Origin of the sequence: Herpetosiphon sp. NSE202 (genome assembly GCF_042688385.1) — a bacterium.
GTDB lineage: Bacteria > Chloroflexota > Chloroflexia > Chloroflexales > Herpetosiphonaceae > Herpetosiphon.
This window is the reverse complement of record NZ_JBHUPY010000005.1, coordinates 229,459-344,801: the sequence shown is the minus strand read 5'-3', so window position 1 is coordinate 344,801 and position 115,343 is coordinate 229,459. Positions and strand designations below refer to the sequence as shown.

Annotated in this window: 103 protein-coding genes, 1 CRISPR repeat array and 3 riboswitches (1 of these 107 running past the window's edge); of the genes, 65 read left to right on the top strand and 38 right to left on the bottom strand. The window is 49.2% G+C overall.

Annotated features, from left to right (window positions below):
- Positions 1–1,320: a CRISPR direct-repeat array (repeat unit 37 nt; unit sequence ATTCGAATAACCCAAATCCTCGTCAGGGGATTAAAAC); it reaches 11,890 nt to the left of the window's first position.
- 122 nt (positions 1,321–1,442) lie between these two features.
- Together ACFMKP_RS07540 and ACFMKP_RS07535 are read right to left on the bottom strand one after the other, a co-directional pair.
- On the bottom strand, positions 1,443–2,453 hold the full coding sequence (locus ACFMKP_RS07540; protein ID WP_382290511.1) for a transposase: 1,011 nt from the start codon (positions 2,451–2,453) through the stop codon (positions 1,443–1,445).
- A 644-nt stretch (positions 2,454–3,097) separates the two neighbouring features.
- On the bottom strand, positions 3,098–3,907 hold the full coding sequence (locus ACFMKP_RS07535) for an alpha/beta fold hydrolase (protein ID WP_382290509.1): 810 nt from the start codon (positions 3,905–3,907) through the stop codon (positions 3,098–3,100).
- 201 nt (positions 3,908–4,108) lie between these two features.
- On the opposite strand from ACFMKP_RS07535, the gene ACFMKP_RS07530 reads away from it, so the two are divergent.
- From ACFMKP_RS07530 to ACFMKP_RS07505, 6 genes are all read left to right on the top strand, one after another.
- Positions 4,109–4,912: a TlyA family RNA methyltransferase gene (locus ACFMKP_RS07530; RefSeq protein WP_382290507.1), complete on the top strand. Its 804-nt coding sequence runs from the start codon at positions 4,109–4,111 to the stop codon at positions 4,910–4,912.
- Positions 4,909–5,583: a protein-L-isoaspartate(D-aspartate) O-methyltransferase gene (locus ACFMKP_RS07525; RefSeq protein ID WP_382290505.1), complete on the top strand. Its 675-nt coding sequence runs from the start codon at positions 4,909–4,911 to the stop codon at positions 5,581–5,583. The genes ACFMKP_RS07530 and ACFMKP_RS07525 overlap by 4 nt, the downstream gene beginning before the upstream one ends.
- 5 nt (positions 5,584–5,588) lie before the next feature.
- Complete coding sequence (locus ACFMKP_RS07520; protein WP_382290503.1) at positions 5,589–6,233, top strand: peptidase M50; 645 nt, start codon at positions 5,589–5,591, stop codon at positions 6,231–6,233.
- Positions 6,234–6,251: 18 nt separating this feature from the next.
- Positions 6,252–7,004, top strand: coding sequence for a triose-phosphate isomerase (tpiA, locus tag ACFMKP_RS07515; RefSeq protein WP_382290502.1), 753 nt, complete (start codon positions 6,252–6,254; stop codon positions 7,002–7,004).
- 388 nt (positions 7,005–7,392) lie between these two features.
- Positions 7,393–9,231, top strand: coding sequence for a PPC domain-containing protein (locus ACFMKP_RS07510; protein WP_382290500.1), 1,839 nt, complete (start codon positions 7,393–7,395; stop codon positions 9,229–9,231).
- 107 nt (positions 9,232–9,338) lie between these two features.
- On the top strand, positions 9,339–10,103 hold the full coding sequence (locus ACFMKP_RS07505) for a hypothetical protein (protein WP_382290498.1): 765 nt from the start codon (positions 9,339–9,341) through the stop codon (positions 10,101–10,103).
- Here ACFMKP_RS07505 and ACFMKP_RS07500 read toward each other — a convergent pair.
- From ACFMKP_RS07500 to ACFMKP_RS07470, 7 genes are all read right to left on the bottom strand, one after another.
- A complete protein-coding gene (locus ACFMKP_RS07500; RefSeq protein ID WP_382290496.1) occupies positions 10,069–10,479 on the bottom strand; it encodes a hypothetical protein in 411 nt (136 codons plus the stop codon). The two genes, ACFMKP_RS07505 and ACFMKP_RS07500, sit on opposite strands and share 35 nt — an antisense overlap.
- A gap of 27 nt (positions 10,480–10,506) precedes the next feature.
- The gene (locus tag ACFMKP_RS07495; RefSeq protein WP_382290494.1) at positions 10,507–11,118 is read right to left on the bottom strand and encodes a hypothetical protein; all 612 of its coding nucleotides are present in this window, start codon (positions 11,116–11,118) and stop codon (positions 10,507–10,509) included.
- Positions 11,119–11,738: 620 nt separating this feature from the next.
- Positions 11,739–12,842, bottom strand: a complete 1,104-nt coding sequence (locus ACFMKP_RS07490; RefSeq protein WP_382290492.1) for a glycoside hydrolase family 19 protein — start codon at positions 12,840–12,842, stop codon at positions 11,739–11,741.
- A gap of 362 nt (positions 12,843–13,204) precedes the next feature.
- Positions 13,205–13,816, bottom strand: coding sequence for a hypothetical protein (locus ACFMKP_RS07485; RefSeq protein ID WP_382290490.1), 612 nt, complete (start codon positions 13,814–13,816; stop codon positions 13,205–13,207).
- Positions 13,813–16,080: a tail fiber domain-containing protein gene (locus tag ACFMKP_RS07480; RefSeq protein ID WP_382290488.1), complete on the bottom strand. Its 2,268-nt coding sequence runs from the start codon at positions 16,078–16,080 to the stop codon at positions 13,813–13,815. The genes ACFMKP_RS07485 and ACFMKP_RS07480 overlap by 4 nt, the downstream gene beginning before the upstream one ends.
- A 204-nt stretch (positions 16,081–16,284) precedes the next feature.
- Positions 16,285–18,078 carry a choice-of-anchor Q domain-containing protein gene (locus ACFMKP_RS07475; RefSeq protein ID WP_382290487.1) on the bottom strand — a complete coding sequence of 598 codons (1,794 nt, stop codon included), beginning with the start codon at positions 18,076–18,078 and terminating at the stop codon, positions 16,285–16,287.
- A gap of 271 nt (positions 18,079–18,349) precedes the next feature.
- On the bottom strand, positions 18,350–20,125 hold the full coding sequence (locus tag ACFMKP_RS07470; RefSeq protein WP_382290485.1) for a choice-of-anchor Q domain-containing protein: 1,776 nt from the start codon (positions 20,123–20,125) through the stop codon (positions 18,350–18,352).
- A 566-nt stretch (positions 20,126–20,691) separates the two neighbouring features.
- Between ACFMKP_RS07470 and ACFMKP_RS07465 the strand changes: the two genes are divergently transcribed.
- The gene (locus tag ACFMKP_RS07465; protein WP_382290483.1) at positions 20,692–21,186 is read left to right on the top strand and encodes a DUF6438 domain-containing protein; all 495 of its coding nucleotides are present in this window, start codon (positions 20,692–20,694) and stop codon (positions 21,184–21,186) included.
- A 351-nt stretch (positions 21,187–21,537) separates the two neighbouring features.
- On the opposite strand, the gene hisD is transcribed toward ACFMKP_RS07465, so the two are convergent.
- Complete coding sequence (gene hisD / locus ACFMKP_RS07460) at positions 21,538–22,872, bottom strand: histidinol dehydrogenase (protein WP_382290481.1); 1,335 nt, start codon at positions 22,870–22,872, stop codon at positions 21,538–21,540.
- A gap of 128 nt (positions 22,873–23,000) precedes the next feature.
- Here hisD and ACFMKP_RS07455 point away from each other — a divergent pair, with 128 nt between their 5' ends.
- The 3 genes from ACFMKP_RS07455 (at position 23,001) to ACFMKP_RS07445 (ending at position 28,347) form a co-directional block, all read left to right on the top strand.
- On the top strand, positions 23,001–25,595 hold the full coding sequence (locus ACFMKP_RS07455; protein WP_382290479.1) for a LuxR C-terminal-related transcriptional regulator: 2,595 nt from the start codon (positions 23,001–23,003) through the stop codon (positions 25,593–25,595).
- Between the two features lie 125 nt (positions 25,596–25,720).
- Positions 25,721–26,692: a DUF4386 domain-containing protein gene (locus ACFMKP_RS07450; RefSeq protein ID WP_382290476.1), complete on the top strand. Its 972-nt coding sequence runs from the start codon at positions 25,721–25,723 to the stop codon at positions 26,690–26,692.
- A gap of 620 nt (positions 26,693–27,312) precedes the next feature.
- Positions 27,313–28,347, top strand: a complete 1,035-nt coding sequence (locus ACFMKP_RS07445; protein WP_382290474.1) for an STAS domain-containing protein — start codon at positions 27,313–27,315, stop codon at positions 28,345–28,347.
- A gap of 507 nt (positions 28,348–28,854) precedes the next feature.
- Here the strand turns inward: ACFMKP_RS07445 and ACFMKP_RS07440 are convergent.
- Positions 28,855–30,138 carry a citrate synthase gene (locus ACFMKP_RS07440; RefSeq protein WP_054532525.1) on the bottom strand — a complete coding sequence of 428 codons (1,284 nt, stop codon included), beginning with the start codon at positions 30,136–30,138 and terminating at the stop codon, positions 28,855–28,857.
- 139 nt (positions 30,139–30,277) lie between these two features.
- Positions 30,278–30,700 (bottom strand): methylmalonyl-CoA epimerase, encoded by a 423-nt coding sequence (gene mce, locus ACFMKP_RS07435; RefSeq protein WP_382290471.1) that lies wholly within the window; start codon positions 30,698–30,700, stop codon positions 30,278–30,280.
- A 638-nt stretch (positions 30,701–31,338) separates the two neighbouring features.
- On the opposite strand from mce, the gene ACFMKP_RS07430 reads away from it, so the two are divergent.
- Both ACFMKP_RS07430 and ACFMKP_RS07425 read left to right on the top strand, forming a co-directional pair.
- Positions 31,339–31,890 carry a TetR/AcrR family transcriptional regulator gene (locus tag ACFMKP_RS07430; protein ID WP_382290469.1) on the top strand — a complete coding sequence of 184 codons (552 nt, stop codon included), beginning with the start codon at positions 31,339–31,341 and terminating at the stop codon, positions 31,888–31,890.
- Positions 31,880–33,154: an MFS transporter gene (locus ACFMKP_RS07425; RefSeq protein ID WP_382290467.1), complete on the top strand. Its 1,275-nt coding sequence runs from the start codon at positions 31,880–31,882 to the stop codon at positions 33,152–33,154. Before ACFMKP_RS07430 ends, ACFMKP_RS07425 begins: the two co-directional genes overlap by 11 nt.
- A gap of 50 nt (positions 33,155–33,204) precedes the next feature.
- Here ACFMKP_RS07425 and ACFMKP_RS07420 read toward each other — a convergent pair whose 3' ends face one another.
- Positions 33,205–33,702 carry a hypothetical protein gene (locus ACFMKP_RS07420; RefSeq protein WP_382290465.1) on the bottom strand — a complete coding sequence of 166 codons (498 nt, stop codon included), beginning with the start codon at positions 33,700–33,702 and terminating at the stop codon, positions 33,205–33,207.
- Positions 33,703–33,852: 150 nt separating this feature from the next.
- Between ACFMKP_RS07420 and ACFMKP_RS07415 the strand changes: the two genes are divergently transcribed.
- A complete protein-coding gene (locus ACFMKP_RS07415) occupies positions 33,853–34,755 on the top strand; it encodes a hypothetical protein (RefSeq protein ID WP_382290463.1) in 903 nt (300 codons plus the stop codon).
- Positions 34,756–34,957: 202 nt separating this feature from the next.
- On the opposite strand, the gene ACFMKP_RS07410 is transcribed toward ACFMKP_RS07415, so the two are convergent.
- Both ACFMKP_RS07410 and fabZ read right to left on the bottom strand, forming a co-directional pair.
- Entirely contained in the window at positions 34,958–35,689 is a 732-nt protein-coding gene (locus ACFMKP_RS07410) for a response regulator transcription factor (protein ID WP_382290461.1), read from the bottom strand.
- Between the two features lie 38 nt (positions 35,690–35,727).
- Entirely contained in the window at positions 35,728–36,153 is a 426-nt protein-coding gene (gene fabZ, locus ACFMKP_RS07405) for a 3-hydroxyacyl-ACP dehydratase FabZ (protein WP_382290460.1), read from the bottom strand.
- Positions 36,154–36,326: 173 nt separating this feature from the next.
- Between fabZ and ACFMKP_RS07400 the strand changes: the two genes are divergently transcribed.
- From ACFMKP_RS07400 to ACFMKP_RS07315, 18 genes are all read left to right on the top strand, one after another.
- Positions 36,327–37,307 carry a polyprenyl synthetase family protein gene (locus ACFMKP_RS07400; protein WP_382290457.1) on the top strand — a complete coding sequence of 327 codons (981 nt, stop codon included), beginning with the start codon at positions 36,327–36,329 and terminating at the stop codon, positions 37,305–37,307.
- Positions 37,308–37,500: 193 nt separating this feature from the next.
- Positions 37,501–37,884 carry a hypothetical protein gene (locus tag ACFMKP_RS07395; protein WP_382290455.1) on the top strand — a complete coding sequence of 128 codons (384 nt, stop codon included), beginning with the start codon at positions 37,501–37,503 and terminating at the stop codon, positions 37,882–37,884.
- Between the two features lie 35 nt (positions 37,885–37,919).
- Entirely contained in the window at positions 37,920–38,417 is a 498-nt protein-coding gene (locus ACFMKP_RS07390; RefSeq protein WP_382290453.1) for a GNAT family N-acetyltransferase, read from the top strand.
- 37 nt (positions 38,418–38,454) lie between these two features.
- The gene (locus ACFMKP_RS07385; protein WP_382290451.1) at positions 38,455–39,660 is read left to right on the top strand and encodes an NAD(P)/FAD-dependent oxidoreductase; all 1,206 of its coding nucleotides are present in this window, start codon (positions 38,455–38,457) and stop codon (positions 39,658–39,660) included.
- A 106-nt stretch (positions 39,661–39,766) separates the two neighbouring features.
- Positions 39,767–39,866, top strand: a riboswitch (SAM riboswitch).
- Between the two features lie 49 nt (positions 39,867–39,915).
- Complete coding sequence (mtnA, locus tag ACFMKP_RS07380) at positions 39,916–40,983, top strand: S-methyl-5-thioribose-1-phosphate isomerase (RefSeq protein ID WP_382290688.1); 1,068 nt, start codon at positions 39,916–39,918, stop codon at positions 40,981–40,983.
- A complete protein-coding gene (locus ACFMKP_RS07375; RefSeq protein ID WP_382290449.1) occupies positions 40,961–41,980 on the top strand; it encodes a hypothetical protein in 1,020 nt (339 codons plus the stop codon). The genes mtnA and ACFMKP_RS07375 overlap by 23 nt, the downstream gene beginning before the upstream one ends.
- Positions 41,981–42,031: 51 nt before the next feature.
- A complete protein-coding gene (locus ACFMKP_RS07370) occupies positions 42,032–42,994 on the top strand; it encodes a carbohydrate kinase family protein (protein ID WP_382290447.1) in 963 nt (320 codons plus the stop codon).
- Positions 42,995–43,106: 112 nt separating this feature from the next.
- Positions 43,107–44,369, top strand: coding sequence for an adenosylhomocysteinase (gene ahcY / locus ACFMKP_RS07365; RefSeq protein WP_204756966.1), 1,263 nt, complete (start codon positions 43,107–43,109; stop codon positions 44,367–44,369).
- 113 nt (positions 44,370–44,482) lie between these two features.
- On the top strand, positions 44,483–44,713 hold the full coding sequence (locus ACFMKP_RS07360; RefSeq protein ID WP_382290445.1) for a hypothetical protein: 231 nt from the start codon (positions 44,483–44,485) through the stop codon (positions 44,711–44,713).
- The gene (locus ACFMKP_RS07355) at positions 44,713–45,129 is read left to right on the top strand and encodes a type II toxin-antitoxin system VapC family toxin (protein WP_382290443.1); all 417 of its coding nucleotides are present in this window, start codon (positions 44,713–44,715) and stop codon (positions 45,127–45,129) included. Before ACFMKP_RS07360 ends, ACFMKP_RS07355 begins: the two co-directional genes overlap by 1 nt.
- Positions 45,130–45,152: 23 nt before the next feature.
- Positions 45,153–46,370: a methionine adenosyltransferase gene (gene metK, locus ACFMKP_RS07350; protein ID WP_382290442.1), complete on the top strand. Its 1,218-nt coding sequence runs from the start codon at positions 45,153–45,155 to the stop codon at positions 46,368–46,370.
- Between the two features lie 67 nt (positions 46,371–46,437).
- Positions 46,438–46,941, top strand: coding sequence for a GNAT family N-acetyltransferase (locus ACFMKP_RS07345; protein ID WP_382290440.1), 504 nt, complete (start codon positions 46,438–46,440; stop codon positions 46,939–46,941).
- A gap of 59 nt (positions 46,942–47,000) precedes the next feature.
- Positions 47,001–47,369, top strand: a complete 369-nt coding sequence (locus ACFMKP_RS07340; protein WP_382290438.1) for a hypothetical protein — start codon at positions 47,001–47,003, stop codon at positions 47,367–47,369.
- A 102-nt stretch (positions 47,370–47,471) separates the two neighbouring features.
- Positions 47,472–47,873 carry a VOC family protein gene (locus ACFMKP_RS07335; RefSeq protein ID WP_382290436.1) on the top strand — a complete coding sequence of 134 codons (402 nt, stop codon included), beginning with the start codon at positions 47,472–47,474 and terminating at the stop codon, positions 47,871–47,873.
- Between the two features lie 148 nt (positions 47,874–48,021).
- On the top strand, positions 48,022–48,789 hold the full coding sequence (locus ACFMKP_RS07330; protein ID WP_382290434.1) for a GNAT family N-acetyltransferase: 768 nt from the start codon (positions 48,022–48,024) through the stop codon (positions 48,787–48,789).
- A 61-nt stretch (positions 48,790–48,850) separates the two neighbouring features.
- Complete coding sequence (gene rpe / locus ACFMKP_RS07325; RefSeq protein ID WP_382290432.1) at positions 48,851–49,534, top strand: ribulose-phosphate 3-epimerase; 684 nt, start codon at positions 48,851–48,853, stop codon at positions 49,532–49,534.
- 460 nt (positions 49,535–49,994) lie between these two features.
- Positions 49,995–51,329, top strand: coding sequence for a hypothetical protein (locus tag ACFMKP_RS07320; RefSeq protein WP_382290430.1), 1,335 nt, complete (start codon positions 49,995–49,997; stop codon positions 51,327–51,329).
- Positions 51,330–51,566: 237 nt separating this feature from the next.
- The gene (locus ACFMKP_RS07315; RefSeq protein WP_382290685.1) at positions 51,567–52,205 is read left to right on the top strand and encodes a superoxide dismutase; all 639 of its coding nucleotides are present in this window, start codon (positions 51,567–51,569) and stop codon (positions 52,203–52,205) included.
- A 59-nt stretch (positions 52,206–52,264) separates the two neighbouring features.
- Here the strand turns inward: ACFMKP_RS07315 and ruvB are convergent, their stop codons facing one another.
- Positions 52,265–53,296: a Holliday junction branch migration DNA helicase RuvB gene (ruvB, locus tag ACFMKP_RS07310; protein ID WP_382290683.1), complete on the bottom strand. Its 1,032-nt coding sequence runs from the start codon at positions 53,294–53,296 to the stop codon at positions 52,265–52,267.
- A 143-nt stretch (positions 53,297–53,439) separates the two neighbouring features.
- Here ruvB and ACFMKP_RS07305 point away from each other — a divergent pair, with 143 nt between their 5' ends.
- A complete protein-coding gene (locus ACFMKP_RS07305; RefSeq protein WP_204756974.1) occupies positions 53,440–54,468 on the top strand; it encodes an STAS domain-containing protein in 1,029 nt (342 codons plus the stop codon).
- 141 nt (positions 54,469–54,609) lie between these two features.
- Here the strand turns inward: ACFMKP_RS07305 and ACFMKP_RS07300 are convergent, their stop codons facing one another.
- Positions 54,610–55,059, bottom strand: a complete 450-nt coding sequence (locus ACFMKP_RS07300) for a hypothetical protein (protein ID WP_382290428.1) — start codon at positions 55,057–55,059, stop codon at positions 54,610–54,612.
- 225 nt (positions 55,060–55,284) lie between these two features.
- On the opposite strand from ACFMKP_RS07300, the gene ACFMKP_RS07295 reads away from it, so the two are divergent.
- The 3 genes from ACFMKP_RS07295 to ACFMKP_RS07285 are packed head-to-tail and all read left to right on the top strand — an operon-like array spanning position 55,285 to position 57,106.
- Positions 55,285–56,472: a glycine C-acetyltransferase gene (locus ACFMKP_RS07295; protein WP_382290682.1), complete on the top strand. Its 1,188-nt coding sequence runs from the start codon at positions 55,285–55,287 to the stop codon at positions 56,470–56,472.
- A gap of 58 nt (positions 56,473–56,530) precedes the next feature.
- Positions 56,531–56,875 carry a ribosome silencing factor gene (gene rsfS / locus ACFMKP_RS07290; RefSeq protein ID WP_338034204.1) on the top strand — a complete coding sequence of 115 codons (345 nt, stop codon included), beginning with the start codon at positions 56,531–56,533 and terminating at the stop codon, positions 56,873–56,875.
- A gap of 36 nt (positions 56,876–56,911) precedes the next feature.
- Entirely contained in the window at positions 56,912–57,106 is a 195-nt protein-coding gene (locus ACFMKP_RS07285; RefSeq protein ID WP_054532499.1) for a hypothetical protein, read from the top strand.
- 60 nt (positions 57,107–57,166) lie between these two features.
- Here ACFMKP_RS07285 and ACFMKP_RS07280 read toward each other — a convergent pair whose 3' ends face one another.
- A complete protein-coding gene (locus tag ACFMKP_RS07280; protein ID WP_382290426.1) occupies positions 57,167–57,763 on the bottom strand; it encodes a cold-shock protein in 597 nt (198 codons plus the stop codon).
- Positions 57,764–57,913: 150 nt separating this feature from the next.
- Here ACFMKP_RS07280 and ACFMKP_RS07275 point away from each other — a divergent pair, with 150 nt between their 5' ends.
- The 4 genes from ACFMKP_RS07275 to ACFMKP_RS07260 all read left to right on the top strand — a co-directional run bounded on the left by ACFMKP_RS07275 (position 57,914) and on the right by ACFMKP_RS07260 (position 62,459).
- Positions 57,914–60,379: a tetratricopeptide repeat protein gene (locus ACFMKP_RS07275; protein WP_382290424.1), complete on the top strand. Its 2,466-nt coding sequence runs from the start codon at positions 57,914–57,916 to the stop codon at positions 60,377–60,379.
- A gap of 194 nt (positions 60,380–60,573) precedes the next feature.
- On the top strand, positions 60,574–60,858 hold the full coding sequence (locus ACFMKP_RS07270; protein ID WP_382290422.1) for an isoamylase early set domain-containing protein: 285 nt from the start codon (positions 60,574–60,576) through the stop codon (positions 60,856–60,858).
- 172 nt (positions 60,859–61,030) lie between these two features.
- Positions 61,031–61,663 (top strand): hypothetical protein, encoded by a 633-nt coding sequence (locus ACFMKP_RS07265; protein WP_382290420.1) that lies wholly within the window; start codon positions 61,031–61,033, stop codon positions 61,661–61,663.
- Positions 61,644–62,459: an alpha/beta hydrolase gene (locus ACFMKP_RS07260; RefSeq protein ID WP_382290418.1), complete on the top strand. Its 816-nt coding sequence runs from the start codon at positions 61,644–61,646 to the stop codon at positions 62,457–62,459. Before ACFMKP_RS07265 ends, ACFMKP_RS07260 begins: the two co-directional genes overlap by 20 nt.
- On the opposite strand, the gene ACFMKP_RS07255 is transcribed toward ACFMKP_RS07260, so the two are convergent.
- Positions 62,436–63,614 carry an acyl-CoA dehydrogenase family protein gene (locus ACFMKP_RS07255; protein WP_382290416.1) on the bottom strand — a complete coding sequence of 393 codons (1,179 nt, stop codon included), beginning with the start codon at positions 63,612–63,614 and terminating at the stop codon, positions 62,436–62,438. The genes ACFMKP_RS07260 and ACFMKP_RS07255 overlap by 24 nt on opposite strands.
- Before the next feature lie 163 nt (positions 63,615–63,777).
- Between ACFMKP_RS07255 and ACFMKP_RS07250 the strand changes: the two genes are divergently transcribed.
- From ACFMKP_RS07250 to ACFMKP_RS07240, 3 genes are all read left to right on the top strand, one after another.
- On the top strand, positions 63,778–64,659 hold the full coding sequence (locus ACFMKP_RS07250) for a hypothetical protein (RefSeq protein ID WP_382290414.1): 882 nt from the start codon (positions 63,778–63,780) through the stop codon (positions 64,657–64,659).
- A 65-nt stretch (positions 64,660–64,724) separates the two neighbouring features.
- A complete protein-coding gene (locus ACFMKP_RS07245) occupies positions 64,725–65,402 on the top strand; it encodes a response regulator transcription factor (protein ID WP_382290412.1) in 678 nt (225 codons plus the stop codon).
- A 14-nt stretch (positions 65,403–65,416) separates the two neighbouring features.
- Positions 65,417–67,417, top strand: a complete 2,001-nt coding sequence (locus tag ACFMKP_RS07240) for a sensor histidine kinase (RefSeq protein ID WP_382290410.1) — start codon at positions 65,417–65,419, stop codon at positions 67,415–67,417.
- On the opposite strand, the gene ACFMKP_RS07235 is transcribed toward ACFMKP_RS07240, so the two are convergent.
- On the bottom strand, positions 67,398–68,030 hold the full coding sequence (locus tag ACFMKP_RS07235) for a CPBP family intramembrane glutamic endopeptidase (RefSeq protein ID WP_382290408.1): 633 nt from the start codon (positions 68,028–68,030) through the stop codon (positions 67,398–67,400). The two genes, ACFMKP_RS07240 and ACFMKP_RS07235, sit on opposite strands and share 20 nt — an antisense overlap.
- 209 nt (positions 68,031–68,239) lie before the next feature.
- On the opposite strand from ACFMKP_RS07235, the gene ACFMKP_RS07230 reads away from it, so the two are divergent.
- From ACFMKP_RS07230 to ACFMKP_RS07220, 3 genes are read left to right on the top strand one after another with little or no spacing between them, the layout of a single operon-like run.
- Complete coding sequence (locus tag ACFMKP_RS07230; RefSeq protein ID WP_382290406.1) at positions 68,240–69,364, top strand: ATP/GTP-binding protein; 1,125 nt, start codon at positions 68,240–68,242, stop codon at positions 69,362–69,364.
- Positions 69,364–69,684 carry a hypothetical protein gene (locus tag ACFMKP_RS07225; RefSeq protein ID WP_382290404.1) on the top strand — a complete coding sequence of 107 codons (321 nt, stop codon included), beginning with the start codon at positions 69,364–69,366 and terminating at the stop codon, positions 69,682–69,684. Before ACFMKP_RS07230 ends, ACFMKP_RS07225 begins: the two co-directional genes overlap by 1 nt.
- Positions 69,644–70,153: a DUF3226 domain-containing protein gene (locus tag ACFMKP_RS07220; protein WP_382290402.1), complete on the top strand. Its 510-nt coding sequence runs from the start codon at positions 69,644–69,646 to the stop codon at positions 70,151–70,153. Before ACFMKP_RS07225 ends, ACFMKP_RS07220 begins: the two co-directional genes overlap by 41 nt.
- Positions 70,154–70,207: 54 nt before the next feature.
- Here the strand turns inward: ACFMKP_RS07220 and nadB are convergent, their stop codons facing one another.
- Positions 70,208–71,731 carry an L-aspartate oxidase gene (gene nadB, locus ACFMKP_RS07215; protein ID WP_382290400.1) on the bottom strand — a complete coding sequence of 508 codons (1,524 nt, stop codon included), beginning with the start codon at positions 71,729–71,731 and terminating at the stop codon, positions 70,208–70,210.
- A gap of 22 nt (positions 71,732–71,753) precedes the next feature.
- Positions 71,754–72,362: a nicotinate-nucleotide adenylyltransferase gene (gene nadD, locus ACFMKP_RS07210; protein WP_382290398.1), complete on the bottom strand. Its 609-nt coding sequence runs from the start codon at positions 72,360–72,362 to the stop codon at positions 71,754–71,756.
- Between the two features lie 404 nt (positions 72,363–72,766).
- On the opposite strand from nadD, the gene ACFMKP_RS07205 reads away from it, so the two are divergent.
- Together ACFMKP_RS07205 and metH are read left to right on the top strand one after the other, a co-directional pair.
- The gene (locus tag ACFMKP_RS07205) at positions 72,767–75,484 is read left to right on the top strand and encodes a hypothetical protein (RefSeq protein ID WP_382290396.1); all 2,718 of its coding nucleotides are present in this window, start codon (positions 72,767–72,769) and stop codon (positions 75,482–75,484) included.
- A gap of 303 nt (positions 75,485–75,787) precedes the next feature.
- A riboswitch (SAM riboswitch) is annotated at positions 75,788–75,890 on the top strand.
- A 100-nt stretch (positions 75,891–75,990) separates the two neighbouring features.
- Complete coding sequence (metH, locus tag ACFMKP_RS07200) at positions 75,991–79,533, top strand: methionine synthase (protein WP_382290394.1); 3,543 nt, start codon at positions 75,991–75,993, stop codon at positions 79,531–79,533.
- Positions 79,534–80,037: 504 nt separating this feature from the next.
- Here the strand turns inward: metH and ACFMKP_RS07195 are convergent.
- Positions 80,038–82,398, bottom strand: coding sequence for a TIM-barrel domain-containing protein (locus ACFMKP_RS07195; RefSeq protein WP_382290392.1), 2,361 nt, complete (start codon positions 82,396–82,398; stop codon positions 80,038–80,040).
- A gap of 140 nt (positions 82,399–82,538) precedes the next feature.
- On the opposite strand from ACFMKP_RS07195, the gene ACFMKP_RS07190 reads away from it, so the two are divergent.
- Positions 82,539–82,877, top strand: coding sequence for a hypothetical protein (locus tag ACFMKP_RS07190; protein ID WP_110517265.1), 339 nt, complete (start codon positions 82,539–82,541; stop codon positions 82,875–82,877).
- 83 nt (positions 82,878–82,960) lie between these two features.
- On the opposite strand, the gene ACFMKP_RS07185 is transcribed toward ACFMKP_RS07190, so the two are convergent.
- From ACFMKP_RS07185 to ACFMKP_RS07175, 3 genes are all read right to left on the bottom strand, one after another.
- Entirely contained in the window at positions 82,961–83,563 is a 603-nt protein-coding gene (locus ACFMKP_RS07185) for a 50S ribosomal protein L25 (protein ID WP_382290389.1), read from the bottom strand.
- Positions 83,564–83,706: 143 nt separating this feature from the next.
- Positions 83,707–84,867 (bottom strand): RNA polymerase sigma factor RpoD, encoded by a 1,161-nt coding sequence (rpoD, locus tag ACFMKP_RS07180; RefSeq protein WP_382290387.1) that lies wholly within the window; start codon positions 84,865–84,867, stop codon positions 83,707–83,709.
- A 319-nt stretch (positions 84,868–85,186) separates the two neighbouring features.
- Positions 85,187–86,812: a helicase HerA domain-containing protein gene (locus tag ACFMKP_RS07175; RefSeq protein ID WP_382290385.1), complete on the bottom strand. Its 1,626-nt coding sequence runs from the start codon at positions 86,810–86,812 to the stop codon at positions 85,187–85,189.
- Positions 86,813–87,477: 665 nt separating this feature from the next.
- Between ACFMKP_RS07175 and ACFMKP_RS07170 the strand changes: the two genes are divergently transcribed.
- Genes ACFMKP_RS07170 through ACFMKP_RS07150 form a run of 5 tightly spaced genes read left to right on the top strand, consistent with a single transcriptional unit; the run spans position 87,478 to position 91,432 of the window.
- The gene (locus tag ACFMKP_RS07170; RefSeq protein ID WP_204754558.1) at positions 87,478–88,470 is read left to right on the top strand and encodes an ABC transporter ATP-binding protein; all 993 of its coding nucleotides are present in this window, start codon (positions 87,478–87,480) and stop codon (positions 88,468–88,470) included.
- Positions 88,463–89,989 carry an ABC transporter permease gene (locus ACFMKP_RS07165; protein ID WP_382290383.1) on the top strand — a complete coding sequence of 509 codons (1,527 nt, stop codon included), beginning with the start codon at positions 88,463–88,465 and terminating at the stop codon, positions 89,987–89,989. The genes ACFMKP_RS07170 and ACFMKP_RS07165 overlap by 8 nt, the downstream gene beginning before the upstream one ends.
- Before the next feature lie 42 nt (positions 89,990–90,031).
- Positions 90,032–90,283: a hypothetical protein gene (locus tag ACFMKP_RS07160; protein WP_204754556.1), complete on the top strand. Its 252-nt coding sequence runs from the start codon at positions 90,032–90,034 to the stop codon at positions 90,281–90,283.
- Between the two features lie 11 nt (positions 90,284–90,294).
- Complete coding sequence (locus tag ACFMKP_RS07155) at positions 90,295–90,984, top strand: rhomboid family intramembrane serine protease (RefSeq protein WP_382290381.1); 690 nt, start codon at positions 90,295–90,297, stop codon at positions 90,982–90,984.
- A gap of 19 nt (positions 90,985–91,003) precedes the next feature.
- Positions 91,004–91,432 carry a hypothetical protein gene (locus tag ACFMKP_RS07150; RefSeq protein ID WP_382290379.1) on the top strand — a complete coding sequence of 143 codons (429 nt, stop codon included), beginning with the start codon at positions 91,004–91,006 and terminating at the stop codon, positions 91,430–91,432.
- Positions 91,433–91,482: 50 nt separating this feature from the next.
- On the opposite strand, the gene ACFMKP_RS07145 is transcribed toward ACFMKP_RS07150, so the two are convergent.
- Positions 91,483–92,106 (bottom strand): TetR/AcrR family transcriptional regulator, encoded by a 624-nt coding sequence (locus ACFMKP_RS07145; RefSeq protein WP_382290377.1) that lies wholly within the window; start codon positions 92,104–92,106, stop codon positions 91,483–91,485.
- 129 nt (positions 92,107–92,235) lie between these two features.
- On the opposite strand from ACFMKP_RS07145, the gene ACFMKP_RS07140 reads away from it, so the two are divergent.
- The 4 genes from ACFMKP_RS07140 (at position 92,236) to ACFMKP_RS07125 (ending at position 94,505) form a co-directional block, all read left to right on the top strand.
- Positions 92,236–93,111 (top strand): alpha/beta fold hydrolase, encoded by an 876-nt coding sequence (locus ACFMKP_RS07140; protein WP_382290375.1) that lies wholly within the window; start codon positions 92,236–92,238, stop codon positions 93,109–93,111.
- 43 nt (positions 93,112–93,154) lie between these two features.
- The gene (locus ACFMKP_RS07135) at positions 93,155–93,439 is read left to right on the top strand and encodes a hypothetical protein (RefSeq protein WP_382290373.1); all 285 of its coding nucleotides are present in this window, start codon (positions 93,155–93,157) and stop codon (positions 93,437–93,439) included.
- 49 nt (positions 93,440–93,488) lie between these two features.
- Entirely contained in the window at positions 93,489–94,166 is a 678-nt protein-coding gene (locus tag ACFMKP_RS07130) for a class I SAM-dependent methyltransferase (RefSeq protein ID WP_382290371.1), read from the top strand.
- Positions 94,167–94,259: 93 nt separating this feature from the next.
- Positions 94,260–94,505, top strand: a complete 246-nt coding sequence (locus tag ACFMKP_RS07125; RefSeq protein WP_382290369.1) for a hypothetical protein — start codon at positions 94,260–94,262, stop codon at positions 94,503–94,505.
- Between the two features lie 388 nt (positions 94,506–94,893).
- Here the strand turns inward: ACFMKP_RS07125 and ACFMKP_RS07120 are convergent, their stop codons facing one another.
- A complete protein-coding gene (locus ACFMKP_RS07120; protein ID WP_382290367.1) occupies positions 94,894–95,700 on the bottom strand; it encodes a hypothetical protein in 807 nt (268 codons plus the stop codon).
- Between the two features lie 95 nt (positions 95,701–95,795).
- Between ACFMKP_RS07120 and ACFMKP_RS07115 the strand changes: the two genes are divergently transcribed.
- The 4 genes from ACFMKP_RS07115 (at position 95,796) to ACFMKP_RS07100 (ending at position 97,670) form a co-directional block, all read left to right on the top strand.
- A complete protein-coding gene (locus ACFMKP_RS07115) occupies positions 95,796–95,975 on the top strand; it encodes a hypothetical protein (RefSeq protein ID WP_382290365.1) in 180 nt (59 codons plus the stop codon).
- A gap of 17 nt (positions 95,976–95,992) precedes the next feature.
- A complete protein-coding gene (gene gatC / locus ACFMKP_RS07110; RefSeq protein ID WP_204754546.1) occupies positions 95,993–96,283 on the top strand; it encodes an Asp-tRNA(Asn)/Glu-tRNA(Gln) amidotransferase subunit GatC in 291 nt (96 codons plus the stop codon).
- Positions 96,284–96,344: 61 nt separating this feature from the next.
- Complete coding sequence (locus ACFMKP_RS07105; protein ID WP_382290363.1) at positions 96,345–96,980, top strand: LysE family translocator; 636 nt, start codon at positions 96,345–96,347, stop codon at positions 96,978–96,980.
- A gap of 75 nt (positions 96,981–97,055) precedes the next feature.
- Positions 97,056–97,670, top strand: coding sequence for a hypothetical protein (locus ACFMKP_RS07100; protein ID WP_382290361.1), 615 nt, complete (start codon positions 97,056–97,058; stop codon positions 97,668–97,670).
- A 62-nt stretch (positions 97,671–97,732) separates the two neighbouring features.
- Here the strand turns inward: ACFMKP_RS07100 and tdh are convergent, their stop codons facing one another.
- Genes tdh through ACFMKP_RS07085 form a run of 3 tightly spaced genes read right to left on the bottom strand, consistent with a single transcriptional unit; the run spans position 97,733 to position 100,844 of the window.
- Entirely contained in the window at positions 97,733–98,797 is a 1,065-nt protein-coding gene (tdh, locus tag ACFMKP_RS07095) for an L-threonine 3-dehydrogenase (protein WP_204754543.1), read from the bottom strand.
- 53 nt (positions 98,798–98,850) lie between these two features.
- Positions 98,851–99,357, bottom strand: coding sequence for a CvpA family protein (locus ACFMKP_RS07090; protein ID WP_382290359.1), 507 nt, complete (start codon positions 99,355–99,357; stop codon positions 98,851–98,853).
- 20 nt (positions 99,358–99,377) lie between these two features.
- Positions 99,378–100,844, bottom strand: coding sequence for a phosphoglucomutase/phosphomannomutase family protein (locus ACFMKP_RS07085; RefSeq protein WP_382290357.1), 1,467 nt, complete (start codon positions 100,842–100,844; stop codon positions 99,378–99,380).
- A gap of 476 nt (positions 100,845–101,320) precedes the next feature.
- Between ACFMKP_RS07085 and ACFMKP_RS07080 the strand changes: the two genes are divergently transcribed.
- From ACFMKP_RS07080 to ACFMKP_RS07065, 4 genes are all read left to right on the top strand, one after another.
- Positions 101,321–101,998: a hypothetical protein gene (locus ACFMKP_RS07080; protein WP_382290355.1), complete on the top strand. Its 678-nt coding sequence runs from the start codon at positions 101,321–101,323 to the stop codon at positions 101,996–101,998.
- The gene (locus ACFMKP_RS07075; RefSeq protein WP_382290353.1) at positions 101,991–102,839 is read left to right on the top strand and encodes an ATP-binding cassette domain-containing protein; all 849 of its coding nucleotides are present in this window, start codon (positions 101,991–101,993) and stop codon (positions 102,837–102,839) included. The genes ACFMKP_RS07080 and ACFMKP_RS07075 overlap by 8 nt, the downstream gene beginning before the upstream one ends.
- Positions 102,836–103,699 carry a hypothetical protein gene (locus tag ACFMKP_RS07070; RefSeq protein WP_382290351.1) on the top strand — a complete coding sequence of 288 codons (864 nt, stop codon included), beginning with the start codon at positions 102,836–102,838 and terminating at the stop codon, positions 103,697–103,699. The genes ACFMKP_RS07075 and ACFMKP_RS07070 overlap by 4 nt, the downstream gene beginning before the upstream one ends.
- 134 nt (positions 103,700–103,833) lie before the next feature.
- Complete coding sequence (locus ACFMKP_RS07065; protein ID WP_382290349.1) at positions 103,834–105,111, top strand: general stress protein; 1,278 nt, start codon at positions 103,834–103,836, stop codon at positions 105,109–105,111.
- Positions 105,112–105,160: 49 nt separating this feature from the next.
- Here ACFMKP_RS07065 and ACFMKP_RS07060 read toward each other — a convergent pair whose 3' ends face one another.
- The 7 genes from ACFMKP_RS07060 to ACFMKP_RS07030 all read right to left on the bottom strand — a co-directional run bounded on the left by ACFMKP_RS07060 (position 105,161) and on the right by ACFMKP_RS07030 (position 114,834).
- On the bottom strand, positions 105,161–106,489 hold the full coding sequence (locus tag ACFMKP_RS07060; protein ID WP_382290347.1) for an aspartate aminotransferase family protein: 1,329 nt from the start codon (positions 106,487–106,489) through the stop codon (positions 105,161–105,163).
- A gap of 86 nt (positions 106,490–106,575) precedes the next feature.
- Positions 106,576–107,142: a zinc ribbon domain-containing protein gene (locus ACFMKP_RS07055; RefSeq protein WP_382290345.1), complete on the bottom strand. Its 567-nt coding sequence runs from the start codon at positions 107,140–107,142 to the stop codon at positions 106,576–106,578.
- A 135-nt stretch (positions 107,143–107,277) separates the two neighbouring features.
- Positions 107,278–108,039, bottom strand: a complete 762-nt coding sequence (locus ACFMKP_RS07050) for a Nif3-like dinuclear metal center hexameric protein (protein WP_382290343.1) — start codon at positions 108,037–108,039, stop codon at positions 107,278–107,280.
- An 8-nt stretch (positions 108,040–108,047) separates the two neighbouring features.
- A complete protein-coding gene (locus ACFMKP_RS07045) occupies positions 108,048–108,935 on the bottom strand; it encodes a tellurium resistance protein TerC (RefSeq protein WP_382290341.1) in 888 nt (295 codons plus the stop codon).
- A gap of 187 nt (positions 108,936–109,122) precedes the next feature.
- Positions 109,123–111,369, bottom strand: coding sequence for a 5-methyltetrahydropteroyltriglutamate--homocysteine S-methyltransferase (gene metE, locus ACFMKP_RS07040; RefSeq protein ID WP_382290339.1), 2,247 nt, complete (start codon positions 111,367–111,369; stop codon positions 109,123–109,125).
- A 2-nt stretch (positions 111,370–111,371) separates the two neighbouring features.
- Positions 111,372–112,457 (bottom strand): ribonucleotide-diphosphate reductase subunit beta, encoded by a 1,086-nt coding sequence (locus ACFMKP_RS07035; RefSeq protein ID WP_382290337.1) that lies wholly within the window; start codon positions 112,455–112,457, stop codon positions 111,372–111,374.
- Positions 112,414–114,834: a ribonucleoside-diphosphate reductase subunit alpha gene (locus ACFMKP_RS07030; RefSeq protein ID WP_382290335.1), complete on the bottom strand. Its 2,421-nt coding sequence runs from the start codon at positions 114,832–114,834 to the stop codon at positions 112,414–112,416. The genes ACFMKP_RS07035 and ACFMKP_RS07030 overlap by 44 nt, the downstream gene beginning before the upstream one ends.
- A gap of 139 nt (positions 114,835–114,973) precedes the next feature.
- A riboswitch (cobalamin riboswitch) is annotated at positions 114,974–115,111 on the bottom strand.
- Positions 115,112–115,343: the final 232 nt, after the last annotated feature.

Sequence of the window (115,343 nt, the reverse complement as noted above, 5' to 3'; positions counted from 1 at the left end):
ATCTACATTCGAATAACCCAAATCCTCGTCAGGGGATTAAAACCAAATCCTGAACAGCAAATATTTGATGTAAAAGATTCGAATAACCCAAATCCTCGTCAGGGGATTAAAACAACAATTGGCAACGGCGTTGAAGGTTTGATGGCACTAGATTCGAATAACCCAAATCCTCGTCAGGGGATTAAAACGATTTCAAGACCTATTATCAAGAAGCCAAACGCACGATTCGAATAACCCAAATCCTCGTCAGGGGATTAAAACGAAATTTACAGTTGAGGAGAAACGCCGTGCAGCACAGTTATATTCGAATAACCCAAATCCTCGTCAGGGGATTAAAACCGATAGATTATTAAGTCTACCGCTTTTTTGACTGCGTTTTATTCGAATAACCCAAATCCTCGTCAGGGGATTAAAACTTAAGTCTAACCAAGATCGTTAGGCTTAACCGTTGTGTAGTGAATTCGAATAACCCAAATCCTCGTCAGGGGATTAAAACCGAAGGTTGGTATCGGTAGCCAGTACTGGCCGTCTACGACAAATTCGAATAACCCAAATCCTCGTCAGGGGATTAAAACCAAATTCCGATAACCGTACTGGTACATAGACATGGGATTCGAATAACCCAAATCCTCGTCAGGGGATTAAAACTAATGGTGTTGAGGCGCACGAAACGATTAGCGCTGCGATTCGAATAACCCAAATCCTCGTCAGGGGATTAAAACCCAAAGGTTTTAAACAAGCTATGATAAAACAAACTGGAGCATTCGAATAACCCAAATCCTCGTCAGGGGATTAAAACCTTGATGATAAACATTTGTATGCTATTGAAGTATTGATTCGAATAACCCAAATCCTCGTCAGGGGATTAAAACCTTGATGATAAACATTTGTATGCTATTGAAGTATTGATTCGAATAACCCAAATCCTCGTCAGGGGATTAAAACGTCTCTCCACGCAGTCAAACCCGCGATAGCTTGACTGCAATTCGAATAACCCAAATCCTCGTCAGGGGATTAAAACGCTGTCGATTCACCTAGCGACACCGCTGCAATTCCATTCGAATAACCCAAATCCTCGTCAGGGGATTAAAACTTTCAAACTCTACGCGTTCGCCGCTAGCGTAATTTGATAATTCGAATAACCCAAATCCTCGTCAGGGGATTAAAACCCAAAGGTTTTAAACAAGCTATGATAAAACAAACTGGAGCATTCGAATAACCCAAATCCTCGTCAGGCGATTAAAACGGCCAACATTTCCGGCTTGGGCAATTCGTCTGCGTTGATTCGAATAACCCAAATCCTCGTCAGGCGATTAAAACGCCTTATAAGGGCTGATTTTAGCGAGGTATTGAAGTACAACAGCGATTATTGATCACCACCCTTCCGTCCCGCCTCAAGGCGGGAGACGCAGGGGGTTTTCATCCCTTACGGGGGTAGGTTTTTAAGGAATGGGGGGACGGATGGCGGGTGTGGTGGGCCATGGATCGGGACGGAGGCGCATGGGCAGTGGGATGGGCCGCCCGTGGAGATACTGGGTCTGAAGCCAGAGCCAGCCCAACCGGAGCACACGGATCACACGACGGCCCGCCGCCCACAGGTCATGCAGGTTGGGCAGTGGCACCACCGCGTCCACGCTCCCGTCCTCGACCGCGCTGCCCATACTGGTTAGCCACAGCGTGGCCACCGCCAGCGCCAGCCAGAGCCGCTTCGCCCGTTGCGGGTCGGTCATCTGCGTTTGCTGCCACTGCCACATGCCGCGTTTGGTGCATTTGAAGCCCTGTTCACACCATGCCCGCAGCCCATACCACGCCGCATCGCTGGCCGTCGCGGGCAGATCGGTCAGGATGCACCACGGCTCGGCATGCTGCCCATCCATCCACACCAGCAACGTCGCTGCCAGCCGATACCGTTCTTGAAACGCCTGCACGGCCCCCCGCCATGTCGGCTGCTGGGAGCTGACCAGCGTCGTCGGAGCCACCGATCGCGCTTGGCCTTCGGGCCGCACCGTGCGATGGCGCGTGATTCGTATGAACGGATGCCAGCCGTGGGCCTGAATGGCACGGTAGATCGTCGATGACCACAGGCCGCGATCGGTCAGGACAAGTACCGTCCAGGTGGCAGGAATAGCGGGCTGGATCCGGGCCAACAGCCGCAGCCAGTGGGGATTCCACGCCTGTTTCTGGGTGCCATGGAGGATGGCCCACGCGACGGGAATGGCGTTGCCGCGATACACGACACTGATTGTCAAACAGGTAAAGCGATCGCGCAGCGGGGTGGCATCGAGGGTGAGGGCGAGCTGAGTTCCGGTCCAGAGGCGGAGAACCCAGGCGAGGAACGGGGCAAAGCAGGTGGTGACATCAACGGTGCGGCGCTGGTCGCCAGATTTATGGGCGGCATCGACACACCATTCGTACAAGCGTTGTTCAATCGTATTGACCTGCAGCCCAAGCAAGCAGGCCAACCACGTCGCGATGGTGCGTCGTCCACACCCGCGGGTGTGGGCGATCCCGAAACTCCACCAGGCTAAGCCGCGGGCAACCGATCGACTTAAGTGCGGAAAGGCCCTTGACACCACGCCTTCCCATGCGGATAATCCACGATGACGCATCGCGACCTCACAGGTGTTGATTGGTTGTTGACACCCTGATCATACACCAACGGTCGCGATGCGTCATCGCTTAAATCTTAAAAACCTACCCCCGTAAGGGGTTTCAGCCCCCTGCACCCCCTAATATTCACGTTATGGATTGTTACAATTTTTTCTGTTACTCATTCTTCGCACTCTTCGCGGTTCCTCATCGCTGACCCCTGACCCCTGATTACTAGCCCCTCGTTCACCACCCTTCCGTCCCGCCTCAAGGCGGGAGACGCAGGGGGTTTTCACCCCCCCTGCACACCCTAATATTCACGTTGTGGATTGTTACAATTTTTTCTGTTACTCATTCTTCGCGCTCTTCGCGGTTCCTCATCGCTGAACCCTGACCCCCTGATTACTAGCCCCTCGTTCACCACCCTTCCAACCTTACACGAGGCTGATTATGACAAGTATTAGTAACTATTGATTGTTAAGGGTTGTGGCATAAAACTAAATTGGGGCTATGCGCTGGGGGAGCCGACTGCGGCAGCGGTAGTGAGGTAGCGCATAAACAGTGGCAACAAGTGTTTCGTGTTCACCATATGGCCTTGACCCACAAGCTGATCGTAGCTAGCATTGGGTATCTGCGCGGCTAAGGCTTGGGATAGGCTGCGAATGCCAGCTGGGCTTTTTGCGCCGGCCATCACATGCACGGGAATTTTGCATTGACTGGCCCGCTCGAACGGTGGCAGATCGGCGGTTAAGCTCAGGTCGTAGGCGAGCGTTGGGGCAAGTGCGACCATGGTTTTCCAGCCTGGCATGAAGCGCATCAGCCAACCAACAATTTTGGGCATGCCGATGCCTTGTAAAAAGCTGGTGATTGCACGGGCATGCTGGCCATGAGCAAGCATTGTTTCAATCTTGGCGCGCAAACTTGCATACTCGGCTTTTTCGGTTGCATCGTGCACATAGGCCGGATCATAGAGGAATACCTGATCGAGCTTTGCGGGATAGTGCAGCGCTGCTTCGAGCGCCAAAACTGCTCCCGAGGAATGGCCATACACATGGGCTTTGCCACCAGCAACCTCGATAAGCGCCAGCAAATCTTCAAGCTCACGCTCAAGGCTATACGGCAAGGTATCAGTGCTATCGCCACGCCCACGCCGATCGTAGTTGTAGACGGTAAAAGCTTTAGCCAAGGCTTTGGCATCGCTAACAATCGGCGGAAACGAGCGAAAACATGTTGCGCCAGTTACATAAATCAGCGGCGGGCCACTCCCATACACATCATAGGCCAAACGTGTTCCATCTTGTGAACTGATAGTCTGCATTGCAGCTCCAATCATAGCAAAGCGGTAACTGCGGCAGTATAGCATAAATAGAACATATGATCTATAACTAAATCTCCTTAGCTTTATCTGCTCATAATTGCTGACAATAATTAATAGCCTTGTGGTCACGCCATGCGTGGCCTTTTTGTATTTAGGGGTTTCAGTTAAAATGATAGCCAGTCTACACAAAGGATTAGTCGTATGACCAAGGTTAAAAAGCAACGTTTAGATCTGTTATTAGTTGAATTACAACTTGCGCCAACCCGCGCCAAAGCCCAAGCATTAATTATGGCAGGCGATGTGATCGTCAATCAGCAAGCTGAAACCAAAGCTGGCACGTTGGTTGATCCTGCTGCCCAAATCACGCTTAAATCGAGTTTGCCCTATGTTGGGCGTGGTGGGCTAAAACTTGCCCATGCGCTTGATAGCTTTCAGCTTGACCCGCAGGGCCAGATTGGCTTGGATGTTGGGGCTTGTACAGGCGGGTTTAGCGATGTGTTGTTGCAGCGCGATGCAGCCCATGTCTATGCAATTGACGTTGGCTATGGCCAGCTCGATTGGAAAATTCGCCAAGATCCACGGGTGACGGTGCTCGAACGCACCAATATTCGCTATTTGGAGCACTTGCCTACGAGCGAAGAGCAAACGGCAGCGCTCGCAACCTGTGGGGTCGTCGATGTTTCGTTTATCTCGCTAGGCTTGGTACTGCCAGCAATGCTGCGCTTGCTGACCGCCGATGCCTGGATTGTCTGTTTGATCAAGCCGCAATTCGAGGCTGGCCCTGAGCATGTTGGCAAAGGCGGCATTGTGCGCGACTCGGCGGTGCATCGCCAAGTGATTGAAAGGGTGGTGCAGCAGGCAGCTGATTTAGGCTTAGGTTTGGCTGGATTAACCCGCTCGCCAATTACCGGAGCAGAGGGCAATATCGAATTTCTAGGCTATTTTCAACGGGGCGCTGCTGCAACAATTGATTTGTTGCAGGCGTTAAGTGGCGTAGGTGTATGAGTGATGTTTGGCAACAACAACGACAGCGCATGGTCGACGAACAATTAATCACGCGCGGCATTCATGATCAGCGGGTTTTGGCAGCGATGGCGCATGTGCCGCGCCATTTATTCGTGCCAGAGGCCGCGCAAGCCCAAGCCTATAGCGACCAAGCCTTACCCTTGACGCTGGGGCAAACCATCTCACAGCCCTATATTGTGGCCTTGATGGCCCAGGAATTGTTGCTGAATCCTCATGAACAGCTCCTTGAAATTGGTGCTGGTTCAGGCTATGCTGCCGCAGTATTTGCCGAATTGGTGACCAAGGTTGTGACGATCGAGCGCCATCAAGCCCTCGCCAAGCAGACCCATGCGCTGCTCCACAACTTAGGCTATCGTAATATCAAACTGATCTGGGGTGATGGCTCGTTGGGGTATCCGGCAGCAGCGCCCTATCATGCGATTAGCATTCCGGCGGCCACGCCGCAACTTGCCCAAACCTTGCTCAGCCAGTTGCACGATGGCGGGCGCTTGGTTGCTCCAGTTGGCGAGGCCCACGATCAACGTTTAATTCGGCTGCAACGCCAAGGCCAAGATTGGCAAAAAACGAGTATTAGCAACGTTCGCTTTGTGCCGCTGATTGGCGCTGGTGGCTGGGAGCAAGCACCAGAAACCACAGCGGAAGGAGAGTAGGCTCAATGTTTAATCCACAGGCTGGCTACCCATTTCGCTCAGATAACAAACCGCGCAATGAGCTATTTGAATTTGCCAAAGCATGGCTTGGAACAACCCTTGCCTTTGCTTTAGTCTATCGACACAGTATGCCATTGATTGATGCAGTAATCATTATGGGCATTGCCGCTGGCCTCGGCATTGTCATCCACGAATTAGCTCATCGCGTGGTAGCGCGGCGCTTTGGCAGCCAAGCCCATTTTTTTGCTAACGATGCTATGTTAGTGATTTCGGTGTTGCTGGCATTAACGGGCTTTATCTTTGCAGCTCCTGGGGCGGTGCATCATCGTGGCTATCTGACCAAAAAACAAGTTGGCTTGGTGGCGGCGGCTGGACCAGCCAGCAATATGGTTATCGCACTGCTTTCGTTGATTCTGATTCCAATTGCCAATATGCTTAATATTCAGTTTCTGTTTAAGACTGCCGTCTACAGCTATGTAGTCAATTCGCTACTGGGGATTTTTAATATGATCCCGTATGGCCCGTTGGATGGCGCTAAAATTATGGACTGGGACATGCGAGCATTCATTGCCATGGCCTCCGTTGGTGGGCTATTGTATGTTGTACAATACCTGCCGATTGCCAAAACCTTGTTTGTCTTTGGCTTCTAAAGCTTTTTTGGAGGATGTATGCGCCGACCATTGTTGGCTGGTAATTGGAAGATGCACTACGGGGTCAGTGAGGGTGTGGCCTTGGTTGAGGCACTTAGCGCTGATTTGACCGATTTGAACGACCGTGATGTGGTGGTTTGCCCACCATTCACCTTGTTGGGCAGCTTAGCGCCCTTGCTCGATGGCACCGCCGTGGCCTTGGGTGCGCAAAATATGCACTACGAAGCTAAAGGCGCGTTCACTGGCGAAATCGCGCCCCAAATGCTCAAAGAATTGGGCTGTAGTTATGTGATTTTGGGCCATAGCGAACGCCGCCAATATTTCGGCGAAACCGATGAGCTGATCAATCGCAAAGCTCATGCTGCCTTGGCCAATGGCCTCAAGCCGATCGTGTGTGTTGGCGAAGTTAAGGCCGAACGCGATAGTGGCCAAGCAGAAAGCGTCGTGGTTGGGCAATTACGCGGCAGCTTGGCTGGATTAAGCGCCGCGCAATTGCGCAGCGTCGTGATTGCCTACGAACCAGTCTGGGCCATTGGCACTGGCGATACCGCCACTCCCGCCGATGCCCAAGCCATGCACGCCCGCATTCGCGCCGAGCTAGCAGCCTTGAGCGATCAAGCAACCGCTGACGCGATCATTATTCAGTATGGTGGCTCGGTCAAGCCCGATAACGTCGATGAATTGATGGCTCAGCCTGATATTGATGGCGCATTGGTTGGCGGAGCCGCACTCAAAGCCGCCGATTTTATTCGGATTGTACGCTTTAAGTAGGATTAAATAGTTTTAATCAAGCCCCTCGTCGTTGAATCCGACGAGGGGCTTTTTGTTTTGTGGTTGCAGTTATTTTTATGGGCAAATATAACAAGCCAGGGTTATTTACATCATGGGACTCATCTCGCCTCAGCGCATAGACAACTTCATGGAAACCACATTAAGCGCCACAATTGGCTTGCTAGGCTGATAGAAATGAATGTGGTATGCAGATCATAAACGATGCTTATCAGAATATTGATTAATGTTCATTAATCACAGCATATTTAAGCCCATCAATCCCAACATTGAATACCCACTAAAGTACTAGAATAGCTTGTTTTGGCATTAGATGTGTGATAAAACTATAGCACCGCAGTAAATACTATTAAACGTTAGGAGCTATTGTATGGCGCATCTTCGCAGGATAGTCGTGTTAAATTTCATTTTTAGCAGTCTTATTATCCCAACAAGTATTAATAGTCAAAAGATAGTTAATCAATCCACCGAAGTAAACTTAGATTCTGTAACACGTGAAAATGCGGATTCACCACAGACAGCATTAGCCGAAGTAGAGCCGAATAATACCATCGCAGCCGCTAACAGCATCACCACGGGTCATGCTGCTGGTCATGCAAATGCGACGATTGCCAATTCAAGCGACATAGATTATTTTAAATTTGTAGTTACTGCCAACCAAACCTTTGTGATCGAAACCTATAACGTGGTTGGCACAAGCAATGATGCAACCGGATTATGGCTGTATAACAGTAGCGGTACGTTAATCGCCAATGATCAAGGTGGTAACAACGGAACTGGCAATGTCAATGCGCGGATTGTTTTTACGTTTGTAACCGCAGGTACTTATTTTATTAAAGTCGGATCGGATTATTTTATTAACTGGTCTGGTACATATTCCTTACGTGTATTGCCCAAATACGATCAAGCTGGTGCTGCATGGAATACAACGAATGATTATGAACCGAACGATGTGTTTGCGATTGCAAATACAATTACCCCAGGTTATCAAAATGCAGTTACCCGTCAAATTTTCGATAATAGTAATTATGTCTCAGCTGATGGCGACCAAGATATTTATCGCTTTACTGTAGCTGCCAATCAAACATTCGTGATTGAAACCTTTGATGTTACTGGCAATAGCGGTGATGCAACTGGATTGTGGCTGTATAACAGTAGTGGGACATTAATCGCCAATGATCAAGGCGGTAATAACGGAACAGGAACAGTTAATGCGCGGATTGTTTTTACCTTTGCAACCGCAGGTACTTATTTTATCCACGTCGAATCAGACTATTTTATCAATTGGACGGGTACATATTCGCTGCGAGTATTGCCAAAATATGATCAAGCTGGTGCTGCATGGAATGCAAATAACGATTATGAACCGAATGATGTGTTTGCGATTGCAAATTCAATTACTCCAGGCTATCCAAATGCAGTTACCCGCCAAATTTTTGATAATAGTAATTATGTCTCAGCTGATGGCGACCAAGATATTTATCGTTTTACGGTAACCGCCAACCAAACATTCGTGATTGAAACCTTTGATATTACCGGTAATAGCAGCGACGCAACTGGATTGTGGCTGTATAACAGTAGTGGTAGCTTAATTGCCAATGATCAAGGCGGCAATAATGGAACTGGCAATGTCAATGCACGAATTGTCTTTACCTTTGCAACCGCTGGTACTTATTTTATTCAGGTAGAATCAGATTATTTTGTCAACTGGACGGGTACATATTCGCTACGGGTGTTGCCAAAATATGATCAAACAGGCGCTGCCTGGGATGCAACGAATGACTATGAACCAAATGATGTTATCCCAATAGCTAATAGTATCGATTTCGAATCAAAAAATGCAGTCAATCGTACTCTATTCGATGCAACAAATTATGTTTCACGCTATGGCGATGAAGATTTTTATCGCTTTACTGTAACTGCTAATCAAAAAGTAATTATCGAAACCTTAAATGCACAAAGTAGTTCCGGACGTGCAACTGGATTATGGCTGTATAACAGTAGCGGTACGTTAATTTCTAGCGATCCCTATGGAACTAATTATTCAGGTGGCATTGATGCTCGAATTACGTTTACATTTGCAACAGCTGGAACTTATTTTGTAGCCGTTGCTAGTAATGATTCGCTCTATTGGTATGGCTCATATACATTGCGTATTTGTAAAGATAGCTGCTTTAAACCAGTGTATATGCCATTTGTCAGGCGTTGAGCGTGATCAATGCTCCGGCCAAGCACTCTGAATTATTGTGTTTGGTCGGATCATGCAAATTGCCATTGGAGGAAAATGCAATGCTAGCTGATTAATTGAGGCTTGTTATGGATAGATATTTTCCGTGGATGCCCGATGGCTGGCCCTATGTGGCGACGATTCCATGGCTTGAGCCGACAACTCGTTGTATTGGCTGGCTTGGCCACGATCAACCCTATGCGATTGGCCGCATCGAACCACAGCTGCTTGCCAAACTCCAGGCCTACACGCCCTATTCAATCTATCACTATCGGACGGCGCAGCCGAGTTATTGCCCATTATGTGCTGGCGAGCCAACCGATCAACACGGCAACATTGATCAGGCAGCAATTGGTTTAGGTACAGCTGAATTACGGATTATCGGCGCTGATCAACAATGCTATGCAGTGCCAAATAATCTCGTGCATTTGATTCAGATTCATCGTTATCAGCCGCCGCACCATTTCTTAGCAGCAGTCGCCAGCGGCCTTGCGCCCGATTCAGTTGCCTATCAAACCCAACTGCAAGCAATTTTGACCGAGCGTGAACGAGCAGCGCTTGCATGGTATCCGCAGGCCAAAGCACTAACCGCCGAAATTGAATCGAGCATCAACCAGCTTGTCCAAGCCAAACCAGCATTTATGTCAATCTTGGCCGACATTTCGCGCAAATATCAACGTGAAGGAGCATTTGTTTTGGCCAATCTATTACAACCACCGTATGCGCCGCTGCTCATCGGCCTGTTGTATCAATGGCAAATGGGCGATTTAACCGATTTGGCGGTGCTTCAATGGTTAAATCGCCGTAATCTGCTGCCGATTAACTGGTTAATGCTGGCGCATCAGGTTTATTAATCATCTCTTCGACAATGTTGATAATTTCGCTAACTGAAATATTGAAAACCCCAGCTTTGCCTTGCACAAAGGCTTCGCGCCACGAATCGTAGCCTTCCATGAAGCCCGGATTGCTGACATTGGTATCGACCAACTCAGTCAGGCTTTGTTCAAGCGTGCTGGCAACCACCGGAAAGTGGTTGAGTTGGTTGATTGGCTCAGGCGAATGGGGATTTTTCACATCCACGCCAGCAATGCTGATATGAAAAATTGCACCCAAGACTGAATGATACTCAATCTTGTTGATTAACACCGCCGATTCTGGCTCGTGCGAGCGGGTTTGATAGCGCCAAACTTGGCCTTCGCTGAAGTAGTAGACATTTTTGGCTTCGCTCATAGCAAGTTCCTCTCATTAAAATTGATTTTAGCCAATATACCAAACAATTGACTCGTTGGCAGCATAGGCTTGTTGCGCCATGAGCTGAAGACTCTCCAAACAACCAACTACTGCATTGTAAACGCCTTGTTTCTCGCGCTCTGTCATATCGGTAAATTCGGCAAAATCAGCATCAAACCGTTGTTTAAGCTGCTCGTAAGGAAAATCTTGCAACATTGTCAATAGCGGTATAAGTTCATCATGCAGCAGAATATGAAGTCGGCTATATCCCATCGAAAAATCGCCAATATGTACAGGATGCTCCTGTGTTACAGGCCAATAAGGAATCACTTGATCGCGCACGAGTTGCTTGATTAATCGTTCTAATAACGACCAATAGCTATTCTCCACGGTAAATGAATAGCAGGCTTTTTCAGGGCTAAGCTCATCCATTGGCACCATGGTATAGGTTTGCAGATGGCTACGTCGATGTGTAACTCGATAAATCGGATCAATACTGCACCAATATTCATGTTCAAGGGTTTCATCCTCTGGTATATTGTCAGTCACTGCTTGGGAAATGTCGACTCTTTCTTCAATTTTTTCTAACTCAGCAAGATCTTCGGCGGTTATACGAGTGAAATAATACGCTATTCCCATACATTCCCTCCATAAAATAGAACAAATGTTTCAATTTATAAGCAGAGTATAGCATATGCTGCGAGCATTGGGCGCAGGATTTGCTATGCTAAGCAGCACTATTTCGCAGGAGCAAACGATGAAAAACTATCCATTACCGGTTGCGCTCAATATTCCTAGCGGCTGGATTGTGCATTTCAAATACGTTGTTTGCGGTTGAGCCATTGCTGGCCGATGGCGCGATCAATCGCGAGTTTAATACTTCTGAGGACTTGATTTGGATTGAGCAGTTAAGTTTTAGGTGTTTTATTGGTTAGGTCGATTGTGAAGATCCCCTCACCCCAACCCCTCTCCCGTGGCGCGGGCGAGGGGCTTTAACGTTATGGTTCTCCCGCAATTCCTTGGCGAACAATGGTTGGCTCCCCCTCGCCCGCGTTCAGTGGGAGAGGGGGTTGGGGGGTGAGGGATCGCCCCACCGCCGATCAATCGCTCAAAATCTACCCTTGAAAGGAGTGGATTTGGGGGGTGAGGGGCTTTTCATGGTGTGGTTCTGGCCCAATTGGTTGGTAACCAAAGGAACACTCCCCCTCGCCCGCGTTCAGTGGGAGAGGGGGTTGGGAGGTGAGGGAATGATGCAAAATCTAGCAGTACAAATTATTGCCTGGGCTTACACCAAGTCGATTGGTGATCGATTGGTATGAGCTGACCCGACTTTGCACTTGGCCGGGATTGCCACCATTGCACTCGACCGAGCCGTTAATGCTGCGAATGGTTTCGCCAAAGCCATTGCCATTAACCATCGCATCGTGAGGAGTCATCGAGCCAGGGCCACGTTGGGTCATCCAATACCAGAGCGCGGTTTTCCAGGCTACAGCTGAATCACGCGATACCAAATCGGGGTCGTTGAGCAGATTCAAGCCTAATGCTTGGCCTGCCAACCCATAATTGTAGTTCCAACTCAACTGAATTGGGCCACGGCCAAAGTAGCGTTTGCCCGGGGCACACGGCCATTGGGCGCTATTTTGGCAATATTCGCCTTGGGCAATTTCGGTAATATGCACAAAGTTGCCGGTTTCGTGGGCAAAGTTTGCCAAAGCAGCAGCGGCTTCGCGCTTGCGAACTTCGGTCGAGCCAGTGCCAGCAAAGGCTGGATAGAAGGCTGCTGCCTGCACTAAGCCCTCATAACTGTAGAAGGAATTGCGATTGGGGAACATTTGCTCGAATTGGGCCTTGCTGACGATTGCCCCAAAGCCCGATGCTGGTGGGGGATTCGTCCCGCCACAGGTGGTTGGCTCCCAAAACCAGGTGCTGATCGTTGGATCATAGCCTGGGTTAGCGTGCTCGGCCACATAGAAACTGCCATTGTAGCGCACGATGTTGCCCGTGTAATATTGGCGGCCTGCCACCCAATCGGTGTAGCTACAGCTGCCGCCGCCACCGCCACCGCCGCCGCAGCTGGTTGGCTCCCAGAACCATGTACTGATCGTTGGATCATAGCCTGGATTATCGTGCTCGGCCACATAGAAACTGCCGTTGTAGCGCACGATGTTGCCCGTGTAATATTGGCGACCTGCGACCCAATCGGTAAAATTGCAACTTTGCGCCAGGCTCGCTTCGGAAGGAGCGAATGATTCACGAGCCATCCCAGCCTGTGGATTGAGCAGACTGCCCCAAAATGCGCTGATCAAGAGTGGCGTAAGCAACAACTTGCTCAGTTTCGAGGGAGTCAGTTGGGGGAGTTTCATACAACCTCCTAAATCGATGCTTCAATTGCCCATCGTCGTTGATAACGGCGCGCTTTAAGGATCGCTGCCAGCCTTGGCAACCACCCAAACCGCCAGCATGCACCAAAAAATCAGCCATGCCAATTGAACGAATCTAGCCTTCCATCTTTATTATTCCAGTGGAATTACAAAGAACGTATCATGCCAGATTGGCAATGTCAAGAATTTTCCTTAATAAAAGGTTTAAATTAGTATAAATATGATTAAAAATAACTAGATTAAAGTAGGGGAGGCCATTTAACCACGCAGAACGCGAAGGATCACCAAGCACGAGCTTAAGCGAAGATGGGCATGGAGTGGCTTCCAATGCCCATCAAGCAAACTTACTCGCCTTCAATCGCATGTTTGGGTAAAGCATATTGGTTGATTGCACGCTGGCGATTGCTTTGGCGCAGCGCAGCTTCAGCCCGCATCGTTTGGGGCAAATACACGCGATATGTTGCGCTAGGATTGGTTGCGGTTGCCGTCGGTGTGTTGGTCGGTGTTGCCGTCAGGGTGTTGGTTGCAGTTGCCGTTGACGTGTTACTCGCTGTCACGGTCGGCGTTTCAGTTGGCGTGTTCGTCGGCGTATTACTCGCTGTGATGGTCGGAGTGTTCGTCGGTGTTTCAGTTGGCGTGTTCGTCGGCGTATTACTCGCTGTGATGGTCGGAGTGTTCGTCGGTGTTTCAGTCGCAGTTGCGGTTGGAGTTAATGTTGGCACACCAACCCAAAAGCCGCCTTCAATGCTAAATTCGCCGCCAGTGCTGGCAGCGTTCGCATCGGCCTGGCCAATCGAGCTATGCAACTCAAAATCGCCACCGGTGCTCGTTCCGCCGCCACTATCGATGGTCGACCACTCAAGGCTAAATATTCCGCCAGTTTGAGCTTGGGCCAACTGAACCGCAAGCATGAGGCCAATCAAGGGAAGGAGCCACCAGATCAAGCGCTGTTTCATATGCGTTGACCCTTGGCGCTCCGCCGACCAAGCAGCCAACCCAAGCCAAGTGCCAAGCCGACTATTGGGAGTAGCCAAAGCCCTGAAAATCCGTTTTGGGCTGGTTGAGCGTGCTCCAACGCAGCAAGCCGAACATCAAAGGCCGCTAATTGATCAGCTTGTTGATCAATGGTTTTGGCTTGGGCGGTGGCTAAACTATGCAGGCCTTGAATCGCTGCTAGCGCCACGCCATCAGCATCAACCGTGGCAATATGGCGATCGTCGCTGCCTAAGCCAAAGGCTGTGTAAAAATCTTGGGCCGTTGGGCCAATATGGCGCACCGTTGCCCCTTCGCTGGTATAGTTCCACGATTGAACGGGAATTGCAGCCAGCTGATCGAGCAGCAGCTGAGGATCAATTGTTGCAAAGTTCGATTTAAGATTTTTATCTGATGAATTAGTCCAAGTGCCACCCTTGCTCAGAAAAGCGCCACTTTCAGTCGCCAAGATTGCGCCATCGGGAATCATAACCTTCGTGCTGCTCCCAAACCACGCGCCGCCTGGAGCACGCACAATAAACTGGCCAGGTGCAGTTGTCGAAACTGTATCTTTTTTGTTGGTTTGTTGCCCAGCCCAGACAAAACTGCCAGCATGGGCCGCCACCGCATTCTCACCAGCGGCAACGGTATAATCGGCCAAAGTTGTGTTGCCGCTACCACCCAAAATTGCCGAGAGCGTGCTATTGGCATTGTTGTTCTGGCCGCCACCAACGAAGGTACCAGCCCCAGTCGCTTGGTTGTTGATGCCACCAACGACTGAAGCATAGGTATTGGTTGCATCATTATTAACGCCACCAGCCACAACCGCATATTGACCAGTCGCCGTGTTGGTCTGACCGCCACCAACAAAAGCTCCAGTGTTGGTAGCTTGGTTCGATTGACCACCGCCAACCGTCGCAATAATCGAAGAAGCGATATTGGTGCGACCACCAGCAATCACCGAGTAACTTCCACTCGCTGCATTGAGTTGGCCGCCGCCGATGCTGCTAGTATCGCCGCTAGCAGTATTGCTTGTGCCACCAGCAACCGTGGTGTAATTGGCGCTAGCAGTGTTGCTGTTACCTCCACCAACCGTGGCCGATTGCTGACTTGTCGTATCGCCAGTTACCCCAGCGGTGTTATTAGTGCCGCCGCCGATGGTGCCATAATTGTCGTAAACCCGATTGGCTTGGCTGCTAGTAGAACTACCGCCGCCGCTGATCGTAGCAAATTGCGCCGTAATAGTATTGTTGTAGCCACCAGCAATTGTCGAATAGTCATCGCTCACGCTGTTACTTCGGCCACCGCCGACCAGCGTATAATTATCGCTGGCAACATTGGCGCGACCTCCGCCAACGGTTGCATACATTTGGCTCATTGCATCGCCAGTTAGCCCAGCGCTGTTTTCGCTGCCACCGCCAATCGTGCCATAATCGTCATAGATTGTATTGCCAGTTGTGCCGCCGCCACCAGCAATTACACTATAACGGCCACTGATCGTATTATTGATCCCGCCGCCAATCGTTGACCAAGCAGCGCTAACATTGTTGGTTTGGCCACCGCCAATCACCACATATTCTTGGCTCGCAGTGTTGTCGATGCCGCCGCCAATCGTGGAATAAACATCGTTTGTTGGTGCGCCATCGTTGCTGCCAACGCTATTGCCAGCGCCGCCGCCAATTGAGCTATAGCTATCATAGGCACTGTTAAGGCTCGCCGCATTGCCACCGCCGTTAATCGTGACCCCAACGCTGTTGCTTGTGATCGTGTTGCCTTCGTAGCCACCAATCAGGTTGGGGCTAGAGATGTTTTGGCGAGTCCAGAAGCCAGGCAAGGCCAAGGCCAAAGGTGCGGCGGTCACTTGTTGGCGTGGCGTAAGCGGCGTATAACTACTACTGACATCGGCCTTGACCGCTAGCTCTATCCAACGGCTTTCACCATTAAAGAAATCTTCGCCAAAATTAAGCTGGGTTGTAAACAAACCATTACTCACATTCAGATCAGCTTGGGTTATCGTTGCTAAGGCTGTGCCACCTGTCGCGCTCGAATACAAGCTAAATTGAAAATCAAAAACGCCATTCGCGACGCTGCCACTTTCGCGCAACATTCCTTGGTAGGTAATTGTTTCGCCGGAGGGTGCTAAAACTGCCGCTGGTTGCTGGTTGGTTTGATCCTGAGCGGCAACAGGCAAAAGCCATGTGCCAGCTAAAACCAAGCCGATCAGCATGAGATAGCGTTTACGAATCATGTTTGCTGCTCCTATCAATAAATAACTATCAACCACCATCTTCCATTGCTCTCAGGTAGGTTTTTGCAACACCCAACGAGAGGCTGGCCTACTACCACTGTTATACCATTCTTGGCAACTATGATCGGGGTAGAATGAGCATGCAAGCAACAAAAAATGCCAGCTGGATGATCCAGCTGGCACTCAGGCAACGTACGAGTTTTTTTATTTAATTGTCATGGGCAGATAAAGCGAATACTGAATTGCTGTCGCGCCAAACTCGAAGGCTCCAATATCACACCGCGCTTGGTCGTCGTTATTGCCATCGACAGGCCGTGGGAAATAGCGTTGATCGGTTGCGCCACAATCGCTGGAGCCTGCATCAATTGCCGGGCTGGTGGCACTCAGGCTAAAGCTGCGGGTAAAGCCACCATGGAAAGCAAAGCTCCCCAGCTTGGGCTGCACCCCAATCAGATCGCCGTTGGCTTGGGTCAGATTACAGGCTGCATCGGCATGCTCAATCAAGACATGGCCTTGGCTGCTGATTAGGCCTGAACAATCGCGAGCCACGTTGCTCACATCGTTGCGGTTGCCTGCCACAAGCGTGTTGATCAGCTGCACGGTCGAACTGTAGAGCGCGGTAATGCCTGGCCCATCGTCCTCGACAATTTCTTGGGTGTAGGGGTGCAACAAGGAGTTGGTATTCGAAACAATCGTCGAATTGTGAATAATCAAGGCATTTGGGTTATAGGAATGATAGATTGCAGCGGCATAGCCATCGGCGCGATTATAAGCAATCGTGCTTGAATCAAGCCAGACCTTGCCGCCATAACCGGTGTTAATCGCCCCGCCATTGCCGCGACATTCATCGCGTCCGGTTCCAGTTATCTGGGTATAATTTTCGCTAAATTCGCTATGGTCAATCGTGGTTGTCCCAGTCATAACCGCAATTGCCCCAGCTTCATTCGCCCAATTGCCAACAAAGCGTGAGTTGCTGATCGCCAATTGGCCATAGCTTGCAAGCGCGCCGCCATATGAGCAATAGAACGAGCCACCTCCACCATTGCCAATAAAGCTGCTGTTGTTAATCGTAGCCGTGCCGCCGCCATGAACGAGTGCTTTTGGTGTATTGTTGCTCAACCTTGTTGCACTTAGCGTCAACTCACCTCGCACGTTGGCAATAGCAGCTGAACCATCGGAGGTGCCAACATGGCCCGCGATCGTAGAATTGCTAATGCTTAAGCGTCCGCGACCATTATAAATAGCCGAGCCAGCAGCACCTTGCGATTCACGCAGCGTCGAGTTGCTAATATTCACGCTGGTTGCATCAATATACAACCCGCCGCCCGAGCCAATGCCACCCATATAGACATGACGCACCCGATTGCGCTCAATTAGGCTGTTGGTGATCGTTAAATAGCCACTCAGCGAGGCAATGCCACCGCCATGATTATTGTAACCAAAGGTAGCTGGGCTGGTAATAATCCCATTGGTCGTAATCAAGCTACTATCAATCGTCAATGAACCTGCGTGATGCAGAATTCCATGACCATAAACCGTTGATTGTTCAGGAATGCCATCAAGGAAGCCTTCACGAACTTGCAGATTGCGTAGGCTTACAGTGCCGCCAGTAATCTCCAAGGCCCGATCAATCCGATTGGCATCGATAATGCTGGTTGCCGAGGTCACGCCCGTAATTTGAATTGTGCCATTCAAGTCAAGATCGCCCGTTTGCGGGCCATCAGCACCAATCAGGCTTAATTGATAACTGCCTGCGGCCAATTGTATCGTATCGCTAGCCGAACCAGCAGGACACGCATCAACCGCCAAATCGGTATTGGCCGCTTGAACTGCCTCGCGCAACGAACATGTGCCATTATTGGGCGTAAAATCATCAACCAACGTATTAACCGTAATTGTCGTGTGCAATACTTGCGGTTGATTGATATTCGCCGCCGCTGCTTGCCAACTAAGTGCCAACCCCAAACTCCCAATCCCTATCCAACGCACAAATCGCATATCCCTACCTCACTACAAAATACACCAGCAGAGCATGTGGTCATAAAGTCTTATGGTTCATCTGCTTAACCAGATCCAGCAACCCTAAACCGTGGATTCACTCGATCAACGGATATCCTAGCATTGCCTAGGGCACTTGTGCGCACTATATATCTGTCTATGCAGCTGATGTACAAATATTAGCCGCACGGTGTCGGGCAGTATCCGCATGCAAGCAACAAAAAATGCCAGCCGGATCATCCAGCTGGCATTCAGGCAACGTACGAGGTTTTTATTTAATCGTCATGGGCAGATAAATCGAATACTGAATTGCTGCTGCGCCAAACTCGAAGGCCCCAATATCACACCGCGCTTGGTCGTCGCTATCACCATCGACAGGCCGTGGGAAATAGCGTTGATCAGTCGAGCCACAATCGCTGGAGCCTGCATCAATTGCTGGGCTGGTAGGATTCAAGCTGAAGCTGCGGGTGAAGCCACCATGAAAAGCAAATCTCCCCAACTGCGGCTGCACGCCAATCAGATCGCCCGTGGCTTGGGTCAGATTACAGGCTGCATCGGCATGCTCAATCAAGACATGGCCTTGACTGAATAGTAGGCCTGAGCAATCGCGAGCCACATTGCTAGCATCGTTGCGATTGCCCGCCAACAGCGTGTTGCTCAGCTGCACGGTCGAGCTGTAGAGTGCGGTAATCCCCGGCCCATCAAATTCGACAATGCTGCCATCTTCAGGGTTCAATAAATTATTGGTATTCGAAACAATTGTTGAGTTGCGAATGATCAAGGGATTTGGATTGCTACTATGAAAAATTCCTGCCGCAAAGCCATCGGCATGATTATAGGCTAGCGTACTGGAATCAAGTCGGACTTTGCCGCGGCCAGTGCTCATCGTACCGCCATCGCCAATACAGATGTCGCGGCCAGCCATGAATTCACGCGCATCATTGCCGCTAAATTCACTGTGATCGATGCTTGCCGTGCCAGTCACAACCGCAATTGCCCCGCCTTCATTCGCCCAGTTATCGATAAAGCGCGAATTGCTCACGCTCAATGCACTACTACTATTGATTGCGCCGCCTTTGGAACAATAGAACGAGCCATTGCCACCATTGCCACGAAAGAGACTATCGGTGACGCTGGCTGAACCAGCATAAATGCGCAGCGCACTGGGCTGGTTATTGCTAAAAATACTCTTGTTGACGATTATTTGACCACGGTCAGTCGCTACAACTGCGCTAAAGTCACCGAGGCTTGAATGGTCCTCAATCGTTGATCCCGTAATCGTCAAATGCCCGGCATCATTATAGATGGCTGAACCAGTACCGCCGCTTGAGCTGTTGAAATTTGAATTGCTAATGCTGACTGTACTTGTGTCAATGTACATCCCTGCACCAGGTCCACTGGTCTCCAGATACACATAGCCAAGGTGATTATCTGCGATCAAACTATTGGTGATTGTCAGATAGCCAGTCAACGAAGCAATCCCACCGCCAACCATATCGCCGCTAGCACTCCGCCCATTCTTCGTAATAATGCTATTGTCGATTGTCAATGAGCCTGCTTGATGCAAAATGCCTTGGCCATAAACGGTGTACTCTTGAGTGGTTCCTGGCCGAAATCCTTCACGCACTTGCAGATTGCGCAAGCTGACGTTGCCGCCAGCAATATCCAAAACTCGATCAATCCGATTGGCATTGATAATGCTGGTTGCTGAGGTCACGCCGGTAATCTGAATTGTGCCATTCAAATCAAGATCGCCCGTTTGCGGGCTTTCAGCACCAGTTAGGCTTAATTGATAGCTGCCTGCGGCCAATTGAATCGTATCGCTAGCCGAACCAGCAGGACACGCATCAACCGCCAAATCGGTATTGGCCGCTTGAACTGCCTCGCGCAACGAACATGTGCCATTATTGGCGGTAAAATCGTCAACAAAAGTGTTCACGGTAATTGTCGTGTGCAATACTTGCGGCTGATTGATGTTCGCCGCCGCCGCTTGCCAACTGAGTGCTAACCCCAAACTCCCAAGCCCAATCCAACGCACAAATCGCATATCCCTACCTCACTACAGTTAGTACCAACCAATCTCACATGGTTGGCTCATCTATATCAGCAACAATCAATAGCTTAATGAAATCGATCCCAAAACATAGCTCATAATTCGTGTAGGCTACGTTGGCTTATGCTGAGCTGATGGTATCATCGCACGCTAAACTTGTGCGCACTATATATCTGTCTATGGAGTTAAATTGTTGGTAGCGGCAAGAAAGAAAAGCGCTTGATGATTGAGCAGATGCCAGGCCAAACACGAAGGCTTCACGATCAAACAGCACGCATAAGATCAAAAGAAATGGCGTTGATCGGTGTGCCGTCATGCTATAATTAGGCTGGTTGTGGCCCTTGCACGAGAGTTAGCATGCCCACAATTATCCCAAACCCTAATAATTACTTGAATTTAATCCCAATGCTCAATCAGCAAACAGGCAATCGCATTGATTGTCGCTTTGGCATACACGTAATGATCTTGAGGCGATAATCAAGCGCTGGATCGTTTTAGCTTCAACGAGTAAAGGAGTTGGTTTCATGAACATTCGCCGCAGTTTTATAGTGGGTTAGTTATTGTTGGGATTAATGGGCTGTGGCAGTCAAGCAGTCAGCAAAGCCACGCCGCAGCCAAGCGCTGTGCCAACCAGAATTCAACAAGTGCCCGCTGATCTAGAAATAACAATTAGACGCAGCATGTGTTATGGCACATGTCCAGTTTATGAAGTGACCATTGATCATACAGGCAAGGTAGTGTATGAAGGCAAAGATTTTGTAAAAATCGTTGGTCAGGCTGAAACGAACATCAGCAATGAACAACTGCTGACGCTCATTAATGCGTTTGTTGAACGCAATTATTGGGATTATCAAGCTTCGTACAATGAAGGCCCTGAGTGCGTTGGCGGCAGCGCGACTGATAATCCAGGTGCTGCCACATCGATCACTATGAATGGCAAGAGCAAAGCGGTTTGGCACTATTATGGTTGCCGCGGCTTTGCTGGCGAAGATGGGTTATTCGCGCTGGAAAAATTGATCGATACAACAGTCAATGTCAAACAATGGACTGATTAAATGTTGCTACTTTTGTGTACTGGCACATCACGTTAACCACAGCCTGATTCCCTCACCCCAACCCCTCTCCCACCCAGCGGGCGAGGGGCTTTAACGCCGTGGTTCTGCCGCACTGCGTGGTGAAAACCAGTGCTCCCCCTCGCCCGCGTTGCATGGACTGGCTTTCAAGGGTCGGTTGTGAAGATCCTCTCAGCCCAACCCCTCTCCCGCCCAGCGGGCGAGGGGCTTTAACGCTGTGGTTCTGCCGCACTGCGTGGTGAAAACCAGTGCTCCCCCTCGCCCACGCTGCATAGGATTGGGGCTGGTGGCTCCCTGCCCCCCAATCTTATGCTCTATGCTCTATGCTCTCAGTTATTGCTCCAAACGGCGACGCACCGCAGCAGCGTGGGCGGTCAAGCCTTCGGCCTCAGCCAAACGCTGGGCAACGGGGCCTAAGCGTTGTAAAGCTTTTTCGTTCAAGCCGACCAACGAAATCACCTTGCGAAAGTGATCAACATTGACTGGCGAGGCATAGCGGGCAGTTCCGCCAGTCGGCATAATGTGCGATGGCCCAGCCACATAATCGCCCAAGACTTCAAATGAACGCTCGCCAATGAAAATGCCGCCAGCATTGCGCACCTTGCCAACATATTGCCAAGGATCGTTCAGCAATAAACAGAGGTGTTCGGGTCCATAGGCATTGCTAATTTCAAACGCGACCTCCAACGATGGTACAAGCACAATCCCCGAACGATTGGCCAAGGCTTGGGCCGTGATCTCCGCTCGGTCTAGCTCCTCTAGTTGGCGGGCAACCGCAGCTTGCACTTTTTCGGCCAATGGCAACGAGGGCGTAAGCAAAATCGCCGAGGCCAACAGATCATGCTCTGCTTGGGCCAACAAATCGGCGGCCACTAATTCAGGGTTGGCATCAGCATCGGCAATCACCATGGTTTCGGTCGGGCCGGGCAAGGCTTCAATATCGACCGTGCCATACACCGCTTTTTTGGCCAGCACCACAAATAAATTGCCAGGCCCAATAATTTTATCCACATGGGGCACGCTGTCTGTGCCATAGGCCATGGCCGCAATCGCCTGCGCCCCGCCCAAGCGAAAAATCCGATCGACTCCAGCAATATCGGCAGCAACCAATACGAGCGGCGAAATCTCGCCAGTAGCACGTTGTGGTGGCGAACAAACAATAATCTCGCGCACTCCAGCAACCTTGGCCGGAATCACTCCCATCAATAGTGATGAAGGCAATGGCGCAGTGCCACCAGGCGCATAGGCTCCAATCCGATCAAGCGGCAAGACAATTTGGCCAAGCGCACCTTCATCGCTCCAATCGACCCAACTTTGGCGGGTTTGTTTGCGGTGAAAGCGCTCAATTTCGGCGGCAGAAACCCGCAAGGCCTCAATCAATAATGGATCAACCAAGGCATAGGCAGCTTCGATTGCCAAGCGATCAACCTCAAACTCGTTGATCGCCACACCTTCGATGGTGCTGCTCCAATGCTGCAAGGCTGCATCGCCATCGCGGCGTACACTGGCCAAAATCTGGTCAACCGCTGCGGCTGGGGTTGTGCCAGCGCCAAACATCGTATCAAGGCTTTGTTGCAAACGCTCAGGAATTTCGATCGTATCTAAGGCCACTCGCGCTAATGGCCCTTGTTTGGCCAACGCAAGATCGGTATAAAGCTTAATCGGCATAACGGCTCCATCTATGCAAGGTCAAGGCCCTAGCATGCTACCAAATTCAGGCTTGAGCGCAAATGCTCAATTCGGCCCACGCCTTAAGCTGCACAGGTTTGGGCTATAATGCCAACATGGCAATTGCAATGTTGACAACTAAACTGATGATTCCCAGTCCGCGGACAAGCGTCGTTAACCGCAGCCAGCTGCTGGCGCGGCTGCAGCGCGGCCTCGATCGGCGGCTAACTTTGGTTGCAGCGCCAGCAGGCTTTGGCAAAACAACCTTGCTAAGCACATGGCTGCACCAAACCAGCTATGCCAAGGCGTGGCTAACCCTCGATCAGCGCGATAATGATCCGTTGCGCTGGCTGAGCTATCTGGTAGCAGCGTTGCAAACGATTGAGCCAACGCTTGGCCAAGGTGTGCAGCAAGCACTCCAAGCAGCGCAGCCAGCCCCAAGCGAGCAACTGCTCGTTAGCTTAATCAATGAGATTAATCAAATCAAGCAACCAATGCTGCTGCTGCTCGATGATTATCATGTGATCGAAAATCAAGCAGTCGACGATATGCTCAATTTTTTGCTGGAGCATATGCCCAACTCCATGCACCTTGTGGTGGCAACCCGCGAAGACCCGCAAATACCCTTGGCCCGTTTACGTGCCCGCGGCCAACTCAACGAATTGCGAGTTAGCGATTTACGCTTCAATTTGGCTGAAAGTAGCGAATTTCTCACCACAGTCATGGGCTTGCACTTGCCAGATCAGGCGATTGCCAAACTCGAAACCCGGACCGAAGGCTGGGTTGCTGGGCTACAACTCGCGGCACTCTCACTCCAAGGCCAGCACGATCCAAGCAGTTTTATTGAAACATTTAGTGGCCAGCATCACTTTATTTTAGATTATTTGCTCAGCGAAGTGCTGCACCAACAAACGCCGGCGATCCAAGCATTTTTGCTCCAAACCTCGATTCTCGAGCGCATGACTGGGCCGTTGTGTGATGCAGTCTTGAACCAAACCAACAGCCAAACAATGCTCGCCCAAATCGATCAGGCAAATTTATTTATTGTGGCGCTCGATCAGCAACGCGCTTGGTATCGCTATCATCAGCTATTTAGCGATTTACTCCGTCAGCGTTTGGCCCAACAACTCAGCCAGCCAGAGCTTGTGGTGCTGCATCAACGGGCCAGCCATTGGTATCAACAGCACGATTTGCTGCTTGAAGCCTTTCAGCATGCCACGCTGGGCCACGATTATCAACGAGCCGAACAATTGATGCTCCAGATGCCGCTGCACGCCAATGGTTTTGTCTCGGCGATGCTCAATTGGCTGGCCAGTTTGCCCAGCGCAGTGCTTGATCAGCAGCCTTCGTTGTTGGTGCGCTATGCGGCAATTCTGCTAGTGCTGGGCCAAACCAGCGGCGTTGAGCCAAAATTGCAAGCAGCAGAACGTGGCTTGCAACAACAGCCAGATAATGAGCATACCCGGGATTTAATTGGCCAAATTGCTGCCGCGCGCACAACCATCGCCTTAACCCAATATCAAATTGAGACGATTATCGCCCAAGCCCAACGGGCATTTGCCTATTTGCATCCCCAAAATTTGCCTTTTCGGGCAACAACCAATTGGGCCTTGGCCTATGCCTATCACGTGCGCGGCGAACGCCAGAACACGAACATTGCCCTGAGCCAATCAATCGAATTGAGCCAACAAGCCAATGATACGTTTACCCTAATTTTGGCCTCAATCGGCATGGGCCAATTGCACGAAAGCAACCTAGAGCTGTATCGGGCCGCCGCAACCTATCGGCATGTGCTGCAATTGGCGGGCGAGCAGCCGCAGCAAATCATCTACGAGGCCCAACTTGGCTTGGCACGAATTTCCTATCAATGGAACGATTTGGCCGCCGCCGAGCAGCATGCCCAGCAAAGCCTGCACCTTGCGCTGCAATACGAGCAAGGCATCGATCGCTTTATTTTGTGCGAATTGATGTTGGCCCAAATTAAGCTGGCCCACAACGATCTAGCAGGAGCAAAACGGCTGCTTGAGCAAACTGAACAATTGGCGCGCCAGCATAATTTTGTGCAACGCTTTGCTGAAATTGCCCATCTGCGGATTCAATTGCTCTTGCGCGAAGCCAAATTGAGCAACGCCAAGCAACTTGCCACCAGCCATCAACTCGCATTTTGCCAAGCCCAGATTGCTTTGGCCCAAGCTCAGCCAGCAGCGGCAATTACCATCCTAACGCCGCTCCAGCAGCAATCCCAAGCCAACAATTGGCCCGACCAGTTGATGCAAGCTTGCTGCTTGTTGGCGCTAGCTTATGCCGCCCAAGGCCAAAACGAACAGGCAATCGAATGGCTCAAACAGGCATTACCACTGGCAGAGGCCAATCAATTAATCCGCACATTGCTTGATTATGGTCCTACAATGCAACAACTTTTGCATACAGCCCAAGCCTATGGCCTGCACTCGTCACTCATCGAGCAGGTGCTGCCGCTGTTTACCGATAATTCCTCAATTAAACCCCAAGCCAAGCTAGTCGAGCGGCTGAGCGAGCGCGAAATCGAGGTGCTCCAACAGATTGCCGCAGGCTACACCGACCGCCAAATTGGCGAGCGGCTGTATTTGTCGATCTACACGGTAAAAGTGCATGCCCGCAATATTTATGCCAAACTTGAGGTCACGAATCGCACCCAAGCCGTTGCCCGTGCCCGCAGCCTTGGCATCTTGCCCCAAACCTAAACCCCACAACCAAATGAAAATGCAGCCTACCTCGCCGAATAACTCGTTTGAGGTATGACAGGCTGGGAACGGAATTGTATCCTGCTAGCAGATCGAGCACGACGCATAGTTCAAAGCAGGAAGCTATGGCAAATTCATCGCCGCATTATCAGATTCAGATCAAAGGCCAGCTTGACCCAGGTTGGGCTGAATGGTTCGATGATTTAGCCATCAGCCATACGCCGCAAGGCAATACGCTGCTGACTGGCCCAATCGTTGATCAAGCAGCATTATATCGGGTTTTGCGCAAAATTCGCGATTCAGGCTTGAGCTTGATTGCAGTCGTGCCACTTGAGCAACCTATCAGCATTTCACAAGGAGCAAGCACCATGGCCAACCAACGCCGCCACGCCATTCTCATTGGGATCTTTTTTATCTTGGCAGCAATCAGTTCAATTCTTGGCCTACTCTGGTATGCGCCATTGCTAACCGAAAGCGATTATTTGCGTGCAGGCGCAGCCAATGCCAACCAAATTGTGTTTGCAGCGCTGATGGAACTGGTTCTCGTGACGACCGCCGTTGGCACAGCCGTCACGATGTTTCCGATCTTACGTCAATATAGCGAACGCATTGCCTTGGCGCACCTGTGTTTTCGCTTCCTCGAAGCAGTGGTGATTACGATTGGGATTGTGGGCATGTTGGCCTTGCTTAGCATTAGCCGCGAATTTAGCAATTCAGCCGCAGCCGATGAGCAAAGCTATCGCGTGGTTGGCACAGCGTTAATCGCCATCCACGATTGGACATTTATGCTTGGGCCAAATTTCATGCTCGGCCTCAACACGATTATGTATAGCTACATTTTCTTTCAAACCCGCCAAATTCCCCGCCCAATCGCCACCTTGGGCTTAGTTGGCTCAAGCCTCATTTTTATTGCAGCACTCTTGGAAATGTTTGGAATTATCGAGCAACTTTCGACTTGGGGTGCACTCTTGGCAATTCCGGTTGCGCTCACCGAACTGAGTTTGGCAATTTGGTTGATTACCAAGGGCTTCAAAACTAGCTCACATCCAGCAAAAACTAGCTCAAGCCAACAACTCATCAATAGCAGCCCAATCTAAGCATTTAGCAGAAACGGTATAGTGGTTTATTGGATTGCCAATCGTGTTCCCTCACCCCCCAGCCCCCTCTCCCACGAAAACGCGGGCGAGGGGGAGCACGCGTTTTTACCAAGGATTTTTGCACGAAACGAACCACGGCGTTAAAGCCCCTCGCCCGCGCCACGGGAGAGGGGTTGGGGAGAGGGGAATCTTAACAACCTACCCGTGTAAGAGCCCCCTCACCCACTGGACGTGGACGAGGGGGAGCACGCGTTTTTACCACGCCGTGCTGCAGAACCACGGCGTTAAAGCCCCTCGCCCGCGCCACGGGAGAGGGGTTGGGGAGAGGGGAATCTTAACAACTTACCCGTGTAAGAGCCCCCTCGCCCACTGGACGCGGGCGAGGGGGGGCACCCGTTTTTACCACGCAGTGCTGCAGAACCACGGCGTTAAAGCTCCTCGCCCGTTGGGCGGGAGCGGGGTTGGGATGAGGGGATCAGGCCGTGCTTAACCTGATGAACCACTACAATTCGGCAGAAACGGTACTAGCGCACTACCTCCTTAATCGCTCTTGCATACAGCCGCAAAACTCTGTATGCTTAGAGCGATTCTCCCCTTCCAACCGCAAAGGTAGGTGCGCAATGTCGCAACCCACAGAGCAAGAACTGGTTACTAAACGGCTCAAAACTACGGTCTATTGGTTGCTCGGCGGCTCCCTAATCTCCTTATTTCTGTATCTGTTTATGGGCGATTTGGTTGCGGTTGCCAGCTTTACGGTTACCAGCGGGCTGTTAGCCACGGCATTTTGGCTGATTCAACGCCAATACAATCAGCCAGCAGTGGTCTTGATGAACATGGCAGCCTTAAGCTTGGTGATTGTTGGCTCGTTTCGCTTTTTCACCTTGCTCTCAATCGCCACCGTGACGATTATTTCAATTGTGTTGGTGTTGCCGTTTGTTGATAGTAAGCGCTTGCTCGGAATTTGCGGTTTGGCTTGGGTCGTCAGCATCGTCAGCATCACCAATCGCCTGCGAATCGATCAAGTTGCTGGCTCTGAGATGCCAGTTCGGGTCATCCTCAACTCGCTCTCGATTTTGATTATTATGGGCTTGCTTTGGCAAATTCACCGCCAGCTGACCACCAGCCTGCAAGCCAGCAACAGCGCCAACCAAGCCTTACGCGCCAGCCAACAATCACTCGAACAGCAAATTGAGCAACGAACCTCAGCCTTACAACGGGCCTTGCGCGATGTCCAAGCCCAAGCAGATAGCCAAGCGGTGTTGGCCCAACAGTTGGCCGAACAACAAACCACCATTCGTAACCTCAGCGTGCCAATTTTGCCAATTACCCAACATAGTTTGGTCGTGCCCTTGGTTGGAGCCTTGGATGCAGAGCGCTTGAGCACCTTGGTTGAGCAAATTTTGACCAATCTCAAAAGCCAACGCACCCGCAATTTGATTCTTGATATTACTGGCGTGCCAACCTTGGATCGTGATGCAGGCCGAACGTTGCTCAAAGTGAGCAATGCAGCCCGCTTGCTGGGAGCAAGCACGACCCTAATCGGCGTGCGCCCAGATGTGGCCGAAATGCTGGTGAGCATTGGGTTGGATTTGCGCTCAATTCGCAGCGAAAAAGACTTGCAAAGCGTCGTGTATAGCCTCGTGCAAACCTCGTAAAGGCGAAGCATTAAGCTGCTATTAAGTTGTGTTCGATGAAATTACCCGCCAGCACGGGCTTGAGGTCAGTAGTTTTGTGCTGGTTGATCCTGCTCTCCGCCATCTACCCAACAATCAATAAATCCATTGCTCATAGCTGACATCGATCACTGCAATGCTTCGCTAGCAAGCCCCACAGGGTTAATAAACATGCCCTAGATTATCTAGATTGCTAGATTAGCAATGAGGTATATTCCCTCACCCCCCAGCCCCCTCTCCCACTGCACGCGGGCGAGGGGGAGCACCTATTTGTACCAACAAATTGCGGAAGAACCACAGCATCAAAAGCCCTTCGCCCGTTCGATGGGAGAGGGGGCTGGGGTGAGGGGATCTTAAAACCTATCCTTGTAAGCATCGCCGGCCCCTAGCCCGTTTGATGAGAGCGCAGTTGAATGAGACAATTAATTTAACCAAACGCCCGCTGGAGCACTCTCCAGCGGGCGTTACGATCACCATTACAATCTAGAATTAGCCGCGTTTTTCGACTGGGACGAAATCGCGGGCATCGTAGCCAGTGTAGATCTGGCGGGGACGCGCAATCGAGGTTTCCTTGTCGTTGTGCATTTCATCCCATTGCGCCAACCAACCCACTGTGCGTGGGATAGCAAACAACACAGGGAACATATCGACAGGGAATTTCATTGCTTGGTAAATAATGCCCGTGTAGAAATCGACATTGGGATAGAGTTTGCGTGAAACGAAATATTCATCTTCCAGCGCAATCTTTTCAAGTTCCAAGGCAATGTCGATCATTGGGTTGCGCCCAACGACTTCAAACACATCGTAGGCCAGCTTCTTAACGATTGCAGCGCGGGGATCGTAGTTCTTGTAGACGCGATGGCCGAAGCCCATCAACAAGACTTCACGATTCTTAACCCGGCGAATGTAATCGGAGACATTGCTGGCGGAACCGATTTCTTGCAACATTCGCAGCACTTGCTCGTTTGCGCCACCATGCAGCGGGCCATACAACGCAGCAGCAGCAGCAGCCATCGCCGAATAAGGATCGACGTTTGAGCTACCAACCGAGCGCATTGCATTCGTGCCACAGTTTTGCTCGTGGTCAGCATGCAAAATAAACAAGACATCCAAGGCTTTTTCCATAATTGGGTCTGGTTGATAGGGATCAGCCTTTTGGAACATCATCTTCAAGAAGTTGCCAGTATAGCTCAGCGAGTTATCGGGGTACACATAGGGCAAACCCATGCGTTTGCGATAGGCATACGCCGAGATCGTGGTTACTTTGGCAATCAAACGGGCAATTTGCAAGCGGCGGGTTGCTGGGTCTTTGATGTTTTTAGCTTGAGGATAGAAGGTTGACATCGCGCTCAGCGTGCTAATCAACATCCCCATTGGGTGAGCATCAAAGTGGAAACCATCCATCAACTTTTTGATATTTTCGTGGACCATCGTGCGGTGAGTAATTTCATGCACCCAGCCATCAAGTTGTGGTTTGGTTGGCAATTCGCCGTTGAGAATCAAGTAGGCGGTTTCGAGGTAGCTGCTACTATCGGCCAATTGCTCAATTGGGTAGCCGCGGTAGCGGAGAATCCCAGCGTCGCCGTCGATATAGGTAATTGCGCTACGGCATGATGAGGTGTTATTGAAGCCTGGATCGTGAGTCATAAGCCCAAAATCTTCAGCATCGGCTTTAATCTGACGTAAGTCGAGGGCGCGGATGGTGCCATCGACGATGGGCAATTCGTAAGTTTTCCCAGTACGATTATCGGTGATCGTCAAGCTGTTAGTCACCAGCGACCTCCTAAAAGCTTAGAACAAAGCTGAGGCGACATTGCCTCAAAAATTCTGATTGGTGTGTCATTGTAACATAAGCTGCCCAACATTCGTTGCTAAAATAGGCCATTATGACGCACCATGTTGGCACACTGCGTTAGATTATAGGCTTGGGATGTTCGACCAGCTCGGTTAACACGCCATGCAGGGCTTTGGGGTGCAAAAAGGCAATCCGAGTTCCATGAATGCCAGGTCGTGCTTCGCGATCAATCAAGCGCACGCCTTGGGCTTGTAACTGCTCCAAAACATGGTCAATATTTGCAACTGTATAAGCAATATGATGAATGCCCTCGCCACGTTCGGCCAAAAATTTAGCAAACGCCGCTTCTGGGCTAGTCGGGGCAATTAATTCCAATAATGTATCACCCACGTTGCCAACTGCCACCCGCATATGGCGTTCGGGCATTTCGATAATTTCCCATTGATCAAGCGCCAATTGATCCCGATAGCTGGCAATTGCCTGCTCAAGATCGTGCACCGCCAAGCCAAGATGATCAACCTTCGTGAGCAATTGCTCCATTGCAGCCTCACAAAACACATTCCAAAATCAGTCTTTTTAAGTGTAGCGCCAGCATCAGCAAACGTAAAGGCAAGGGGCGAAGGATGAAGGATGAGGGATGAAGGATGAAGGCAGAAATCAAAATGATCAGGCTATGAGCTGGTGGCTTTGTGTACTAGTTCATTAGGTTAACCACGGCTTGATCCCCTCACCCCAACCCCTCTCCCACGTGGTGGGCGAGGGGCTTTAAACGCGTGGTTCTCCCACAATTCCTTGGCGAAACATGGTCGGCTCCCCCTCTCCCGCGTTCAGTGGGAGAGGGGGTTGGGGGGTGAGGGCATGCCATTGGTTGCCAACCTAATGAGCTAGTACACATAGAGCATAGAGCATAGAACATAGAACATAAAGTCAAAAGGCAGAAATCAAAAGGCAGAAATCAAAAGGCAAAATGATCAGGCTATTGGCTTCGGGCTATGGCAAGCATCATCAGAAAAATCTGGGCCAATCTGTGGCCAAAAAAAATTAATCTTCGCGTCCTTCGCGGTTCCCTCAATCTGATCCCTGACCCCTGACAACTGATCCCGCACCTCTTCATTGACCCTTGACAACCGTCTGTTCGGACGGTATAGTACCGTCTAGGTAGACGGTTTGGAGGTTCCATGACCAAAAAAGACCCACAAGCAACCAAGGCCAAGCTTTTACATGCCACGGTTGCAGTGATTATGGCCGATGGTGCGGCCAATCTGACACTTGAAGCAGTTGCTAAAGCAGCTCAGGTGAGCAAAGGCGGTTTGCTACATCATTTTCCCACCAAAGAGGCTTTATTTTATGGCTTGCTGGAGCTAGGCAAACAAGCGTGGGAGGCATGCTTGGCTGCTGAATTAAGCAAAGAAGCAAGCGATCAGCTGGGCTATTGGCATCGCGCCTATATCCATGCCAGCTTCAACCAAGCGCCTGAAGATATTCAAATCTTGCATGCCATGCGGCGAGTTGTCTCAATCTATCCCAATTTATTTGAGGCTTGGCGCGAAGCCTATGCCCAGCCGATTTCGATTCCAGCTGACGATCGGCTAGCGTTAGGCCGTTCATTAACGATTCAACTGGCCTGTGATGCGCTGTGGTTTAGCGAATTGATTGGCTTGCCAACCATGCCCTCAGCCACTCAACAAGCCCTTTACAGCGAATTATTGAGGTTAACCTATGAGCATTGATTCGCTCACATCAAACAATCCACCCGAAGATTGGTCGCACATTCATTGGAAGCCGCGCTTTTTTGCGGTTTGGCTGGGCCAAGCCAGCTCTTTGGTTGGCAGCGCCCTCACCCAGTTTGTGCTGATCTGGTGGATTACCCAAACAGTAGGCTCGGCTCAATCGCTGGCAATCGCTGGCATGATGGCGCTCTTGCCCCAAGCAGTCTTTGGGCCAATCGGTGGTATTATCGCTGACCGCTGGAATCGGCGCTTGATTATGATTAGCAGCGATTTAATCTCAGCGCTCAGTATGGTTGTTTTGATTGTGCTGTTTGCCACTGAACAGATTCAGTTGTGGCATATTTATACCTTGATGTTTCTGCGCAGCACGATGCAGGCCTTTCAAAGCCCTGCCGCAACCGCGAGCACCAGCCAACTTGTGCCACCAGATTGGCTAACCCGCGCCGCTGGCATGAATCAGATGATTTATGGCTTGATGAGCGTGGCCGCCGCGCCACTTGGGGCCTTGGCAATGAGTGTCTTTTCGCTCGAAGGCGCATTGATGATCGATGTGGTCACGGCACTGCTCGCAATCACACCATTGTTGTTTTATAAAATCCCCCAAACCATGCAAACCAGCGCAGAGCAAGTGAGCATGTGGCAAGATTTTCGCAGCGGCCTCACCATGGTTATGAGCAATCGCGGCTTAGTGCTGCTTTATGGCGTTACCTTGTTGATGGTTGCGGTTCTAATTCCAGGTTTCGTGCTCACCCCGCTGTTAATTCAGCAAGAATTTGGCGGTGGCGTTGAGCGAGTTGCCTTGATGGAAGGAGTTGGCGGCCTGGGTATGATCATTGGCGGCGTGCTGATTAGCCTGATTCAGTTTCCAATGCGCCGAATTGTGTTGGTGCTGGTGATGTTTGCGCTTTCGTCAGCCATGGTTGGCTTCACTGGGATGGTTCCAGGCCCACTCTTTTGGATAGCGGTTGTGCTGTGGTTTATCAGCGGCGTAACCTATACAATCGGCAATGCGCCAATTATCGCCATCATTCAAACAATTGTGCCCAACCAACTGCAAGGCCGCGTGCTCTCGCTCTATTCAACCATGATTGGGCTGGCAGGGCCAATCGCCTTGATTTTTGTCGGGCCGCTCAGCGAATTAATCGGCATTCGCATGATTTTTATTGCAGGCGGTTTTCTGGCAACGCTGGTTTGCCTGCTCGGGTTTCTATCGCCCAACATTTTAGGCATTGAACAACAACCGGTTCAGGTCGAGCAACATTAATGGTCAAGCGGCTTGCATAGTTTCTATGGAAGCCGCTTAATTATTTACACTTAATCAAATAGATCAAATAAAGGATACGACTCAGGATAGGCCGCTAAAATGGCTGGATCATTCCAGATTTGATCAAATAGCGCATTAATTTGTTGCACATCTTCAATCAATTGCAGCAGAAAATCATTATTAAACGCAAAATCGCCACCTGCTTCAATGCTCACATGATCAACTGAATTCAATGCATAAACTACCTGAATCTCGCCACTTCTGCCCTGTACTTGAAGCTTCAAGCGAAAGTTATTAACTTTCATATAGGCAAAATCGCTGTTCAATTCTGCATCATGGGTGCGCAGCGTCAGCCAAGGCCTAAGCTGTTCAGCAAAGCGCTTAAGGGTTGCGCGATTAAACCAACAATCAAAATGATCAACCTGAAGCCAACGATCCTTAATGTTTAGACGAACCAAAACCATTTGATTTGGCAGATCAAGCTCAACAAAATGCAAGCTAAGCCGCTGCGTAGTACCCAAACCAATGATTAGCGGTTTAATCTCCATTGCTTTTCCCTCCAAATGTATACGCCGATTAACGAACAGCTTGCTTGGAATATTAATTCATATTTTATTTTTGCCAACATTAGACCAGGTATGCTAAACTAGCATCAATACAATTATGGGGCTGCCCGATTCTTCCCCACGGGCATATGCATGGATACAATCGAATTCATCCACCTCCAACCTTCCGACGAGATCGAAATCATTATCAACGGAATCCCACTACTCACTCATGTTGCCAACATCGAACAACATTCGCTTGATCCTCAAGACCCATATCAAAAAGCTGGCGATCACATCAATATTCAGACTTACTATTTTGCGCAATTGAATCCACAACGTGGCTATTTAGTCTGTTATGATCAATTGCCACTCCTTCGTTGTTGTAATATTTGCGACAATCCATCGATTATTAGCCATATGACGGTCACAGCGGAGTTAGTTATTTGGCACACCTTTGATCGATGCTTTAACAACTATAGACCCTATCCATGGGCATACAATGGGCTTGGTCCATTTATCTTTGATCGGCAGCAATACACTAGAGCGTGGCAACAAGCGGCCCAAGCGATCTTTTCAAACGTGATCGGATCCGATTTATTCTATGATGGTGGGTATTATGGGTGGGCGCTTCGCATTAAGGATAATCATGCGGCGCTGCTTAGTGCTGGCCAAACAATTAGCCTGAATTATGCAAACACGACTGGCGAATTTCGTTCTGTTGATCGCTATCAGGAACATCGCTGGCGGCTTGATTGTATGCGCGAGCATGCGTATTTAGTCTGCGAAGGTACTAGCCATTACGAACGCATAATCTTCGCTCACGATTCAACTATCTTTACGCAGTGGTTTGGCGCAAAACTTGATGATTATGTGCAATTATGGCAAAATCCACGCTTGCACACCAAGCTTTTCAATGCCTACCGATGGGATGTTGCCCAAGCCTATATCATCACCTTACCAATCGCGTTGACTGTACTTGTTCCTCAGCAAAGCTACCAAGTTGTAGAAGCCATCGATTTAACTATCGAACGCTATCAGCGCTTGCTTCAATGATAGGTGGAACTTATATTTTTCAGCAACACAGAATTTAGGTACTTTCCCTCACCCCAACCCCTCTCCCGTCCAACGGGAGAGGGGCTTTAAATCCATGGTTCTTAGCAATTCGTCGGTAAAAACTTCTGCTCCCCCTCGCTCGCGTGCAGTGGGAGAGGGGGTTGGGGGGGTGAGGGAACCACGCCTGTCAATTCAACGAAAACTATTCCTCGCTCTTTTTCTTGAAATCGACGAAGCGATAGCCAACGCCACGCTCGGTCAAAATATAATGCGGATTTGCTGGATCGTGCTCGATTTTTTGGCGCAAGTAGGTTACATACAAGCGCAAATAATGGCTTTCATCGCGATATTCCGGACCCCAAACTTTGGCAAGCAAGGTTTCGTGGGGCATTACAAAGCCAGCATTTTGCACCAGATGATAGAGCAAACGATATTCAGTTGGGCGCAGGCTAATTCGTTCGCCATTGACCAACACTTCACGCCGATCAAAATCGACTGTCAAGCGATCGTCGATTTTGGTGGTTGAAACTGCTTGAGTTGGAGTAACATAATGGCGGCGTAACACAGCCCGCAAACGGCTTACCAACTCACGATGGCTAAACGGCTTGCCAATATAATCATCAGCGCCAAGCTCCAAACCACGAATCCGATCATCTTCTTCGTCTTTGGCAGTGAGGAAAATCACCGGGATTGCAGAAAACTCACGCAAGCGGCGCAAGGTTTCGTAGCCATCCAAGCCAGGCATCATAATATCCAACAGCACAGCGTCGGGCATATCTTCGCGCACTTTTTCCAGCGCTTTGCGGCCATTTTCGGCGCTAATCACGCGGCAACCCTCGGCTTCAAGGTTTACGCGCATAAATGTGACCAGCCGTGGTTCATCATCAACCACCAGAATGAGCTTATCGCGTAGCTCAACATTGAATGTATCCACAACAGACTCCTTCTGTAGGCGAATGTTTAAGCCAATAGTTAATCAACAATTGCAAACATCAGCCCACCTTCGGCAACCAGCGTGCCATCAACCGTGGCTTTAGCTTGGCCCTTGCCAATGCGGCGGCGCATTTTATCGAGGCTTACTTCTAATTTCAGTGTATCACCAGGCGTAACTGGACGTTTAAAGCGAAAATCATCGATCCCAGCAAACATCGCAATTTTGCCAGCATACTCTGGCTGGCGCAAAATGATGAATGCCCCGACCTGGGCCAAGGCCTCAACAATCAATACGCCAGGCATTACTGGCCGCCCGGGAAAGTGGCCAGCAAAGAACGGCTCGTTCATGGTGACGTTTTTTAGACCAACCGCGCGCACCCCATCCTCAAGCTCTAAAATCCGGTCGATCAACAGAAAAGGCGGGCGGTGGGGTAGGGTGGCCAAAATATCCTCAATATTAAACATCGCAACACTCCTAGCGGCTTTCAAAACCTCTCACAAAGCTCTCAGATAGCCTAGCCCCTAGTGTAACCGAGCCTAAAGCCAGCGGCAAATCCGTTGACGCTGGTATGGTTTTCGGGTATGCTTTGGCTACGCGATAACTTTCACAAACACCGAATTTATGTAGGAAGCGTGCTATGACGCACACATTAAAACAATTGGAAATCCCAAGCACGTTACGCAATGATCTGCAAGCCGTCGAAGATCGCATTATGCATCGGGTCGAATCCCAATCGGCGCTGATCACGGCTGCTGGTCAACACATTGTTAGCTCCGGTGGTAAGCGTTTGCGGGCCATGATGGTTCTGCTTGCTTCACAATTAGGCCAGTACCGCTTGAGCGATAGCTTGCATGCAGCAACCGCCGTTGAGTTGATTCATGCAGCGAGTTTGGTTCACGACGATTTAGTTGATGATGCCGACCGCCGCCGGGGCAAAGTTACCGTCCATGCCAAATGGGATCAGGGCGTAGCATTGATGGTTGGGGATTACCTGTTTGCGGTTGCTGCTGGCGAAATGGCGCTAGCTCCCGACCCACGGGTGATTCAGATTTTCGCTGAATCGGTTATGACGATTTCAGCCTCTGAATTGCACCCTGTCATGGCGACGCTGCCCACAGCCATAGCCCTTGAACAATATTATGCCAAAATCGGTGGCAAGACCGCAGCCTTGTTTGAAGCTGCTGCCGCAGCTGGCATGGTTTGTGGCGGTGGTAGCCCAGAAGAAATTGAGGCTGCTGCCCGCTATGGCTACGATATTGGCTTGGCCTTCCAAATTGTCGATGATATTCTCGATTTCGTCAGCACCGAGGAAACGCTGGGCAAGCCTGCTGGCAACGATTTGCGCGAAGGCACCATTACCTTGCCATTAATCTTGGCAGTCAAGGATCATCACGAACATCCCTTAGTTAATTTGCTTGATCAATACGAGCAATTAAGCGATGCCCAAGTTGAACAAGCAATTAGCCAAGTTAAGCAGCTTGGTGGTATCGATCAAGCAATCGCCGAAGCGCGTAGCATTACCCAACGCGGCCTCGCAGCGCTTGATATTTTCCCACCATCGGCTGCTAAAGAGCTGTTGCGCGAAATCTCAGAGTATGTGCTCGACCGACATTTCTAAGCTGCGCTAGCTTGGTTGAGTCAACCCAAATCTAGCACCTCGACAAAACCCTGTTGTATTGCAGCAGGGTTTTGTTTATCCCAAAATCCAGCAAGTACCTTATCCAAGATCCATTTTACATCCATTTGGTTGTTCTATGATTTAGATAACACTATTGAGTATCTATAAAAATATCGCATCGAATGGAGCTTCAATGAACAAGCAGATTTACTGGCGGAGTATCGCAATTGTTGTATTATGTGCTGGTTGTAGTTCTCATGGCCCGAAGCGTACAAGCATGCCCAAGATACCCTATCCTGCTTCAGCCAACTTCCAGCACGAGCCTACCCCGCTTGGATTGAACCAACCTAGCCGAACAATCACCTATACAACTGAGCTTTCAACAGCTGAAATAGTTCAGTATTATGTAAATGAAACGAAATTAGGTGGCTGGGATAAAGTATTTATTAGAGAACCAGATCATACGTTAGAATTAGCTTCAATGGAGTGTCCGATTATTGCAATGACCGTGATCATGTCTCCAACCACACTATACACCAACGTTTCCCTTCACTTCAGCCAAGATGATTGTATTTAAACATAGGTAGCCTAGAACTCATTGAGGGAATCGCCATGACAATCGTTCATTTAGCCCCAGTTACCCGCGAAAATTGGCAGGCATGTTGTGAATTGAGCTTGCCCGCTGAGCAACAAGATTTCGTCGCCTCCAACCTTTATTCAATTGCTGAGGCCCAGTTTTACCCAACCATGCACGTACGGGCGATTATGACCCAAGCAGATACATTGGTTGTCTTGGCGGTCTATGGCCTTAGCCCAAACACTGGCCAATATCGCATCGCCCGCTTGATGATCGATCAGGCCTTTCAAGGCCAAGGCTATGGCCGCGCCGCAATGCAGGCGATTTTGGCGGAGGCAGCAGCGTTAGGCACGATCGATCAGGTCTGGCTATGCTATCGCGAGCACAATCATGCCGCCCGTTATTTGTATCAATCCCTCGGTTTTCAGGAGCAATCCTGTGATGCGAATGGTCGAATTGTGGCCATGTATCCATTAGCAACCCATGATAAAGAGCAGCAAGCAGCCAATTGTAGCGGCATACCGCTTGCTTAATGCCAGCCCAAGCGCACATATCAGGAGCATTCAGACCATGGATTTGAATAGTGGCTATCCGTTTTGGGCCGTTAAAAATGGCTTGTTAGGCACGTATCCTCGTCTACAACAGGATCTCAATTGCGAAGTGGTGGTGATCGGTGGCGGCATTAGCGGCGCACTGATCGCCCATTATCTGACTGAGGCCAATATCGAAACCGTTGTGCTCGAAAAACGCGAGATTGCTGGTGGCAGCACCAGCGCCAGCACGGCCTTGTTGCAATATGAAATTGATACGCCACTAACTGAATTGGTCAAATTGGTGGGCGAGCAAAACGCCGTTCGCGCCTATCAACTTTGTCGCGACGCAATTGATAAGGTTGCTGAGGTTGCGCAAAAGGTCGGTGTAGCAGACCATTTTTCATATAAGACAAGTTTATATCTTGCTAGTAGTCGTTGGCATGTCAAACAATTACGCCAAGAATATGAGCTGCGCAAAGCTAACGGTTTTAATTTGGATTTTCTGGAGAAAGGCGCGATTGGCGAACGCTTTAGTTTTAACGCTCCCGCAGCCTTATATTCCTACAACGCAGCCGAAGTTGATGCTTTTCAGCTAGCCCACGGCTTATTCAAGCATGCTGCCCAACGTGGCGCGCAGATTTTCGATCGCACGAGTGCCAAGGAATGGCATGCCGATAGCGCTGGCGTGACGGTGACGACTGATACAGGCTGTCGGATTCATGCCAAATATTTAATTTTGGCTGCTGGCTACGAAGCTCAAAACTATATCAAGCAAACATTGGTCAAATTTCGCAGTAGCTATGCGATTGCCAGCGAGCCGTTGAGCGATTTCAGTGGCTGGCACGAGCAATGTTTAATTTGGGAAAGTGCGCGACCTTATGTCTACATGCGCACCACCAGCGAAGGTCGGGCGATTATCGGCGGCGAAGATGATCGAATTGATATTCCGGCCAAGCGTGATGCCTTGCTTGAACGCAAAGCAGCCAAATTAAGCAAACGTTTTAATAATTTTTTCCCGCATATTCCGCTGCACGTTGATTATCGCTGGGCTGGCACGTTTGGCGAAACCAGCGATGGCTTGCCTTATATCGACCATTTGCCCGACCAACCGCGCATTTTGCTGGCCCTGGGCTATGGCGGCAATGGCATTACCTATAGCATCGTTGCTGCCGAACTGCTACGCGATCGGCTGTGTCAACGCCCAACCCCCGATGCAGCGATCTTTCGGCTCGATCGCCATTGAAGCCAAATTGGGCAGATTGCCCAAACCACGCTAAAAGTCATTTGTCACAAGCAATTGACTATGCTATAATCGCCAACCGAACTGTGGAATATCAGTGAATACGCGATTCTCATCGAGATGGGCGGAGGGACTGGCCCGACGAAGCCCGGCAACCCCAATTTTTTGGAAGGTGCAAAATCCTGCAGGTTCGGCCTGATAGATGAGTTGACGCATGCGGGCCTCTCTTTTGAGAGGTTTTTTTGTGTAATGCAACCAATGACTGACGTACTTAAAACTGTTTGGTGGGACGATGTGCCATGCTTGATCGATCAATTGCGCTTGCCAGCAACGCTGGATATTGTGCGTTGTGAGGATTTAAACAGCGTTATCGAAGCGATTCGCTCAATGCAAGTGCGAGGCGCGCCAGCAATTGGTATTACGGCGGCATATGGCATGGCGCTGGCTGCTAAACGCAGCACGGCCCAAACCAGCAGCAAATTGATCGAAAAACTTGCGAAGGCCAAAAGCCTGCTTGATGCAGCGCGACCTACGGCGATCAACTTGGCGTGGGCTACGCAGCGGATGCTCGATATAGCACAGGCAAATGCGCAGCTTGAACCTGATCAATTGCGTCAACGCTTATTGGCCGAAGCCGAAACCATTCGCGACCAAGACGAGGCCATGTGCCGCGCCATTGGCCAACATGGCAAAACGCTTTTGGCCCAAACGCGCAATGTATTGACCCACTGCAATGCTGGTGGTTTGGCTACTGCCGCCTATGGCACAGCGTTGGCCCCAATTCGGGCAGTGCACGAGGATGGCCAGCCAATTCACGTTTGGGTTGATGAAACGCGGCCATTTTTGCAGGGCGCACGCCTTACCGCGTGGGAATTGCAGCAGGCAGGCATCGATCTTACCTTGATTACCGATAACATGGCCGCCTATTTTATGCAGCAAGGCCATGTTGATTGCATTATTGTTGGCTCGGATCGGATTGCGGCCAATGGCGATGTTGCCAACAAAATTGGCACCTATGGTTTGGCAGTTTTGGCCAAAGCGCACAACATTCCACTGTATGTTGCAGCGCCAACGTCGACCATTGATTTGCAGACTGCCACTGGGGCGGCAATTCCAATCGAGCAACGCTCAACTCAAGAAGTAACCCATATCGGGCAACAGGCAATTGCCGCAGAAGGCATCAAAGTAGCGCATCCAGCCTTTGATGTGACCCCTGCGCACTTGGTTACGGCAATTATTACCGAACAGGGTATTGCCTACCCGCCATTTGCCGAACAATTACAAACCATGGTCGAGGCTGCCAATGCCGCCAACGCTCGCCAGTGAGTTTCGTTGCCAAGCAATCGCACCATTTGATCTGCCCTACACCAATCAGGCAAGTGCATGGGCAGCCCAAATGCGATGGACGCAAGGCTATCCAATTGCGCCAACCTTTGTCGCTCAACCCTTATGGAGTTTGAGCACCCATGGCTTTCCTGGCTTGAACAGTGACCCACATTTTGATCTAGCCCAACTCGAACGTCAGCTTGAAGCCCATCAATTGGCCTATCTCGAAAATACGGTTGGCCATGTGGCAGTTGACAGCGTTGAACAATTGCTTGATCATACACCGTGGCTCAATGATCGCCAATTGCGGCCCCAAGCGTTGGGTTTTGGCTTGTATGGCCCGTTAAGTTTGGGCCTAACCTTGGTTGATGATCAAGAACGCCCATTATTGGCCGATCAACGCTTGCGCGAGGTCTTGACACAACATTTACACTTACGGATTGGTTGGCTGGCTCGTGAATTACGCATTCACGACATCCAAGGCTGGGTCTGTTTGATTGAGCCATTTTGGAATGCCCAAGCCCAGCCATTTAGCCCAATCAGCCAAGCAGAAGCCTATGGCTTGTTGGCCGAAACCATTCAGCATAGCCCAATTGCCTGTGGCATCGCGCCCACAGGAGCGGCTGTCGATTGGCAGCTGTTGATCAAAAGCGGCATGCGGGTGTTGGTTTGTGCCAAAGAGCAACGCCAAGAGTTGCTGGCATGTGGCAAATGTATCAATGAATATTTGGAAAACGGCGGGGCGATTATCTGGGAATGTTTGCCCAGCGATCCCGCTCAGCTGGCCGAAATGACGGTCAGCGCTGTGGTCAACGAATGGACTGAATTATTACGTGATGCACTCGATCGTGATATTCTCAACAGTCGCATTCTTGATGGCTCGTTATTAACGATTGCGCAGGGCCTTGCTCAACACGAGCCAAGCCACGCCGATCACGCGCTTGGCCTGTTGGCCGAGGTTAGCCGCGTCATTCGGACGCACTATAAATTGCAGTGAGCGCTGCTATCCACGTAGCATAGCGGCGATATCGTTACTCATATTAGGAGTATGTTCGTGCGGATTGTTGTAGCTGGATCAATTGCCTACGATTACATTATGGTGTTTCCTGGGCAATTCAAAGATCATATTTTGGCCGATAAAGTTCACGTCTTGAGCGTGAGCTTCTTGGTAGAGTCGATGAAGCGCATGCGTGGCGGCACAGGGCCAAATATTGCCTATAACTTGGCCTTGCTTGGCGAACGCCCTACCGTTATGGGAACCGTCGGCGAAGATTTCAGCGAATATCGAACCTGGCTCGAAAACGCTGGGGTTGATACTGGCTTGATCAAAGTTATCGAAGGCGATTTCACCGCCTCGTGCTTTATCAACACCGACCTTTCCGACAACCAAATTACGGCGTTCTATCCAGGTGCAATGGCCCAAGCCCATCGCCAGCGCTTGCCACTCGATGGCCATCGCCCAGATTTTGTGATTATTGCGCCTAACGATCCTGCTGCCATGGCGCAGTTGGTGATCGAATGCCAAGCCAACAATATTCCCTACTTGTATGACCCAAGCATGCAAGCACCCCGCATGAACGGCCCTGAATTGCTGGCCGGCTGCCGCAGCGCCGCAGCCTTGATCGGCAACGATTATGAATTTGCCATGATGGCAGAAAAAATTGGCTGCACCGAGGAAGAATTGCATCAAGTCGTTGGCCTAACGGTTGTTACCAAAGGCGGCGAAGGTGCTACAATCTACCACAATGGCCAAGTTTATGAGATTCCAGTGGCCAAGGCAACCGTAGTTGCCGACCCAACTGGAGCAGGCGATGCCTTCCGCGCCGGATTTGTGCGAGGCTACTTGGCAGGTTTGCCCATGCCAGTCGCCGGTCGGATCGCCAGCTTGACAGCATGCTATGCCATCGAGCATCACGGCACGCAAGAACATCGCTACACCAAAGCCGATTTCGTGGCTCGCTACGAAGAAAATTTTGGTGCCGAACCACTTTTAGCTGAATTATTCGGCTAAATCAACCATGGTCATGTCAGTAATGCTACGCTGGTAGCTTACGATTCAGGTATTCAGGGGTGCAGTTCATCCTTCATCCCTTTGACTTCATACTTTTATTAAGGAGTTTTTCGTGGCTAAGGATTTCGATATTAAAGATATTAAGCTCGCCGACGAAGGTATGCGCCGCATTGCCTGGGCCGAGCAAGAAATGCCAGTCTTGCGCCAATTGCGCGAACGCTTCAGCAAAGAACGTCCACTTGAAGGCATCAAAATGTCGGCATGTTTGCACGTTACCGCTGAAACCGCAAACTTGATGCGCGCCTTGCAAGCTGGTGGCGCTGATATTGTGTTGGCAGCTTCAAACCCACTTTCAACCCAAGATGATGTTGCCGCAGCATTGGTGCAATATGACGAAATCCCCGTCTATGCCATCAAGGGCGAAGATAACGCAACCTACTACAATCACTTGAAAGCCGCCCTTGACCACGCTCCACATATCACCATGGACGATGGTGCCGACCTCGTGAGCGCCGTCTTGAAAGATCGCCGCGAATTGTTGCCAAACTTGATTGGCTCAACCGAAGAAACCACCACCGGCGTTATTCGCTTGCGCGCTATGGCCAACCAAGGCGTGCTCGAATTCCCTGTGATCGCGGTCAACGACAGCCAAACCAAGCACTTGTTCGACAACCGCTATGGCACTGGCCAATCAACCCTCGACGGCATTATCCGCGCAACCAACGTGTTGATCGCTGGTAAAACGGTGGTTGTTGCTGGCTACGGCTGGTGTTCAAAAGGGATCGCGATGCGCGCCCATGGTCTTGGCGCAAACGTCATCGTCACCGAAATCGATTCAATCAAAGCCCTCGAAGCTGCAATGGACGGCTTCCGCGTGATGCCAATGGTTGATGCAGCGCGCATCGGCGACATCTTCATCACCGCAACTGGCGATATTCACGTCCTCGACGGCGAAGATTTCGCTGCCATGAAAGATGGCGCGATTGTTTGTAACTCAGGCCACTTCAATGTTGAAATCGATATTCCAGCTTTGGAAAAAATGGCTGTTGAAAAGAAACAACCTCGCCAATTCATCGATCAATACGTTATGGCCGATGGTCGCCGCATCAACTTGTTGGGCGAAGGCCGCTTGATCAACTTGGCTTCGGCTGAAGGTCACCCAAGCGCCGTGATGGATCAATCATTCGCCAACCAAGCCTTGGCCAGCGAATACCTCTTGACCAACAAAGGCAAATTGGAAAACAAAGTCTACGCTTTGCCAGTTGAAGTTGACCAAGAAATTGCCCGCTTGAAGCTCGCCGCAATGGGCATCAGCATCGATGTCTTGACCGAAGCTCAAGTAACCTACCTCAACTCATGGGAAGAAGGCACCTAGTCTAATTCCGCCGTTGCGGTATAAACCTGAAGTATCAAGTGCGATACAATCCAGTAGCAGAATTGGGTTTAGCAATCAACCCAATTCTGCTACATCACAATGGAGCGATCATTATGGATGCACAGCTAACAGTTATTTTTGATGGAGAAGTATTTCGGCCTACAGAACACATTGATCTTAAGCCAAATACGACCTATACCATTACTGTGCATACTGATGAGGCATTAGAACCAATCAATGCTTGGGATGTATTGCAGGAATTGACTGGAACAATAACAATGCCTCAAGATTGGTCGGAAAATCATCAACACTATCTCTATGGTGATAAGGATACATCGAGCTAATGGCACTTCAGCGAGTTTTTGTCGATACAGCATTTGTTCAAGCATTACTTAATAAAAATGATACCTATCATCAGCAAGCACGCAAGTTATTACCGTATATCCATCAGTCCCACCAAGTTTGGATCACAGAAGCAGTATTAACTGAAATTGCCAATGCATTAAGTGGCTCACTAAGAAGTAGTGCTGTTCGATTTATAAACTCTTGTTATACAACACCAAATATTGTTGTACAATCAGTATCAACTGATTTATTTCATAAAGGTGTTGAATTATATTATCAACGTGATGATAAACAATGGGGTTTAACTGATTGTATTTCTTTTGTTGTAATGCAAGAACAAGGCTTGTATGAGGCCGCTACTTCGGATAAACACTTTATCCAAGCTGGTTTTACTGCATTGCTCCTCAATACTTAATTGCTGCTAGGAGATAAAACTCAATGGACGCAACAACATTTATGCGTGCTCCACAGTTCTTCTTCACCTCAGAATCGGTGACTGAAGGACACCCCGATAAAATTTGTGACCAAGTTTCCGATGCGATCTTGGATGAATTGTTGGCCCAAGACCCAATGTCGCGGGTGGCTTGCGAAACCGCTACCACCACTGGCTTGATCGTCGTTCTTGGTGAAGTTACCACCAAGGGCTATGTTGAAGTTCAAGACATTGTGCGCAAAGTCGTCAGCGACATCGGCTACACCCGTGGCAAGTTCGGCTTCGATGCCGAAACCTGTGGGATTATCGTTGCTTTGCACGGCCAATCGCCCGACATCGCCCAAGGTGTTGATGTGGCCTTGGAAGTCCGCGACGATCAAGCAAGCCGCGAAGCTGAAATTGAAAAAGTTGGCGCTGGCGACCAAGGTATGGTCTTCGGTTTTGCGTGTAACGAAACCGATGAATTTATGCCTTTGACGATTTCGTTGGCTCACCAATTGACCCGCCGCTTGGCCAAAGTGCGCAAAACCGGCGAAGTCGGCTACTTGCGCCCAGACGGCAAGAGCCAAGTAACCGTCGAATATAGCCACGGCAAGCCCGTGCGCGTTGATACTGTGTTGATCTCAACCCAACACGACCCCAACGTTGATAACGAACGCATCCACAAAGATGTGATCGATTTGGTAATCAAGCCAGTCATTCCTGAAGGCATGCTCGATGAAAACACCAAGATTTTCATCAACCCAACCGGTCGCTTCGTAACCGGTGGCCCAATGGGCGACTCAGGTTTGACTGGCCGCAAGATTATCGTTGATACCTACGGCGGCGTTGCTCGTCACGGTGGCGGCGCATTCTCAGGCAAAGATTCAACCAAGGTCGACCGCTCAGCTGCTTACGCTGCCCGCTACGTTGCCAAAAACATCGTGGCCGCTGGCTTGGCCGATCGCTTCGAATTGCAAGTTAGCTATGCCATTGGCGTTTCAAAGCCATTGTCAATTTCGTTCGAAACCTTTGGCACCGCCAAAGTCAGCGACGAAAAATTGTTGGAACTGATCAACAAGCACTTCGATTTGCGCCCAGGCGCGATCATCCGCGATCTTGATCTGCGCCGCCCAATCTATCGCCAAACCGCTGCCTACGGTCACTTTGGCCGTGCCGACATCGATTTGCCATGGGAACGCACCGACAAAGCCGAAACCTTGCGCGCCGAAGCTGGCCTGTAAATTTCAGCAAATTCTAGCCAAGAGCTACCTATAAAATGGTGGCTCTTGGCATTTTAGGAGCCAAATCATGTTAATTCGCCCTGAAACCAGCGCCGACATTGCAGCCATCACCACGATCAATCAACAAGCCTTTGGCCGCAATGGCGAAGCCGATTTAGTTAACCAATTACGTCAAGTAACGCCCATCATTTCCTTAGTTGCCGAATTAGATGCGCAGTTGGTTGGGCATATTTTGTTCAGCCCTGTGCAGTATGATCAAGCGCCAAACAGCATCACAATTTGGGGCTTAGGCCCGTTAGCAGTATTGCCAAGCCAACAGGCCAAGGGCATTGGTTCGGCCTTGGTCAATGCTGGGCTTGCAGCTTGTCGCCAAGCCCAAATTCAGGCCTTGGTTGTGTTGGGCGGGCCTGAGTATTATCAACGCTTTGGCTTTCAAGCTGCTGCCAACTGGAATCTGCGCTGCCATTATCCGGTTGCTGCCAAGTTTTTTATGGCCCAAGAATTAGTTGAGCACGCATTGGCAGGCTTGGATGGAACAATTTCCTATCACCCAGCCTTTGATGCAGTTTAAGCCTGTAACCTTGCCCAAACGCTGGCGTATTAAAGCCAAATAATGCAGGGAGAATGTTTATGGATACACTATTTTGGGGCATTGCGCTTGCGGTTATCGGCCTGATCATCGCAGTCCACGTAGCCCATTTATCCAAACAAGAAGAAGCCAAACAAACTGCCAAACAGCGCTACCAACAAGCGTTGCATCAAGCGCGTACAAACCCTGACGCTGCCAGTTCACAAAACCTAGCCCAAGCCCGTGGCAAGAAGTATATTGAACTGCTAGAGGCCGAGCGCCGTCAACGTGTATACAATGATCAGTCTACATGGCAGGTTGATGCAGAGCTGATACGGGCGAAACAACAGCTCGTTATTAGCCGCCACCAGCGCAACCAAGGCCCAACCTCGTACGCCGAGTGGCAACAGCAAAATCAGCAACAGCAATAATCAAAGCGAACATAAGCAACCATCTCCAACAGATGGTTTTTTATTCAATCCAAAAAACGAAAATATGTTCTATTATAGAGCGGTGTTTTCAAGGAGGAACGAATGAATAACCAAGCTAGTTGGACTGATGGAGCGATTAGCGCAATTACCCTCTTCGTGCCCGATGCGATTATGCAGAGCACAAGCCAGTTTTATCAGCAAACATTTGGCTTGCCAATGGTCTTCAGCGACGAGAATTCCATGGTTTTTCAATTTGGCTCAACATTGATTAACCTGCTCACCGAGAGCGCAGCAGTTGAATTGCTTGCGCCGATGGCTGTGCCCAAAGCCGATACACGCGCCTTATATACGATTACCGTTGCTAATACCGATGCAGTCTATGCAGAATTACGTGAGCGTGGCGTTGAGTTTATCAATGGGCCAATTGATCGCTCGTGGGGCGTGCGTACCGCCAGCTTTGCCGACCCTGCTGGCCATCTCTGGGAGCTAGCTCAACAGATCTAAGAGTTATTCGGCAGCTAGCCCTCTATGTTTCAATCACAACCAGCTAGCTGTTGCCCCTACCTACCCCTAGAAAATCCTCGCTTAGGCATTGGTGTATCATTCTGAGCAACAAACCGTGGCTTAGCCAAAAGACAAGGATCGCAAACTAATGCACGTGCGCTTTATAACAATTGATTTCGCTGCAATCAAACCAGCCATCGCTGAATATTATGTTCAGCTGCCAACCCATGTCGATTCATTCTTCGAGGATCGTTTACTGCATGCAGCGTGGTATCAGATTATGCTTGATCAGGCAGTTATTGGCTTAGCCGCAGTGCATGATGCAAGCATGCTGGTGCATTTTTCGCTGCAACCTGGCTATCAGCAGTATGGCCAAATTGCTTTTGAGCAAGCCAAAAAATTAGCCAATGTGCAAGCTGCCTTTGTGCCAACCAACGATCAATGGTTGCTGAGCCATGCGCTCGATCAATATCGTCAATTGCAGAAACAAGCCTATTTTTTCCAAGCCAATCACCAAAACGTGCCCGAAGCAAGCCCGAACGAACAGCTCAGGCTTGCAACTGAAGCCGATATTGGGCTGATTACTGAGCATGCCAGCGATTTGTTTGATCAAATTCCGCAACGAGTGGCGTGGCAACAGCTGTTTTGTTTTAGCATTAATGACGAGATTATTGGCTTTGGGATTATCGAGCCAAGCAGCATCTATCACCAGGTGGCCAGCATTGGCATGCACATCAATCTGGCCTATCGTCAGCAAGGCTATGGCACACGCTTAATTCAAGCATTAATTCGCCATTGCCAAAACCAACAAATTCAGCCAATCGCTGGCTGCTGGTACTACAACCATAATTCCAAAAAAACCTTAGAACGGGCAGGAATGGCTAGTGCAACGCGTTTATTACGGATTGAGTTTTGACCAAGCTAGGTTCGATGTGTGGTTTAATAGAGCTGCATGATTAAACACAATGAGGAGTTTTATGCCAATCGGATACCACGCTGGCCGCGCCATCGAGCTGACCCCATCGATCTTATCGGCCAATTTTGCCACCCTTGGAGCCGATGTTCAGGCCGCCGACGAAGTAGGTTGTAGCTGGATTCAGGTTGATGTGATGGATGGCCATTTTGTGCCCAACCTGACCTTTGGTCCACCAGTCATCAAGGCGATTCGGCCATATTTCAAGGGAACGTTGGATGTCCACTTGATGGTGAGCAATCCCGATGTGCTGCTTGAGGAATATGCTGCGGCTGGTGCAAACCATATTACGGTACATCAAGAGGCCAGCGTGCATTTGCACCGCACAATTCAGCGCATTCACGAGCTTGGTTGTACTGCGGGCGTGGCGCTTAATCCAGCTACGCCAGTCAGCAGCCTCGAAGATATACTCGAAGATCTCGATTTGGTGCTGATTATGTCGGTTAATCCTGGCTTTGGCGGCCAGAGTTTTATTGAACGCAGCCTAGCAAAAATTGCAGCCGTGCGCAATTTGCTTGATCAACGCAAGCATGAGGCGGTGATTCAGGTCGATGGTGGGGTTAAACCAAGTAATATTGCCCAGATTGTGCAGGCAGGGGCGACTAATCTGATTGCAGGCTCAGCCTTTTATTCGTCAACAATCACGCCTCACCAAGCGTGGGATGCCTTTGTCGCCGCTTTGGCATGACTTAAGTCACCCGCTAAATCACCCATTATAGGGAATGTCAGAATAGGAGCAATGGCCTATACTTCTTCCATCTCCTTCTCCTCTCTTCTCTCGCTAGAACCCCGCAACTGCGGGGTTTTGGCGTTAAAGAATGTTTTTTAAATGCGGTGCTGGCCGCTTGGTAAAGTCCCACGTTTACCAAGCGGCCAACTGCCCTGATGCTTCCAAACCACAGGAGCGCCGCAATGAGAGTGTGTAGGCTTAATATAGCAAGCACCAGTTCCAAAGCCTGTTCCAAGTGGGTAGCATTTTGGTTCCAACAGCTTTAGCAACGCAAAAACCTCAACCCCAGCCAAAACTGTCAGACCAACGCCATTTGGAAACCTCTAGCCACAGATTCTGCTTTATAGTTGCATTTTGCCCTTGCATTGCACCATTCCAACCCTGCCGATCCAAAGGCTTAGCACTCGAAAGGTTGCGTATGACATTTGCTTGGCGAAGAGTGGGCACACTGGTTGGCTGGATGATTTTTGGGATGTGGGTCGCTTTTGGCTATAGTGTGGTGTACCAAAACCAACAGCGGGGCATCGCAAGCGTCGATTTTCAAAGCTACGCTTTAGCTGCCGAACGCATGCAACACCAGGCTAATCCATATCCGGCGATTGCTGAGGCCCAAGCAATGTGGCGCAGCGTGCATCTGTGGGAACAGCGCATGCTCAACGCACCCGATCCCGCGGCAAAGCTGGCAGTTAAGGCGCAATATGATCAGGTTGGTCAGATTGTTGGGCCATATCTTTATCCACCAACATTGGCCAATATGGTCACGAGTTTGCAGATTAACAGTCTTGGCATGGCCGCAATTTTGAGTATGGCAACGCTTGGATTTGTGGGATTTTGGCTGTATCTGACCAAACAAAGCAGCGCTTGGACAATCTTGGTGATGCTTAGTTTGGAATGTATGCTGGGCATTGTTTCGGGCAATGTTGAAGCCTTGTTGCTGCTCGGCAGTTTGCTTGGCGGTTATTGGGCGCTCTATGGTTCGCGGCTGGCTGCGGCGCTAATTATTGCCCTGCTGCTGTTGATTAAGCCCTTCTATGCCCTGTTTTTCGTGGCTTTAGCAGCGCTGGCTTACTGCAATGTAGCTGATTCAGCGGCGCGGCAAGGGTTAATTAAACGAATTGCCAGCATTGCAGCGCTGGCTTTAGGGCTGATTGGGTTAGAAATTTGGCGCTGGAATAGTGCGCTACGTCACGAAACTTTTAATTATTTAGCCAATACCTTCGAATACCAATGGTTTAATTTTGCGGTGGCCGAACAAAGCCCAATGAGCATGTGGAACCGCACACCATTGCAAGGCTTAATCAATCTTGGGATCAACCCAAATAGCGCCCAAATATTGGCACTTGGCTTATGGTTGATTGGGTTAGCTGCAAGTTGTTGGCTGGTTTGGCGCAAACAGGTTGGCTTTCCATTGCTCTATGGCTTGAGTTTTTTGCTCTTGTATTGGGGCAGGCCGGTTGGCTGGTCGTTCTCGTTTCTTGAATTAATTGTGTTGAGTTTGGTATGGCCAACGCTTGGCCGCTGGGGCAAAATTGGCCTCAGCATAGCGATGCTTGGCCTGATTGGCTCGCGTTGGATTGCACTCGGCCTTACTGCTCAAGCCCAAGGGATGCCACTCAATACACTGCAAACCAGCAACTTCGCTTGGGAATCGTGGCTTGTTTTGCCGCTGTGCTTGCTCTGTTTGAGCTATGTAATTCGCCAAAGTACCCACCAATCGCTACGAGCAAGTACGCAGCAAATTCTGGTCAATTAAGCCTATTCTTAACCAATATTTAATAATTATCACAATTTTGCTAAAACCAAAGCGCTTATTTCAACGAATGGAGCAATATAAAAGCATGGTCTAGTGGAGGTTGTGATAATGTCAGGACGTTTCAATCTATCGCGACGGGGATTTTTGGGTGCAATTGGCTTGGGCAGTTTGGCCGCAATTTGGGGCAACAAAGAGGCGAGTGCCAAAAAATATGGCGGCGTTGGCAAAACATTTGATATGGCAACCGTGCCAACCAACGGCAAATTCACCCTGCCAGCCTTGCCGTATGATTATGGTGCATTGGAACCGCAGCTTGATGCAGAAACGATGTACATTCATCATCAAAAACATCACAATACGATGGTTGCCAACTTAAATGCAGCCTTGGCCGATTATCCCAAATTACAAAGCATGAATGTGGCTGAACTTTTGCATGGCTTGAGCAATTTACCAAGCGCGATTCAGACCGCAGTGCGCAACAACGCTGGTGGCCATGCCAATCACTCAATTTGGTGGGCAACGCTCTCGCCTAAGGGTGGCGGCAGTGCTGGCGGGGCCTTGGCAGCGGCAATTAATGCCAAATATGGTTCATTCGGTAGCTTCCAAAACAGCTATAACGATGTTGCTTCGCGGCGCTTTGGCTCGGGCTGGGGCTGGCTCTCAACCGATAGCAAAGGCACGCTCTACCTCGCCAGCTACCCCAACCAAGATAGCCCGTATATGGAAGGGCTAACGCCTTTGCTCGGCGTTGATGTGTGGGAACATGCCTACTATTTGAAGTTTCGCCAAAAACGGGCCGAGTTTTTGAGCGCTTGGTGGAATGTGATTAATTGGAGCGAAGTTGGCCGACGTTACGATCTGGCCATCGCCAAATAAACCCAAAGTGGGCTGCTCGTAGCTACGAGCAGCCCGCTTTTTATGTCAATTATCAAAATCTATTCCAAATTAAAGGTTGATTGTTGGCTATCAGCTTGGCGCGGCGCTTCGGGAAAGCTCACGCCAAGGTGATCGTAGGCGCGGCGCGTGGCAATTCGCCCGCGTGGCGTGCGCTGAAGAAAGCCAAGTTGCAACAAATATGGCTCGTAAACATCCTCGATTGCATCAACTTCTTCGGCAGTGGCAGCGGCCAAGGTGGTTAAGCCAACCGGCCCGCCATTGAAGGTTTCGATCAAAGTGCGCAAAACCCGCCTATCATTCTCATCAAGCCCCAAATCGTCGATTTCAAGGCTGGCAAGGGCGGCTTTGGCAACGTCGAGAGTAATGTGATTATCGGCCATCACCAAGGCAAAGTCTCGCACTCGTCGCAGCAAACGATTGACAACCCGCGGCGTGCCGCGTGCCCGTCGCGCAATCTCCAAAGCCCCAGCCTCGTCAATTGGCGATTTGAGCAAAGCCGCCGAACGGCGCACAATATCGGTCATGGCTTCGACCGAATAAAATTCAAGCCGATGCACCGAGCCAAAACGGTCACGCAAGGGCGAGGTCAGCAAAGCTAAGCGCGTCGTCGCACCGACCACGGTAAAGCGCGGCAACTTCAGGCGCAAATTACGGGCGCTTGGGCCTTTGCCTACAATAATATCCAGCGCAAAATCTTCCATGGCTGGATACATCACTTCTTCAACGGCGCGATTCAAGCGATGGACTTCATCAATAAACAGCAAATCATCTTTTTTGAGGTTGGTCAAAATCGCTGCCAAATCGCCGGCCCGCTCGATAGCTGGGCCAGAAGTAATTTTGATATTCACACCCATTTCGTTGGCCAGAATGGTTGAAAGCGTGGTTTTGCCCAAGCCAGGCGGGCCATAAAACAACGTATGATCAAGCGGCTCTTTGCGTTGTTGCGCCGCAGCAATCGCAATTTTGAGGTTGGCAAGCACTTTTTCTTGGCCAATATATTCGGCCAATTTTTTTGGCCGCAAACTTTTCTCCACCACTTGATCCTCTTCGCGAGGCTTGGGTGAAATCATTCGTTGAGCTTGATCAAACGCATCGGACATGGCATCCTCCTACAGCGATTATAGCACAGACGGTCGCATGCTGGCAGTAGCTTGAATCATCAGAAAAAAAGCCTGATATAATGCGCCATAGCCACTTTACACAGGTACCGCACATGGCCGATCCACCAATTGCATTATGGAATGAAGAACGCGAACAGCGTAAGCGGGCCTTACGCCGCATTTTGATCACTGGCAGCAGTTTTATTGTTTTGCTGATTCTGTATTATGTTTTAGGAGTTGATCTCAGCGTTGGACGCAATCAAATAGCGCTTGGCTGTTTGTTTGGCATTTTGGTTGCCGCCGGGGTTTCAGGCTGGTTGGTCAGCATCGATCAGCCAGAGTTGGCAACCCATGCGATGTTTATTCCCTATTTTGCGCTTATTTTGGTCGTCGCAATCCCGGTTGGCGTAACCAGTCGCGGGATGTATGGTCTATTTATTCCAATTGTGGCGGCGGCGTTATTGTTGCCAGCACGTTGGAGTTTAATTTATGCGATTATTGCTGTTATTGTGTTCGTCAGCACCGATCTGCTTAGTCCTCAGCCATTTTCATTAAATATTACGATTCTCAATCTGCTGTTTGCTGGCGGCTGTTTTGGCACCGCAGCAGCCACAACCTCATTTACGGCGCGACGCTTACGCCAACTGCTGAAAAGTAGCATCGAACATAGCAAAGCGCTTGAGCGCAACCAAACCGTGCTTGAGGAGCGGGTGCAAAAACGCACACTCTACCTAGAAAAAGCACTTGACGAATTGCAACGCTCCAGCGAAACCATTCGCCAAATGAGCGTGCCAGTGCTACCAATTGCCGAGCGCGTTTTGGTCTTGCCGCTGGTTGGCAGTATCGATCTGACGCGAGCTGCCTTGCTGAGCGATGAATTGCTGAATACAATTTATCAACGCCGCCCACATACGATTTTGATCGATTTAACTGGCCTTAACACGATCGATCAAGCAGTTGCCGAATCGTTGGTACAAACCTTGAGTGCAGTGCGCTTGCTTGGCACCGAGCCAATCGTGGTTGGCTTACGCAGCGAAACCGTGCAAGCCTTGCTCGATACTGGCATCGACATTGCCCATATTCGCACCTTCCGCGATGTGCAAAGCGGTTTGGGTTATGCAACCAGCAAACCGAGTTATTAGAATTCCCTCACCCCAACCCCTCTCCCGTGGCGCGGGCGATGGGCTTTAATGCGGTGTTTCTTGCACAATAGTCGGTAACAACGGGTACTCCCCTCGCCCGCGTTGAGTGGGAGAGGGGCTGGGGGTGAGGGAACAAGTATGCTAGCGCACGATCAGTATATTGCCATCAAGCAGCAATTGGCTATCAAGCCAGCGTGTGCGGGCTTTTTGGCCATGCATTCCATGCAAGATAAACTCAATTGAATCTTCAGGTGCGGCAAATTCGCGCAAAATCGACCCGCGGATGATAAACGCTACATATGGTCGAATCCGCTTAGTAGCCAATGGTTCGAGTTGCAAATCAAGCGCTGATCTGCTTCGTGGCTCGACGTTAACATCCTTCCATAGTTCGGTTTGATACAGCTTAACTTCAAAATAGAGGCGCGTAGGATCAACTGATTCGATTTGCTGCCACTCATCATACAAATCACCTTCATGCAGCGTAACAGGCAGATCATCACGAATTGGCGGCCCCCATGCCCAGAATGAGATACCGATACAACTGCCAACTACGAGCAAGCCTGCAAGCAAAAATTTAATCAGTTCTCGCACAACATCCTCATTTCACACCATTCCAATACGGGTTGGATTGAGTGTAGGCTGCGATCGGGTTTGCACCATGCACAATCCTCGCAGTAATGCAGCATAATCATTGCAATTGCCAAAGGCCATAAATCAGCTCACAGGCGCATCTACAAAGCGCGCTTATGCACTATAATGCATTTGAAACATATGGCGCTGAGCCATAGTTGCGAATAGCTGTTTATGGGGGCGATGATGCCGCATTCATTTGAAGCATATCTTGATGAGCAACTGAATAGTTTGCGTGAGCAAGGGGTTTTTCGCAAATTGCGCGAATTGCAAAGCCCAACCGGCCCACGCTCAACCATCGATGGCAAATCGGTGATCAATCTCTCATCAAATAATTATTTGGGCTTGGCCAATCATCCAGCCTTGAAAGCAGCAGCAATCAAGGCAATCGAGGAATTGGGGGTTGGTTCTGGCGCAGTGCGCACCATTATTGGCACAATGAGCATCCACGAGGAGCTTGAACAACGCTTGGCCGAATTCAAGCATACTGAGGCGGTGTTAGTGCTCCAATCGGGCTTTACGGCCAACGCAGCGGTTTTGGGAGTTGTGCTCAACGATGGCGATTTGGTGATCAGTGATGCCCTGAATCATGCCTCGATTATCGATGGCATTCGCCTAACCAAAGCAGCGCGCGCGGTCTATCAACACAACGATATGGCCGATTTGGAACGGGTTTTGCAGGCTAATCAAGGCAAATATCGCAACACGCTCATCGTCACCGATGGCGTATTTAGCATGGATGGCGATATTGCACCTTTGCCACGGATCGCTGAGCTAGCCAAGCATTACGGCGCAATCACCATGGTCGATGATGCCCATGCATCGGGCGTGCTTGGCACCAACGGCAGCGGCACGGTTAGCCATTATGGCATCACCGATTGGGATATTCAGGTTGGCACACTTTCCAAGGCAATTGGAGCTTTGGGCGGGTATGTGGCCACATCGAGCAAATTGCGCCAGCTGATGGAGCATCGCTCACGGCCATTTTTGTTTAGCACCTCGCATCCGCCAGCGGTGGCTGCAACCTGTATTGCCGCAGTTAAGCTCTTGCAAAGCCCCGAGGGCGCGCAATTGCATCAGCAGCTTTGGGAAAATACCAAGTTCTTCAAGGCGGGATTGCAACAGCTTGGCTTTAACACTGGCATCTCGGAAACCCCAATCACCCCAGTGATTGTCGGCGAGAGCGCCAAGGCCATGCAATTCTCCGATCAACTGTTCCAAGCAGGCGTATTTGCTCAAGGCATCGCCTTCCCAACTGTGGCCCGCGACAAAGGTCGGGTGCGCACAATTGTAACTGCCAGCCATAGCAATGCAGATCTGGCGGAAGCGCTCACTATCTTCGAACATGTTGGGCGCAGGATGCAGCTAATTTAAGGTTTCATGGTATATTGGAAGCAGAAAAAATCTGTTCTAGAAATGTGGAGGTCCACCTATCGAAGCGCAAGTTCTTGCCCGCCGTGCTGTTGATTTAGCAGACTCGAAGCAGGCAAATGATATTATCATGCTTGATGTTCGCCCATTAGCCACGTTCGCCGATTTTTTGGTGATTTGTACCGCTGGCAATGAGCGCATGCTACGAGCAGTCGTAAAAGAAATTGATGATCAGTTAGTCCAAGAAGGCGCTCCCACCCCCAAAGTCGAAGGTTCACCCGAAACTGGCTGGGTTTTGCTCGATTTTGGCGATGTGGTTGTGCATATTTTTAGCCCTGAACAGCGCGATTTTTACAAGCTCGATAAATTGTGGCAAAAAGCTACGCCAGTTGTCGTTCTTCAGTAATCGGCGGGTCAAGGACGATCACGTGCGAGGTACATCATGAACAAATCTACACAACGCGAACGCTATGTCGTCTTTGCGCTTGGAGCAGCAGCAGGAAGCGCCTTAGGCTTGATTCTCGGTTCGATCTTGGCTTCTTCGCTAAGTGACGATACGATGCAAGCTATCGGGCGTGGGTTCCGCCGCCTCACAGGCCGCGACCATAAACCAAATTTCGAGCTATTTCTCCAATAACAGCAAGGCCGACTCATACGAGTCGGCCTTGTTGCTTGAGTGGATATGCAAAACTCAAATTTAGATCTCAAGTGAGTTGGCGCGCAAGCCGCGATCACTTGCCGAAACGCTGACCCGGACGTTATCGCCAACTTGCACCCGATTACCAGCATAATTAAACAAGCTCGAATGCACATAGGCATCGCCTTGATTATCGCTGAGCGCCACAAACATAAAGCGTCCTTGAGGGTCGATATAATCAACTCGGGCGTTAATGATGCCAGCAGGAGCACTGCCGCTGAATGAACGACTGCGTTCACGTGGGCCATTGCTCCACTCGCGGCGCGGGCCGTTATTGCTTGGGCGGCCTTGACCAGCAAAGCGATCGCGGCGCTCGAACGAGCGTTCGCCACCATAGGCCCCAGCCTCGCGTTGCTCATAGGCCCGAATGCGCGGCGTTGGCGGTAAAGCGTTGGTCACTAAAACATCGTTGGCTTCATCACCCTTCATGCCCCGAACCACCACAAAACTTACTTCTTCGCCCTCAACCAACCAGCGTCGTCCATCACCAAGTGCCCGTCGATGAACAAACAACGATGCTCCTGCATGAGTTGTGATAAAACCATACGATTTTTCAGGATCGAACCACGTCACCGTGCCAGTACTACGCTCATTCATAACCCATGTCTCCATGTTGGAATTGGTGCTCGGCATAAACCAGTTGCCGAATCACGCTTTATAATGATACTTTGTATCATTAATCTAACAACTTGTCAAGTGCATGGCCCATGTTAAAATTATGCCTGCACACATTAGTATGAGTTAGGGATGAGCGACGATCACATTTGGACAGCCAAATCAATTCAGACATTAATTCAACGGCCAGAACGCCTTTTGGCAGACCAAACATGGCGGCAACGCTTGCAAGCATTTGGCGGTTTGGGCGATTTCTATCACTGGCTCGGCCAACTGCCACTTGAACAGCCGCAGCAATCACTGCTCAAGGTGCTCACAACCTATCCTGGCGCGCCAGTCGATAGTTATTGTCAGATGTTGAATATTCATCAAGCAACCTATCATCGCTACCAAAAAGCTTTGTTCGAGCAGCTAGCCAAATTGCTTAACCAACCGCATCAGCCTCGCAACAACGATCCAAATTCTGCTGCTGATCACGCGCCAATTCACCAATTACGGCCTGTGGTTGGCGATTTTGTTGGGCGCGAGCCTGAGTTCAAGCGCCTAACCCATGCGATTCAGATTGCCCACGCAGCCAAGCGGGGAGCAGCCTTAGTTGGCATTCATGGCATGGGCGGCATTGGCAAAAGTGAATTAAGCCTGATCGTTGCCCAAAACATGGTGCATTTATATCCTGATGCTCAATTGATGCTTAATCTGTATGGCGCGCGCGAACAAGCACTTACGACTGAACAAGCCCTTGGTTTGGTGATTAACACGCTTGATCCCAAAACCCGCCTACCAGAAAAACGCGAGCAATTGTTGGCCCGCTATCACAATATTCTGCACAACAAACAAGTCTTGATTGTTGTTGATGATGCGCGTGATGCTGAGCAGGTACGCGACCTCATTCCGCCAGTTGGTTGCTGTTTGATTATTACCAGTCGCCAGCGATTTAGCTTGCCAGCAATGGCCAGCATTCAGCTTGAGGCGTTAAATGCTGAGGATTCAAGCAAGCTCATCCAAGAAATTTGCCCACGGCTTGATCAGCCAAGTGCTGAACAATTAGCCAGTGCATGTAACTATTTGCCCTTAGCCTTGCGGGTGAGCGCGAGTATTTTGCAGAATAACCCAGCGCTCAAGCCTGAGCATTATTTGGCCCAGCTTGCAGATGAAAACCAACGCTTGCAAGCTTTGCGCGACCCTGACGATCAACAATTGAATGTTGAAGCCTCGCTGGCCTTGAGTTACGCCCAACTTAGTGTTCAACAACAATATTTTGTGCGCCAATTGGCAATTTTGGTGGCCGATTTTTCGAGTAGTTTGGGCTTGGCAATGCTCGAATTGCCGCATAATTTAGCGGCAGAAAACCAACTTTATTATTTATTGCGCCATAATTTATTGCAATACAATAGCCACAACGAACGCTGGAGCATGCACGACTTAATTCGCAGTTTTGCGCTGCGTCAATTGGCAGAGCAGCATGAAACTGAGGCGGCGCTATGGCGTTATTGCGAAGCGATTCGCGATTTGGCCCGCCTGCTTGATGATGTATTTCTTAATCAAATTGGTGGCAAGATTCGCGCAACTCAAGGCTTTGAGCGTGAAGAAAAGCATGTTAATTGGATATTTCAGCATGCACCAAGCCAACTTGGAACCGATCGTGGCGATCAATTGATCATCGATTTAGTATTGGCCACGATTTATAATAGTAGCAATTATTACCCATCAATGGTTGATCGGATTGAATATATCAACAATGCAATCCAAGCTGCGCAGAGAACTAATCAACCATTAGTACTTTCAGACTTATTAAATCATCAAGGAAACCTGCATCGTATTATTGGCAATATTAATCAAGCGATTCCACTTATGCTTCAATCTATCGAACTGGCTGAAAGTCAAGGAATTACGGATCATACAGCTGCATATATCATCCTTTCTTATTGTTATCAACGCTTAGGAACGACAGAAGCACTGCACCTTAGCTTAAAATATGCTATTGGAGCATTTTTATGCAATGAGCAAGAAACCGAAATTCGCAAAGCGTATAATAACACTGCGTTAGTTAACAGCCTCGCCACTATTTATGCACGCTTGAATCATCAAGAACTAGCCCTATATTATTATTTGAAGACGGTTAATATTGGCATAAAACAAGATATTGGCAAAGAACTTAGTATTCATTATGGCAATATCGGCAATCTTTATCGTAAAATGGGTAATTTCAATAAGGCTTCAGAATTTATCAAAAAATCTGCTGAGATTGCCGAACAGTATGATGATGGTGTGTCGAAAGCGGCAGCAGCAGTTAATTTAGCCGAAATATTCGTTGATCAAGCGCAATATGCTGCATCGCTTGCCTACTTCGAGCAAGCAATTCGCCTATTTGGCCAGGCCAATCATCTCTTTCATGTTGCCTACTGCCAATGGTACTATGGCAAAGCCTTGCTGTGGCTCGATCAGTTTGAGCAGTCAATTGCTCAATTTACGCTGAGTAGCGCTCATTTTCAACAACAACAGCTTATGAATCAAGCTAATTTGGTGCTATTTGAACAGCTGAAAGCTGGCCAGATCGAACCACGGCAATTCCTCGCAGAGGTGAAGCCAATCACCTAAAATCGCAAGCATTAGTGCTAGCTCTTTAGTCCTGTGTAGTACAAGCCAAGATGGCCTAGATTTCTTAGGAAATGCCAATGCTTTGGGTATTGATCTTGCTTTGAAAGCCGAGTAGGATGGTAGATACAAGGATTCGGACGCAGAGGAAATGCAACGAAGCCGTTGTATTTTGTAACGCACAAAGGAGTGCCAGAATGCTGAAGAAACGCCTCGAGGGTACGGTCGTGCGGGTAACCTTCAACATCCCAGCCCCACTCACCGCCCAGACGATCACACTTGTTGGCGAGTTCAATAATTGGAGCGAAACGGCGACCCCGCTGTTGCGTTCCGGGGAAGGCTGGAGCACCACCATGGATCTGCCACCCAATCACAGTTTCCAGTATCGCTATCTTGCCGATGGACGCTGGCTGAACGATTGGAGCGCTGATCGTTACGAGCCAAACGAGTTTGGCGGTGCGAATTCGGTGGTCTACACTTAAACCAGCCACAAACGACGAGGCATCAATGAGGATGGCTCGTTGTTTTATTGCTGCTAATAGGTGTTATATTGACACAAAGTCACTCAATCGCATATCATATAGAGAGCCTTGATCATGCTCGCGCAGCGACCTAAGGCTCTTCTGTTGCTCACTACTAGTAAGGATATTCGATATGCTCGATCTACACCCGACCTTTGAACGCGCTACCAGCGATGCGGTTGCCCATTTCGCACCCTTGATTGAGGTCATTGCCGCGATTGCCCATGGCGATGATACCCGCCGCGCCGAGGTCGAGTTTTTATTGCCCCAAATTGATAATAACGGCTGGATTATTCAGGCGGCAGTTGAACGAATTTGGGCTGGCGAACGTGATTTCGCCCAACTTGGCGCTGGCCTCGATACCAATAGCGCGGCCATCGTGCAGGCAATTTTGGTGGCGGTCAGCCAAACGCCCGACCCAGAAGAAGCGCGGTTAAGCAAACTGATCGGCGAATGGCGGCCAATTATCTTGACGGTAGCGGCGGCCTACTTTGGAGTCCAGCACGCCTACACCGATCTTGATGGCTTCTTGCCACAGCTTGAAGCCCAAGCCCAATGGCAAAACTTGGCTCAACGCATCCGCTTGCTCGTCGCAGGCGATAGCAATCGTGAACGGCTCTTGGCAGATCTTGACACAACTGATACCGTTATCATGCAAGCAATTTTCCATGCGCTCGATGATAAAACCACAACCTTGCGGCTCATCCGCGAGGAACGCGATCGGGCGGCGGCTCAAGAGGAAGCCAATGACCAGCAACACGCTTGAACATCGCTGCTACCAACCAAAAACGCTGTTGTATCAGCGACCTTTGCTGCTGCTCCACGGCGCTTGGCATGGGGCTTGGTGCTGGGATAATGCCGCTCACGATTTTGCCGAACGCGGCTTTGCGGTGCATACGCTGAGTTTACGCGGCCATGGCCGCAGCAGTATGCCACGCTATTTCAACACGGTTGGCTTAAACCACTATATCGACGATTTGCTGGCGCTGGTTGCAACCCTCAAACCAGCGCCAATCGTTGTAGGCCATAGCCTTGGCGGCTACATTCTGCAACATGCTGTGATGCAGCATCCGTTGCCAGCGGCAATTTTGCTGGCCAGCATGCCGCAGACTGGGCCATTGGGCTTTACGCTGCGCACCATGCGCACCCAACCAAGTGTGCTCTTACGGGCTTTTGCAACCGCCGATGGGTATGGTTTTGTACGTACACCAGCCTTGGCAAAATATTTATTTTTGCGTGATAACGCTTCCGCCGCCCAAACCCAAGCCATCCACAGCCAACTTGGCAGCGAATCACTCAGGGTTTTGCTTGATGCGCTCATGCATAAACCCAAGCCAAGCCAAATCAAAACCCCAATAATGGTGATTGCCGCCGAGCGCGACCGCGTATTTACCCTCGCCGAGCAGCGTTCGTTGGCCAATGCCTATCAAGCGCCATTAATTATCGTGCCGCAGGCAGCCCACGATTTGATGTTTGACCCTGCTTGGCCGTTGGTTGCCGATGCGATCGAAGGCTGGGCCAGTCGCCATCAAACATCGTTATTCGACCAACCAACCCCCTAAGCCAACCAAAGCTGCATCCAACGTTGGCGGGTGAAACAGGCCAGCCCGCACATCGCGCGCATAGCGTTCGAGCGCCAAATCTGGTGAGAGCGAAGCGCCACCAACCACAATCATCGCTTGTTCAACCGCAGCAACAGCATGCTCAATCGCCGTTGCTTTGGTAGTAGCAATCAAGGCCCGCAAATTGCCGCGTTCAGCAGGCGCTTGCTCCCAAATTTGGGCAGTTTGATAGAGCAAACTGCGCGCACTCAGTAGCAATTGCTCGACCTTGCCAAGCTGCCGCTGAATCGATTCAAGCTCGCTAATGGCCTTACCCGCCAAAGCGGTCGGACGACGCTCGCGGGCATAGTTGCTGGCAACATCACGCGCTGCTTGGGCTATGCCCAAATAGACCGCCGCCATGTTCAATTGAAACCAAGCCCCAGCATTGCTACGGCTCGGATCAATCACGCCAGGTTGGCGGCGTTGCAACAAATTTTCTTCAGCAACAAACACTGCATCGAGCACAATATCGTCGTTGCGGGCTGCGCGCATCGCGGTGCCATGCCAAGTTGGCTCAATCGTTACCCCTGCTTGTTTGAGATCAACCAAAAAAATCGCTGTATCGCTGGTGTCAACAATCGTGGCGCTAATCAGGGCATGGGTTAATGCAGGCGCGCCAGTCGTATAAATTTTGCGCCCATTTAGCAACCAACCGCCTGCAACTGGTTGGGCAGTTGTTGCAAATAAGCCACCTCGGGCTGGGCTGCCCATTTCGCGCTCGCTGGCCGCCGAATTGAGCAAAACCGACTGTTCAACCACCAAACGACTAAGCCGCTCGATCTGGCTTGGTTGCCATGCCCGCCCTTCGATAATTCCGCCAAGCACATGAATCGGCATTGCCAGTACCAAGGCAATTGAGCCATCGCCATAGGCTAATTGCTCTTGGGCCAAAATTGCCTCGAACAAACTCGCGCCAAGCCCGCCAAATGCGGTTGGAATGCTCAAGGCTTGATATTTGGCCGCAAAAAGTGCTGGCAAGTGTTCGAAGGGAAAGCTCGCAGCCTGATCATGCTGAGCTGCGCTTGGCTTGACCAGCGTCGCCATTTCCCGTCCAAGCGCAACAAAGGCTTGTTGGCGTTCAGTCAAGCCAGCATGCAATACATCTATCGCCATTGGTTTATTCCTTAATCAACAACATTATATTCAAAGCTTAGCACAAACCAGCAGCAACTCATCAAATTATTAACTTTGCATAGCCAATTGTCGAATTTGTATCACAATTATTTTTTATAGTACCGCCATTGAAAGTAATTTGTGATTGACAAGGAGTTCGGACATGCGTAAACATTTAGCGGTGGCGGTTGGAGTTGTTTCGTTGGCTTGTGGTGGCTATCTTTGGACCAACAACACAGCTTTTGCCACCAACAACGACCAACCAGTGCATAGCGTCACAGTCAGTTCAAATGCCGATGATGTAACAATCGAATGTCATGGGTCGGGCGTGGCTAGAGTTGCGCCATTGCAGCATTCAGCAATGAGCCAGCCAACCCAACTACACAAACAAGCTGTTGGCGGTGCTTTGCATCTGCAGCATAATACAGCAGCAAGCAGCGACCAGCTTGAAAGCACAACCGAAGCAACTAGCCAACGCGTTACCAAGCCGTTTGTGGCACTCAAAGCTACTGATCAACTTGCAGCAACGACCGAAACAACGAGCGAACAAATCACCAAACCATTTATAACGATTAATTCAGAAACCGTTGAAGGCGATTGTGGAACGGTTGTGGCAATTGGGGCCGTGGCTGGGGTCGATTGGTTTGCGCTCGCCGCCGAAACCATTGGCATTAGCGCCGACGAATTGCACGCAGGCATTGAGGCAGAACAAAGCATTGCCGACCAAGCAGCAGCCAAGGGCGTTAGCAAACAAACAGTTATCGATGCAATTGTTGCCGCTGAAACCGCCAACATCAATCAAATGGTGACTGATGGCGAGCTAAGCAGCGAAGATGCTGAACTCTTTAGCAACGATTTGCCCGAAATGATTGAGCATTTTGTCAGCAATGTGCCAAGCTTCGTTGCTGGTGAAGGGGTTCAATGCTTCCAGATTTCAGGGGGCGAATCAGGCACAGGCGACCATGTTGAAGAAGCCGTTGAATGCGAAGCCGTTGAAGCACTGCCCGCCTTGCCAAGTGAACCAGTTACCGAACCAAGCCGCTAAATCATTGGCTGGTTGCAGCTCTTACCACGCCTGCAACCAGCCTGCTCATGCCACAAGGAACCACCATGGCCGAAATAATCGTAATTATCGAGGATGAAGAGCGGATTGCGCATTGGATGCAGTTGTATCTTGAGCAAGCTGGCTTTGCAACCTATTTGGCAAGCGACGGCCTGACTGGCTTGGCGTTGGTGCAGCAACACCAGCCAAGTTTAGTCGTTTTAGATTTAATGCTGCCGAAATTGGATGGCCTAGCAGTCTTCAAGGCCATTCGCCAAACCAAAAATACACCAATTATTATGGTAACTGCGCGCAGCAGCGATGAAGAACGGATTCAGGGCTTGGAGCTTGGGGCCGATGATTACGTCGGCAAGCCTTTCAACGCCCGTGAATTGGTGGCCCGTGTGCGTGCAGTTTTACGCCGCAGCCAGCCAATTGCGCCAAGCCAAACCCTCAAACGTGGCCCGATTGAGCTTGATTTGACCCAGCATCAATGCACCGTCAATCAGCAACCTGTTGAATTAAGCAAAATTCAATTAGCTTTATTGGCCACCTTTATGCGCCATCCCAACCAAATTCTCAGCCGCGAACAGCTGCTTGAAGCGGTGTTTGCTGGCGATTATGCTGGTTTTGATCGTTCGCTCGATGCGCATATTGCGCGTTTGCGCCAGCGAATTGAGCACGATCGTACAAATCCGCAATATATTATTACTGTGTATGGCCTTGGCTATAAATTTGTTGATTAATCTGGTAGGGTGCTATGCTTCGATCATTACGTTGGAAATTAGGTGCAGCTTTTGGCCTCGTGATTGGCGCAACCCTCTTGTTGAGCGGGCTAAGCGCTTATTTGCTCACAACCCAGCGCTTCGATATTTTTGTCGGCGACCAAAGCCAAATGCGTACCTCCCAACTTGCGCCATGGCTCGAAGCCAGCCATGCCTACAATCCCGATTGGTCGGCGCTGCCAGCCTTATTACAACAAAGCGAAGCCCTGAGCCAAACGGTTACCATGCCGCTTGCACCAGCATTAATCAGCGTTAGTAGCGGCCAACTTTGGCAACAGAGCGCCGAGGCAATTGGCATTAGCCCTGAACATTTGCAAGTCGAGGTTGGCAGCGCGGGCAGTATCGAAAGTGTTGCGATTGCGCATAATGTTAATCCTGAAGATTTGATTATGAGCCTTGAGCAAATTCAACTGCCACATGCAACCATTCCCATGACGTTTGGCATGAGCGGCGTACCAGCCATGGAATCTGGCACGGCGCTCAAATCGCAAATTCGCTATTTTGTTGAATATAAAACCAGCCCTGATTGGCTTAATCTGCTTCAGAAAAAGCTTACTGCCAGCCCAAGCGAGATCGTCCAAAGCGCACAGAATCCCCAAGGTTTTGTGGCCTTGGCGAAAAACTACCAAACCGAGCCAAAAGAACTGGTACAAACAATCGTTGCCGCCGAACTTGAGCGCCTCAAATCGATGTCAAGCATTCCAATCAGCCTCATTTTGAATGAATTGCCGTTGATCGTTGAATCGGCTTGGAATTTTATCGATCCTCAAGCCTTACATCGGCCAACGAATCAGCAGTTTGGCTTTGCCCACCACGATAGTTTGTTGCTGCAATGGGCCTTGCAGGCATTATTGCATGGTGATGAACGGCTGATTATTCTCGATCCAGCGGGCAATGTGGCCTATGATAGCGCCCAGCAACTCAACCACGACCAGCAATTGGCTGCCGATCTGCGCCAACATGCGATTCCGCTCTACGATTTAATTAGCAACGAATTGATTGGCTCGGCCTTGATGGTCACCGGAACCCACGCCTATACCGAGCAACAAGGCGCATTTTTACGCAGCATCGGCCATGCATTAATCATCAGCGGCGCAATCGTTGGCATGATCGTTTTAGCCGTGGGCTTTATGCTGGTACGCACAATTACCGCCCCAGTCTTGGCACTAACCCAGGCCACCAAGCAGATTATTGCTGGCAATTGGCAAACCCAAGTGCCAATTCGTTCGCACGATGAGCTTGGCCAAATGAGCAGCGCCTTCAACCATATGGCCAATTCGCTGGCCCAACAGCGCATGCTGCAAACCCGTTTAATTCACGATTTGACCCACGAATTGCATACACCGCTGAGCGTGATTCAGCTTGAAATGGAAGGCTTGGCCGACGAGTTACAAAGCGCCGATGAGGCAGCACATCACGTTGAACATGAGATTAAATTGATCGTTAGTTTGCTTGATGATTTAACCTTGCTGCTCAAAACGGAGTCGCAGAGCCTCGATTTTAACAAAACAACCCTTGATTTTGCCCAATTGCTACGCGAAACCCACCAGCGTTGGCAACAACCTGCACTTAACGCGGGCATTCAATTCGAACTCAACATCGAGCAGCCACTGCCAGCAATCGCAGTTGATCGCACGCGAATTGTGCAAGCCTTGGGAAATCTGCTCAAAAATGCAATTCGCCATACCCCAGCTAATGGAACGATTGCGCTCACATGCAGCAGCGATCAACAGCAGATTAATCTCAACATTCGCGATACAGGCGAAGGCATTGCAGCGCATGATTTAGCGCATATTTTCGAGCGTTTCTATCGTGCCGATGCTTCGCGCAACCGCGATACCGGCGGGCGCGGCTTAGGTTTAGCGATTGTTAAGCAAATTATCGAGGCCCACGCTGGCACAATTACGGTTGAAAGCACGCTTGGCGAGGGCAGCAATTTCCAGATCTTATTGCCACTTAGCCCAAGCCACGACTGAAAAAATAGTGGCCCAAGCCCACCGTAAACATCAAATTGCCATACAAAGCGTGCTCCAAACACACCAAGCGCAACGAACGGGTTTTGCGGTAGGTATCTCCAAACAACCAGCCGCCGATAATCGTCAAAATCACCGCGTAGGGATTGCGAAAAATAATATGTGCCCAGCCAAACACCACAGCACTGAGCAAGAGCAACCAATCAGCACGCAATAAATCACGATAGCGCTCGAAAAATAGGCCGCGAAAGACCAATTCTTGAATATATACCGAAACAATTGGATAGGCTAGCACAAGCAGCAGCCAAGCCCAAGGTTGTTGGCGCGGCAAATTAAATAAAGTAGCTGGTTGCCAAAGCCAAACCAACAGCACCGCCAGCAAGCTTGCCAAGCCAAAGCGTCGCAGCAAGCGCCAAAGAGCATGTTTTTCGCGCGGATTCAAGCGCCCTTGCCACAGCTCAATTGACACACCACGCCGCCGCAACCAAAACCATGCGCCAAGCGCCGCCAAACCAAGCACCCCAAACCACCAACTGGCAGGCACAGCAAAACGCAGCACCAACGGCACACCACCAAATAAAACCAATAATTCTACCCATAGCCACCACCGCCGCATCGCTTGCATCCTTTTCCTGTTGCATAAAACTTAATTATGCCAGAGCAACGGGCCAAAACCAATGAATAATCTGCTAGCAAGTGATGAACATCAATAGCATTAATTAGAGGTAGAGTTGACCAAAATTACTGTATACTCTATTCTATAAAATAACTTTGAATTTAAGCACAATACCATTAATAAGCATAAGCATAGTAAGGGTGTGTCGTATGCAACATTTCGATCAATTCACTATTCATACATTTAGAGGCATACGTGAGCTAACCCTTGAAGGATTAGGTCAAGTTAACTTGCTCGTAGGCATGAATAATAGTGGAAAAACGAGTATTTTAGAAGCTTTAGCAGTCTATTGCCAAGCTAATAATCCGATTGAGTGGATTCGAGTTGCTCAACGTCGTGATGGTCGTGGTAATAATCTCGCCCGTGAAACTATTTTAGAATCAATCAAATGGCTATTTCCACAAATAAAAATCGATTCAAATCAATTTTATGAAGGATCAATTGCCTTATCTAGCCAAGGTCAATTTAATATTCATCAAGTAAATGCAAATTTCAAAGAGTTTATTGGCTACAATCAAAAATTAATTGATCAAGAATCAAATTCAAATGATATTTATGAGCAAAAAGGTGCTGATATATTGATTGAAGCCAATCAATATACAAATCAACATTCATTATTTAGCGGGAGTCCTTATAATCCAATTAATACTAAATTTCAAATTTGGGAAAATGAACCTTTTCGTTATCGTAGCCTAAAACCAATCCAAACCTTACTTTCAACCTATTTTATTTCACCAATTAGCCATTGGTTTGAAGAAACACAAAAAAACACCTTCTCTGAGATTGTTGTTGAAAATAACCGCAATGAACTGATTGATATTTTGCACGCTATTGAGCCTAACATCAAAAATATTGAAATTTTACAGTTGGCTAATTCAGCTGCAAAATTTTATGTTGACCATAAAAAGATTGGACTAGCGCCAATTAATACTTTTGGCGATGGATTACGCCGTATTCTGACTATCGCCTTAGCAATTCAATCAGTCAAAGGTGGAGTATTACTAATTGATGAAATGGAAACAGCAATCCATCAATCAGTACTAAGTTCTATTTTCAGTAAAGTAGTTAATCTCTGTAAAAAGTATGATGTTCAACTTTTTTTGACAACTCATAGTTTAGAAGCAGTTGATGCCTTGATTAGTGCTAATCAATCAGATCTTGATTCAATTAGCGGTTATCGCTTAGATCTAAAAGATCAGCAAACCATTGTAAAACGCTATAGTGGCGATTTACTTCAGCGTTTACGCTATGAACGTGGATTGGATGTACGTTAATGAGCAGGTATGCTTATATTATAGTTGAGGGTTCGCATGATATTGAGTTTATTATTAAGATTTTATCTTACTTTTATGGATTTCAACTAATTAAAAAATCTGAAAATCTTGATCCATATTGGAAAGACTTAGTACCAGATACATTTCCACATAAAGGTGCTTTACTACAAAGAGTTCCAGTGCCTTATTTTTTACAAAATACTAATATTAATCTAGCAATCCAAAATGCTGGTGGTATTGACAAAATTGTAAATACTATTGAAGAAAATTTTTCAATTATTGAATATATCAAAATTATTAAGTATTGGGATTATTCTTGATTGTGATTATGATAAAACAGTAGATGAGAAATTTAATTTATTTATGAATAAACTCAGAAAACTGCAATCTATCGATGTTCCTACGTCAATGCATGATTTTAGCCAAAGTATATCTAAATTTGGCTGCTATATTTTACCAGATAACCAACGAAAAGGGACATTAGAAGATATCTTGCTTGAATGTGCTAAACAAGTATACCCATCACTCTGTACAGGTGCAGAGCAGTTTATCAATGAAGTCAATCTGAATTCTGATGAATTTGTTACGGAAGATAAAAAAGAGTTCGAGAAACCTGCGGGAAGGTATAAAGCGATTGTGGGAAGTATTGTGAATGTATTACGTCCAAGTAAAACGATCCAAGTTTCATTACGTGAGGATCGTTGGATTAGTGAAACAACGCAAAATCTTCCAGAAATCCAGGCAATTCGACAATTTTTAGCCAATTTATTAAATCTGTCTGTAGAATAATATAGCGCAGCTATTCGTTGTTAAATTGAATAGCTGCACTACATCGAGCAACAATTAGCCTTGCTTCAAGACCAAATAGCGTTGCCAAACTTCGCGCGTTTCGCTGAAATCGCGGCGGGCATGCGCACCACGGCTTTCCTCGCGCAACAAGGCGGCGTAGGTCAACAGCGTTGCCACAATCAACAAATTGGCATCTTCATACTCGCGCACTGTGCCTGGCTCGGTTTGGGCATCACGCCATACCACCAGCTGCCGCAAGGCTGAACCCAACCCATCGGCCTCGCGCACAATCCCCACGTTGCGCCACATCAGCCGTTGCAAGGCGGCGCGACTAAATGGCGTTTCATCGGCTTCGGCAGCCATGGTGATTGCCTGAGTAGTTTGGGGGAAAGTTGGCGCTTCAATTGGCCCATCGGGCGCTTCAATCACGCGCTTAGCCCAAACCAACACCTCAAGCAAGGAATTTGAGGCCAAACGATTGGCTCCATGCACGCCAGTCATCGAAACTTCGCCCACCGCGAATAAATTGGGTACGCTGGTGCGACCATGCAAATCAGTCACCACGCCGCCGGTCATATAGTGGGCAGCAGGCGCAACCGGAATTGGCTCTTTGGTAATATCCAAGCCATGGCTGCGGCAGACTTTGGCAATCGTTGGGAAGCGCAACAGCACCAAATCGGCTGGCAAATGGGTCACATCAAGATAGACATGATCAGCATCGGTTGAAACCATTTCGGCAGCAATGCCTCGCGCCACCACATCACGCGGGGCCAATTCTGCATCGGGGTGTAATTTGAGCATAAAGCGTTCGCCAGCAGCGTTGCGCAAAACGCCGCCTTCACCGCGCACAGCCTCGGAAATTAAAAAGCCCGGCGCGCCTGGCAAGCGCAGAGCCGTTGGGTGAAACTGGAAGAACTCCATATTTGAAACCCCAGCGCCAGCCCGATAGGCCAAAGCAACACCGTCGCCAGTTGCCACGGTTGGGTTGGTCGTGGCTTGGAAAAGCTGACCAGCGCCGCCAGTTGCCAGTACAATCCGCTTGGCGCGCACTTCGCCGCGTTCGCCAGTTCGCGCATCAAGCGTGCGAACCCCCACTGCTTGGCCGTTTTCCAAAATAATTTCGGTGGCCAAAGTCCAAGCGCGCACATCAACATTGGTATTGGCAACCACGCCTGCCAAGGTTGTTTCGATGGCTGCGCCAGTTGCATCGCCGCCAGCGTGCAAAATACGCCGTTCGGAGTGGGCAGCCTCGCGGGTTAGGGCAATTGAGCCATTGTGGGTATCGAATGGCACGCCCAAATTGATCAACTCATGCACGCGAGCTGGGCCTTCTTCACACAATACCCGCACGGCGGCAGGATCGCTGATGCCAGCACCAGCAACCAAGGTATCTTCGATGTGCAATTCTGGTGAATCATGCTCGCCAATTGCGGCGGCAATGCCACCTTGGGCATAGCGCGTATTACATTCCTCAACCGCCTCTTTGGTTACCAACACAACCTTAAGATTATGTTGAGCTGCCAGTTGGGCGGTGTATAAGCCAGCGATGCCTGAGCCAACAATAATATAATCGTTCATAGAACGGAAAATCCTTTCGTGGTTAAGCGCTAGGTTGGGAAAGGTACAGCCGCTGCTCGGCAATATAGCCAGCAACAGCATCAGGAACGAGATAGCGCACAGGCAAACCAGCCTGCAAGCGACTCCGCAATTCAGTCGCCGAGAGATCCATACGTGGGCCTTGAATCCGCACGCTGCGGGTGGCAAGGCTAGGAAATTGGTCGAGCAAGGCTTGCCAATCCAACTCAAAGCCAGGCCGTTCTAAAATAGCAAAATGGGCTAGTTGAACTAAATCGTTGGCAGCATGCCAGCGTGGCAAGCTAGCCAAACTATCAGCACCAACAATCAACCACCATTCCACAGCTGGTTCAATGGTTTGTAGTTCATGCATGGTGTCGATGGTATACGAAACGCCGCTGCGCTCAACTTCGAGGTTAGAAACCGCAAAGGCGGGATTATTGGCTACTGCCAGTTCAGTCATGGCAAGGCGTTGGCTGGCGGAGCTGTAGTGCTGTTGTTTCAAAGGCTGTTGCGCCGTTGGCATAAATAGCACCCGATTCAAGCCCAAAACCACCCGTGCTTCTTCGGCGATCGCCAAATGCGCATGATGAATTGGATCGAAGGTTCCGCCCAAAAGCCCAACCCGTTGCATAGCCATTCCTTCTTTAATAGTCAATATGACACCAAGTGCAGAGTAGTATAGCGCGATTCCGCTTTTTGTCAATATCACACTAAGGCAAAAAGTCAGAAGTCAGAAGTCAAAAGTCAAAAACATGATCCACGAAGGACACGAAGGGACACGAAGGACGAAACCGCGAAGGGGGTGTGGCTTTTGGTTATAGGCTATTGGCTATCGGAGATTTCTTGCAATAGCAACAATTGTTCCGATAGTCAACAGCCTATAGCCATCGTCCCTCTGCGCCTCTGCGTTAAAAATTCGATCCACGAAGCATGCAAAGACAAAATAACCCTTGACGCTGGAATTTGAATGTAGTATACAGTAGGCACGTGTTAGGCGTAGATGCGAAGAATATTTTAGCTTGCTGGAGTACAACCATGACTGAGGCAATTGAGCAATTAGCCAGCAAACTTTCAGTTGAGAATTCAGAGATTGAGGATTTTCTTAAAAAGTTAAGTATTCGGTTTGATCAACCAGTAACAGCAGAAACAGTGTTGGAATTGACTACATTTAAGGAGAATTTCACTTTTGATACCATTTCTCAACATGTAGAACAAAGATTGATATACAACTATATACGAGAAAATGTCAATCTCTTAAATAAAGAAACTTTACAATTACAAAACTATATTCATAATATAATTTCTTATAAAGATATAAAATTTATATATCCAAAAATAGAGATTCAAATAACAAAGCCTATTTTAGACATTAAACATCTTGAAATCATGATAATAATATATAAATCTGAATTAAATATAAAAATCATTAATTACATAAATAATTTTGGTTACGGCCTTAAGAAATTTGGATATATAAATAATTTCACAAATCTAATTATGAGAATGTATAAATTAAATTTACATAATAAATTAGATTATATAAAGAAAATTAATCATAAATATTTTATACATTTAGATAAAATATTAAATACATTATCTAATTATGATTTAACTACAAATATAGATAATATATTTAATTTATTATTTTACATTCAGAATAATAAATTAAATATCCCTAATTCAATAAATCCAAAACTATTTTCTTCTTCAAATATAGATATTAATAGATTATTAACCCTATCATTAAATTATAATGATAAGCAGTTTTTTATTAATTCAATAGTAAATATTTCTAATAAATATATTGGTGTTTACAATAAAAATGATTTATATTATTTACTCTTATTAGAAATAAAATTACCTTTATTTACTCAAAATTATGACTTAACTAAAGCCAAAGGATTAATTTCATTGAATGAAATTTATAATGAATATAGAGATAATGATTATAAAACATTCTCTATAGTTAATTTTATAGAAATTAAAATTTTTATTATTGAAAATATTAATTTATTTCCAAAAAGTACTAGAAATGAGTCTAGGTTCCTCATTTTAAATAAATCATCAAAATCTATATATAATATGATATATTTTTTGAAATTATCATTAAATAAAAAGGTTTTTATCGAAAATATCGAATTTTATATGAACTTATTATTCAGGATCAATAAATTGAGTATCAATTCAATTAATAAACTAATATCAATAGAATCTTATGCGATAATTAATAAAATCAATTTAGATAACACATATAAAAAATTATTAGATATGAATATAGAAAATCATACTGAAAATCAAATAATAAAAATAATTACTGCGAAAACAATAAGAGATATACCAAATACAATAAATCAAATCCAAAATATCAATATTGATAATATAAATTTATTCAAATCAAGGAAAAATTTATATTATAAAATAGCAAATCTATCTAATAAAGATATATATGAAATACATACGTTTCTTAATAAAAATCGTTCTATTACTGATGAACATCTCAAAGATACAATTAATTATTTATCGAAAAGGAATACAGTGCAAACTTATATTTTTGAGTATATTCAGCTGGTTCCAGAACTAAGAAAAGTACAATCACCAATCAAACATCCAGATGATTTGATCGACGATATTCTGTTTAAAACAGGGTTACGGGTAAATGCCCAAAAGTTACTAAGTATTATTAAAAGTTATGACACAAGATTTCATTTACTCGAGTATTGTTCCATATATACGTATACTAAAGAGGCATTACCAAACATCGAAAATATTTCTCAATTCTTAAACTCAATTAAACCAATGACATTCGTTGAATTTCAACAACGACTAAGTTTTATCACAAATCCATCGATTACAACAGTTGATGGATTAATACTGATGTTTAACTCAATTACAAATGATTTATTACCACGAAATATCATGAATTATAATCATCAATTACTTAATGGAGATACCCTGACACACCTTATGACAAGTTTATGGAATCCCAATATTCATCATAAGTCACATATCCAAACAGTGATCAAAGGTTTATGGGATGATATTTGTTCAGAACAAAGAATGTATGAGATTCCATCAGAGGGCCGGGCCGAAATTGAGGCTCCAGCACTATTAACCAAATATACCAATATTCTGTCATTCAAATTCGTTCAAGAAGGGTTAGAAGCGCCAAGTATTTATGTATTAGCCTTATTCAGTAGTAATGGAGATAAACCTTTAGCTGGTACTATTACCGTTAACAGCGATGGCTCAATTAAAGGTTTTGTTGATCTGATCAATAACAAAACTTATTATCTTTTGATTCAATATATGATTATTGCGAATTATCATGCCTTGGTGATACCGCACCACAATGAATATCCAGTTCGGCATCATCAGCAAGCAAATTATCGCCCACGTATTAATCATGAGATTACTATGCCTCAACAACGTCAAATACCAAGGGTTCGACAAGCATCAATTACCAGTAGTTTAAATGATTGGTATGAAGCGCAATCCAAAGCAATTCATGCAGTGGTTGGCCATGAACGCTTTATCAGCAAAACCTTTCGAGCTGCACAAATCAAGTATCTTCAGGCGGCGAAAGCTGGTATTACGCTAAAACCTGGTCATACATGGGTCCAAGGTCATGCCCGTGGAGATGCAACTTTTACCCATGGCACAATTACTCTGGATGGTGATGATCTGCTTAAACCAACAATTTTCAAAGCACCAGAACATATTCAAAACGATCTTTCTAAATACTTTAATATTTAAAAACCGCAAATAGTACGATTGGAATCAGGTTATTGGCGCTAGGTTATTTGGCTGTTTCCGCCACAGATTGCCCAGATTCACCAGATTATTCCTTCCTATAGCCCATAGCCATCTTTCCTCTGCGCCTCTGCGTTAATAATTGATCCACGAAGGACACGAAAGGACGCGAAGCTGGGGCTGTTGGCTATTGACGTTACCAACAAATCCCCGAAAGCCTATAGGCTATAGCCTTTCATCCTTATGTTCTATGCTCTTCATGCTTTGATTTTTCGCTAAGATTTGCTATACTGCGATTAATTGAATACCTCATCACGAGGAGCCGAGGGATCTGGCCCGATGACGCTCCAGCAACCGTCTCACTGAGAAAGGTGCTTCTTCCAGCAGCAATCGCGCTGATAGATGAGTGGCAACTCAATGATTGAAGCCCTCGCCAGTGTGCGAGGAGTTTTTTTTAACCTTGGTTCTGCGCTTTGGCAGCGCTAGCCATACACACAAGGGAATGCGTCATGACCAGCATAAAACCTTACGTCGCCGAATTGGCGAAACGTGTTCTGATTTACGACGGCGCAATGGGTACTAGCTTGGATTTGTATGATCTCAAGCCTGAGGATTTTGGCGGCGAACAGTACTTCGGCGCACGCGATTATCTCGCCTTGACGCGCCCCGACATTATCGAACAGATTCATAGCTCGTTTATGGAAGCAGGCGTTGATGTGTTGGAAACCAATACCTTCCAATCAACCCGCATTCGCTTGCATGAATGGGGCTTGGCCGATAAAACCTACGAGCAAAATTTTAAAGCTGCCCAGCTCGCCCGCAGCGTCGCCGACCGCTACCAAGCCCAAGATGGCCGCAAACGCTTCGTCGCTGGCTCGATGGGGCCAACTGGCTTCTTGCCATCATCCGACGATCCAACGCTCTCGAATATTACTTGGGATGCCTTGTCCGATACCTTCAAAGAGCAAACGATTGCGCTTGTCGAAGGTGGCGTTGATGTGCTTTTGGTCGAAACCAGCGTCGATATTCTCGAAGTCAAAGCGGCAATCGATGGGATTCGCCGTGGCTTGGCCGAACTCAACCGCCCAGACATTGCAATTCAAGCTCAAGTTTTCTTGGATCTCTCAGGGCGCATGTTGCTTGGCACCGATATTCAAGCCACGATGGTCACGCTCGAAGCCTTGGCCGATGTTGATGTGATTGGCTTAAATTGTTCGACTGGCCCTGAGCACATGCGGCCAGCAATCACCTATTTAGCAGCCAATTCCAAATTGCCAATTTCATGTATTCCCAACGCTGGCTTGCCAATGGAAGTCAACGGCGAAACCGTGTTTCCCTTGGAGCCAGAAGGCTTTGCCAAATCGTTAACCGAGTTTGTCAAGGATTTGGGCGTGCGCGTGGTTGGTGGTTGTTGTGGCACAACGCCGGCTCACTTGCGAGCCTTGGTCGATTCAATCGGCAACAATTGCCCACCCAAAGCCAATCAAGCCCCAACTGTTCAACAGGTTTCCTCGGCGATGCGCGCCCTGCCATTGCACCAAGATCCAGGCCCATTCATCATTGGCGAACGGGTTAACTCGGTCGGCTCACGCAAAGTCAAAAAAATGTTGCTCAAAGATGATTATGATGGCGTGTTGCAAATTGCCCGCGAACAGGCCGATAGTGGCTCGCACGCACTCGATGTGTGTGTGGCAATGACCGAGCGCCCCGATGAAAAAGAGCAAATGCAGAAGTTGCTCAAAAAATTGACCATGGGCGTTGAATTGCCCTTGGTCATCGACTCGACCGAGCACGAGGTGATTGACGCAGCATTGCAAATGTATCCAGGCCGCGCAATCATCAACTCGACCTCACTCGAAGGCGGTCGCGAACAGAAATTCGACAAAACCATGCCGCTCGTTGCCCGTTATGGCGCGGCAATTATCGCCCTGACGATTGATGAAGAAGGCATGGCCCATACCGCCGAAGCCAAAGTTGCGATCGCTAAGCGTATGGTTGAGCTGGGCCGCCAAGATTATGGTGTGCAAAATGATGCCTGGCTGTTTGATGCCCTGACCTTCCCATTAACCACTGGCCAAGCCGAACTACGCGAATCGGCCAAAGAAACCATGGAAGGGATTCGCCGCATCAAGGCCGAAATTCCTGGTGCAATGACCGTGCTTGGGGTTTCGAATCTCTCCTTCGGGATTCAGCCACACGCCCGCTCAGCGCTCAACTCGGTCTTTTTGTACCACGCAGTTAAGGCAGGGTTGGATGCAGCAATCATCAACCCAAGCCACGTGATGCCATTTGCCGAAATCTCCGCCGAAACCCGCAAGGTCTGCGAAGATGTGATTTTCAACAGCGATGACGAAGCCTTGCCGCGCTTCATTCAATTTTTCGAAGCCAATGCAGCAGTCGCTGGCGAAGCCAAAGCCGACCCAACCGCTACAATGAACGCCGAAGAGCGGATTCATTGGAAGATTCTGCATCGCAAAAAAGATGGCATCGAAGCTGATATTGATGAATCGCGAGCATGGCGCGAGGCTGGCGGCCAAACCCAAGGCGAAGCAGCCATCGATGTGCTCAATGGCGTGATGCTGCCAGCCATGAAAGAAGTTGGCGATAAATTCGGCGCTGGCGAATTGATTTTGCCCTATGTGCTGCAATCTGCCGAAGTCATGAAGCGTGCAGTTGCCCACCTCGAACAATACCTTGATCGCGTGGAAGGCACAACCAAGGGCAAAGTGGTGCTGGCCACGGTCTATGGCGATGTGCACGACATTGGCAAAAACTTGGTCTACACCATTTTGTCGAATAATGGCTACACCGTTTACGATTTGGGCAAGCAAGTTCCGGTCAATACAATCATCGAAAAAGCGCTTGAAGTTGGCGCAGATGCAATTGGACTTTCGGCCTTGCTGGTCAGCACATCGAAGCAAATGCCCTTGTGCGTGCAGGAATTGCACAAACGCAATTTGACCTTCCCAGTGCTGGTTGGCGGCGCAGCAATCAATCGCCAATATGGGCAACGGATTCTCTTCCCAGAGCCAGAAGTGGCCTACACAGGTGGCGTTTTCTATTGTAAAGATGCCTTCGAAGGCCTCGAAACAATGGATAAACTTTCCGATCCAACCGTACGCGAAGAATATATGAGCGTCATGGAAGATGCAGCCCGCGAATCGTTGAAAGCGCCAGAACGTGGTCGCACCTTGCTGGAAAAATTGGGCAAAGATAATCCAAGCGGCGCGCGTTCAGCAATTCGCAACGATAATCCCGTGCCTACACCGCCATTTTGGGGCGTACAAGTTGCCAAAAAAATTCGGCTCGATGATGTTACACCATATCTCGATTTGAATACACTTTGGCGCTTGGGTTGGGGCATCAAAAACCTCAAGGGCGCAGAATACGATCGCGTGGTCAACGATGAATTCAAGCCACGTTTGCGCCGCATGATCGATGATGCCAAGCGCAATGGTTGGTTGCAACCTCAAGCGGTCTATGGCTATTTCCCAGCTCAAGCCGCTGGCGAAGAGTTGGTGGTGTACGATCCCAAGGATCGCAAAACCGTCTTGACGCGCTTTGCCTTCCCACGCCAACCAAGCCGCGAACGCCTCTGCTTGGCCGATTATTTCCGGCCAATCGAGAGCGGCGAGTTCGATGTGGTTGGCTTGCAAATCGTAACAATGGGCCATGTCGCAGCCGAGCGGGTTGAAAGCTTGCAAAAAGCCAGCGATTATAGTGAATCGTTCTTCAGCCATGGATTGAGCACAACCTACGCCGAGGCCGTAGCCGAATTCACCAACAAAATCATTAGCCAAGGCTTAGGATTAAGCTATCAGGCCAAACGCTACTCGTGGGGCTATCCAGCCTGCCCCGATCTCGAGGAGCATACCAAGCTGTTTAGCGTCTTGCCAGCTCAAGAAATTGGCGTGAGCTTGACTTCGGCCTTCCAGCTTGATCCTGAGCAAAGCACCGCCGCAATCGTCGTGCACCACCCCGATGCCAAATACTTTTCAATTGGCTCAGTTGCCGAGCGCGCCGAAAGCGACATTGCCGAACTAGCCAATTAATTAAAGGATGAGGGTTGAAGGATGAGGGATGAAAATTAACAGGATGAGCACTTAACGCAGAGGCGCAGAGAAACATTAATTCTCTGCGCCTCTGCGTTTAAAGCTAATTCACGAAACACATCCAAACGTGTCAGTCTCTATGTTCTATGTTCTATGTGTATTGGTTCATTAGATTGGGAATAAGTAGCATGCCCTCACCCCCAGCCTCTCTCCCACTGAACGCGGGCGAGGGGAGCATCGGTTTTTAAACGCATTGCGCAAGAACCACGGCGTTAAAGCCCGTCGGACGGGAGCGGGGTTGGGTAAGAATATCAGGCGGTGATGAACCTGATGTACCAGTACATCTATGCACTCATACTTCATCCCTCATCCCTCATCCTTCATACTTTCCTATGCTCTATGTTCTATGTTCTCATGCTTCATTCTTCATCCCTCATCCTTCATCCTTTCCTATGTTCTATGTTCTATGTTCTATGCTCTTTTTTGACTTCATCCTTTCATTTGCTACAATTCAACCTTGATGCTATGCGTCAAGCCATCATCAACAAAGCTCACAGTAATCGCCCCCTCGGCATGCACCCACTCAATTGGCTGCTCATCAAGCAAAACAGCTTTTGGTGGCAACGAGTGCAAATTCACCACGATTGTGCGTGGTGCTGGCTGCCAAGCACCTTGGCGCGCGGCAATAATCAAGTTAATTGATTGCGCAGTTTCAATGCAGCTGAAATGGGTGGTTGCGCTCAAGCCCTGTTCATAGTCGAATGAAATTCCATCATCTTCGTAGAGCGTCCATTCGCTTGTACCGCTGGGATACACATCGAGCGTCAAAGGATCAAGTGGAGCCTCGCCAGTGTAATTGAGCACTGGGCCAAGCGTCAGAATTGCGCCGCCACGCACATACAGCGGCAAACGCTCTAATGGCGCGTGCACCAAAATATGCTGCGCCCCCGTAATCCGCTCGCCAGTCCACCAATCGTACCACTCGCCAGCAGGCAAATAGACCGAGCGATATTCAGCGCCAGGCCGGACAATTGGCGCAAGCAGCAGCTGCGAGCCACACAGCACTTGATCATGCAAGGCATGGGTCGCCAGATCAGCAGGATATTCATAAACCAAGGGCCGAATAATGGGCGCGCCAGTCGTCGAAGCCTGATAAAACAGCGTATACAAATAGGGCAACAAGCGGTAGCGCAAGCTCAAATACGCGCGGGCAATTGCTTCGGTGCGTTCGCCAAAGGCCCAAGGCTCAGCAGGCCGCGTGCCTGAGCACGAATGTCCACGACAGAAAGGCAGAAATGCGCCAAGTTGCACCCAACGTGCCCATAATTCTGGCGAAGCATTCCCGAAAAACCCACCAATATCCACCCCAACAAATGGAATTCCTGAAAGCCCCAAGTTACAAATTTGTGGCAAGGTCATTTCCAAATGTTCCCACAATGCCGAATTATCGCCAGTCCACAAGGTTGCCCAGCGTGATAAGCCAGCAAAACCAGAGCGCGTTAGCACAAATGGCCGCTCATTTGGCCGTAATTGGCGCAAACCTTCATAGGTTGCTTGGGCCATCAACAAACCATACAAATTATGCACTTCAGCGTGGGTTGTGCGCTCATCAGCTGCGCCTTGGGGTGCATTTAAGTCAATCGTGCCGCCATTGCCGCCGCCCTCACTAAAAGGTCGATCAAACACGGTTGGCTCGTTCATATCATCCCAAATGCCACGCACACCTGCATCAACTAATGTCTTATGTAAATTTCCCCACCATGCGCGCACATCAGCCCGCGTAAAATCAGCAAATGCACTATCATCGGGCCAAACATAGCTACTGAATAACGTTCCGTCAGCCCGTTTAATAAAATAATCGTTGGCAATACCTTCAGCAAAAACTGCATAATTTGGATCAGTTTTAACTCCAGGATCAATAATTGTCACCACATTGAAGCCATCTTGGGCCAAATCGTGCACTAATTGGGCTGGCTGGACAAATCGTTCAGGATGCCAGGTAAAAACCCGATAGCCATCCATATAATCAATATCAAAATGAATTGCATCACATGGAATATTGCGGGCGCGTAATTCATCGGCAATTGCCCGCATTGTGCTGCTTGAATCATAGCCCCAACGACTTTGATGATAGCCAAGTGCCCAATAGGCTGGCAACGGCATTGCACCCAACAATTCACGCCATGCAGCGGTAATATCTGCTGGTGTCGTACCTAAAACCAGATAATAATCAAGATCTGGCCCTTGAGTTTTTAAGCTCAATAACGCAGCATCAGTTGCCCCAACATCAACACTCGAACGAAAAGATGTGTTGAAAAATACGCCATAGCACAAATTGGGCTGCAAACCCATAAAAACTGGCATTGTTGCATACATATTATCAATCCGTGGGCCATGATGTGGTTCTGGATCAAGCGTCCAATTTAAAAACTGCTGACCTGTTTTTTCAAGCCAACCAGTCCGCTCGCCAAAACCATAAAAATGCTCAGAATTATAAATTTGCTTTGTGACCAGCCAGCCATCAGCGTTGTATGTTGCAGCCGCAACATCACTAAAAAAAGCTTGTTGTTGGCGATTCGTAAACGTAATTCGTCCATCAGCATGTGCAATATTTACCTGTACATCAGTCATCGCAAGCGTTGTTGTATCGAAATTTTGCACAATTGACCATTCAACTGGCTCCCATGCATCATCAGCCCGATTAACTGCCCATGAACGCCGGGGTAATGGTTGATCATTGCTAAGTGAAACCCGAATCAGCTGTGTGCTACAGATGCTAATTCGCAGGTGTTGGTTTGCCCGTTTAAACAGACAGCTCCGCGCATCGCGATGATCAAGTGTAAACATTGATGAATCTTGCAGCATAATTCCTCCAAAATTGGCCAAATCGAAACAAAAAAACTTGACACAAAGCAGAAATCTATATACGATAAGGCTATACAGAGTAAGAATATTGAGAATGGCGTGTCGTCAATAGAATAGTATCATTTTCGGAGGCTAAAATCATGGCAGAATTTACACTCTGGTCACCAGAAGAAATGCAAGAACGGGCAAAACCAAAGCGTGCAGTTCAACGTGAAACCCGCGAACGCATTATTGCCGAATATACCGACTATTTCCAAAACGCAAAAGCTGGTTTTGGTGGTCAAGTTGTATTAGGCGATGAAGAAGACAAACGCAAGTTGCGTGCACTTGTGCGCGAAGCTGCAACCCGCAGCAACCTTGTATTACGCTTCCGCCCAATCAAAGACAAAAATCGCATTGAATTTTTGGTGATCGACCCACAAAGCCAACCAGCTCGCAAAACTGGTGCTCGCCGCGGTCGCCCCAAAAAGAAGAGCTAAATAGATTAAAAAGGATGTGGATTAATCCACATCCTTTTTTGATTTAAAAAAACCCCTGTGGATTAATCCACAGGGGCGTTTAATTACTCTTCGGTTGCTGGTTCTTCAGCTGGAGCTTCTTCAACTTGTGGGTAACCCAAAGCCAAAATCAAGCTTTCAACATCATCAAGGATTTCCACGTTCGCTGGCAAGTTCAAATCCTTAACCAAGATTTGTTGACCAACTTCAGTCAAGCTGGTTACATCAATATCAATTTGATGTGGCACATCACCTGGCAACGCGCGAACACGTACCACTGATTGAGCCAAGTTCAACACAGCGTTGCCACGGCTAACCAAATCGTTTTCGCCTTGCAATGCAACGTGAATATCCAAATCAACTGGTTGGTTGACATCAACAACGCGCAAGTCGGCATGGATAATGCGATTGCTGACTGAGTTGCGTTGAACTTCCAACAAGAACGCTGATTGGCGTTTTTGACCAGGGATGCTCAACTCGATCAAGCCGCTATAGCCAGCTTTGTTGATGACTTTGTTGAATTCGCGTTCGTCAACTTGGGCTGAGTAGGGTTCGATCCCACGGCCACAAATCCCAATTGGCAAAATGCCTTGGTCGCGCAAGCTTTGAACCTTTTTGCCAGTAATTTCGCGCGGTTGGAGTTCCAACCGGAGAGTTTCGTTCGCCATTGCTATGCTACTCCATGTAGAGTTAAAATAATCTTAGATCGCTGCAAAACTGCGATAGTGTACCATAAAACAGGGTGTTGTGCAAAAAATCAACCCAACGCCACGTTAAATGCACGTTGGGTCAGCAGTTTTAACCACGTTAGTTAATCAAGATAGCCACGTAATTTCTTGCCAAGGTGTGGGTGACGCAGTTTGCGCAAAGCCACTGCTTCAATTTGGCGAATCCGCTCGCGGGTAATGCCAAATTCCAGCCCAACTTCTTCGAGGGTGCGGTAGCGACCATCTTTGAGACCATAGCGCAATTGAATAATTTTGCGTTCGCGCTCAGGCAATTTTTGCAAAACTTCTTCAATTTGTTCGCGCAACATGGTCATCGCGGCAGCATCAACGGGGGTTGAAACCCGATCATCCTCGATGAAATCGCCCATGCGGCCTTCGCCCTCTTGGCCAACTGGCATTTCGAGCGAAAGCGGATGCATCGAGGCTTCTAAGGTGCGGCGCACTTTCGAAGCGGTTATGCCCATGGCTTCGGCAATCTCCTCAGGCGTTGGCTCACGTTGCATGGTTTGTTGCAACTTATGCGAGGTTCGCTTAACTTGGCTAATCGCTTCGCCCATGTGGACTGGCAAGCGAATCGTGCGGCTTTGGTCGGCAATCGCCCGCGTAATCGCTTGGCGAATCCACCAAGTGGCATAGGTTGAGAACTTATGGCCTTTGGTGTAATCGAATTTTTCAACTGCCCGCATCAAGCCAATATTGCCCTCTTGGACAAGATCCATCATGGTTAGGCCATACGAGGTATATTTTTTGGCAATCGAAACGACCAAGCGCAAGTTAGCCTGGATCAGATGTTGGCGTGCAGAGCGGCCAATATCAATATGGCGTTTGAGCGAAATACGATCACTGTGTTCGAGCAGGCCATCATCTTGCAACAAGGTATCGTTGGCGGCGTGAGCCACTTCCATTTTCTTGGCGAGATCGACTTCTTCCGCCGCAGTTAACAATGGTACTTGCCCAATTTCTTGTAAGTACATGCGCACTGGGTCATCGAGCGCAATATCGGAAAGGTCAGGCAAGGCTCCATCGAGATCGTGGTCGCCATCGAGATCTAAATCAAGATCGAGTTCGGCCACGTTGGGGGCTTCGTCTGCATCAATAACCTCGATGCCCGCTTCTTCGATTTGTTCGTAGAGGCTTTCGAGGGCTTCGATATTCGTCTCTGGCTCTGGCAACACGCTGAGAATATCTTCGCGTTTGATGCGGTTCTGATTTTTTGCCGCAAGCTCCAGTAGCTTGTCAATCATTGAAATGGCTCCTCCGAGGTTGAGTCGCAGGCAAGATGTTGTTATCTAAACTAATGATCGAACGCCGCCCCCCAAGCATCGGCACGAGGCGCGGCGACAGTTTATCTATACAATGCCTGAATGCTAAGGCAAATTGTGGCAATCTCATCGCGGTATTGTGCGTGCTGTGATGCCGTTGCTCGTAAGAACAACAGCATTTAGCCACTCGTTTCACTATAGCATTGTTCCTAGTTGATCGTCAACCCTCTCGAAGTACTTTTTAACTAGCAATCTCCATCTTTTGACTGATCACGTTTAGGAATAATGGATTATTGCACGTTTAAAATAATTCGTCAGCCTCTTGATCAATCAATTCTGGGGTACGTGGCCTGAGGCTTGGCCCACGCCGATTGCCCTGCATCATTGCCTCGTAGAAGGTTTTATCGTAGGCTCTGGTGCGCATCACCACTGGCATCGGCACAGCATGACCCAACATCATAGCCTGTTGGCGCGAATCGAGCGAGGCCAACACGGTTTTCAGGCCTTTCGAGCCGCCAACGCCCATAAACACTGCGTCAATATCACGATCATCGTTGAGCAACGCCGTAATCCGCGAGCCAAGTTGGCTCATCACTTCGTTGTCAATTGACGATGGCCGTTGGTCAACCACTAGCAAGGTCACCGAATATTTGCGTAATTCACGGGCAATTTTGCCAAAGATGGTTTGCTTGGCCAAGCTCGGCGTAAGAAAATTATGCGCTTCTTCGATCGTAATCATTAGCTGCGGTGGCCGATCGCTCGTTTTTTTCGAGGCTAGGAAGGTTTCGGTGCGCCGCACCCATTCATCGTAAATGAGGCGCGTCAGAATGTTTGAAACCAACATATAGGCCAATTCGCTGCGATATTGACCAAATTCAACAACCACATTTTTGCCTGCGAGCAAAGCATCGATAATTTGGCGAATCGATGATTGGCTTGATTTGCGGGTTACAAATTTAAGTTGCTCAAGTTGAGCCAATTTACGTGAAAGTGCCGACATCGACGACATGTTCGCACCCGTCGATTCAACAAATTCTTTCAACTGCTCTGTATCTAATTCACGCAGCTTTTGAATCCAATCGTCGCCAAAGCGTTGGGCACAAATAAACGCTGATTCAGCAGCAGTAGGGTTAAGATTAAGCGCGTCTTGCAATAATAAAATGTCATCAACCCGAACTTCATTCAGGCCAATCGTAATTTCGCCATCGTATTTCACGCCTCGCCGCCGCGATGATTCAGGATCGAGACTATAAATATACACTTGACCAGGAAATAGCTGTGATAAGCCCTTGACTTCTTGAATTTTATCTTCAGTTGTGCCGCTCCAGCCATATTCGGAGTGCATATCGAAAATTAAATTACTCGCAGCATTATGTTTAATCACACCACATAATAATAAGCGCGTTAAGAACGATTTACCCGTCCCCGATTTGCCAAAAACGCCATTTGAGCGCTCAACAAAGCGCGCAAGATCGATACATACTGGCACATCCATATCGAGCGGCGTGCCCATTTGAAACTTGCCATCGCCCTCGGCCCCAAAAACCAAGCCAAAATCGTCTTCGCTGGCTTCGTAAATCGGTGCAAAGTGGGCCGGAATCGTTTTAACAGGCCGTGGAGTTTCGAGCGAATCTTCAGGTAACATTAATTGTGGGGTTAATTTAAACGTGCCATAGGTATTGCGCCCAGCCAAAATTTCACGCAACAACGGGTGTTCATCATCAGGCGGATCAGCCAAAATAGAGAGGCTGGTTGCCGCCAGTTGCACATCGGTCAACATCGAAAAAAAGCGATTTTGGCGGCCTTGCACCACCATAAATTGACCAACCCGCAAACGCTCAATATCGTAGCGTTCATCTAAACGAGCAGTTAACCCTTCCAGTAACGATCCGCTCGTCACGACCCCAATCCGTGTTGCTTGTGCCATACTCAAAAACTCCGTACAAACTCGGTAGTTCATTTTAGCACATCTGCGCGACTCCAACAATCCGCGTTTGCTGGTCAGGTTTTGATCCACGAAGGACACGAAGAGCACGAAGCACGAAACCGCGAAGAGCACGAAGGACACGAAGGCTGTTTTGGCCAAAGATTTCACAGATTATGTTGATTAGATTCTTGCTGACCTAACGCATCACTCATGACCCCTAGCCCCTTCATCCCTCATCCTTTCGTTCTCTGCGCCGCTGCGTTAAAATATTGCTCCTTTTTGACCTTCTGTCTTCTGCCTTCTGCCTTCTGCCTTCTGCCTTCTGCTTTTTGCTTTTTGCCTTCTGACTTCTGACTTGATTATGTTCTATGTTCTATGCTCTTTGTTCTTTTTAGCTTCATCCTTCATCCTTCATCCTTCATCCTTTCGTTCTCTGCGCCTCTGCATTAAAACAGTGCCCCTTTTCTGATTTTTGCCTTCATGCTTATGTTCTATGTTCTATGCTCTTTGTTCTGCTTTTGACTTGGCTTACATCTTGCTATAAACGTGTGAGCTTTTTTCAAATTTCAAAACATAGGATGCTTGATCGCTAGGCTACAATAGAGTTAAAGCCGATCAACAAGTTCATAGCAATATCGCCGCTTGGTGCAAGGAGCAGTTAGCTTATGCAAGCACATGCCGGTCAATCGCTGATTCAACTTCAGCAGGTGACAAAGCGTTTTGGCGATCGCGACGTGGTGCGCGATGTTTCTTGGAATATTCAACCTGGCGAGATTTTTGGCATCGTCGGGCCATCAGGCTGTGGCAAAACCACGACGGTGCGCTTGATGACGGGAGTATATATTCCCACAAGTGGCTCAGTAAGCGTATTGGGCAAAGATCCAGCTACATTTAATGCCAGCGATCGCGAGCAACTTGGCTATATGCCACAATTGTTTGTGCTGTACCCCAACTTGAACGTGCTCGAAAATATGCGCTTTGCCGCCTCAATGTATGGCGTTTCATTAACCAAACGCCGCAAACGCATCGACGAGTTGTTGGATTTTGTGGAGCTTGATCAGGCGCGCAAAACCTTGGCTGGCAATATTTCTGGCGGGATGCAACGCCGCTTGCAATTGGCTGCCGCATTGGTCCACGAGCCAGAATTATTATTTGTTGATGAACCAACTGCGGGCATCGACCCTGTGCTGCGGGGCCGCTTCTGGGATCAATTTCAAGAACTCAAGGCGATGGGTAAATCGCTGGTTGTTACCACCCAATATGTCAACGAGGTTGCTTATTGCGATCGGGTTGCGGTGATGCGCGACGGCCAATTGTTGCTGGTTGATACACCCGATGGCCTGCGCCGCCGTGCCTTGGGCAGTGATGTGCTGAATATTCGGGTTGATGCTGAAGATTTGCGCAATGCAGTGCGGATTTTGAGCCGTCATCAATTGGTTTTAGGCATTGAACGCCCGCATAATGCGCCGCTTGGCAGCATGATGGTTTATGTGGATGATGCCAGCACCGCTTTACCCGAATTGATCGCCGCGCTCAATAGCGACCCAACCATCGATACTCGCCAAGTTGGCGAATACAACCCGCCATTCGATGATATTTTTATTACCTTGATGGAACGGCTCGAAACGCCAGTGAGCAAGGAGCACAGCAATGCTTAAAAATCTTGTGCGCATTTTTGCGTTCTGTGCCAAAGAATTAAATGCAATTCGCCGCCAACCCTTACTTTTAGTTGGCTTGATCATCGGGCCGTTTCTGATTCTCTCGTTGTTTGGGGTTGGCTATCAAGGCGAGCAGCCCAAGCTGCGCACTGGCATCGTCGTGCCACCAGGCCACCGCGATAATCCCCAAGTGACTGAATTGCTCAAGCGCATCAGCAACACTTTTTTGATTGATCCAGAACGCCATATTTACGAAAGCGAAGCGCCAGCAGTCGCCGCGCTCGAAAACGACGAACTCGATTTGGTCGAAGTATTTCCCTTGGAGATGACCACGGTCTACTCGACAGGCAAGGCGGTTGATATTCGCTTTATCTATAGCGAAGTTGACCCATTGCTGCGCTCGTGGATTGAATATCTCTCGTATACCCAAATTAATGAACTCAACAAAGGTATGTTGTTCAGTGTGGTTGGCCAAAGCCAGCAGCAAATTGGCACCTTGCGCGATTATGTCAGCGATGCACGCCAGCAAATTAGCCAATTGCGCGAACAGCTCAGCGGCAACAAGCGCGCCGAAGCCCGCCAAACGATTCGGAGTTTGCGCGAATCTGGGGCATTGCAATTAATTGCCTTATCGATGACCCAAAATGGAGCCAGCGAAACCAGCACTTCTACCCAAAGCCTTAGCTCGCTGCAAGCCTCGCTCGACACGCTCGATCGCGATTTGGCTGCAGGCGGCAGCTTGGAAAAGCAAGAGCAGCAATTAACCGAGCTTGATACCCGACTCAGCGAGCTTGATCAACAGGCAGATCGGGTACAAGCAATCGATCCAGCGGTGGTCGTTTCGCCATTGCGTTCAGTTGCCAACAACCTTGCGCCAATCGAAAGTTTGGGCGACATCACCAAAGATCCAGCAACTGCCTATGTGCGTTTTTACACCCCAGCAGTGTTGGCGCTGTTGCTGCAACATATGATGGTCACCTTGGCGGGCTTATCGTTGGTGCGCGAAATGCAACAAGGTAGCTTAGAAATGTTTCGGGTTTCGCCACTCTCTGCCTTCCAAACCTTAATTGGCAAATATGCCAGCTACACGATTTTATCGGCAGTAATTGTCAGTGTTTTGGTTGCATTGATGGTGTTTGGGCTAGGCGTGCCATTCTATACCGGCCAACTACTCAACTTTGCCTTGCTGACCTTTATGCTCACCATTGCCTCACTGGGAATTGGCTTTTTCATTTCATCAGTGGTCAGCACCGATAGCCAAGCAGTGCAATTCTCGATGTTGGTGCTGTTGATGTCGGTCTTCTTCAGCGGCTTCTTCATCTCAATTAAATCGTTTTTGCCGTTTGTGCAGAATATCGCTCGCGGCCTGCCCGTGACCCATGGGATTGCCAATTATCAACAAATTATGCTGCTCAATCGTGCGCCAGAAACCAGCACCTACATCTGGCTCGGCGGCATAGCCTTGGTATCATTTTTGCTTAGTTGGTTGATATTCAGTCGTCAATTTCAACGCAAATAGTATAAAACGAGCATCAAGCACCAATACAATGGAGGAAACGCAATGTTTGGACACTTCTTCAAAACCATTTGGATGGCAGGCAAATATTTTCTATTGGGCTTGGCAACTGCTGCCCTGACAGCGCCCCAAACCGGCGCAGAAAGCCGCCAACTGCTGAAAAAACGCATTTTGGGCTTGTTTGATCAAACCCTGCCAACCACACCGAGCACAATTGAACACGATGAGCATGGGGCCGCCGCGCTCGATAAGCAAGAGTATTGGCAAAATGGTGCTGAAAAGCACAGCGTCTTGTAAGGAGAAGCACCATGTTTCCATTAGGCGATGATAACTCCAAACTCCGGCGGCGCGGTTATGTAACTTATGGCTTGATTGCGCTCAACGTGCTGGTGTTCTTCTACGAAATTTCGTTAGGCAGCGAAAGCCAAGCCTTGCAAGATTTTATTATGACCTGGGGCGCAGTGCCCGAACGCATCGAAGCTGGCGATGGCTGGATCACCTTGTTGACTTCGATGTTTTTGCATGGTGGTTGGGCACACTTAATCGGGAATATGCTGTTTTTATTTGTCTTTGGCGATAACGTCGAAGATGCCTTTGGCCATGTCAAGTATTTGGCTTTTTATTTGATAACTGGCTTAATTGCTTCGGCGGCACACATTCTGCTTAACCTCAACTCAGCGAGTGCTGGAATTCCCAGTGTCGGGGCATCAGGCGCAATTTCGGGGATACTTGGAGCCTATATCGTTATGTTCCGCAGCAATTCGGTTCGCGTGTTGCTCGGGCGTTTCGTACAAACGGTTCCTGCTTGGATGATGATTGGCTTGTGGGCAGTGCAACAATTCATTGCCACTTTCGCCACCATCACAATAACCAGCCAAACCAGCGGCGGCGTTGCTTATGCTGCACATGCTGGTGGCTTTATCGCTGGGGTTGTGATTGGCTTTGTACTAAGCCGCATTCAACCAGCGCCCCAATTGGCTCAACGCCCGAAAGCCTAATTATTTGGAGGAATTGATAATGAACAACGAACAAAAAAATCACGATGAACCTGGTTTTGGCGAAAAAGCCAAAGATTTTATTCAAAATTTGTTTGATCGCGATGAAACGCCAAACAACGCACCAGTAAGCCAAAATGCTGAAGTTGAAGATGAATCGAACAAACCACGCGACCGTGGCATTGTTGAATACACCAAAGATTTTGTCAGCAACATGTTTGGCAATGATCGCGCTCACGAACGCCGTGAAGAAGGCGAAGCCAATACTCCCCACGATCGTGGCTTTGCCGAATATACCAAAGATTTTGCTGGCGGCTTAGTTGGCCGTGATCGCGATGAAAATCCAAATCCAACCGATGCTGCGGCAGAAAAAGCGCGCAATGTAGCAGAAGCAGCTCAAAATGCAGCCCAAAAAGCTCGCGAGCAAGTAGACAAACAAAAAAATCACTAAACTTGATTAACCCAAAACAACGCAGTCGTTCAAACGATTGCGTTGTTTGTTTAATTGCGTAAAAGCAGATCAATCACATGGGTCGCCATATCCTCGTGAAATGGTTCGCCAGTTACCAACAAGCGTAAGAAAAATGGCCCAATCAACATCTCTAGGAAGATTTGGGCATTCGTTGCCGCTGGCAATTCGCCACGCCCAATCGCCCGCTCCACCAAAACCGCAAACTGCGCCACCCAAATCCCCCAAACCGCTTGACGCGCCTCGGCAGCTTCAGCCAGATTGGAAACATCAACACACGCGCGACTGAGTGCAGCACCCTCAGGTGATTGCAAATAACGCACCAAACTGGGCAAAAAGCTCAAAACATCATCGCGAAACGCTCCAGTGTCGGGGTTCGGCACATGCTGATCAAATAAAGCCAAGACCGTATCGGCCACCAGCATGGCTTTGGTTTTCCAGCGCCGATAGATCGAGGTTTCATGCACGCCCGCGCGTTGGGCCACATCGCCAATGCGCAATTGCGCATAACCCTGTTCGAGCAGCAGCTCGCCAGTTGCTTGCAACACTGCCGCATGGACTTTGGCGCTGCGCCCACCTGGACGTTGGCGATGCAACAACGATTGATACACGGTATCTTGCTCGTGCTCTGCTACTGCTGATGGCTCTGATTTCATAACAATTATCCTTCTATAATTATTGCAAGTTTCTTGCATTAAGCCAAAAATTATTCTATAGTTAGCACATAATGCAGGAAAGTTGCGTTTACAAGCGCAAGCAATTCATGGCCATACGAGGAGCATACCATGGATGAATATACAATCAGCGTTCAGGGCACGCTTGGCGCAGAGGCGATTCGGGTTTTACAACGCAGCACTGGCGCTGAGCAATTTATCGCATGGCATGGCATCACCGCTGTAAACCGTTTTTGGCTGTGGGATGTGCTGTGGCCGCATGGCGAAGTGCAACTTGTTGGCTTGCCCGGCCATGGCGCTGTGCCCAATCAACCAAATAAGCAATGGAGCCGCTGGACTCAAGCGCATTTGATTGAAACAGGCATCGCCAGCCTCAAGCAAATTAGCAATGGCCAGCCAGCTACCATCATCGGCCACTCGACAGGCGGTCTGATTGCCTTGGGCATTGCCCACCAAGCACCAGAATTGGTCAAACGCCTAATCGTCATCTCGCCAGTTGTTTGGTCAGAACTCAGCGGAATTGTGAGTTTATGGCAGCGTTTTGTTGGCAAACCAAGCTTGCTCAAGGCGATTATTCATAGCTCGCTAGGCTTGGGCCGCTATAGCCATTGGGCTTTTTCCAAATCGCTGGTTGCCTTTATCAAAGATCGTCAAGGCTTTTATAGTAACCCCAAAGTGATTAAAACGATTAGCGATGGCTATGGCCAAATGCAACAAACTCCGATTGCAGGCATCGCTGGCATCACAACTGTGCTCAAGAATGCTGATTTGCGGCCCTTGATTTTGGCCAAGCCAACCACCGTTCCGACCTTAATTGTGCATGGCCAACATGATCCAATTGTGCCATTTAAGCAGGCTCAATGGCTTAAATTGACACTTCCCCACGCCGATCTCTTGGCAATTCCCAAGGTTGGGCATTTACCGTATGCAGAACAAGAAGCTTATGTCAACCGTGAGGTTGATGCATGGATCGAAAAAACCGCCTAAACGTGCAATAATAGGCCAGGGTTATTGAGCGTCAGGAGCGTTTATGCGGTGGCTTATGCGGTTATCGGTTTGGGAATGGATTGCGCTCATAACCTTGGGCGCTTGGCTTTGGCAGCGCATCAGCCAGCGCAGCAAGTATCAAAGCTCACAACGGCAGCGTTGGTTCATTGATATGTGTGTTGTAATTACCGTGCTAGCGTTAGTTGGCAGCGCAATTTGGCAAATTCGTTGGCTGGGATTGGTGGCGTTTGGTGCGGCGGCGTTGGGCTTGGCGCTTGGCATTCGCAATTGGATGTTGACGATTCGCGGCTGGTTTAGTCGCAAATAATTCAGATTTGGCTATAATACAGCAGGTCTTTTAATTGGAGATGATCGTTGTGAAGCGCTTTTTAGCTGGCCTGCGTCCTTTGATTCAGCAATTGCCCTATAAATTTCCCCGTGCCTATGATTTGCTGGTGCATCATGGAGTTTTTCGTTGGCTGGGAATGGCTGGCACTGAACAAACAGCGCTGGTGGCAAAAGCCTTGCAGCACGAGGGTTGGGCCATCGAAGCGCCGATCGGCACTGGCCGATTAACCCTCAATCTGTATGCGCAACGCCCCAATTTACAAGTGGTTGGCATCGATTTGGCCATGCCAATGCTTAAAGCAGCCCAAGCTGAGCTAGCAAAAAAAGGCATTATCAATGTGCATTTGATTTGTGCCGACATGACAGCGCTGCCCTTTCGTGCCGACCAATTCAGCCAAATTGTGACATTAAATGGCTTGCAGGTTGTGCCACACGCCGAAACATTAATTGACGAATTATTGCGCGTTGCCGAAGATGGCTGCTCGATTGCAGGCACAGCTACGGTTGATATTGGTTTAGAGCCACGCGGCGGTTTGCAGCGCTTGCTGGTGCGTAGCGGCATGATCAATAAACTCAATCCTGAGCATTTGCACGAAATTATCAGCCTGACCTGGAGCAAACTGAGCGCCAATCGGCGCGGTGCGGTCTACAATTTCTTGCGCCCACGCCTCGATCGCGCCACTGGCGAGCCAATTAACAACGAATAGAGAGAGGATAATCTTGGTATGATCTTTTTTGGCAAACGGAGTAATGTTGTTGATACATTAAAAACGTTTTGGCATAGCTGCCCTGGCTGTCAAATGAACGTCCCTTTTAATGTACATTTCATCTATAGCTATATTCATTTATATTTTATTTTTGGCGTGATTACCAGCCATCAGTATATTGAAACCTGCCCCAACTGCTTGCGTCGCCAAGTTGTTCCCAAAGAAGCGCTGCCGCTTGAAATTCGTCAAGGTCGCTATGCGAATATTACTCATCAATTTGGTTTAGCTGCCTTAGCTGGGTTGATTATTGTGATGGTGCTAATCAACGCCGTTAAGTAAGTCCCCACACACCCAACCCCCTCGCCCACTGGACGCGGGCGAGGGGGAGCCGCCAGGGTGCACCAATGTAAGCCAACTCTCGCTGGACTCAGGCGAGGGGGAGCACCCGTTTTCACCACCAATCATGCCAAACCCACACAACCAAAAGCCCCTCGCCCGCGCCACGGGCGAGGGGTTGGGTGTGAGGGGATATTAACAACCTACCCCCCCCAGCCCCCTCTCCCACGAAAACGCGGGCGAGAGGGAGCCGACCCTTGTTTCCCAACGAATTGTCCAAGAACCACAGCATGAAAAGCCCCTCTCCCACCGCAGTGGGAGAGGGGTTGGGGGTGAGGGAATCTTAACTACCTACCCTTGAAAGAAGCAGGTTGAGAGCTGAGGGATTCAGTTATGGCAAAATTGGCACAGCCAAAACACGGAACGCTTTATCGCCAGCTTTGACCAAGGTTGGTTGGCCAGCAAATTCGAGAATCGCGGCGGCTTCGCTATCGGTCACAACATTACCTTCGCGCAACTCGGCCTTGAACGTCCATTCTGCGGCAGTTGCCAACTCTTCGGCAGCTGCTGGCTCCAAGTAAATCGTCACACCTTGAGCTTGATATGGCTTGGTTTCGGCCTTCATCAAGGTTTCAACTGCTGCCAAGGCTTTGCGGAATTGGGCGAAACGGCGTTGGCCGTCTGCATTCAAGCCTGAGCGTTGTTCTGAAAAAGCGGCATAGGCTTGGGCGCTGCACGAACCATCAGTCAAATTCACGGTCAAGGTGGTTACGTTAACATCTGAAATCATTGGCTCTGGATCGCCCAGCGGCGTATCGAGACAAAAATCTTTCTCGGCCCCAAGCACATCGCTTAGCAATTGCTTAATTTGGCTCTCGTTGAGCGTGGTTTGTTGCCAGAACATTTTTCCATCTTCATTGTTATATTGGTAAATCAGCTCGCCGTTGCCATACAAACGGAACTGGGGCACAGCCAACAATTTATTATAGAGTGGGGTAACAAACCCACCTTCATTGCGCAATTCCAAGATGGTTACTGCGGCGCTGGTATCGTAGGCATAGCCACCAGTGGCCGCAGGCGTTGCAGTAGCGATCGTTTGGTTCCCGCCAGCAGTGGTAGGAACGGTGGTTGGAGTGGTTTGCCCACCGCAGGCAGTCAAAATCAAAAGGGCAGCAATTGCCGTAATTCGTCGAAGCACTGGAAGTTTCCTTTCAACTGATTTGTTTATGCTAGACTAACGCCAGGTGATTCATAAAAGTTCCCAGAACGAAATCTGGTACAATCGAGGCAGCAATGGCAAAACCAAAATCGCAGCCAAATCGGCTTGGCTATGCAATCGGCAGTGGAATTTTCAGTGGCATGATGGCCAGTATGGTTGGTTGGGTGCTCAACATCGATCAACCAGTATTAATTGTTGTGCTGTTACTTTCGGTCATAGGCGGGGCGATAATGGGCTACCGTTCGCGCTCGTAGTTAATTGTGAGGATGTTATGTCGTTAACCCCTGAACAAGTGCGCCAAGTCGCACACCTTGCTCGTTTAAAATTGGCCGATGATGAGATGGAGCGCATGCGTTTGCAGCTTTCCTCGATTCTCGACCATATTGAGTTGTTGCAAGCAGTTGATGTGACTGATGTGCCGATTACCGCCCAAGTGACCGATTTAACCAATGTCACACGGGTCGATGCGGTAACGTCGAGTTTGCCAGTTGATGCAGCGCTGGCCAACGCCCCCGACCGCCAAGGCGATTATTTCCGCGTCAAAGCCGTTTTCGAAGAATAAAGCCTAAGCTCAGCCCCGCTCAATCAACAAGAGCGGGGCTTTATTGGATGGGGAGCACGCCATGTTTGATGCTCAGTTAATTGGCTATACCCTTGCCGTTGCGTTACTCACTATCACTCCAGGCGCAGATACGATGTTGGTGATGCGCAATGTTTTGGCCCGTGGCCGCAAAGCTGGGATACTGGCAACCCTCGGCGTTAGCTCAGGTTTATTCTTTCATGCGCTACTCTCAGGGCTTGGCTTATCGCTTATTCTTACTCGTTCGGCAATGGCATTTAGTGTGGTGAAATGGGCTGGTGCGCTGTATTTATGTTATCTTGGCTTGCAATCGTTACGCAGCGCCTTCAACCAAACCCAATCAAGCAACGAGCTAGCAACCACGAGCGAACCAAGCGCCACCCCATGGCAGGCCTACCGCGAAGGGTTGATCACCAATGTGCTGAACCCCAAAGTTGCCCTGTTTTATCTGGCGTTCTTGCCCCAATTTATTCGCCCAAGCGATCCGGTGATGCTGCGTTCGTTGCTATTAACCTCGATTCACTTTGTACTTGGGATTGTTTGGTTGGGCTTAATTACCCTGAGTTTGGATAAAATGCGTAGTTGGATGCTCAAGCCCCGGGTGCGGGCTTGGATCGAAGGCAGCACTGGGTTAATTCTTTTTGGCTTTGGCATCCGCTTGGCGCTATCAAAACGTTAACGCAACAATTCAGAGCCTGCTACCGTATCATCAACAGCAAACCAAACGGGGGTTTACCCGTTCTAGGAGGTTCTGATGAAAAATCAACGCAATACCATGATGACTGTTGGAACAGTGGTCGTTGTTGTGGTTGCAATCATAGCGCTAATTATGATCGCCAATATCGTCACCAATATTGTTGGAGCGCTTGTGCCACTCGTTACTGGGAGCTTGCTGCTCTTGGGCAATCGCACCGAATTGATGAAACTGTTGCGAACACGCAATATGGACCTTGGATCACTCAACGCCATGGTCGGGGTTTCGCTGATTCTCTTCGGTGCTGGCACGACGTTATTTGGTGAAAGCTTCCTACGGATTCTGTTCTATGTGCCAGCCATTATTGTGCTTGCGCTTGCAGCACCATTGGCTTTTGGCAAAACCGATACCAGCGCCACCTACCGCGCTTGGTGGAATACGGCACGCAGCAAAGTGCGCCGCAAACCAAGCACGCCAAGCGTGATCAATACCGGTTTCGAGCCAGCGGTCAACAATACGCCGCCAAGCAGCCAAGCACCATTCGATCCAATGACTGGCCAACGGGTGAATGTGAATCCTGCGCCAAGCCCACAAGCTAATTTCGACCCAATGACTGGCCAACGCACGGTCAAGCTTGATCCCAACGAGATCAAGAACGCTGGCGTTCGCCAATAACCTCAATTCGCTAAAAAGCCAAAGCCCCCTGTTGCATTCTGCAACAGAGGGCTTTTTTGCAATTACCAAGCGCCATCAAGCCCATGCGGATACAAGGCCACTTTGGCGGCCTCGCCGCGCAGCATCAATTCAAACGCGGTTTCGAATTCTTCCAAGGGCAAGTGATGGGTGATAATCGGGCGTAAATCGACCTTATTGCCAGCAACCAAGGCTTGGGTTTGATACCATGTTTCAAACATTTTACGGCCTGAAACCCCGTAAACCGTGGCTCCTTTAAACACCACATGGTTGGCAAGGTCGAAATCGGGCAAGCCGTTGGGTGGCAAGCCCAGCAGCGAGGCAAATCCACCATAGCGCAACGAGCGAAAGCCCTGATCAATCGCACTGGGATGGCCCGACATTTCCAGCAGCACATCAACGCCCTCGCCATCGGTTGCGGCTAGCACATGATGCACCACATCATCACGAGAATCTAAGGCGTGGGTTGCGCCCATCGTGCGCGCCATTTCCAAGCGCTTGGGATTAATATCGGTGGCGAAAATTTGCTTGGCTCCTGCTGCGTGAGCAATCCCAACTGCAAACAAGCCAATTGGGCCACAGCCAGTTACCAGCACATTGCGGGTCGTAAGGTTGGTGGCCAAGGCGGTATGCACAGCATTGCCAAATGGCTCTTGGGCCGCAGCCAATGCTGGCGGCATGCTGGGATCGTTGCGCCAAACATTGACCGCTGGAACCGCAATATATTCAGCAAAACAGCCTGGCCGATCAACCCCAATAATCTCGACGTTGCGGCAAATATGGGCCGCGCCAGTACGGCATTGATAGCAATAGCCACACACAATATGGGTTTCGGCGGAGACAAAATCGCCAACCTTGACCATCGTGACATCGCTGCCAACCTCGACCACATCGCCAGCCAACTCGTGGCCAAAAATCATTGGCGCTTTAAAGCGGCTTTGGGCCCACGGGTCCCATTTATAAATATGTAAGTCGGTGCCGCAAATTGTCGCAGCCCGCACTCGAATCAGCACCTCATCGCGTTTTGGTTGGGGAATTGGTGCTGTAATGAGCTTGGCTCCAGGAGCCGCCGCCGGTTTTTGCACCGCCCGCATCGTATCAGTTGCCATAGTTTGGTCTCCTCGTTGAAACCCATGGACGATTGTTTATTTGTAGCATTGTTTTACCCAAATAGCATTTGATTCATTGGCAAGAAGGTTTCGGGCAGGAGTTTGACAATTATCAACACTACTGGCCCCCAATATTCAGCCAAGGTTGATTGTTGGATTGCATCGATGATTCCGATTTGGGGTAAGCCAACACAACCCGCTAAACCAGCTCCGATCAGTACAATTGCTTGGACTAAACCCAAAATTGCGCCAAGCACATGATCTGTTCGGCCCAGAAATAACAAGCCAACTTTCAGGCGCAGCCACGAGGCAATCGCACTGACAAGGCCGGTTACTGCCAACAAACTTAGCAAAAACGCCAAGACACTAATAAAGCCAGGAGCCGTCGCAGGAATCAAACTGATCAGCAGATCGGTAACGCTAGGATAGATTCGCCCTGCAATTGCAATTGCCGTAATTAGCCCTGCTAAAGCTAATAATTGGCGAATTGTGCCCCAGTAGTAACCCAACACGGTGTACCACAGCATAATGCCGATCAAAACCCAATCAAGAATCGTCAAGCGTACCTCCTTGGGCTATTTTAGCGAACTGCGACCAGATTGGTCAATTGCTGATTGGCAAATTGTACGCCAGCTTGCAGCAAGGCTTGCACTTGTTCGGCATTGGCAGCTTCGGCGTAAATGCGCAACACTGGCTCGGTGCCCGAAGGGCGAATTAACAACCAACTTTGGTCGGCCAGCAAATATTTAACGCCATCGCGATCGTTAATTGATTGCAGGGCAACTCCGGCAATTTCGTTGGGTGCTTCTGCTTTGAGCGCATGCACCAAATCAGATTTTTTAAATGGTTGCACCCGCTGATCAATCCGATCGTATGCAAAGGGGCCATATTGGGTTTGCAGCTCGGCAATTAATTCGTGCAATGGCTTGCCAGCGCGGGCCACAATTTCCAGCAACAACAAGCCCATCAAAATGCCATCGCCTTCGGGCACATGGCCCAAAATCGAAATCCCGCCCGATTCTTCGCCACCAATTAATACTGGTTCGGCCAACATCAGATCGCAAATATGGTTGAAGCCAACTGGCGTTTCTTCGACCCGTAAATCGTAGGCCGCCGCCAAGCGATTGACCAGTTGCGTCGTTGAAATTGTTTTGACGACAAGCCCACGTTGGCCTTTGGTTTCAATTAAATGGCGCAACACGAGGGCAAAAATTTGATGCGGGCTAACAAATTCGCCATGAGCATCCATCGCCCCAATCCGATCAGCATCGCCATCGGTGGCCAAGCCCAAATCGTAGCCATCGCGGCGAATCATTTCGGCCAAAGGCTGCAAATTGCGGCCAATTGGCTCTGGGTGCAAATGGCCAAAGCCTGGGTTCATCTCGCCATGAATTTCGGCAACCATCACGCCCAATTCGCGCAACCAACGAGCAATATAGCCCCGGCCAGCGCCATACATGGGGTCGACCGCCACGCGCAACGAGCTACGCGCAATCGCTGAAAAATCGATTAAGCTGCGTAAATGGGCCAAATAGGCTGGCAACGGATCGAAGCGCACAACCTCGCCTGCTTGGGCAGTCATATTTTCGCGCCAAACTGGCTCTGCATATAAGGCCGCGCGACCAGAGCTTTGCAAATCGCTAATTCGCGCCTCGATTTGCTTCATGGTTGCGGGCAAGGCTGAGCCACCAAAAGCAGCTTTAACCTTAATTCCATTATAGCGGGGCGGATTATGGCTGGCGGTAATCATCACGCCGCCTTGGGCCGCCAACTGCTTAACTGCAAACGACAAAGCCGGGGTGGGACAATCGGCTTTGCTCAAGTAGACCGCCAAACCATTGGCAGCTAAGACATTGGAAACAGTAATTGCATAACGATCGGAGAGAAAGCGCGTATCGAAGCCCACGACTGCCCGCGTTACTTCGCCAGCAGGTGTTTCGGCTAAAAGTTGCTCAGCAATTGCTTGGGCAACCAAACGCACATTTTCAAAGGTAAATTCTTCACTGATGACTGCACGCCAGCCATCAGTACCAAAGTGAATTGCCACGAGTTTCGGCTCCTTGCTTGGATTTCAATGCCTGTTATCCAGACAATTGCGTCATTGTACCGCGAAATTGGCTCTTGTTGCGATAGCATTTCGGGCCTTGTAGATTAAGCTCATTTGGTGTAATTCTGCGCAAAAAAGAACTATACAGTGAGCAAGTTGACAACTGCAAACGATTTTGGTACATTCGTTGGCAAGAAAAGAGAGCAACCTCAGCATTCATCCCTCCTTCCAACCATTGCTCCATTCAAATAAACATGCTTAATCAGGAGACGGTTATGTCTTTCTTTGGGCTGCTTACAAAATTCTACAAAATTAAATAGTATTTGCCTGAACTTCTCGATGGATAAAACAGGTTAATTACTCTATCCACTTTGATAGCGATAAGCACGCATTGAGGTTTGAGAGCAGATACTATTTAATCGCATCGATAAATTTAGGAGCGGCTTAGTTCTGATAGAAGGCACGGAGATAGCTGAATGAACTATTTTCGCAAAAAAGCGTGGTTTTTATTACTGATCGGTATTCCACTCTTGCTGCTCTGGACGTGGGAAGGCATTATTGCGGTAACCACTCCAAGTTCACCAATTATTGGAGCCTATCGAATTAGCAATTGGCTAATTCCATGTTTGGTGAGCCTTGTTTTTGGCTATGGAATCGCCCAAACCGAGCCAGACCCGCGTTTGGCGGTTTTAGGCCTGCGCGATCCACGTAGTTTATGGCTTGAACGCTGGGGCAGCTATGGGTTGTTGATGCTGCTTGGAATTACCCTGATTGTCTTGCTGATAAGCTTCAGCTTTAACGTAGCATTTGCCAAACTTGCCAGCACGACCCTCGTAACCAGTTGCTATGGCATGGCTTGGGCTTGGGCCTTACATATTTGGACAGGCGCGCGCAGCAATGTGATTGCATGGATGAGCCTGAGCATTATGCTCCTGAGTATTATGCTGCCAATTCTTATCAACGCTAATCTGGCATGGTCGCTGACCCCAACCCCGCTAGGCTGGCAGCGCGAAAATCCATTAACCAGCCAACTGTTACTCCATCACGGCGTGGTCTTAGCCATCAGTGGCGGTTTAATCGGGGCGGCGCGCTGGCTACCCAATGATATTCGCAGCTTGGCATGGATTCATGCAGATCGAGGTTTCGATGCTTAATATCGCAAAGCTGAGCCATCGCTATCAGCAAAAAATAGCCTTAGAGCAGATTACCTTTCAGGCAGAGCAAGGAATTATAGGCTTGCTTGGGCGCAATGGAGCGGGTAAATCGACGTTGTTGCGCATTTTAGCCACGCTGCAACAGCCAAGCGAAGGCGAAATTTTTTATCACGATCAAGCAAGTATTGAAAACCCCAAAGCATTACGTCAAGCTACAGCCTATTTACCGCAAAATATGGTTTACCCCGCTAAACTAAGCGCCCGCGATTATATTCATTATCTGTTGCGTTTGCACGGCAATTCGCCGAAAGCTGGCGATGAATGGCTCGAAAAACTAGGCCTTGGTTCGGTCGCGCATAAAACGCTTGGCAGCTATAGCGGCGGTATGCGCCAACGCATGGGTTTGGCCTATATTTTGGCCTGCGAAACCCCCATCATTCTGCTTGATGAACCAACTCAAGGGCTTGACCCATGGGAGCGAGTGCGCTTTCACGAATATTTGGCCGCTGCAACGCATGATCGGTTAGTGCTTTTTTCAACTCATATTGTTAGCGATATTGAAGCGATTGCCCATCGAATTCTGATTATTGATCAGGGCAAGTTGGTCTTTGATGGTCATCCACAAACGCTAACCACAACCTCAGCCGAACCAACTTGGCAAATCGAGGCCGAGCTACCGATTTATGGCCAAGGCTACACGATTACCAATGTACGGCGCGAAATTGCTGGTAGCGTACGAATGCGCGGGGTTGGGTTGCCCATTCCGCGCGGAGCAACGAGGGTGGCAACCACCTTAGAAGATCAATATTTACGGCTTACTGATCAGGAGCGAATCGCATGATCCGCTACCATTTAAAACGCAATCTTAATTGGTTATTTTTGGTCGTGATCGTCATTATTGGGTTTTTGAGCTGGGTCTATCGGCGAGGTGGCAGTTGGCTTGGTCAAAGCATGAGCTATTATGCTGTGCTGCAATATTGGTCGCTCATGACAACCGTGCTGCTTTTTGGCATCGCGACAACCATGCCCAGCTGGCATACTCATAATCGCGCCTATGATCCAATTAATGTTGCTCGCCCGCAACTCAAGTATCTGGTTTTTGATGGCTTCGCGCGTTTGGCAACCGTGTTGCTGCCTGTTGTGCTGGTTGGCGTGCTTGGCTCTCTGTTTTTGCAAACGCGGGTTGTAGATATAGTCTCTTCAGAATCGCCGACCAATGCGTTTCCGCCGGCCTTAAACAAACTGACGGTTTGGTTGGTTTTTTGGTTTGGGCCATTACCTGGAATTGCACTTTGGGTTGCAATTAGCGATTTAATTGCTACATGGTTGCAAAGTAGCATCTGGCGCTTGATTACGCTGGGAATGGTGGCGCTGGCTGATGCAGCCAACCGGCTTGGTTTGGCTTTGATCTCACCATCGGGCACAAGCTTGGGAATTGCGCAAACCCATTGCTGCGGCGACATCAGCCAAACCGTCCAAAGTAACTACGACTTTATTGGTGAGCTAATGGTTCGGCCAGCCCTGTGGGGAGCCTATGCCTATCGCATGGATGGCACGCCCTATGCCGGCCCACTGACCACTGCCATCGCCCCCAGCCTCTTGCAAACCCGCGCAGCCTTAGGCATTGTGGCTATCCTATTAATGATAGCGGCTGCGTGGTTGCGCCAGCGCCAGCTCAATCGCATGTTTAATGATACATAAATGACCTTATCAACGAGTTTGCAATAATCGGCAGCGTGCTACGAATGAACGTGGCACGCTTTTTGCTTTATAGAGAATCAGGAAATCGGAGTACTGATTGTAAATATCAGTTAGGTAACAAAGGAGTTTATCGTATGACAACCACAATTGTAGGTGTATTCAATTCAGACGCACAAGCTCAAGCCGCTGTTCGCGATTTGCATGCAATGGGTATCACAAACGATGCGATCTCAGTTGTTGCCCGCGATAGCAGCCGCACTGTTGATGCCGATGGCAACCTGACTCCTGCGAGTGATGATCATATGACTGCCGGCGAAGGCTTAACTGTTGGCGCAGTCTGGGGTGGCTTGGTTGGTTTGGCCGCATTGGCAATTCCAGGGATTGGGCCATTAGTTGGTGCTGGTGCCTTGGTTGCCGCACTCACGGGTGCTGTCGCTGGTGCAGCAACTGGTGGGATTGCCGGCGCATTGATCAATGCAGCGAGCGTGCCAGAAGACCAAGCGTATGTTTATGAAGAACGAGTCAAGGCTGGTAGCACGCTGGTAACTGTACATGCCGATGATAGTCAAGCAGCTCAAGTCCGCAGCACGTTGCGTCGGGCTGGCGCTGAGCGCTTCCAATGGGATACCGATGATGATGTTGCCTACGACCAAAGCAACGAACAAGCCTACGCTGATAGTAGCAAAATCGGGACTGTTGGCGGTGGCGCTGCTGGTGCCATAACTGGCGCAAGCATTGGCGCAGCTGGTGGCCCAGTTGGCGCGGTTATTGGTGGCGTAACTGGGGCAGTCGTTGGGGGCGCAGTTGGCGCAGCTGGCGATACCGCAGGCGAAAAATTAGATGACAACACGCTTGACAGCGATTACACCAATCGCACTGCTGGCGCTTATGACACCACCAATGCTTATTCAAGCAACGCAACCTACGACCGCATGAACGAAGTCGATGCAACTCGCGAATCAATTGCCAATCGCGATTACACCACGACCAACGATACGCCACTTACCAATCGAATTGAAAACAGTGTCCGCGATGTCACCACAGATGATCAAGGTGACGATACCTTCCGCAATGCCGATAAAGCCTATGATGACAGCAGCAAAATCGGAACTGCTGGCGGCGGTGCTGCTGGAGCCGTAACTGGCGCAGCAATCGGCGCAGCTGGTGGCCCAGTTGGCGCAGTTGTTGGTGGCGTTGTCGGTGGGGTTGCTGGCGCAGCCGTTGGCGCTGTAGGTGATACCGTTGGCGAACAAGCTGATAAAGAAACAGGTGCATTCAGCCCTGATAATCAAGCACAATATCGAGGCACCGCCAGCGCTGTCGGTGACAAGTTACGCGATGCTGGCAACAGCGTTGAGCGCAAACTTGATGCTGATATCGACCGCGATGGCGATGTAGGTCGCCGGGGCTAAAGCCCAATTCCTCCAGGTGCTTGGGCAGCGGAGCAAACTTGCTCCGCTGCTATTTTTGGTGTTCAGCAACCGTTGTTAATGCCTGTTGCAACACATTCAAGGCATATGCAACTTGGTCTTGATTGAGGATAAACGGCGGCGTAAGGCTCAAGACATTGCCATCCATTCCGCCACCAAGCACTAAAATCCCTTGCGCTTGGCAAAAACTTGTCACTTGCATCACTGCACTCGGATTCGGCGTAATGCCATCGGCCTGCACAAGTTCCAGCCCAAGCATCAAGCCACGTCCACGCACATCGCCTACCAAGGCACAATCTTCAGCAATCGCGCCCAAGCCCCACAAAAGCTGGGTGCTTAATTGATTAACCTGATCTAATACGTTATGTTCAGTTAAAACCCGAATTGCTGCCGCAGCCCCAGCGCATGCCAAGGGATGTCCCATAAATGTGCCAGTATGCAATGGCTCGCCATTAACCTGCCAATGGGCCATATGTTCGGCGCGGCCAACACAAGCAGCGATTTGCAAACCGCCAGTCATGCCCTTACCCATACAAATAATATCTGGCTCGATGCCATCGTGATTCACACCCCACCACTTGCCAGTACGCCCCCAACCAGTAAAAATCTCATCAGCAATCAACAGAATTTCATACTGATCGCACAATTGGCGCAAACCACGCAACCAGCCATCAGGCGGCACAATTTCGCCCTCGCGACCTTGCACTGGCTCGACAATTAATGCACCCAATGGGCTAGGGCTAGTTTTAATTGCCTGCTCGGTGGTTGCCAAAGCCCAATCAAGGCAATCGTTCGTGCCGCGCCAACGAAATGGATAAGGATACGGCGCACGTTGAATGTGGTTCGATAGTTGGGGTAAGAACGGTTGGCGAAAATCGGCTCGATTGGTTGCTGCTAATGAGCCATAACTCAAGCCATGATAACCGCCAGTGAAGGCCAAAACCCCGGGCTTTTGGGTTGCAAGCATCGCCGTTTTCAGCGCAATTTCGATGCTTTCAGCCCCGCCACCAGCCAGAAAAACCCGCCCATCGGCAATTGGCGCATGCTGTTTAATCAATTGCACCAATTCAATCCGCGCTTCATGGGCAAAAACATCGCCCATGCCGTGAATCAAGCGCTGGCTTTGGGCTTGGATAGCCGCTAAAACCGCTGGATGGCGATGGCCAATACCAACCACCCCAAAGGCCGCCGCCAAATCTAAGTAGCGATTGCCATCAACATCGGTAACGAATGCGCCCTCAGCCTCGGCCCAAACAATGCCTCCGGGCAAGGTCAAACTAGGAGCTTCGCTGGCAGCCAATTGAGCTAAGAGTGCTTGGCTACGTGGCCCAGGTACAGCGCTCACAATCTTTGGTAACATAGAGATATTCCATTCTCAATAATCGACAGCATAAAAAAACCCACGGCTGCGAATGCAACCATGGGTATTGTAGCAAGCTTCAGCGTTTACAAACGAGCGCCACATTCAGGGCAAAAAACACCTTGCCCAGTAACTTTAAAGCCACAACTTGGGCATGAGCGCTCAATCGGAATCGAGCCACTATCAGCAGTTGCATCTGCTGCTGGCGGGGCAAATGGTGCTGCTGGAGCCTCATTTGGCGCATAGCTGGTTGGCGGCACATAATTCTGGGCCTCAACTGGCGGTGCGTATGGTGCTTGTTGCGGTGGCACCGATGAGGCATATGGTTGTGGATACGCTGGGGGCGGCGGGGTTTGTACAGCCACAAATTGCTCATTCTGCGCCCGTTCCAATTCAGCTTGAGCGCCAGCTAAGCGTGCCTGCAAATCGTTGATCAGATTGACCAAACTGGTAACTTCAGGCGCAGTCAAAACGCCTTGTTGATGCAATTCATAAGCTCGTTGACCCAACAAACCATAGTTGGTGGCAATTTGCTGTTGCATATCGCCAATATCGCCTCGAACGCGGCTGGTCCGTTGTAATTTATCGGCTTCGAACTTAGCGCGGTCTACACCTTGAGAAAGCGTGCCTTTAAGATTGTCGAGAAATCCCATATATTCCTCCTACAATAGCTTGGAAACCATAGCTCTACCGTATTCTAGCGGAAATACTCGCCAAATGCTACCTTCCGCAAGGCTTGGGCCATGGGTTGGTTTAACGCTGTACAACGCTCACAAGTTGCAGCTGGGTTATACGCCGGTTGGTACATCAACAAAGAACGTTTTGACCCGAAAGGTTTGCTCTAAATGCGCTCCCAGCGCCTTCACGCCCAAGGTTTCGGTATGATAATGGCCAGCACAAATTAAGGGTATATCGGCTTCGATCGCAGGAAACACAGCTGCATAATTAACTTCGCCAGTCAGCAAGGCATCGCAGCCATCGCGCAAGGCTTGCTCCAATTCACTTGCCCCATCGCCCGAAATCACGCCCACCCGCCGAATGCCGCGCGCGCCTTGACCCCAAATCTTAATCTCGGCTTCGGGAATTCCCAAGCTGGTTTTGATGTGCGCAACAAGGCCATCAATGCTTAATGGCGTGGTTAGTTGGCCAATAAAGCCCAATGTTTGGCCGCGATAATCACCAAATGGCTGCACTGCTTCCCAACCCAAGAGCTTGAGCAACTGAGCGTTGTTGCCAACCTCGCCATGAGCATCAAGCGGCAAATGCGAGGTGTAGAGCGAGCAATCAGCACCCATCAAGCGTTTGATCCGGCGACCGAACCAACCAACCAAGGGCTGTGCATTGCCCCAAAAAAGACCATGATGGGTCAGCAATAAATCAGCATCGCCAGCAATCGCCGCTTCAATTGCCTGCATCGAAGCATCAACGGCAAGCGCGATGGTTTTGACTTCAGCGCGCCCTTCAACTTGCAAGCCATTTAAACTAGCATCGCGAAATTTGGCGGTTTGCAAATAGCCATCCAAATAGCGCACGAGTTCTGTTAGTTGCATTCTTCCTCCTATTCGCCTTGGATTCGCGCCGCAACTCGTTGCCGAAATGTGGCCAGCAACAAGCCAAATAGCCAACGAATTGGCCATAGCAGCCAGCCCACCACCGTATCAATAATCGATGCTAACGGCAAGCCCAAGCGCAAGAATTTTTTGAGTGGCTTCAAGAATGGCAAGCGTGAAAGGCCCACAGTCAAGGCCAAAATTGTCATCGAGATCGCAAATTTGAGCCAATGTGGCGTTTCGAGATGCCACACAATCTTAATCACCGATTCAGCGCCAATCGCCAGCAACAAGGCAAATGCTGCATGCTCAAGGTTTGGCTCCCACTCAATCAAGTTGGTGAAGATTTGGGCCGCAAAGCGCATCACCAAAATCCCAATTGCCACGCCCAAGCCAATGACCCAAAAGCGTTTTTGCGGGTCGGCACTCACCGCCACCACCACGTTGTCAAGGCTAAATGCAAGGTCAATCATTTCAATAATTAACACCGTTTGCCAGAAGCCCGTCACTCGTTGCTTGGTTGCGCCATGCTCATCAACTTGATCGCGGCGATACAAATGGGCAAAGTGATTGACGCTTAGCCATACCAAATAGCCAGAGCCAATCGCCAAAACCCACGGGTTTTCGGTAATGATAAAGGCTACTGCCAACATCAAACCCCGCCCAACATATGCGCCAATCAAGCCAACTTTCAACGCAGCGGCCTGTTGCATGCCCAAAAAGCGCTCGCCATGACCCTTCATCCATTGCAGCCATTTTGGCCATGGAATCGGCTGATCTTGCGGCAGGTGGGCAACCATTGCGCCTAAAACAGCAGCATTGTCAATCGAAAGAATCCCTTCGAGAAACACTAAAAGAAATACAATCTGCAGAATATCAAAAATGTCTTTCCACATGGTCTAAATGTCCTTTCAAACGAGCTAATTGAATCACCTAGTTTCAATTATAAGCCACATCAATCCAGCACTTGTGAAAAGAATGTTGATTATTGATTAACCAACATACACTTAAACACGAAAATGCTAGCCGTAGCTAGCACCTTCGTTCGATTTGATCAGGTCGGAATGATCAAACCGTTATCTTTTAATGAATCGTCGCGCGCACCTGCTTGGTTGCCGCCAGCATCGCCCGCAATGCAGCTTCAACTTCAGCGTAGGTACGGGTTTTCAAGCCACAATCGGGGTTAATCCACAATTGTTCGGCAGGCAAATACTTCAGCAATTGCTGAATTCGCACCACCAATTGCTCAACGCTGGGAATATTTGGGCTGTGAATATCGTACACGCCAGGCCCAATTTGCTGCTGATAACGCCCTTCCAAGCCAGCCAACAACGAGCCAGCGCTGCGTGCATCCTCAATGCTAATCACATCGGCATCAAGCGCAGCAATTGCATCAATAATATCGTTGAAATCGCTGTAACACATATGGGTATGAATTTGGGTGCTCGCAGCCGCATCACTCGTCGCAATCCGAAAAGCGCGCACTGCCCAATCGAGGTAGGCTTGCCATTCGTTGCGGCGTAATGGCAAGCCTTCGCGAAAGGCTGGCTCGTCAATTTGAATAATATTGATGCCTGCTGCCTCTAAATCAGCCACTTCGTCACGCAACGCTAAGCCAATTTGGGCCGCAACTTCGCTGCGTGGCAAATCATCACGCACAAAACTCCATTGCAACATCGTCACTGGTCCCGTCAGCATGCCTTTAACGGGCCGCTTGGTCAGCGACTGAGCATAGGCAGTTTCGGCCACACTCAAGGCCGCTGTGCGATAAACATCGCCAGCAATCACTGGCGGGCGCACACAGCGGCTACCATAACTTTGCACCCAGCCTTCCTGGGTGGCGATATAGCCCGCCAAATGCTCAGCAAAAAATTGCACCATATCGTTGCGCTCTGGCTCGCCATGCACCAACACATCAAGCTCCCATTGTTCCTGCAAGCCAATTACATGGCCAATTTCAGCCCGAATTGTTTCGGCATAGGCCGCCGGATTGCGCTTGGCTTCGGCGCGGGCTTTGCGCAAGGCCGCAGTTTGGGGAAACGAGCCAATCGTGGTCGTTGGTAGCAATGGCAAGTTCAATTTGGCTTGTTGCAAAGCCACCCGTTCAGCATATACCAAGCGCGCAGGCGTTGCAGCACCCAAGGCGGCGCTGCGCTCACGCACTGCTGGCACAATCCGCCCGGCTCCATCAAGCCATTGTTGGCGCGAAGCCAGCGCTGCATCCCATGTGGTTTGAACACTCGCAACGCTGTTGCGCAAGGCCTGCGCCAATAATTCCAATTCGGCCAAACGCTCTTGGGCAAAGGCCAAACCGCTGCTCACCGCAACTGGCAAATTGCGTTCAGCGGTCACCGTTTCGGGCAAGTGCAGCAACGAACACGAACTGCTCAAAATCAAGCGTTCAGGCGCAACAAATTCGCTTAATCCACTGATTTTGGCCTGCAAATCGGCCAAATCGCTGCGCCAAACGTTGCGCCCGTTCACCACGCCAGCCACTAAAATTTTGTCCTGAGGAAAGCCATGATATTGAATCGCGGCCCAATTGGCTTGGCCTTGCACTAAATCTAAGCCAATTCCATGCAGCGGCAGGCGGCAGAGTTCACGATACCACGGCGTAACATCGCCATAATAGGTTTGTACCACCAGCTTGCCATGCTTGCTCAACTCGCGGTAGCAATCAGCAAATGCTTGCCATTCCTCAGCGCTTACATCGCCAACCAAAGCTGGCTCGTCACACTGAATATAGGCCACATCGCAATCATTCAATTCGCGCACAATTTGGGCATAAATCGGTATTAAGTGTTGCAAATGCTTGCTTAATTCTGCCCCCGCCAAGCGAGCCAAACGCAAAAATGTCCAAGGCCCAAGCAAGACAGGCCGTGCTTTTGATCCAAGTGTATTCTGGGCAAAGCGCAATTGCTCTAACACCAAATTGGCTTGCAATTCCCAGCGTTCGGGAATTTCAGGCACTAAATAATGATAGTTAGTATCAAACCATTTGGTCATTTCGAGCGCTGGCACGCCGTCGCGGCCCCGCGCCATGGCAAAATAACCATTTAAATTATTGACATCGAGCTTACCAAAGCGCGCTGGCACAGCGCCCAACATCAGCGCTGTATCCAACACATGGTCATACAAGCTAAAATCGCCAACTGGCACCAGATCCAAGCGCTGGGCTTGGATTGCTAAACGATCCTGGCGCAATTCGTCGATTGCCGCCCGAAAGTCTGCTTCAGCAAGTTTGCCGCTCCAAAAGCGTTCCAAGGCCTGCTTGTATGGGCGGCCAACGCCAACCCGTGGATAGCCCACAACCGTCGTTTGAAAATTCATGCTTAATCCCATTCTAGGCTGGCCGCTGATTGATATTCAGTGACCCGCGTCTCAAAAAAGTTCTTCTCTTTGGTCAAATCAATCGTTTCACTCATCCACGGAAATGGATTGGGTGAGCCGTATTGCGTCGCCAGTCCAATCCGTTGTAGGCGGCGGTCGGCGATATATTGCACATAATCGCGGAACATTGCTGCATGCAGGCCCATTACACCACGTGGCAAGCATTCAGCAGCATATTGGGCTTCTAATTCAACTGCTTGGCAAATTAATTGCACAATCTCAGCTTGAAATTCAGCAGTCCAGATTGCTGGATTTTCAGCTTTGATGCCGTTAATTAAATCAACTCCAAAGTTCAGGTGAATTGTTTCATCACGCAGGATATATTGAATTTGTTCGCCAATGCCTGTTAATACATTGCGCCGATGCAACGAAAGCAACATTGCAAAACCGCTGTAAAAGAAAATACCTTCCATAATCACATAATAGCCAATCAGATTTTTGACAAAGGTTTGCATGCCTGCGAGGGTTTCAGTGTTAAATTGCGGGTCAAGCACTGCCGCAGTTAATTGCATCTCAAATTGATCTTTTTGGCTAATTACCGGAATTTCATGATACATATTGAAAATTTCACGCTCATTCAAGCCTAAACTTTCAACAATATGTAAAAATGCATGGGTATGAATCGCTTCTTCAAAAGCTTGGCGCAACAGATATTGGCGACATTCTGCGTTGGTAATATGGCGAAAGATTGCCAAAACAATATTATTGCCAACCAAACTTTCAGCCGTCGCAAAAAAACCTAAATTGCGCAGCACCATCAAGCGCTCATCTGCCGATAACGTATTCGAGCGCCAAATCCCAATATCACCAGTCATTGACACTTCGTTCGGCATCCAGTGGTTAGCACAACCATTGAGATAATGCTCCCAAGCCCAGCCATAGCGCAACGGCATTAATTGATTTACGTCAACTTGATTACAATTGATCAAGCGTTTATCGCTGGCATTGAAGCGCCCAAATTGTTCAGTCATTCGAAATTCCTCGCTACTCACAGGCTTCGCAACTAGGGTCGTCGATGGGGCAAACATTATCGGCTAGCACGCTGGCCGATTCGCTCACATTGCGCATCCAACGCGGCTGCACTCCAAAGCGATTAATATCCAAAGTCGATTTTTCAATTTGGGTTGCAGCCAGCGTGCGTAGGTAGTAGGTGGTTTTTAATCCCATGCGCCACGCCGTCAGATAGATTTCATTCAAGCGTTTGCCGCTGGTTTCGGCCACATACAAATTCAACGATTGGCCCATATCGATCCATTTTTGGCGACGAGCAGCGCAGGCAATCAGCCATTCTGGGGCAATTTCGAAGGCAGTCAAAAATTGGGCTTTGAGTTCAGCAGGAATCCGCTCAATTTGGCTAATCGCGCCATCGTAATATTTCAATTCGGCCAATAAATCTGCATCCCACAAGCCGCGAGCTTTGAGCGCAGCGACCAATGCCCGATTGACGGTCGTAAAATCGCCCGAAAGATTGCTTTTGACATACAAATGGCGATAGGTCGGCTCAATCGATTGGCTGGTGCCAACGATATTGGCAATCGTGGCGGTTGGAGCAATCGCCAACAAATTGCTATTGCGAATGCCATGCTCAGCCAAGGCTTGGCGCAGCGGTTGCCAATCGTAGTGGCTGCTATGGTCAAGCTCCGGTTTGGTGCTACGTTGGTCGGCCAAAAGCGCCAAACTATCAATTGGCAACATGCCGCGATCCCATTTCGAGCCATGAAAACTGGGGTATGCGCCGCGCTCACGAGCCAAATCAATTGAAGCAGCGACCGCAAAATAGGCAATCGCTTCCATCGAACGATCAGCAAATTCGACCGCTGCTTGACTGGCATAACTGATATTCAACCCATAAAGCGCATCTTGAAAACCCATCAAACCAAGCCCAATTGGCCGATGGCGGGCATTGGCTTGCGCTGCTTGCGGGCGGGGATAAAAATTAATATCGATCACGTTATCGAGCATGCGCACTGCTGTCGTAACCGTTGTGCGCAATGTTTCGAGGTCAAGCGCGCCATCGCGAATATGCGCCGCCAAATTGATCGAACCAAGGTTACAGACTGCAATTTCATCGGCTGAGGTGTTGAGCAAAATTTCAGTGCACAAATTGCTGCTATGAATCACGCCAACATGGTCTTGTGGTGAACGCAGATTGGCAGCATCCTTCCAGGTAATCCAAGGATGGCCGGTTTCAAACAAACGGGTCAAAATTTTGCGCCACAAACCGAGTGCTTCGACCTGGCGCGCCGAACGCAGCAAGCCTTGCGCCGCCAGCGCTTCGTATTCGGCGTAGCGTAGCGCGAATGCTTGGCCATACAAATCGTGCAAATCAGACACTTCATCAGGCGAGAACAACGTCCACGTGCCATTGCTCAACACCCGTTCCATCAACAAATCAGGAATCCACAAAGCCGTGTGCATATCGTGGGTGCGGCGGCGCTCATCGCCCGTTGGCTTGCGCAAATCAAGAAAATCGTCAATATCAGCGTGCCATGCTTCGAGGTAGGCACAGACCGCACCCTTGCGCTTGCCGCCCTGATTGACCGCAATCGCGGTATCGTTGACAATTTTGAGGAAGGGAATCACGCCTTGGCTCACGCCATTGGTGCCATGAATTGGCGTGCCGAGCGCCCGCACAGGAGTCCAATCATTGCCCAAGCCACCAGCCCACTTCGAAAGCATGGCGTTATCGCTGATCGCCCCAAAAATCGCCTCAAGATCATCGCCGACTGTCGAGAGATAGCACGATGACAACTGCGGATGAGTCGTTGCAGCGTTGAATAAAGTTGGGGTGGCCGAGGTAAAGTAAAATTGCGACAGCAGCTCGTAGAAACGCAGGGTTTGGGCTTCGCGATCAGCCTCATTCAAGGCCAAGCCCATTGCCACCCGCATCCAAAAGAATTGCGGCAACTCGCGGCGCAAACCAGCCCACTGAATAAAATAGCGATCATAGAGCGTTTGCAGGCCAGGATACGCCAATAAAGCATCGCGTTCGGGCACAATTGCCGCCGCTAAACGAGCCAAATCGAATTGAGCAAGTTTTGGATCAAGCAACCCTTGCTCAATTCCGGCCTGAATATACTGGATAAATGCCGTTGGATAGCGGGTAGCAACCACTGAACCTGGCAAATATTCGCCAAAAACCTCGCACTCGAGTTGGCTGGCCAAGAGCGCGGCGGCCACAAAACTATAATCAGGCTCCTGCTCAATCCAGCTGCGAGCGGTCAAAATACAGGCTTGGAGTTGTTCGCCAGCAGTCATCTTGGGATAAAAGCCCAAATTAGCGGCCTGCCAGAGCTGATTCGCATCGGTTGTTTGGGAATAAGCGCTGCAAGCCTCAGCAAGTAGTTGCAAAAGCCAAGCAGCCTGCTCGCTAGTCGCTCGTGGCTCAACCTCGATCACATTCATAGAGCATCCTTTATGAGCTAAATAAAAAAATGCCTGCTCCTTAGCGGAACAGGCATAAACCATTACCAAACCATAGGCAGCAGCCTATGGGCATCAATTGCAAGCGGCAATGATCACCCCCTTTGACGCGAAGGGACATCTCGATCATTTCGAACTGAGTGGGCATTCGGACTTAGCATTGAGCCATACCGTTGCGCGACAGTGCCGGAATCTCACCGGGCTTTCCCCAATTTGCAGCCAAGCTACGACAACTTGGCCTCAGACGAATAAAAAATTGTAGCCAGTACTGTAGCAGATGCCAGATCAACCGTCAATCAAGCCTAATTGCTTGATAGAACCAGCTGATTGCCTGATTCCAACGCGCTAAAGCTGGTTAATCGAGTTCAAAATCGAGTTGCAAAGTAGCCGATAATCAAACAAATTGCTGCTTAATTCCGCAAGTCCTAGTACTCAGGGTAGGCCATTAGCTAGCTAGCAGGGTAGCTCAGGGAGCCGAATACATTGAAATG

Excerpts from the sequence above, each read along its gene's own strand:
- ACFMKP_RS07535 (WP_382290509.1), bottom strand. The coding sequence starts at position 3,907 with ATGCAGACTATCAGTTCACAAGATGGAACACGTTTGGCCTATGATGTG.
- ACFMKP_RS07530 (WP_382290507.1), top strand. The coding sequence starts at position 4,109 with ATGACCAAGGTTAAAAAGCAACGTTTAGATCTGTTATTAGTTGAATTA.
- ACFMKP_RS07525 (WP_382290505.1), top strand. The coding sequence starts at position 4,909 with ATGAGTGATGTTTGGCAACAACAACGACAGCGCATGGTCGACGAACAA.
- ACFMKP_RS07520 (WP_382290503.1), top strand. The coding sequence starts at position 5,589 with ATGTTTAATCCACAGGCTGGCTACCCATTTCGCTCAGATAACAAACCG.
- tpiA (WP_382290502.1), top strand. The coding sequence starts at position 6,252 with ATGCGCCGACCATTGTTGGCTGGTAATTGGAAGATGCACTACGGGGTC.
- ACFMKP_RS07510 (WP_382290500.1), top strand. The coding sequence starts at position 7,393 with ATGGCGCATCTTCGCAGGATAGTCGTGTTAAATTTCATTTTTAGCAGT.
- ACFMKP_RS07505 (WP_382290498.1), top strand. The coding sequence starts at position 9,339 with ATGGATAGATATTTTCCGTGGATGCCCGATGGCTGGCCCTATGTGGCG.
- ACFMKP_RS07500 (WP_382290496.1), bottom strand. The coding sequence starts at position 10,479 with ATGAGCGAAGCCAAAAATGTCTACTACTTCAGCGAAGGCCAAGTTTGG.
- ACFMKP_RS07495 (WP_382290494.1), bottom strand. The coding sequence starts at position 11,118 with ATGGGAATAGCGTATTATTTCACTCGTATAACCGCCGAAGATCTTGCT.
- ACFMKP_RS07490 (WP_382290492.1), bottom strand. The coding sequence starts at position 12,842 with ATGAAACTCCCCCAACTGACTCCCTCGAAACTGAGCAAGTTGTTGCTT.
- ACFMKP_RS07485 (WP_382290490.1), bottom strand. The coding sequence starts at position 13,816 with ATGAAACAGCGCTTGATCTGGTGGCTCCTTCCCTTGATTGGCCTCATG.
- ACFMKP_RS07480 (WP_382290488.1), bottom strand. The coding sequence starts at position 16,080 with ATGATTCGTAAACGCTATCTCATGCTGATCGGCTTGGTTTTAGCTGGC.
- ACFMKP_RS07475 (WP_382290487.1), bottom strand. The coding sequence starts at position 18,078 with ATGCGATTTGTGCGTTGGATAGGGATTGGGAGTTTGGGGTTGGCACTT.
- ACFMKP_RS07470 (WP_382290485.1), bottom strand. The coding sequence starts at position 20,125 with ATGCGATTTGTGCGTTGGATTGGGCTTGGGAGTTTGGGGTTAGCACTC.
- hisD (WP_382290481.1), bottom strand. The coding sequence starts at position 22,872 with ATGCCGATTAAGCTTTATACCGATCTTGCGTTGGCCAAACAAGGGCCA.
- ACFMKP_RS07455 (WP_382290479.1), top strand. The coding sequence starts at position 23,001 with ATGTTGACAACTAAACTGATGATTCCCAGTCCGCGGACAAGCGTCGTT.
- ACFMKP_RS07450 (WP_382290476.1), top strand. The coding sequence starts at position 25,721 with ATGGCAAATTCATCGCCGCATTATCAGATTCAGATCAAAGGCCAGCTT.
- ACFMKP_RS07445 (WP_382290474.1), top strand. The coding sequence starts at position 27,313 with ATGTCGCAACCCACAGAGCAAGAACTGGTTACTAAACGGCTCAAAACT.
- mce (WP_382290471.1), bottom strand. The coding sequence starts at position 30,700 with ATGGAGCAATTGCTCACGAAGGTTGATCATCTTGGCTTGGCGGTGCAC.
- ACFMKP_RS07430 (WP_382290469.1), top strand. The coding sequence starts at position 31,339 with ATGACCAAAAAAGACCCACAAGCAACCAAGGCCAAGCTTTTACATGCC.
- ACFMKP_RS07425 (WP_382290467.1), top strand. The coding sequence starts at position 31,880 with ATGAGCATTGATTCGCTCACATCAAACAATCCACCCGAAGATTGGTCG.
- ACFMKP_RS07420 (WP_382290465.1), bottom strand. The coding sequence starts at position 33,702 with ATGGAGATTAAACCGCTAATCATTGGTTTGGGTACTACGCAGCGGCTT.
- ACFMKP_RS07415 (WP_382290463.1), top strand. The coding sequence starts at position 33,853 with ATGGATACAATCGAATTCATCCACCTCCAACCTTCCGACGAGATCGAA.
- fabZ (WP_382290460.1), bottom strand. The coding sequence starts at position 36,153 with ATGTTTAATATTGAGGATATTTTGGCCACCCTACCCCACCGCCCGCCT.
- ACFMKP_RS07400 (WP_382290457.1), top strand. The coding sequence starts at position 36,327 with ATGACGCACACATTAAAACAATTGGAAATCCCAAGCACGTTACGCAAT.
- ACFMKP_RS07395 (WP_382290455.1), top strand. The coding sequence starts at position 37,501 with ATGAACAAGCAGATTTACTGGCGGAGTATCGCAATTGTTGTATTATGT.
- ACFMKP_RS07390 (WP_382290453.1), top strand. The coding sequence starts at position 37,920 with ATGACAATCGTTCATTTAGCCCCAGTTACCCGCGAAAATTGGCAGGCA.
- ACFMKP_RS07385 (WP_382290451.1), top strand. The coding sequence starts at position 38,455 with ATGGATTTGAATAGTGGCTATCCGTTTTGGGCCGTTAAAAATGGCTTG.
- mtnA (WP_382290688.1), top strand. The coding sequence starts at position 39,916 with ATGACTGACGTACTTAAAACTGTTTGGTGGGACGATGTGCCATGCTTG.
- ACFMKP_RS07375 (WP_382290449.1), top strand. The coding sequence starts at position 40,961 with ATGCCGCCAACGCTCGCCAGTGAGTTTCGTTGCCAAGCAATCGCACCA.
- ACFMKP_RS07370 (WP_382290447.1), top strand. The coding sequence starts at position 42,032 with ATGTTCGTGCGGATTGTTGTAGCTGGATCAATTGCCTACGATTACATT.
- ACFMKP_RS07360 (WP_382290445.1), top strand. The coding sequence starts at position 44,483 with ATGGATGCACAGCTAACAGTTATTTTTGATGGAGAAGTATTTCGGCCT.
- ACFMKP_RS07355 (WP_382290443.1), top strand. The coding sequence starts at position 44,713 with ATGGCACTTCAGCGAGTTTTTGTCGATACAGCATTTGTTCAAGCATTA.
- metK (WP_382290442.1), top strand. The coding sequence starts at position 45,153 with ATGGACGCAACAACATTTATGCGTGCTCCACAGTTCTTCTTCACCTCA.
- ACFMKP_RS07345 (WP_382290440.1), top strand. The coding sequence starts at position 46,438 with ATGTTAATTCGCCCTGAAACCAGCGCCGACATTGCAGCCATCACCACG.
- ACFMKP_RS07340 (WP_382290438.1), top strand. The coding sequence starts at position 47,001 with ATGGATACACTATTTTGGGGCATTGCGCTTGCGGTTATCGGCCTGATC.
- ACFMKP_RS07335 (WP_382290436.1), top strand. The coding sequence starts at position 47,472 with ATGAATAACCAAGCTAGTTGGACTGATGGAGCGATTAGCGCAATTACC.
- ACFMKP_RS07330 (WP_382290434.1), top strand. The coding sequence starts at position 48,022 with ATGCACGTGCGCTTTATAACAATTGATTTCGCTGCAATCAAACCAGCC.
- rpe (WP_382290432.1), top strand. The coding sequence starts at position 48,851 with ATGCCAATCGGATACCACGCTGGCCGCGCCATCGAGCTGACCCCATCG.
- ACFMKP_RS07320 (WP_382290430.1), top strand. The coding sequence starts at position 49,995 with ATGACATTTGCTTGGCGAAGAGTGGGCACACTGGTTGGCTGGATGATT.
- ACFMKP_RS07315 (WP_382290685.1), top strand. The coding sequence starts at position 51,567 with ATGGCAACCGTGCCAACCAACGGCAAATTCACCCTGCCAGCCTTGCCG.
- ruvB (WP_382290683.1), bottom strand. The coding sequence starts at position 53,296 with ATGATTTCACCCAAGCCTCGCGAAGAGGATCAAGTGGTGGAGAAAAGT.
- ACFMKP_RS07305 (WP_204756974.1), top strand. The coding sequence starts at position 53,440 with ATGGCCGATCCACCAATTGCATTATGGAATGAAGAACGCGAACAGCGT.
- ACFMKP_RS07295 (WP_382290682.1), top strand. The coding sequence starts at position 55,285 with ATGCCGCATTCATTTGAAGCATATCTTGATGAGCAACTGAATAGTTTG.
- ACFMKP_RS07285 (WP_054532499.1), top strand. The coding sequence starts at position 56,912 with ATGAACAAATCTACACAACGCGAACGCTATGTCGTCTTTGCGCTTGGA.
- ACFMKP_RS07280 (WP_382290426.1), bottom strand. The coding sequence starts at position 57,763 with ATGAATGAGCGTAGTACTGGCACGGTGACGTGGTTCGATCCTGAAAAA.
- ACFMKP_RS07275 (WP_382290424.1), top strand. The coding sequence starts at position 57,914 with ATGAGCGACGATCACATTTGGACAGCCAAATCAATTCAGACATTAATT.
- ACFMKP_RS07270 (WP_382290422.1), top strand. The coding sequence starts at position 60,574 with ATGCTGAAGAAACGCCTCGAGGGTACGGTCGTGCGGGTAACCTTCAAC.
- ACFMKP_RS07265 (WP_382290420.1), top strand. The coding sequence starts at position 61,031 with ATGCTCGATCTACACCCGACCTTTGAACGCGCTACCAGCGATGCGGTT.
- ACFMKP_RS07260 (WP_382290418.1), top strand. The coding sequence starts at position 61,644 with ATGACCAGCAACACGCTTGAACATCGCTGCTACCAACCAAAAACGCTG.
- ACFMKP_RS07255 (WP_382290416.1), bottom strand. The coding sequence starts at position 63,614 with ATGGCGATAGATGTATTGCATGCTGGCTTGACTGAACGCCAACAAGCC.
- ACFMKP_RS07250 (WP_382290414.1), top strand. The coding sequence starts at position 63,778 with ATGCGTAAACATTTAGCGGTGGCGGTTGGAGTTGTTTCGTTGGCTTGT.
- ACFMKP_RS07245 (WP_382290412.1), top strand. The coding sequence starts at position 64,725 with ATGGCCGAAATAATCGTAATTATCGAGGATGAAGAGCGGATTGCGCAT.
- ACFMKP_RS07240 (WP_382290410.1), top strand. The coding sequence starts at position 65,417 with ATGCTTCGATCATTACGTTGGAAATTAGGTGCAGCTTTTGGCCTCGTG.
- ACFMKP_RS07235 (WP_382290408.1), bottom strand. The coding sequence starts at position 68,030 with ATGCGGCGGTGGTGGCTATGGGTAGAATTATTGGTTTTATTTGGTGGT.
- ACFMKP_RS07230 (WP_382290406.1), top strand. The coding sequence starts at position 68,240 with ATGCAACATTTCGATCAATTCACTATTCATACATTTAGAGGCATACGT.
- ACFMKP_RS07225 (WP_382290404.1), top strand. The coding sequence starts at position 69,364 with ATGAGCAGGTATGCTTATATTATAGTTGAGGGTTCGCATGATATTGAG.
- nadB (WP_382290400.1), bottom strand. The coding sequence starts at position 71,731 with ATGAACGATTATATTATTGTTGGCTCAGGCATCGCTGGCTTATACACC.
- nadD (WP_382290398.1), bottom strand. The coding sequence starts at position 72,362 with ATGCAACGGGTTGGGCTTTTGGGCGGAACCTTCGATCCAATTCATCAT.
- ACFMKP_RS07205 (WP_382290396.1), top strand. The coding sequence starts at position 72,767 with ATGACTGAGGCAATTGAGCAATTAGCCAGCAAACTTTCAGTTGAGAAT.
- metH (WP_382290394.1), top strand. The coding sequence starts at position 75,991 with ATGACCAGCATAAAACCTTACGTCGCCGAATTGGCGAAACGTGTTCTG.
- ACFMKP_RS07195 (WP_382290392.1), bottom strand. The coding sequence starts at position 82,398 with ATGCTGCAAGATTCATCAATGTTTACACTTGATCATCGCGATGCGCGG.
- ACFMKP_RS07190 (WP_110517265.1), top strand. The coding sequence starts at position 82,539 with ATGGCAGAATTTACACTCTGGTCACCAGAAGAAATGCAAGAACGGGCA.
- ACFMKP_RS07185 (WP_382290389.1), bottom strand. The coding sequence starts at position 83,563 with ATGGCGAACGAAACTCTCCGGTTGGAACTCCAACCGCGCGAAATTACT.
- rpoD (WP_382290387.1), bottom strand. The coding sequence starts at position 84,867 with ATGATTGACAAGCTACTGGAGCTTGCGGCAAAAAATCAGAACCGCATC.
- ACFMKP_RS07175 (WP_382290385.1), bottom strand. The coding sequence starts at position 86,812 with ATGGCACAAGCAACACGGATTGGGGTCGTGACGAGCGGATCGTTACTG.
- ACFMKP_RS07170 (WP_204754558.1), top strand. The coding sequence starts at position 87,478 with ATGCAAGCACATGCCGGTCAATCGCTGATTCAACTTCAGCAGGTGACA.
- ACFMKP_RS07165 (WP_382290383.1), top strand. The coding sequence starts at position 88,463 with ATGCTTAAAAATCTTGTGCGCATTTTTGCGTTCTGTGCCAAAGAATTA.
- ACFMKP_RS07160 (WP_204754556.1), top strand. The coding sequence starts at position 90,032 with ATGTTTGGACACTTCTTCAAAACCATTTGGATGGCAGGCAAATATTTT.
- ACFMKP_RS07155 (WP_382290381.1), top strand. The coding sequence starts at position 90,295 with ATGTTTCCATTAGGCGATGATAACTCCAAACTCCGGCGGCGCGGTTAT.
- ACFMKP_RS07150 (WP_382290379.1), top strand. The coding sequence starts at position 91,004 with ATGAACAACGAACAAAAAAATCACGATGAACCTGGTTTTGGCGAAAAA.
- ACFMKP_RS07145 (WP_382290377.1), bottom strand. The coding sequence starts at position 92,106 with ATGAAATCAGAGCCATCAGCAGTAGCAGAGCACGAGCAAGATACCGTG.
- ACFMKP_RS07140 (WP_382290375.1), top strand. The coding sequence starts at position 92,236 with ATGGATGAATATACAATCAGCGTTCAGGGCACGCTTGGCGCAGAGGCG.
- ACFMKP_RS07135 (WP_382290373.1), top strand. The coding sequence starts at position 93,155 with ATGCGGTGGCTTATGCGGTTATCGGTTTGGGAATGGATTGCGCTCATA.
- ACFMKP_RS07125 (WP_382290369.1), top strand. The coding sequence starts at position 94,260 with ATGAACGTCCCTTTTAATGTACATTTCATCTATAGCTATATTCATTTA.
- ACFMKP_RS07115 (WP_382290365.1), top strand. The coding sequence starts at position 95,796 with ATGGCAAAACCAAAATCGCAGCCAAATCGGCTTGGCTATGCAATCGGC.
- gatC (WP_204754546.1), top strand. The coding sequence starts at position 95,993 with ATGTCGTTAACCCCTGAACAAGTGCGCCAAGTCGCACACCTTGCTCGT.
- ACFMKP_RS07105 (WP_382290363.1), top strand. The coding sequence starts at position 96,345 with ATGTTTGATGCTCAGTTAATTGGCTATACCCTTGCCGTTGCGTTACTC.
- ACFMKP_RS07100 (WP_382290361.1), top strand. The coding sequence starts at position 97,056 with ATGAAAAATCAACGCAATACCATGATGACTGTTGGAACAGTGGTCGTT.
- tdh (WP_204754543.1), bottom strand. The coding sequence starts at position 98,797 with ATGGCAACTGATACGATGCGGGCGGTGCAAAAACCGGCGGCGGCTCCT.
- ACFMKP_RS07080 (WP_382290355.1), top strand. The coding sequence starts at position 101,321 with ATGAACTATTTTCGCAAAAAAGCGTGGTTTTTATTACTGATCGGTATT.
- ACFMKP_RS07075 (WP_382290353.1), top strand. The coding sequence starts at position 101,991 with ATGCTTAATATCGCAAAGCTGAGCCATCGCTATCAGCAAAAAATAGCC.
- ACFMKP_RS07070 (WP_382290351.1), top strand. The coding sequence starts at position 102,836 with ATGATCCGCTACCATTTAAAACGCAATCTTAATTGGTTATTTTTGGTC.
- ACFMKP_RS07065 (WP_382290349.1), top strand. The coding sequence starts at position 103,834 with ATGACAACCACAATTGTAGGTGTATTCAATTCAGACGCACAAGCTCAA.
- ACFMKP_RS07060 (WP_382290347.1), bottom strand. The coding sequence starts at position 106,489 with ATGTTACCAAAGATTGTGAGCGCTGTACCTGGGCCACGTAGCCAAGCA.
- ACFMKP_RS07055 (WP_382290345.1), bottom strand. The coding sequence starts at position 107,142 with ATGGGATTTCTCGACAATCTTAAAGGCACGCTTTCTCAAGGTGTAGAC.
- ACFMKP_RS07050 (WP_382290343.1), bottom strand. The coding sequence starts at position 108,039 with ATGCAACTAACAGAACTCGTGCGCTATTTGGATGGCTATTTGCAAACC.
- ACFMKP_RS07045 (WP_382290341.1), bottom strand. The coding sequence starts at position 108,935 with ATGTGGAAAGACATTTTTGATATTCTGCAGATTGTATTTCTTTTAGTG.
- metE (WP_382290339.1), bottom strand. The coding sequence starts at position 111,369 with ATGAATTTTCAAACGACGGTTGTGGGCTATCCACGGGTTGGCGTTGGC.
- ACFMKP_RS07035 (WP_382290337.1), bottom strand. The coding sequence starts at position 112,457 with ATGTTTGCCCCATCGACGACCCTAGTTGCGAAGCCTGTGAGTAGCGAG.
- ACFMKP_RS07030 (WP_382290335.1), bottom strand. The coding sequence starts at position 114,834 with ATGAATGTGATCGAGGTTGAGCCACGAGCGACTAGCGAGCAGGCTGCT.